At 67.6% G+C, this 114,908-nt stretch carries 98 protein-coding genes (2 of these 98 running past the window's edge); 42 read left to right on the top strand and 56 right to left on the bottom strand.

The window, feature by feature from the left end:
* Positions 1-203, bottom strand: partial view of a hypothetical protein gene (locus ACIBH4_RS06965; protein ID WP_362764303.1) — the start only. Its footprint begins 385 nt before the window's first position; the window shows 203 of its 588 coding nt (coding positions 1-203); its start codon is at positions 201-203; its stop codon lies beyond the left edge, outside the window.
* A gap of 424 nt (positions 204-627) precedes the next feature.
* On the opposite strand from ACIBH4_RS06965, the gene ACIBH4_RS06960 reads away from it, so the two are divergent.
* Positions 628-1,137 carry a hypothetical protein gene (locus ACIBH4_RS06960; protein WP_362519556.1) on the top strand — a complete coding sequence of 170 codons (510 nt, stop codon included), beginning with the start codon at positions 628-630 and terminating at the stop codon, positions 1,135-1,137.
* A gap of 173 nt (positions 1,138-1,310) precedes the next feature.
* Here ACIBH4_RS06960 and ACIBH4_RS06955 read toward each other — a convergent pair whose 3' ends face one another.
* The 4 genes from ACIBH4_RS06955 to cpt form a co-directional block, all read right to left on the bottom strand.
* The gene (locus tag ACIBH4_RS06955; protein WP_362764306.1) at positions 1,311-2,168 is read right to left on the bottom strand and encodes an ABC transporter permease; all 858 of its coding nucleotides are present in this window, start codon (positions 2,166-2,168) and stop codon (positions 1,311-1,313) included.
* A gap of 10 nt (positions 2,169-2,178) precedes the next feature.
* Positions 2,179-3,012 (bottom strand): ABC transporter ATP-binding protein, encoded by an 834-nt coding sequence (locus ACIBH4_RS06950; RefSeq protein WP_362764309.1) that lies wholly within the window; start codon positions 3,010-3,012, stop codon positions 2,179-2,181.
* 85 nt (positions 3,013-3,097) lie between these two features.
* Positions 3,098-4,159, bottom strand: coding sequence for an ABC transporter substrate-binding protein (locus ACIBH4_RS06945; protein ID WP_362764312.1), 1,062 nt, complete (start codon positions 4,157-4,159; stop codon positions 3,098-3,100).
* Positions 4,160-4,431: 272 nt separating this feature from the next.
* Positions 4,432-4,965, bottom strand: coding sequence for a chloramphenicol phosphotransferase CPT (cpt, locus tag ACIBH4_RS06940; protein WP_362764315.1), 534 nt, complete (start codon positions 4,963-4,965; stop codon positions 4,432-4,434).
* 183 nt (positions 4,966-5,148) lie between these two features.
* Here cpt and ACIBH4_RS06935 point away from each other — a divergent pair, with 183 nt between their 5' ends.
* On the top strand, positions 5,149-6,174 hold the full coding sequence (locus ACIBH4_RS06935) for an ADP-ribosylglycohydrolase family protein (RefSeq protein ID WP_362764318.1): 1,026 nt from the start codon (positions 5,149-5,151) through the stop codon (positions 6,172-6,174).
* Between the two features lie 68 nt (positions 6,175-6,242).
* On the opposite strand, the gene ACIBH4_RS06930 is transcribed toward ACIBH4_RS06935, so the two are convergent.
* Complete coding sequence (locus ACIBH4_RS06930; RefSeq protein WP_362764321.1) at positions 6,243-7,181, bottom strand: YafY family protein; 939 nt, start codon at positions 7,179-7,181, stop codon at positions 6,243-6,245.
* Between the two features lie 62 nt (positions 7,182-7,243).
* On the opposite strand from ACIBH4_RS06930, the gene ACIBH4_RS06925 reads away from it, so the two are divergent.
* The 5 genes from ACIBH4_RS06925 to ACIBH4_RS06905 all read left to right on the top strand — a co-directional run bounded on the left by ACIBH4_RS06925 (position 7,244) and on the right by ACIBH4_RS06905 (position 11,961).
* A complete protein-coding gene (locus tag ACIBH4_RS06925; protein ID WP_362764323.1) occupies positions 7,244-8,389 on the top strand; it encodes an epoxide hydrolase family protein in 1,146 nt (381 codons plus the stop codon).
* 105 nt (positions 8,390-8,494) lie between these two features.
* Positions 8,495-9,133 carry a class I SAM-dependent methyltransferase gene (locus ACIBH4_RS06920; protein ID WP_362519532.1) on the top strand — a complete coding sequence of 213 codons (639 nt, stop codon included), beginning with the start codon at positions 8,495-8,497 and terminating at the stop codon, positions 9,131-9,133.
* Positions 9,134-9,264: 131 nt separating this feature from the next.
* Positions 9,265-9,630: a YciI family protein gene (locus ACIBH4_RS06915; protein ID WP_362519529.1), complete on the top strand. Its 366-nt coding sequence runs from the start codon at positions 9,265-9,267 to the stop codon at positions 9,628-9,630.
* On the top strand, positions 9,617-10,927 hold the full coding sequence (locus ACIBH4_RS06910; RefSeq protein ID WP_362519526.1) for a sigma-70 family RNA polymerase sigma factor: 1,311 nt from the start codon (positions 9,617-9,619) through the stop codon (positions 10,925-10,927). Before ACIBH4_RS06915 ends, ACIBH4_RS06910 begins: the two co-directional genes overlap by 14 nt.
* Before the next feature lie 236 nt (positions 10,928-11,163).
* Entirely contained in the window at positions 11,164-11,961 is a 798-nt protein-coding gene (locus tag ACIBH4_RS06905) for a dihydrofolate reductase family protein (protein ID WP_362764326.1), read from the top strand.
* 69 nt (positions 11,962-12,030) lie between these two features.
* On the opposite strand, the gene ACIBH4_RS06900 is transcribed toward ACIBH4_RS06905, so the two are convergent.
* Positions 12,031-12,420: a YybH family protein gene (locus ACIBH4_RS06900; RefSeq protein WP_399171592.1), complete on the bottom strand. Its 390-nt coding sequence runs from the start codon at positions 12,418-12,420 to the stop codon at positions 12,031-12,033.
* Between the two features lie 53 nt (positions 12,421-12,473).
* Between ACIBH4_RS06900 and ACIBH4_RS06895 the strand changes: the two genes are divergently transcribed.
* Positions 12,474-12,836, top strand: coding sequence for a helix-turn-helix domain-containing protein (locus tag ACIBH4_RS06895; protein WP_362519517.1), 363 nt, complete (start codon positions 12,474-12,476; stop codon positions 12,834-12,836).
* Positions 12,837-12,969: 133 nt separating this feature from the next.
* Here ACIBH4_RS06895 and ACIBH4_RS06890 read toward each other — a convergent pair whose 3' ends face one another.
* Together ACIBH4_RS06890 and ACIBH4_RS06885 are read right to left on the bottom strand one after the other, a co-directional pair.
* Positions 12,970-13,917, bottom strand: a complete 948-nt coding sequence (locus tag ACIBH4_RS06890) for a hypothetical protein (RefSeq protein ID WP_362519513.1) — start codon at positions 13,915-13,917, stop codon at positions 12,970-12,972.
* On the bottom strand, positions 13,914-14,474 hold the full coding sequence (locus ACIBH4_RS06885) for a sigma-70 family RNA polymerase sigma factor (protein WP_362764332.1): 561 nt from the start codon (positions 14,472-14,474) through the stop codon (positions 13,914-13,916). Before ACIBH4_RS06885 ends, ACIBH4_RS06890 begins: the two co-directional genes overlap by 4 nt.
* 261 nt (positions 14,475-14,735) lie before the next feature.
* Between ACIBH4_RS06885 and ACIBH4_RS06880 the strand changes: the two genes are divergently transcribed.
* From ACIBH4_RS06880 to ACIBH4_RS06870, 3 genes are all read left to right on the top strand, one after another.
* Positions 14,736-15,194 carry a hypothetical protein gene (locus ACIBH4_RS06880; protein WP_362519507.1) on the top strand — a complete coding sequence of 153 codons (459 nt, stop codon included), beginning with the start codon at positions 14,736-14,738 and terminating at the stop codon, positions 15,192-15,194.
* A 285-nt stretch (positions 15,195-15,479) separates the two neighbouring features.
* Positions 15,480-16,367 carry an endonuclease/exonuclease/phosphatase family protein gene (locus ACIBH4_RS06875; RefSeq protein WP_362764335.1) on the top strand — a complete coding sequence of 296 codons (888 nt, stop codon included), beginning with the start codon at positions 15,480-15,482 and terminating at the stop codon, positions 16,365-16,367.
* Positions 16,368-16,442: 75 nt separating this feature from the next.
* A complete protein-coding gene (locus ACIBH4_RS06870) occupies positions 16,443-17,171 on the top strand; it encodes an HAD hydrolase-like protein (RefSeq protein ID WP_362764338.1) in 729 nt (242 codons plus the stop codon).
* Here the strand turns inward: ACIBH4_RS06870 and ACIBH4_RS06865 are convergent.
* A complete protein-coding gene (locus ACIBH4_RS06865) occupies positions 17,160-18,044 on the bottom strand; it encodes an NAD-dependent protein deacetylase (protein ID WP_362519496.1) in 885 nt (294 codons plus the stop codon). The two genes, ACIBH4_RS06870 and ACIBH4_RS06865, sit on opposite strands and share 12 nt — an antisense overlap.
* Before the next feature lie 206 nt (positions 18,045-18,250).
* Here ACIBH4_RS06865 and ACIBH4_RS06860 point away from each other — a divergent pair, with 206 nt between their 5' ends.
* On the top strand, positions 18,251-18,838 hold the full coding sequence (locus tag ACIBH4_RS06860) for a hypothetical protein (protein WP_362519493.1): 588 nt from the start codon (positions 18,251-18,253) through the stop codon (positions 18,836-18,838).
* Here the strand turns inward: ACIBH4_RS06860 and ACIBH4_RS06855 are convergent.
* Positions 18,814-19,299, bottom strand: coding sequence for a helix-turn-helix domain-containing protein (locus ACIBH4_RS06855; protein ID WP_362519490.1), 486 nt, complete (start codon positions 19,297-19,299; stop codon positions 18,814-18,816). The genes ACIBH4_RS06860 and ACIBH4_RS06855 overlap by 25 nt on opposite strands.
* Positions 19,300-19,394: 95 nt before the next feature.
* On the opposite strand from ACIBH4_RS06855, the gene ACIBH4_RS06850 reads away from it, so the two are divergent.
* The 4 genes from ACIBH4_RS06850 to ACIBH4_RS06835 all read left to right on the top strand — a co-directional run bounded on the left by ACIBH4_RS06850 (position 19,395) and on the right by ACIBH4_RS06835 (position 22,848).
* Positions 19,395-19,970: a dihydrofolate reductase family protein gene (locus ACIBH4_RS06850; RefSeq protein ID WP_362519486.1), complete on the top strand. Its 576-nt coding sequence runs from the start codon at positions 19,395-19,397 to the stop codon at positions 19,968-19,970.
* On the top strand, positions 19,964-20,800 hold the full coding sequence (locus ACIBH4_RS06845) for an MBL fold metallo-hydrolase (RefSeq protein ID WP_362519483.1): 837 nt from the start codon (positions 19,964-19,966) through the stop codon (positions 20,798-20,800). The genes ACIBH4_RS06850 and ACIBH4_RS06845 overlap by 7 nt, the downstream gene beginning before the upstream one ends.
* 325 nt (positions 20,801-21,125) lie before the next feature.
* Complete coding sequence (locus ACIBH4_RS06840) at positions 21,126-21,605, top strand: DUF4365 domain-containing protein (protein ID WP_362764343.1); 480 nt, start codon at positions 21,126-21,128, stop codon at positions 21,603-21,605.
* A 64-nt stretch (positions 21,606-21,669) separates the two neighbouring features.
* Positions 21,670-22,848, top strand: a complete 1,179-nt coding sequence (locus tag ACIBH4_RS06835; protein WP_362764346.1) for a hypothetical protein — start codon at positions 21,670-21,672, stop codon at positions 22,846-22,848.
* Positions 22,849-22,862: 14 nt separating this feature from the next.
* On the opposite strand, the gene ACIBH4_RS06830 is transcribed toward ACIBH4_RS06835, so the two are convergent.
* From ACIBH4_RS06830 to ACIBH4_RS06810, 5 genes are all read right to left on the bottom strand, one after another.
* Positions 22,863-23,723 carry an NAD(P)H-binding protein gene (locus ACIBH4_RS06830; protein ID WP_362519475.1) on the bottom strand — a complete coding sequence of 287 codons (861 nt, stop codon included), beginning with the start codon at positions 23,721-23,723 and terminating at the stop codon, positions 22,863-22,865.
* Positions 23,724-23,922: 199 nt separating this feature from the next.
* Complete coding sequence (locus ACIBH4_RS06825) at positions 23,923-24,960, bottom strand: FAD-dependent monooxygenase (RefSeq protein WP_362519472.1); 1,038 nt, start codon at positions 24,958-24,960, stop codon at positions 23,923-23,925.
* Between the two features lie 285 nt (positions 24,961-25,245).
* Positions 25,246-27,156, bottom strand: coding sequence for an ABC transporter ATP-binding protein (locus ACIBH4_RS06820; protein ID WP_362519469.1), 1,911 nt, complete (start codon positions 27,154-27,156; stop codon positions 25,246-25,248).
* Positions 27,157-27,260: 104 nt separating this feature from the next.
* The gene (locus tag ACIBH4_RS06815) at positions 27,261-28,994 is read right to left on the bottom strand and encodes an ABC transporter ATP-binding protein (RefSeq protein ID WP_362519466.1); all 1,734 of its coding nucleotides are present in this window, start codon (positions 28,992-28,994) and stop codon (positions 27,261-27,263) included.
* A gap of 339 nt (positions 28,995-29,333) precedes the next feature.
* Positions 29,334-29,942 (bottom strand): helix-turn-helix domain-containing protein, encoded by a 609-nt coding sequence (locus tag ACIBH4_RS06810; RefSeq protein WP_362519463.1) that lies wholly within the window; start codon positions 29,940-29,942, stop codon positions 29,334-29,336.
* Between the two features lie 443 nt (positions 29,943-30,385).
* Between ACIBH4_RS06810 and glyA the strand changes: the two genes are divergently transcribed.
* From glyA to ACIBH4_RS06795, 3 genes are all read left to right on the top strand, one after another.
* Positions 30,386-31,723 carry an aminotransferase class I/II-fold pyridoxal phosphate-dependent enzyme gene (gene glyA / locus ACIBH4_RS06805; protein ID WP_362519460.1) on the top strand — a complete coding sequence of 446 codons (1,338 nt, stop codon included), beginning with the start codon at positions 30,386-30,388 and terminating at the stop codon, positions 31,721-31,723.
* 256 nt (positions 31,724-31,979) lie between these two features.
* Entirely contained in the window at positions 31,980-32,339 is a 360-nt protein-coding gene (locus ACIBH4_RS06800) for a DUF3140 domain-containing protein (RefSeq protein ID WP_362519457.1), read from the top strand.
* Positions 32,340-32,412: 73 nt separating this feature from the next.
* Positions 32,413-33,351, top strand: coding sequence for a sensor histidine kinase (locus ACIBH4_RS06795; protein ID WP_362519454.1), 939 nt, complete (start codon positions 32,413-32,415; stop codon positions 33,349-33,351).
* A 171-nt stretch (positions 33,352-33,522) separates the two neighbouring features.
* Here ACIBH4_RS06795 and ACIBH4_RS06790 read toward each other — a convergent pair whose 3' ends face one another.
* Together ACIBH4_RS06790 and ACIBH4_RS06785 are read right to left on the bottom strand one after the other, a co-directional pair.
* A complete protein-coding gene (locus ACIBH4_RS06790; protein WP_362519451.1) occupies positions 33,523-33,993 on the bottom strand; it encodes a MarR family transcriptional regulator in 471 nt (156 codons plus the stop codon).
* Positions 33,994-34,276: 283 nt separating this feature from the next.
* Complete coding sequence (locus tag ACIBH4_RS06785) at positions 34,277-34,732, bottom strand: hypothetical protein (RefSeq protein ID WP_362519448.1); 456 nt, start codon at positions 34,730-34,732, stop codon at positions 34,277-34,279.
* A gap of 642 nt (positions 34,733-35,374) precedes the next feature.
* Here ACIBH4_RS06785 and ACIBH4_RS06780 point away from each other — a divergent pair.
* Positions 35,375-36,268, top strand: a complete 894-nt coding sequence (locus ACIBH4_RS06780; RefSeq protein WP_399171581.1) for an iron-containing redox enzyme family protein — start codon at positions 35,375-35,377, stop codon at positions 36,266-36,268.
* 136 nt (positions 36,269-36,404) lie between these two features.
* Here ACIBH4_RS06780 and ACIBH4_RS06775 read toward each other — a convergent pair whose 3' ends face one another.
* The 4 genes from ACIBH4_RS06775 to ACIBH4_RS06760 all read right to left on the bottom strand — a co-directional run bounded on the left by ACIBH4_RS06775 (position 36,405) and on the right by ACIBH4_RS06760 (position 39,822).
* Entirely contained in the window at positions 36,405-36,995 is a 591-nt protein-coding gene (locus ACIBH4_RS06775) for a hemerythrin domain-containing protein (protein WP_362519442.1), read from the bottom strand.
* Between the two features lie 136 nt (positions 36,996-37,131).
* Complete coding sequence (locus ACIBH4_RS06770) at positions 37,132-37,566, bottom strand: hypothetical protein (protein WP_362519439.1); 435 nt, start codon at positions 37,564-37,566, stop codon at positions 37,132-37,134.
* 168 nt (positions 37,567-37,734) lie between these two features.
* The gene (locus ACIBH4_RS06765; protein ID WP_362764349.1) at positions 37,735-38,313 is read right to left on the bottom strand and encodes a sigma-70 family RNA polymerase sigma factor; all 579 of its coding nucleotides are present in this window, start codon (positions 38,311-38,313) and stop codon (positions 37,735-37,737) included.
* A 66-nt stretch (positions 38,314-38,379) separates the two neighbouring features.
* On the bottom strand, positions 38,380-39,822 hold the full coding sequence (locus tag ACIBH4_RS06760; RefSeq protein WP_362764352.1) for a S8/S53 family peptidase: 1,443 nt from the start codon (positions 39,820-39,822) through the stop codon (positions 38,380-38,382).
* A 232-nt stretch (positions 39,823-40,054) separates the two neighbouring features.
* Between ACIBH4_RS06760 and ACIBH4_RS06755 the strand changes: the two genes are divergently transcribed.
* On the top strand, positions 40,055-42,700 hold the full coding sequence (locus tag ACIBH4_RS06755; protein WP_362764355.1) for a CHAT domain-containing tetratricopeptide repeat protein: 2,646 nt from the start codon (positions 40,055-40,057) through the stop codon (positions 42,698-42,700).
* A gap of 25 nt (positions 42,701-42,725) precedes the next feature.
* Here the strand turns inward: ACIBH4_RS06755 and ACIBH4_RS06750 are convergent, their stop codons facing one another.
* Positions 42,726-44,507, bottom strand: a complete 1,782-nt coding sequence (locus ACIBH4_RS06750) for a helix-turn-helix transcriptional regulator (RefSeq protein ID WP_362764358.1) — start codon at positions 44,505-44,507, stop codon at positions 42,726-42,728.
* 547 nt (positions 44,508-45,054) lie between these two features.
* On the opposite strand from ACIBH4_RS06750, the gene ACIBH4_RS06745 reads away from it, so the two are divergent.
* The gene (locus ACIBH4_RS06745; RefSeq protein WP_362764361.1) at positions 45,055-46,179 is read left to right on the top strand and encodes a M12 family metallopeptidase; all 1,125 of its coding nucleotides are present in this window, start codon (positions 45,055-45,057) and stop codon (positions 46,177-46,179) included.
* Between the two features lie 39 nt (positions 46,180-46,218).
* On the opposite strand, the gene ACIBH4_RS06740 is transcribed toward ACIBH4_RS06745, so the two are convergent.
* From ACIBH4_RS06740 to ACIBH4_RS06715, 6 genes are all read right to left on the bottom strand, one after another.
* Positions 46,219-47,097 (bottom strand): SRPBCC family protein, encoded by an 879-nt coding sequence (locus ACIBH4_RS06740; RefSeq protein ID WP_362519421.1) that lies wholly within the window; start codon positions 47,095-47,097, stop codon positions 46,219-46,221.
* Positions 47,090-47,647: a helix-turn-helix domain-containing protein gene (locus ACIBH4_RS06735; protein WP_362519418.1), complete on the bottom strand. Its 558-nt coding sequence runs from the start codon at positions 47,645-47,647 to the stop codon at positions 47,090-47,092. The genes ACIBH4_RS06740 and ACIBH4_RS06735 overlap by 8 nt, the downstream gene beginning before the upstream one ends.
* A 200-nt stretch (positions 47,648-47,847) precedes the next feature.
* On the bottom strand, positions 47,848-49,332 hold the full coding sequence (locus ACIBH4_RS06730; RefSeq protein ID WP_362764363.1) for a glycosylase: 1,485 nt from the start codon (positions 49,330-49,332) through the stop codon (positions 47,848-47,850).
* A 6-nt stretch (positions 49,333-49,338) separates the two neighbouring features.
* A complete protein-coding gene (locus tag ACIBH4_RS06725; protein WP_362519410.1) occupies positions 49,339-50,406 on the bottom strand; it encodes a glycosyltransferase in 1,068 nt (355 codons plus the stop codon).
* Entirely contained in the window at positions 50,403-51,542 is a 1,140-nt protein-coding gene (locus tag ACIBH4_RS06720; RefSeq protein ID WP_362519406.1) for a glycosyltransferase, read from the bottom strand. The genes ACIBH4_RS06725 and ACIBH4_RS06720 overlap by 4 nt, the downstream gene beginning before the upstream one ends.
* Positions 51,543-51,975: 433 nt before the next feature.
* A complete protein-coding gene (locus ACIBH4_RS06715; RefSeq protein WP_362519401.1) occupies positions 51,976-52,227 on the bottom strand; it encodes a hypothetical protein in 252 nt (83 codons plus the stop codon).
* A 699-nt stretch (positions 52,228-52,926) separates the two neighbouring features.
* On the opposite strand from ACIBH4_RS06715, the gene ACIBH4_RS06710 reads away from it, so the two are divergent.
* The 5 genes from ACIBH4_RS06710 to ACIBH4_RS06690 all read left to right on the top strand — a co-directional run bounded on the left by ACIBH4_RS06710 (position 52,927) and on the right by ACIBH4_RS06690 (position 57,848).
* Entirely contained in the window at positions 52,927-54,126 is a 1,200-nt protein-coding gene (locus tag ACIBH4_RS06710) for an esterase-like activity of phytase family protein (protein ID WP_362764365.1), read from the top strand.
* Positions 54,127-54,678: 552 nt separating this feature from the next.
* Complete coding sequence (locus ACIBH4_RS06705) at positions 54,679-55,284, top strand: GPP34 family phosphoprotein (RefSeq protein WP_362764368.1); 606 nt, start codon at positions 54,679-54,681, stop codon at positions 55,282-55,284.
* Positions 55,285-55,311: 27 nt separating this feature from the next.
* Positions 55,312-56,784, top strand: coding sequence for an APC family permease (locus ACIBH4_RS06700; RefSeq protein ID WP_362519391.1), 1,473 nt, complete (start codon positions 55,312-55,314; stop codon positions 56,782-56,784).
* A complete protein-coding gene (locus ACIBH4_RS06695; protein ID WP_362519388.1) occupies positions 56,781-57,374 on the top strand; it encodes a GNAT family N-acetyltransferase in 594 nt (197 codons plus the stop codon). The genes ACIBH4_RS06700 and ACIBH4_RS06695 overlap by 4 nt, the downstream gene beginning before the upstream one ends.
* A 102-nt stretch (positions 57,375-57,476) precedes the next feature.
* The gene (locus tag ACIBH4_RS06690) at positions 57,477-57,848 is read left to right on the top strand and encodes an STAS domain-containing protein (RefSeq protein ID WP_362519385.1); all 372 of its coding nucleotides are present in this window, start codon (positions 57,477-57,479) and stop codon (positions 57,846-57,848) included.
* Between the two features lie 208 nt (positions 57,849-58,056).
* Here the strand turns inward: ACIBH4_RS06690 and ACIBH4_RS06685 are convergent, their stop codons facing one another.
* A complete protein-coding gene (locus ACIBH4_RS06685; protein ID WP_362519382.1) occupies positions 58,057-59,112 on the bottom strand; it encodes a transglycosylase SLT domain-containing protein in 1,056 nt (351 codons plus the stop codon).
* A gap of 531 nt (positions 59,113-59,643) precedes the next feature.
* Between ACIBH4_RS06685 and ACIBH4_RS06680 the strand changes: the two genes are divergently transcribed.
* The 5 genes from ACIBH4_RS06680 (at position 59,644) to ACIBH4_RS06660 (ending at position 63,496) form a co-directional block, all read left to right on the top strand.
* Positions 59,644-59,808, top strand: a complete 165-nt coding sequence (locus ACIBH4_RS06680; protein ID WP_362519379.1) for a hypothetical protein — start codon at positions 59,644-59,646, stop codon at positions 59,806-59,808.
* A gap of 377 nt (positions 59,809-60,185) precedes the next feature.
* Positions 60,186-61,064: a bile acid:sodium symporter family protein gene (locus tag ACIBH4_RS06675; RefSeq protein WP_362764371.1), complete on the top strand. Its 879-nt coding sequence runs from the start codon at positions 60,186-60,188 to the stop codon at positions 61,062-61,064.
* Positions 61,065-61,253: 189 nt separating this feature from the next.
* On the top strand, positions 61,254-61,610 hold the full coding sequence (locus tag ACIBH4_RS06670; RefSeq protein ID WP_362519373.1) for a metalloregulator ArsR/SmtB family transcription factor: 357 nt from the start codon (positions 61,254-61,256) through the stop codon (positions 61,608-61,610).
* Between the two features lie 41 nt (positions 61,611-61,651).
* Positions 61,652-62,113, top strand: a complete 462-nt coding sequence (locus ACIBH4_RS06665) for an SRPBCC family protein (RefSeq protein WP_362764374.1) — start codon at positions 61,652-61,654, stop codon at positions 62,111-62,113.
* 330 nt (positions 62,114-62,443) lie between these two features.
* Positions 62,444-63,496: an NBR1-Ig-like domain-containing protein gene (locus tag ACIBH4_RS06660; protein WP_362764377.1), complete on the top strand. Its 1,053-nt coding sequence runs from the start codon at positions 62,444-62,446 to the stop codon at positions 63,494-63,496.
* Positions 63,497-63,661: 165 nt separating this feature from the next.
* Here ACIBH4_RS06660 and ACIBH4_RS06655 read toward each other — a convergent pair whose 3' ends face one another.
* From ACIBH4_RS06655 to ACIBH4_RS06645, 3 genes are all read right to left on the bottom strand, one after another.
* Positions 63,662-64,612, bottom strand: a complete 951-nt coding sequence (locus tag ACIBH4_RS06655; RefSeq protein WP_362764380.1) for a SpoIID/LytB domain-containing protein — start codon at positions 64,610-64,612, stop codon at positions 63,662-63,664.
* A gap of 57 nt (positions 64,613-64,669) precedes the next feature.
* Positions 64,670-65,572, bottom strand: a complete 903-nt coding sequence (locus tag ACIBH4_RS06650; protein WP_362519363.1) for a peptidase inhibitor family I36 protein — start codon at positions 65,570-65,572, stop codon at positions 64,670-64,672.
* Positions 65,573-65,783: 211 nt separating this feature from the next.
* The gene (locus tag ACIBH4_RS06645; RefSeq protein ID WP_362519359.1) at positions 65,784-66,629 is read right to left on the bottom strand and encodes a peptidoglycan-binding protein; all 846 of its coding nucleotides are present in this window, start codon (positions 66,627-66,629) and stop codon (positions 65,784-65,786) included.
* Between the two features lie 270 nt (positions 66,630-66,899).
* On the opposite strand from ACIBH4_RS06645, the gene ACIBH4_RS06640 reads away from it, so the two are divergent.
* Positions 66,900-67,082 (top strand): hypothetical protein, encoded by a 183-nt coding sequence (locus tag ACIBH4_RS06640; RefSeq protein WP_362519356.1) that lies wholly within the window; start codon positions 66,900-66,902, stop codon positions 67,080-67,082.
* 191 nt (positions 67,083-67,273) lie between these two features.
* Here the strand turns inward: ACIBH4_RS06640 and ACIBH4_RS06635 are convergent, their stop codons facing one another.
* Genes ACIBH4_RS06635 through ACIBH4_RS06625 form a run of 3 tightly spaced genes read right to left on the bottom strand, consistent with a single transcriptional unit; the run spans position 67,274 to position 69,695 of the window.
* Entirely contained in the window at positions 67,274-67,924 is a 651-nt protein-coding gene (locus ACIBH4_RS06635; protein WP_362764383.1) for an MOSC domain-containing protein, read from the bottom strand.
* Complete coding sequence (prfH, locus tag ACIBH4_RS06630) at positions 67,921-68,544, bottom strand: peptide chain release factor H (protein WP_362764386.1); 624 nt, start codon at positions 68,542-68,544, stop codon at positions 67,921-67,923. Before prfH ends, ACIBH4_RS06635 begins: the two co-directional genes overlap by 4 nt.
* Positions 68,541-69,695 (bottom strand): RNA ligase RtcB family protein, encoded by a 1,155-nt coding sequence (locus ACIBH4_RS06625; RefSeq protein ID WP_362764389.1) that lies wholly within the window; start codon positions 69,693-69,695, stop codon positions 68,541-68,543. Before ACIBH4_RS06625 ends, prfH begins: the two co-directional genes overlap by 4 nt.
* A gap of 582 nt (positions 69,696-70,277) precedes the next feature.
* Between ACIBH4_RS06625 and ACIBH4_RS06620 the strand changes: the two genes are divergently transcribed.
* Both ACIBH4_RS06620 and ACIBH4_RS06615 read left to right on the top strand, forming a co-directional pair.
* Positions 70,278-71,282 (top strand): rubrerythrin family protein, encoded by a 1,005-nt coding sequence (locus ACIBH4_RS06620; RefSeq protein ID WP_362764392.1) that lies wholly within the window; start codon positions 70,278-70,280, stop codon positions 71,280-71,282.
* Between the two features lie 177 nt (positions 71,283-71,459).
* Positions 71,460-71,939, top strand: a complete 480-nt coding sequence (locus ACIBH4_RS06615) for a hypothetical protein (RefSeq protein ID WP_362519336.1) — start codon at positions 71,460-71,462, stop codon at positions 71,937-71,939.
* A gap of 169 nt (positions 71,940-72,108) precedes the next feature.
* Here ACIBH4_RS06615 and ACIBH4_RS06610 read toward each other — a convergent pair whose 3' ends face one another.
* Positions 72,109-72,984 carry a hypothetical protein gene (locus ACIBH4_RS06610; protein WP_362764395.1) on the bottom strand — a complete coding sequence of 292 codons (876 nt, stop codon included), beginning with the start codon at positions 72,982-72,984 and terminating at the stop codon, positions 72,109-72,111.
* A 415-nt stretch (positions 72,985-73,399) separates the two neighbouring features.
* Here ACIBH4_RS06610 and ACIBH4_RS06605 point away from each other — a divergent pair, with 415 nt between their 5' ends.
* Positions 73,400-73,942: a hypothetical protein gene (locus tag ACIBH4_RS06605; RefSeq protein ID WP_362519326.1), complete on the top strand. Its 543-nt coding sequence runs from the start codon at positions 73,400-73,402 to the stop codon at positions 73,940-73,942.
* A 154-nt stretch (positions 73,943-74,096) separates the two neighbouring features.
* On the opposite strand, the gene ACIBH4_RS06600 is transcribed toward ACIBH4_RS06605, so the two are convergent.
* From ACIBH4_RS06600 to ACIBH4_RS06555, 10 genes are all read right to left on the bottom strand, one after another.
* Complete coding sequence (locus ACIBH4_RS06600; RefSeq protein WP_362519320.1) at positions 74,097-75,428, bottom strand: DUF4407 domain-containing protein; 1,332 nt, start codon at positions 75,426-75,428, stop codon at positions 74,097-74,099.
* A complete protein-coding gene (locus tag ACIBH4_RS06595; protein WP_362519317.1) occupies positions 75,421-76,545 on the bottom strand; it encodes a hypothetical protein in 1,125 nt (374 codons plus the stop codon). Before ACIBH4_RS06595 ends, ACIBH4_RS06600 begins: the two co-directional genes overlap by 8 nt.
* Entirely contained in the window at positions 76,542-78,512 is a 1,971-nt protein-coding gene (locus ACIBH4_RS06590) for a hypothetical protein (protein WP_362764398.1), read from the bottom strand. Before ACIBH4_RS06590 ends, ACIBH4_RS06595 begins: the two co-directional genes overlap by 4 nt.
* Before the next feature lie 43 nt (positions 78,513-78,555).
* The gene (locus ACIBH4_RS06585; protein WP_362519311.1) at positions 78,556-79,482 is read right to left on the bottom strand and encodes a hypothetical protein; all 927 of its coding nucleotides are present in this window, start codon (positions 79,480-79,482) and stop codon (positions 78,556-78,558) included.
* A 103-nt stretch (positions 79,483-79,585) separates the two neighbouring features.
* Positions 79,586-80,254, bottom strand: coding sequence for a Crp/Fnr family transcriptional regulator (locus ACIBH4_RS06580; protein ID WP_362764401.1), 669 nt, complete (start codon positions 80,252-80,254; stop codon positions 79,586-79,588).
* 793 nt (positions 80,255-81,047) lie between these two features.
* Complete coding sequence (locus ACIBH4_RS06575) at positions 81,048-82,265, bottom strand: aminopeptidase (protein ID WP_362764404.1); 1,218 nt, start codon at positions 82,263-82,265, stop codon at positions 81,048-81,050.
* Positions 82,246-83,403: an MFS transporter gene (locus ACIBH4_RS06570; protein WP_362764407.1), complete on the bottom strand. Its 1,158-nt coding sequence runs from the start codon at positions 83,401-83,403 to the stop codon at positions 82,246-82,248. The genes ACIBH4_RS06575 and ACIBH4_RS06570 overlap by 20 nt, the downstream gene beginning before the upstream one ends.
* Complete coding sequence (locus tag ACIBH4_RS06565; RefSeq protein ID WP_362764410.1) at positions 83,400-83,924, bottom strand: winged helix-turn-helix domain-containing protein; 525 nt, start codon at positions 83,922-83,924, stop codon at positions 83,400-83,402. Before ACIBH4_RS06565 ends, ACIBH4_RS06570 begins: the two co-directional genes overlap by 4 nt.
* 283 nt (positions 83,925-84,207) lie before the next feature.
* Positions 84,208-84,570, bottom strand: coding sequence for a VOC family protein (locus ACIBH4_RS06560; protein ID WP_362764413.1), 363 nt, complete (start codon positions 84,568-84,570; stop codon positions 84,208-84,210).
* A 62-nt stretch (positions 84,571-84,632) separates the two neighbouring features.
* Positions 84,633-85,634: a sigma-70 family RNA polymerase sigma factor gene (locus ACIBH4_RS06555; protein WP_362764415.1), complete on the bottom strand. Its 1,002-nt coding sequence runs from the start codon at positions 85,632-85,634 to the stop codon at positions 84,633-84,635.
* A gap of 287 nt (positions 85,635-85,921) precedes the next feature.
* Between ACIBH4_RS06555 and ACIBH4_RS06550 the strand changes: the two genes are divergently transcribed.
* Positions 85,922-88,228 carry a polysaccharide lyase 8 family protein gene (locus ACIBH4_RS06550; RefSeq protein ID WP_362764418.1) on the top strand — a complete coding sequence of 769 codons (2,307 nt, stop codon included), beginning with the start codon at positions 85,922-85,924 and terminating at the stop codon, positions 88,226-88,228.
* Between the two features lie 2,213 nt (positions 88,229-90,441).
* Here the strand turns inward: ACIBH4_RS06550 and ACIBH4_RS06545 are convergent.
* Entirely contained in the window at positions 90,442-90,717 is a 276-nt protein-coding gene (locus tag ACIBH4_RS06545; RefSeq protein ID WP_362764421.1) for a hypothetical protein, read from the bottom strand.
* Between the two features lie 1,145 nt (positions 90,718-91,862).
* On the opposite strand from ACIBH4_RS06545, the gene ACIBH4_RS06540 reads away from it, so the two are divergent.
* From ACIBH4_RS06540 to ACIBH4_RS06520, 5 genes are read left to right on the top strand one after another with little or no spacing between them, the layout of a single operon-like run.
* Complete coding sequence (locus ACIBH4_RS06540; RefSeq protein ID WP_362764423.1) at positions 91,863-92,495, top strand: hypothetical protein; 633 nt, start codon at positions 91,863-91,865, stop codon at positions 92,493-92,495.
* Positions 92,492-94,024 (top strand): hypothetical protein, encoded by a 1,533-nt coding sequence (locus ACIBH4_RS06535; RefSeq protein ID WP_362764425.1) that lies wholly within the window; start codon positions 92,492-92,494, stop codon positions 94,022-94,024. Before ACIBH4_RS06540 ends, ACIBH4_RS06535 begins: the two co-directional genes overlap by 4 nt.
* A complete protein-coding gene (locus ACIBH4_RS06530; RefSeq protein WP_362764428.1) occupies positions 94,012-95,721 on the top strand; it encodes an NERD domain-containing protein in 1,710 nt (569 codons plus the stop codon). Before ACIBH4_RS06535 ends, ACIBH4_RS06530 begins: the two co-directional genes overlap by 13 nt.
* Complete coding sequence (locus ACIBH4_RS06525) at positions 95,721-99,137, top strand: helicase-related protein (protein WP_362764431.1); 3,417 nt, start codon at positions 95,721-95,723, stop codon at positions 99,135-99,137. The genes ACIBH4_RS06530 and ACIBH4_RS06525 overlap by 1 nt, the downstream gene beginning before the upstream one ends.
* Complete coding sequence (locus ACIBH4_RS06520) at positions 99,134-101,011, top strand: DUF1998 domain-containing protein (protein WP_362764434.1); 1,878 nt, start codon at positions 99,134-99,136, stop codon at positions 101,009-101,011. Before ACIBH4_RS06525 ends, ACIBH4_RS06520 begins: the two co-directional genes overlap by 4 nt.
* A gap of 270 nt (positions 101,012-101,281) precedes the next feature.
* Here the strand turns inward: ACIBH4_RS06520 and ACIBH4_RS06515 are convergent, their stop codons facing one another.
* From ACIBH4_RS06515 to ACIBH4_RS06480, 8 genes are all read right to left on the bottom strand, one after another.
* Positions 101,282-101,665, bottom strand: coding sequence for a very short patch repair endonuclease (locus tag ACIBH4_RS06515; protein ID WP_362764546.1), 384 nt, complete (start codon positions 101,663-101,665; stop codon positions 101,282-101,284).
* 202 nt (positions 101,666-101,867) lie between these two features.
* Positions 101,868-106,901 carry an FtsK/SpoIIIE domain-containing protein gene (locus ACIBH4_RS06510; RefSeq protein ID WP_362764437.1) on the bottom strand — a complete coding sequence of 1,678 codons (5,034 nt, stop codon included), beginning with the start codon at positions 106,899-106,901 and terminating at the stop codon, positions 101,868-101,870.
* Positions 106,898-108,343: a hypothetical protein gene (locus ACIBH4_RS06505; protein ID WP_362764439.1), complete on the bottom strand. Its 1,446-nt coding sequence runs from the start codon at positions 108,341-108,343 to the stop codon at positions 106,898-106,900. The genes ACIBH4_RS06510 and ACIBH4_RS06505 overlap by 4 nt, the downstream gene beginning before the upstream one ends.
* Positions 108,343-110,175 carry a hypothetical protein gene (locus tag ACIBH4_RS06500; RefSeq protein WP_362764442.1) on the bottom strand — a complete coding sequence of 611 codons (1,833 nt, stop codon included), beginning with the start codon at positions 110,173-110,175 and terminating at the stop codon, positions 108,343-108,345. Before ACIBH4_RS06500 ends, ACIBH4_RS06505 begins: the two co-directional genes overlap by 1 nt.
* Positions 110,176-111,055: 880 nt before the next feature.
* On the bottom strand, positions 111,056-112,090 hold the full coding sequence (locus tag ACIBH4_RS06495) for a DNA cytosine methyltransferase (protein WP_362764445.1): 1,035 nt from the start codon (positions 112,088-112,090) through the stop codon (positions 111,056-111,058).
* A gap of 214 nt (positions 112,091-112,304) precedes the next feature.
* Positions 112,305-112,838 carry a hypothetical protein gene (locus ACIBH4_RS06490; RefSeq protein ID WP_362764448.1) on the bottom strand — a complete coding sequence of 178 codons (534 nt, stop codon included), beginning with the start codon at positions 112,836-112,838 and terminating at the stop codon, positions 112,305-112,307.
* Positions 112,839-113,105: 267 nt separating this feature from the next.
* A complete protein-coding gene (locus ACIBH4_RS06485) occupies positions 113,106-114,311 on the bottom strand; it encodes an IS110 family transposase (protein ID WP_362764451.1) in 1,206 nt (401 codons plus the stop codon).
* A 500-nt stretch (positions 114,312-114,811) separates the two neighbouring features.
* Positions 114,812-114,908, bottom strand: partial view of an XRE family transcriptional regulator gene (locus ACIBH4_RS06480; RefSeq protein ID WP_362764453.1) — the final stretch only. 638 nt of this gene lie beyond the right edge of the window; the window shows 97 of its 735 coding nt (coding positions 639-735); its start codon lies off the right edge, out of view; its stop codon occupies positions 114,812-114,814.

Genomic DNA, 114,908 nt, shown 5'->3' with positions numbered 1-114,908 from the left:
GTGGCGAATCCCCAGCCGAAGGTCTTGTCCAGGAAGGCCCACAGGAACACCCATCCGATGGCGATGCGGGCGATCGCCCACACGTAGTCGACCGGACGCCTGCCGGTCACGGCGGCTGCCGCGGCGGTGACGGGGGCTGCGGGGGTGACGGGAGCGGCGTGCATGGCCGGCCTGGTGTGAACTCGTCCGTGGGTGGTGGCCATGACGGCTCCCCTTTCCTGGTTTCTTTTCCTGTTTCTTGTACACCTCCATAACATCGCTTTCCGAAGCGCGGATGCAGTGCCCTACGGCTCCCCCTCAGGTCCCGAAGGTCCCCTTCCGGTGGGACCTTCGGGCCTGCGGAGCTCAGAGTGCGGTTCGCGAGGTGTGCCCGTGATGTCGCAGTGTGATCGTATGGATTGGTGAGCCTCCGGCCAGCCGGCCTATCCCAACGCCCACGACGAATAGGGCATCAGCTCGCGGAACGCCCTCTCAGGATGGTGCGGCTACCCGCACCATCAAGCGTCGACCGTGAGCGGGTACGTCGAAACGCGTACGCGCATCGGGCTTTCAGGCCGACGACGGGGCGAGGTGCGGACTCGTAGCGTGACCGGGTCCGAGTTTCCCGTCCGTTAAGTGAGCCTGCTGATGCGACATCGACTTTCTCTTGCCGTCCTTACCGCGTACGTCTGGATCGCCATGGTGGCGTTCGGGGGTGTCGCGGTAGAGACGATCGTCATCTACCCCAACGTGTTCCACGACGTGCCGGCCTCCCTGGCCGAGACGGTGGAGTTCTTCGTGGTGAGCGGTCCCGCCGACTTCTTCCCGCCGATGGGCGCGGTGACCGTGATCGCCTCCGTGGCGACCCTGATTCTGGCGTGGCCCATCCGGGACACGCGGTTGTGGGCCGGCGGCAGCCTGCTGTCACTGCTGCTGGGCGAGTTCCTGTTCTCGGTCCTGTACTTCTGGCCGCGCAACGACATCATGTTCGAGCAGGGCGCCGCCGTTCATTCCGTGGAGGTGCTGCGCCAGACCGCGTTCGAGTTCGAGACCGCTCACTGGGGGCGGCTCGGGATGAGCGCGGTGACGGCCACGCTGGCCTTCGTCGGCCTGTGGCGACTGCTCCGCGCCGGCGCCCTCGCGCGAGATGACGTGTGAGGCGGCTCCTCGGCCTGCTCGCGGCGGTGATCTGAGGGCCGGCGCTGCTGACGGTTGCGGGACGCCATCGTGGTCCGGCAGCGGCGACCGGTCGCATGAGGGTGACCGTGTCGCCGCTGTCGTCGCTTCGCTCTCAGCCGAGTCGCTTCGCTCTCAGCCGAGTCGCTTCGCTCTCAGCCGACGCCCTGGTCGAGTCCCCAGCGGCGCCGCAGGGCGTTGTCCGCCGCGCCGAAGCACATGTCCACCACGATGCCGATGACCAGGATCACGATCATCGTGGCGAGGAGACCGGGGGCGTCGGAGAGTTCCCTGGCGTTGTCGAGCTGCTCGCCGATCGACGCCTGATGGGCGATGATCACGAGCAGCTCGCCCGCCATCAGGGACCGCCACGCGAACGCCCAGCCCTGCTTGAGTCCCGACAGGAACGACGGCAGTGACGCGGGCAGGATGACGTGCCGGTAGAGCGCGAGGCGCCGCAGGCCGAGGATGTGCCCGGCGCGGAGCAGGATCGGCGGCGTGTAGTCCACGCCGGCGATGAGTCCGTTCGCGATCGACGGTGCCGCCCCGAGGACGACCACGAACAGGATCGCGCTCTCGCTGAGCTTGAAGAACAGGATCGCGAGCGGGAACCACGCGATGGAGGGCATGGTCTGCAGGCCCGTGATCAGGGAGCCGAGCGCGGCCCGCAGTGGCCGGACCCGTGACACGGCCGCGCCGACCACGAGCCCGACCAGCACCGCGATCGCGAACCCGGTGATCGCGCGGCGCATCGTCACGGCCAAGGCCTCGTAGAACTCGGCCTCACCGAGGCGGTTCCACAGATCCGCCAGGACGGTCACGGGGCCGGGGAGGACGTACTCCGGGCGCCAGCCGCTGAGCACGACCAGTTCCCAGACGGCGAGGACGAGGGCGATCGCCGAGAGCATCGGCCAGGTTCTGGCCCAGATCCTGGAGGCGAGGCTCTGCCGTTCCCGGTGGGACAGCTCCAGCGCGTCCAGGCCGGCGATGTGCCGGGAAAGATCAGCAGTCATTGGTCACCCGCTACTTCTCGATCCCGGCGCTGACGGGCCGCTGCGCCGTCGGCTGGGCGTGGCGCAACACCTCCTGGCGCAACCGGTCGGTGATGGTGGAGGCGAGTTCGGCCACTTCGGCGGAGTCGGTACGGCGAGGCCGCGGCAGCGTCACGGGGAAGTCCTCGATCACCGTGCCGGGCCTGCTGCTCAGCAGGACGACCCGGTCGCCGAGCCGTACGGCCTCGCGCACGTTGTGGGTGACGAACAGGACGGCCAGTTCCCGCTCCCGCCAGATCCGCTCCAGCTCGTCGTGGAGCAGGTCACGGGTCATGGCGTCGAGGGCGCCGAAGGGCTCGTCCATCAGGAGCACGTCGGCCTCCTGGGCGAGAGCCCTGGCGAGCGCGACCCGCTGGCGCATGCCGCCGGAGAGCTCGTGCGGGCGCTTGTGGCCGAAGTCGGCGAGGTGGACGATCTCCAGGAGTTCCGTCGCCCGCGCGCGGCGCTCCTTCTTCGTGGTGTTCTTGCCCGAACTCGTCACCCGGAGCGCCAGTTCGATGTTCCCCGAGACCGTGAGCCAGGGGAACAGGGCGGGCTCCTGGAACATCATCGCGATTCGGGCTTCCTTGGTGTCGATCTCCCCGGCGGTGGGACGGTCGAGACCTGCGACGAGATTGAGCAGCGTGCTCTTGCCGCAGCCGGACGCTCCCAGCAGGCAGACGAACTCGCCCTTGTCCACCGAGAGCGTCACCTGGTCCAGGGCCAGGAGCTCTCTGCCGTACACCTTGGAAACCGCGTCCAGCCGGACCGCGGGCTCGTGCCCGTCGGTCCGGCCGGGGCGCAGCTCCTGGATCGGAGCTGTCACTTCGCCTCCTTGACCAGCGGCTCGCCGGATGGTGACCGGGGGTGCCGCCTCGACTCTTCTGTTCTGTGGTGCTCGCTCTGGCCGGTCACCTGTCGCTCACGGCAGGCTCGTTCTTGGCCTTCAGGACCTCGTTGAGGATCGTGAGGTCGTAGATGCCGTTCAGGTCCACCGGGTCGAGCAGGCCGACCTTCTGGGCGTGGTCGGCGCTGCCGACGAGGGAGGACGCGATCGGGTCGTTGGTGAAGGTGATGTTGCCGAAGGCGCTGTCCAGGACCTCCTGGGCGATCGGCTTGCCGCTCAGCTCCTTCAGTTCCGCGTTGATCGACTCCTTGGCGCCCGCCGGGTCGGACTGGATGAAGTCGTTGGCCTCGACGTGCGCCTCGACGAGCTTCTTCACCAGGTCGGGGTGCTCCTTGAGGAACTGCTGCCGCACGATCAGGTGCGTGATCACGAACTTCTTGTCCGGCCAGAGGTCGGTCTCGTCGAGGAGGATCTTGCCCTTGCTCTCCTGGACCAGGCGGCTGGCGAAGGGCTCGGGCACCCAGGCGCCGTCGATGTCGCCGGTGGCGAAGGTCTGCAGGGTCTGGGCGTTCTCCTGGGGGAGGATGGAGACCTCGCCGCCGCCCTTGGTGTCGGTCTTGATCCCCTTCTCCTGGAGCCAGTAGCGCAGCGCGACGTCCTGGGTGTTGCCGAGCTGAGGCGTGGCGATCTTCTTGCCCTTGAGGTCTTCGATGCCGTTGATCTCGGGCTTGACCACGAGGAACACGCCACCGGACGCCGCGCCTGCGACGATCTTGATCGCCTCGCCCTTGGACTTCGACCAGGCGTTGATGGCCGGGTTCGGCCCGATGTAGGTGGCGTCGATGGCGTCGGAGAAGATCGCCTCGGTCGCGGCCGGTCCGGCGTTGAAGGTCGAGATCTTCAGCGACGCGTCGTTGCCGAGCGCCTTGGCGAACAGTCCCTTCTGCACGCCGACCAGGGCCGTGGAGTGCGTGATGTTGGGGAAGAAGCCGAGGCGGACCTCTGTCTTCGCCGTGGCGCTGTCACTGCCGGAGGACCCCCCGCCTCCTCCGCAGGCCGCCGCGAGGGCTGTCACCGTGACCGCGGCCAGTGCCACTGCCGTCCCCCGGAGCCTGCGAACCTTCATGGATTACTCCTTAATTCCTACTTAATAAGTCGGTTAAGTGCATAACATTGCAAACGGGCCCTCCTGTCAAGCGTTGTGATCGCACGGGCACGAGCCGTTACCGGTTCGTGTTCCTCGGGGCTTCAGTGCCGTCCCGCATATCCGCCTATTAGGCGTTATGGCCGATATGTCGCATTAGGGCGTCTGTGGCCGGCGGGGAGAGCTCGACGGGCCGATGGTCGTGGTCAAATTCTGATCTTGGAGATGGTCGCCGTACGGGGCCGGTTCGTCGCTCAGCCGACCCGGGCGGCGATGGTGCGCGCGCACGCCAGGGACTCGGTACGCGTCGTGTCCACCTCCACGTCATAGACCACGCCGTCGTGAACCATCTCCGCCTGCGACGCGGCCATCCCCTGGACCCGATCGCCACGCGCGATCTCGCGGCCCGCGGCGACCGCACCCTCACACCTCACACCGACCCACAGCACGTCCAGCTCGCCCAGAAGCTTCTGCCACCGCTGCTGGGTGGCGGCTCCACCGAGGAAGACGTCATCGACGATGACCCTGGCGCCGGCACGGGCCATGGCCACGACGCCCCGCATCCAGGCCGTCTGCAGCTCCATGAAGTCCGCTCCGACGCTCACCCCGCCGTCCGCGGTGATTTCGAGCCCCTCGGTCGACGCCCGCATCCTCGCGGGCATCGCGTCGACGAACGAGTCGACACCGAACGCCAGCCACGGATCCGGAAGAACAGCCTGCAGGCACCGTACGATCCCGGACTTCCCCGAACTGGAGCCACCGTTGATGATGATCATCTGAGTCGCCATCCGGCCACAGTAGAGCCTCTCCCACCCGACACGAAGCGAATTTCCGAGCCCCTCGGAGACTCGGATCGCGGTCGAAGATCGCGGTGAGTACCGCCGCCTTCGACCGACGGGGGCGCCACCGCTCCCGTCGAATCAGAGGATTTGAGGCTCGGTGCCGGAGATGTCTTTCTGTAGGCTGCCGCGATGAACCGTACTCACCGTGCCATCGGTGCCGTCGTGGGCTCGACGGTGGGCGACGCGCTTGGCGCTCCCTTCGAATTCGGTCCTGCCGGGGCGTTCTCCGCCCGGTTTCCCGTTCCAGGCGGCGTTCCAGGCAGTGTCCCAGGCAGTGTCCCAGGCAGTGTTCCCGGCGATGTTCCAGGCGGTGCTCCCGGCAGCGCTCCCGGCGACGTTCCCGGCAAGGAGAACGAGATGTGCGGGGGTGGCGGCTGGGATGTCGGGGAGGCGACCGACGACACGCAGATGGCCCTGCACCTGGCGGAGTCGCTGCTGGAGCGCGAAGGGCTGGACCTGCCGGATATCTTCGCCCGGTTTCAGCGCTGGGCGGTCTCCAAGCCCAAGGACATCGGGCTGCAGACCAAGGATGTCCTCACCAACGGCATGCCCTGGGACCGCGCGGCCGCGACCCACTTCCAGATCAACCACCGCGCCGCGGGGAACGGCTCGCTGATGCGGGCCACCACCTCGGCGGTCTACTTCGCCCGTCACGGGCAGACCGCCACCATGGACGCCGCCCGCCGCATCGCCGCGCTCACCCACGGCGACCCCGCGGCCTGGGAGGGAACGGCCATTTTCCACGATCTGCTGCGCGTGGCGCTGGAGGGAGCCGACCCCGTCGCCGCGCTGCCGGACAGCCTCGCCCTCGTCGATCCCGATCAGCGCGAGCGATACTCCGTCGTTCTCGCGTCACACTGGCACCCCGACGACGCCACCGAGCCCAACGGCGCCGTCTGGCCCTGCCTCGGCTCGGCGCTCTGGGCACTGCGTACCACCTCCAGCTACGCGGACGCGGTACGCGTCGCGATCGACCTGGGCGGTGACACCGACACCGTCGCCGCGGTAACCGGCGGTCTCGCGGGTGCGGTCTACGGAGCCGACGCGATCCCCGTACGCTGGACCGAACCCCTGCACGTCCCGCTGCCCGGGGCCGGTGAGCGGGTGCTGCGCCTGCCGGAGCTGGTCGATCTCGCACAGCGTCTGGTGAGGTGAGGGTACGGCCTCGTGGAGCAGGCGCGTCGCCGCTGTCCAGGACGTTCTCCTGACGGGCGGAATCCTCGTCACGGGAGGGCGGTCGCGTTGGCGAAGCGGTGGGACAGCTCGCGGAGATGCTGGGCGAGTTCCGGGGGAGATTCGACCTCGAAGTCGACGTCGAGCATGCCTACGGTGAACGCGACGAGATCGAACGAGTCCGTGGCGATTTCCAGCAGGCGGGTGTGGTCGTCGACGGGTGTCACGATTCCGCTGACGCGTCCGGCGATGTCCGTCGCGGAGGCGTGCATCCGCAGCCGGGCGCGGAGTGGCCACATCTCGAAGCCCATCTTTCTGCACAGGTAGGCCGTGACGTCACCGTCGGGTGGTTCCCGGTGGGTGAACCGGGGGCCGTTGGGCGTTCGCAGCGAGATCCGGTCGACCCGGAAGGTGCGCCAGTCGGCCCGTTCGACGTCCCAGCCGACCAGATACCACTTCCGTCCCCAGCAGACGAGGCGATGTGGCTCGACGCCGCGTCGGGACTCGGCCCCGTGATGGCTGACGTAGTCGAAACGCAGCCCCTCGGAAGCGTGGATCGCGGCCGAGATCGCGGTGAGCACCGCCGCCTTCACCGGCGGGCCGCTCTCGGGCGACATCGCGACCACCGCGCTTCTCAGCGCGATGACCTGGTGTCGCAACCGGGACGGCAGCATCTGCTCGATCTTGGTCAGGGCGCGCAGCGAAGCCTCTTCGACCCCCGCCACGCTGTGCAGGCCGACCGTGACCGCGACCGCCTCCTCGTCGTCCAGCAACAGCGGGGGTAGCGAGGAACCGGCTCCGAGCCGGTAACCGCCGGCCGGGCCCATCGAGGCGCGGATCGAGTAGCCCAGCTCACGAAGCCTGTCGACATCGCGCCGTACCGTCCTGGTGGTGACTCCCAGCCGCTCGGCGAGTTCCGTACCGGACCAGTCGCGGTGCGTCTGCAGCAACGACAGCAGTCGCAGCAGTCGAGCGGGTGTTTCCAACATTCCTCCACTATCGCCCCTGTGTAGGAACGGAGCTGTCCTACACGGGGCACAGGGTGGGCGGCATGAGCACAGAAACGCCCTTCCGCATCGACATTCCGCAGACCGAACTCGACGACCTGCGAGACCGCCTGGCCCGTACCCGCTGGCCGGACGAACTTCCCGGCGTCGGCTGGTCCTACGGCGTGAACAAGGACCACCTCGTCGAACTGGTCGAGCACTGGAGCACCGGCTACGACTGGCGGGAGCACGAGGCCCGCCTCAACAAGGTCCCGCAGTTCACCACGACGATCGACGGGCAGAACATCCATTTCCTGCACGTACGCTCGCCCGAGCCCGACGCCACTCCGCTGATCATCACCCACGGGTGGCCGAGCACGGTGTACGACTTCCTGGACCTCATCGGGCCGTTGACCGACCCGCGGTCACACGGCGGGGACCCGGCGGACGCCTTCCACGTCGTCATCCCGTCGCTGCCGGGCTTCGCGTTCTCCGGGCCGACGCGGGAGACCGGCTGGGGGGTCACCCGCGTCGCGCGGGCCTGGGCCGAGCTGATGCGACGCCTGGGATACCGGCGCTACGGCGCCCAGGGGGGCGACTGGGGCAGCGTCGTCTCCCCGGAGATCGGCCGGGTGGACTCCGAGCGCGTCATCGGCATCCACGTGAACGCGCTGGCCAACGCCGCGACCCCGGCCGATCCCGGCATGCTGGACACGCTCTCGGAGGCGGAGAGGGAGCAGGCCGAGCAGAACGAGATGTGGTGGTACGGCCGCTCCGGCTACGCCACGCAGATGGGTACCCGGCCGCAGACCCTGGCGTACGCGCTCAACGACTCCCCGGCCGGTCAGCTCGCCTGGAACCTGGAGTGGTTCGTGGACTGGGACCCCAGCAGAACCGAGCAGACCTCCGTCGACCGTGACACCATTCTGACCAATGTCACGATCTTCTGGCTGACCGCGACCGCCGGATCGGCGGCCCGGTTCTACCTGGAAGCCGGGGAGACGTGGGGCCGGCCTCCCGAGCGTTCACCGGTCCCGACGGGTGTGGCGAACTTTCCCGGCGACCGGGCGATCCGCGGGCTGGCGGAGTCGTCGAACACGATCACCCACTGGTCTCATCACCCCCGAGGCGGCCACTTCGCCTCGCTGCAGGCCCCGGACCTGCTGATCTCGGACATTCGGCACTTTTTCCGGACCGTACGACCGCGCTGACCGAGCGCGACGGCGGAACGGCGCGGACCGGCCACTCCTCCACGGGGACACCGTCTGCTCCCGCCCCCACCCGGTGAGACGGTGACGAGCGGGAAGAAGAACAGCATGGCTGCCACGAGTGTCGACCATCCGCTCTTCGCCCGCTGTTACGCCCGCATCAGCCGGGTCATGGAGAAGCGAGGGCTGGCCGGACATCGCCAGGCGCTGCTGGAGGGCCTGTCCGGTCAGGTGATCGAGGTGGGTGCGGGAAACGGGCTGAACTTCGCCCACTACCCGTCCACCGTCACGCGCGTGCTCGCGATCGAGCCGGAGCCGCGGCTGCGCCACCTGGCCCGTGCCGCGGCCGTACGGGCACCGGTCCCTGTCGAGGTCCGCGAGGGCCTGGCCGAGCACCTTCCGGCCGCCGATGGCACTTTCGACGCCGCGGTGGCCTCACTGGTGCTGTGCTCGCTGCCCGACCCGCACGCGGCGCTGAGCCAGATGCGCCGGGTGCTGGCTCCGGGTGGGCAGCTGCGGTTCCTGGAGCACGTACGCGCCGACTCGGCAGGGATGAGGCGGGTGCAGGACCTGCTGGACGCCACCGTCTGGCCGCGCCTGGCCGGTGGCTGTCACACCGGCCGCGACAGCGCGCTGGTGATCCAGCAGGCCGGGTTCACCATCACCGCTCTGGAGCGCTTCATGCTGCCCGCGGTGCGTACACCGATGTCCTTCCTCATCCGGGGAACGGCCTACCCGACCGCATGAGTGCCTGGTAAGCCGACGACGGGCGGCGTATCGAGTCGGAGCCCGGGCATTTCCCCGCACCGCGGGGTGGCTTCCCCAAGGAGCGCCGTGCTGCCACGATACGGTCCGCTATCAACAAGGAGGACGGCACGATGAAGTATCTGATGCTGATTTACGGCAACGAGGAGATCTGGAACGCCCTCGCGCCGGAGGACATGGCGAGTCTGATCGCCAAGGTCGACGGGTTCAACGAGACGCTGCGCGAGTCGGGAGAGCTTCTTGAGTCCGAAGGGTTGATGCCCCGGCCGCGATCGGTTCGGTGGGTGGGCGGTGACGCGGTCGTCACCGACGGCCCGTACGTCGAGGCGAAGGAGTTCGTCGGCTCCTACTTCGTGGTCGAGGTGGACGACGAGGAGCGGGCGCTGGAGATCGCGCGGGCCTATCCGGGGACGCTGTACGGCGGTGGCCTGGAGGTGTGGCCGCTGATGGGACGTGACTGGGCGAGTGGCGAGATCTGACGAGCCTTTCGAGCCGGATGAGCCGGTCAAGCCGGATGAGCCGGTCGAAGCGGACGAGGCGGTTGAGTCGGCTGGGTCGGTCGAGGAGCTGCTGAGGTCGTCGGCGTCCCGGGTGCTCGGTTCGATGGTGCGCCGGTACGGGGACTTCGACCGTTGTGAGGACGCCGTGCAGGAGGCGCTGATCACCGCGGCGGACGCCTGGTCGCGCGACGGTGTCCCGGCCCGCCCGCTGGGCTGGCTCAACAAGGTCGCGGCGAATCGGTACATCGACCGGGTTCGGGCCGACAGCGCCCGGGAGCGTCGGGAACGGGCTGCTCTCGACGCCATGCCGCGCGACGCTCTGGTCGCGCCACCGCCGGACGCAGAGGTGGCCCGTGACGACCTGCTGGAACTGCTGTTCCTGTGCTGCCACCCGGCGTTGACGGTCTCGTCGCAGCTGGCGCTCACGCTGCGGGCGGTCGCCGGACTGACCACCGGCGAGATAGCGGCGGCCTTCCTGGTGCCGGAGAAGACGATGGGGCAGCGCGTCTCGCGGGCCAAGCAGCGCCTGCGGGAGGCCGGGGCGCGGTTCGAGCTGCCCCCGGATCCCGAGCACGGGCCTCGGCTGCGGGTCGTGCTGCACGTGCTGTACCTGATGTTCAACGAGGGCTACAGCGCCAGCTCCGGCTCGGACCTGCGTCGGCCCGACCTCACAGGACAGGCCGTCAATCTGGTACGGCGGCTGTACGCGCGGCTGCCCGACTCCGGCGAGGTCGCGGGCCTGCTGGCGTTGATGCTGCTCACCGAGGCACGCGGCGCGGCGCGTACGGGCCCCGACGGGGTGCTCGTGCCGCTGGAGGAGCAGGACCGGTCCCGCTGGGACGCCGAGGCCATCGCGGAGGGGACCGAGATCCTCACCCGTACGCTCGCGACCCGCCGGCTCGGCCCGTACCAGGTCCAGGCCGCGATCGCGGCGATACACGACGAGGCGCCGTCGGCCGAGGCGACCGACTGGAAGCAGATCCTGGAGCTGTACGAGATCCTGGAGCGCCTGCACCCCAACCCCGTCACCACCCTCAACCGGGCGGTCGCGCTGGGGATGGCGCGCGGCCCGCGTGCCGGACTGGCGCTGCTGGACGAGCTGGAATCCGGGATGCTCGCCGGTCATCACCGGCTGCTCGCCGTCCGCGCCTACCTGCTCGACCAGGCGGGGGAGACCGCTGCCGCGTCCTCGGCGTACCGGGAGGCCGCACGTCTGGCCGGTAGCCGGCCCGAGCAGCGGTTTCTCCTGCTGCGTGCCGCCCGCTGCGCGAGCTGAGCCGACCGGCGGCGAGATCGCGTCGTCCGGTGGCGTGAACCGGTAGCCGGCCCGGGCAGCCGGTCGCGCCACCCGCCGCGCGAGCCGGACCGACCGACCGCGAGATCGCGTCGTCCGCTGTGAGAGCCGAGGCCGCGAAGAAATATTTGCGCGGGCAGGTAGAAATCCGGTCCGCGGCTCCGATCCTTCACCGAGCGGACCCCAGCGGGGGGCCGCCGGAACGGGAGCGAAGCGATATGACAAAGGTGACGGCACAGATGTCGGTGTCCCTCGACGGCTACTACGCCGGTCCGCGACACACCGGCGAGCGGTCGGGCTGGTTGCAGTCTGAGGAGGCCGCGGGCTTCTTCCGGGTCACCCGGTGGGTGATCGACGCCACGGCCTGGCGCGAGCGGCAGGGCTTCGCGGGCGGTGAGAAGGACGTCAACTCCGACATCATCGCCGAGTCGTTCGAGGCCGCGGGGGCCTACGTCATGGGGCGGAACATGGCGGACGGAGGCGAGGTTCCCTGGGGTGACGAGCCGCCGTTCCGCGCGCCGGTGTTCGTCGTGACCCACCGCTCCCGCGAGACCCTGATGCGCCGGGGCGGGACGAGCTTCACGTACGTGACCGACGGCGTCGCCCGCGCGGTGGAGCAGGCACGCGCCGTCGCGGGGGGCAAGAACGTGGCGATCGCCGGAGGCGGCACCCTGCTGCGCCAGGTGTTCCAGGCCGGTCTGCTGGACGAGCTGGAACTGCACATCGTCCCGGTGGTGCTCGGCAGGGGGATGAGCCTGTTCGGCGCCGACATCGGCGCCGACATCGGCGCGGGCCTGGGCGCGGGGCCGGGGACCGACCTGGGGGCGGGGCTGGGCGCGGGCGCGAGGCCGGGCGCCGATCTCGGACTCGGCCTCCCGGAGAAGGAGGCGATCGAGCTCATCCCCACCAGGGTGATCCACACCCCCGAGGTCACGCACATCCGCTACACCGTGAACGGGAGGGCCGCCCTCGTCCTCGACGACCGAGGCAGCGGGCGTTCAGATCTTCTGAGCTGAGAGGGACTCTCCGCCGACTTCCCCTTGGCGTGGTGGATCCCGCGGTCGCTCCGGTGACCGAGGAGACCTTCAAACCTTCTCCGCCACGCCGAAGGGGCTGTCGATGGCGTACCTCCAGTACCCGTCCTGTCCGCGCCGGGCGACGTCGGTGGCGGTGCCCTGGAAGTGCACGGGCCGGCCGTCGCGGTCCGTGCCGTCGATCACCCAGTCGACGATCAGCAGGGCGAGGTCGCCCGTGGTGTGGACGTGTCGTGGCCGGACGGTGATCGGCAGTCCCAGGTCCAGGAAGCGGCCGTTGGCGGCGTTGATCTGCTCTCCGGTCAGCGGCGCGCCCGATTCCGAGACGAACACGGCGTCGCTCTCGTAGATCTCCGCCACCGCCTCGGCGTCACCGGCGTTGAAGCGCTCGGCGAAGACGGTGGGCACATCCTCCGGACGTTCGGCAAGCTGTCGCATCATCGCTCCGTTTCGGTAGAAACAACTCGGACGCGGCAACGCTAGGAGGCGCCTTCGTGGCTCACCAAACGGTTGGTTATTCGGGCCTGCCCGACCATCCCCACGCGAACGTCACAGAACCCACCCCGTCATGTCCGGTGGAGATCACCCTGGCGGCCCTGCACGGACGCTGGACGACCCTGATCATCCGTGAACTGCTGCGGGGCGACCGTACGTTCAGCGAGCTTCGCCAGGCGCTGCCCGCACTGTCGGACAAGGTGCTGTCCGATCGGCTCGCGCACCTGGCCGAAGCCGGTGTGCTGGATCGCCACCGCCGCCCCGACTGGCCGCCCCGGGTGCGCTACAGCCTCACCCCCCGCGGGCGCGATCTCGGCCCCGTCCTCCAGGCACTGTGGGACTGGGGTGCGCCGGACACGTGAATCGCTTCGACCGTTGTCGCCAGGGTCACCGGCGGTCTCGCCGACGCGATCTACGGAGCCGACGCGATCCCCGCGCGCAGGACCGAACCCTGTACGTCCCCCCGCCGACGGCCGGCCGTTGGCAGGGGCATGGCTACTCGGTGACGACGGCGTCTCGCGGGCCTCCGTAGACGGGGTTGTCGTCGTAGCGCTCTTCCGTGACGAGCAGGCGGATCACCCCCTCGGCGTTCTCCTCCGCCTCCCAGACGATCCAGTCGTCACCGACGGGCTCCTCCTGCGTACGCTCCTCGCCGAAACCTCCGGGGTTCCCCGGCGGGACGGCCATGATCAGGAAGATGACCTTCCTGTCGCGTTTCCTGAGCTCCGGCAGGACCTCGCCGACGGTCTTCTCGTCCACCCGGAAGCCCTCCAGCGAACGGCCCTTGAGCGTCGCGCTCCGGAATTCCGCGCTGCCCTCCCCCCGGGCGGAGGCGGGTGCGGGCACGCAGGGCGCTACCGGCCCTTCCATGAGATAGGTGGTGGTGTCGCTGCCTTGCCCGCTCTCGGGGGCGCTGATGGTCCAGACGAAGGTCTGGCCCGGCCTGAAGAGCTTGGTGTCGATCCGCATCTGCCAGCCGTGCTTTTCGCCGGGGATGTTCTCCGGCAGGCTGTATAGACCTCGGGGGATGTCCGTCACATGCTTACCGCGCGGTTGGCGGCACTGCCGCCCCCAGGGAACGTAGTCGACGACGGCGGGAACATCGAGGTCCTTCAGCCGCTTCTCCAGGCCCGCCGCGTCACGGAAGTCGCGGACCTGAATGGTCACCGTCCCGTCGGCGGCCTTGGTGACGGCCCAGGAGCTCGACGCTCCGAAACCGTTCAGGCCCACCATCGACCCCGTGGCGAGCGCGACCGCGGCCGTGAGTCCCAGGGCGAGCCTTCGGGGAGCGTATCTGCGGGTCCTCGCCACCGTGCGCGGCTCCTCCGAGGTGATCGCTGCCAGCAACGCTCGCGCCTCCGCGTCGTTCGGGTCACCTCCCCGCCTGCCAGGCGCGACCCTGGCCAGCGACTTCACCGCCTCGATCTCGTCGATGTCCTTCACAGCGACCTCTCCGTCGGTATCAACCGGCTCTCTGACGTGAAGTGGACCTCGGCCTCCGCGAGGGCTCGGGAAAAGCGTCTGCGGGCACGGTGAAGCCTGATGCGTACGGCATTGCGCGACACCCCGAGCGCTGTCGCGATCTCCTCGCGATCCAGGCCCTCCCAGGCGACCAGCGACAGCAGCTCGCGGTCCTCGTCGGACAGGGTCAGGAAGACCTGGCCGATCGCCCCGAGCTCGACCTTGCTGTCCGGGGAGTCTCCGTACAGGTCGGCCATCTTGGCATCGAGCTCGGTGCGGCGCGCCCGTCGGCGGTTGTCACCTCGGTAGTGGTTGGCCAGTATCTTGCGTGCCACGCCGTACAGCCAGAGCGTGGCCTCCTCTCCCTCCGGCAGCTCGTCCACCCGCCGCCAGGCGGTGGTGAAGGTCTCCGCCACGACGTCCGCCGCGTCCTGTGGCGAATCGCAGCGGCGCGCGGCATAGGCCGTGATCTGGCCGTAGGCCCGGTTGTAGACGGCTTCGAATCTGACCAGCCGCTTGTTGTCCACGGGCGGTCCCATGGCGACTCTCCTCATCAACTCACTTGACTGACAATCCTCCTTATGTGTGCTGATGAGACATCATTTCCGGTTGCCACGAAAAAGCTGTCCCGTCTCACCACGCCTTACTCGACGCTAGGGGTGTGAGCAGGTCAGACGCGATGGCGGGTGCGTGTCACCGTGAACCGCCGCCACGGTGCCGAACGTTCACAGCGGTTTGTGTCGGTGGCCGCCGCTACAGTCCCGCACTGTTGGCCGTTGACCTTCCGCCGAGGAGACCGCATGACCGAGCCCGATGTGATGATGGCCAGGATCGGCCAAGCCGCCGATCTGGGCAGGCGGGGTGAGCGGGAGGCCGCTCGGAAGCTGTTCTCCGAGCTGTGGGAGGAGATCGGGGTGACGGGCGACCCTCTGTACCGGTGCGCTCTCGCTCACTGGATGGCCGACGTCCAGGACGAGGTGAAGGAGGAGTTGCTCTGGGACCTTCGCGCCCTGGAGGCGGCCGACCTTGTCACCGACGAGCGGGCCCGGCAGGTGGGTGTCGCCGGTTCCGTGAGCGGCTTCTACCCCTCCCTGCACCTCAACCTGGGTGACGCCTACCGAAGGCTCGGTGACCTCGACCGGGCACGCGACCACCTCGAACGCGGACGCGCCGCCGTTGGCGCACTCGATGACGACGGGTACGGGCAGATGATCAGGCAGGGCCTGGACCGGCTCGCCGAACGTCTCTCAGCCGACTAGATGTCCGTTTCGCGATAGGAGGCCCGGCCGGACCGCGATGATCGTACGGTCGGACGCATGAGCATCGAAGATCGAAAGGTCGGCTGCGGGGAGGGCGGGAAGAAGGACGCTCGCCGGGCCGGGCTCCGGGCATGGGAACGGGGAGCAAGACGGGGGCGGGACGCGCCGGACGGAGCCTCCGAGGAGTCCTCAGGGTCTTCAAGGTCCTCAGAGTCTTCGGGGTCTTCGGGGTCCTCGGGGTCCTCGGGAACACGGTCGCGGGGACGGGTTCTCGCGTCGGTCGCCGTGCTGGTGGCGGCGCTGCTCGCGTTCCCCGCCGTCGTACCCAACAGCGTGGGCAATCTCGGCAGCCTGCTGGAGACCTTCCTGCCGTGGGCGGGCCTGGCCGTTCCCGCGCTGCTGTGTCTGGCGCTGCTGCGCCGCTCGGTCCTCGCGACGGTGTCCCTGGTGCTCCCCGCGGCGGTCTGGGCCGTGGTCTTCGGCGGGCGGGCGCTGCCCGCCGACCGGGAGGCGGCGGGCGATCTGACCGTGCTCCAGCACAACGTCGGCGAGGAGAATCCCGACCACGAGGGGACGGCGCTCGCGCTGGCGAGGGCCGGGGCCGACCTCATCGCCCTGGAGGAGCTGACGCCTGCCGTCCGGCCCTTCTACGAGGACGTTCTCGCCTCCGGCCATCCCCACCGCGCGGTCGTGGGCACCGTCGGCCTCTGGTCCAGGTTCCCCCTGGCGGACGCGCGGCCGGTGGACATCAGGCCCGCGGACGTCGGACCCGACTGGAACCGCGGGATGCGGGTCACCGCGCGGACGCCACAGGGGGACGTGGCCGTGTACGTCGTGCATCTTCCCTCGATCCGCATCCGGCCGTCGGACGGTTTCGGGTCCGGCCGCAGGGACGAGAGCGCCGCCGCGCTGGGTGCGGCCGTCGCCTCGGAAACGCTGGACAGGGTCGTTCTGCTGGGCGACCTCAACGGCACCCTCGACGACCGTGGCCTGGTCCCGCTCACCTCGCGGATGGTCTCGGCGCGGAGGGGGTTCGGTTTCAGCTGGCCCGCGACCCTCCCTCTCGCCCGGATCGACCACGTCATGACCCGTACGGCGGTCCCCGTCGCCGCCTGGACCCTGCCCGCCACCGGCAGCGACCACCTGCCGCTCATCGCCCGCGTCGATCTCTGACGGCTCTTCGGTGAGGGTGGGGGAGCGCCTCCGGCCGTCGGAACCCGGTTATCCGGGCTTGGTTATGCTCGGGCGGTGAACTCCCCGAGAACGCTCGTACTGTGGGACATCGACCACACGCTGATCGATGCCGGAGGCGTCACCGCCGACACCTACGACCACGCGCTGCACGCCACCACCGGCCGCAGGATGGAACACCCGGTGAGCGTGGCAGGGCGGACCGAGCGGGCGATCATCTCCGAGATCCTTCGGATGCACGGCGTCGAGGTGTCGGACGAGCTCCTCGACTCCTTCTACGTCGCCCTCGCCGAGGCGTTCGGGGTGCGCGAGGCCGTCATGCGGGAGCGCGGCCGGGCTCTGTCGGGGGCACGCGAGGTGCTCGCGGCGCTGGCGGAACGCGAGGACGTGGTGCAGTCGGTGCTCACCGGCAACACCGAGGCGGTCTCGATCGGCAAGCTCACCGTGTTCGGGCTGGACGGCTTCGTGGACTTCGAGGTGGGCGCGTACGGCACCGACCACGAGGACCGCGCCGCGCTGGTGGCCGGCGCGCAGCGGCGCGCCGCGGACAAGTACGGGGACTCCTTCACCGCACGCAACACCGTGCTGATCGGTGACACGCCGAACGACGTCCGCGCGGGTCATGAGGGTGGAGCGAGGGTGATCGCGGTCGCCACCGGCTTCAACGACGCGAACGTCCTGAGCGAGGCGGGTCCGGAGCTGGTGCTGGAGGACCTCGCCGACACCGACGCCGTCGTACGGGCCGTGCTGGGCGTGTCGGACCGGACGGGCGGATCAGCGGGGTGAGCCGGTGGGCACCGTCTCGGTGTCGATCTCGGTGTCGACGAGGCGAACCAACTCGGGAAGGACCGTGCCCAAAGGGGCGTCGACGGTGAGGGTCGCGTAGCCGTCGCCCCGGGTCGGGCCCTGGTTGACGATCGCGACGGGGATGCCGAGCTTCGCGGCGTGCAGCACGAACCTGCGGCCCGACATCACCGTCAGGGACGACCCGAGGACCAGGAGCAGTCGCGCTTCCTCCACGAGGGCGAAGCACGCGCGGACCCGCTCCGTGGGAACGGTCTCCCCGAAGAAGACGACGTCGGGCTTGAGCATCCCTCCGTCGCACGCCCGGCATCCGACCACCTGGAAACCGTCGATCTCCTCGTCCGGCAGTTCGACGTCGCCGTCCGGGTTGATCGCGGTGGGCAGGGCGCCGAAGCGCGGGTTCGCCTCGGTCAGGCGGTGGTCCAGTTCCTCGCGCGGGCTGGAGTGGCCGCAGCCCAGGCAGACCACCTCCCGCAGGTTTCCGTGCAGCTCGATGACGGACCGGGCGCCGCCCGCCTGGTGCAGGCCGTCGACGTTCTGCGTCACGATGCCGGAGACCAGGCCCCGCCGCTGGAGGGACGCGACCGCGCGGTGGCCGTGGTTCGGCGCGGCCTTGGTCATCGCCCGCCACCCGATGTAGCTGCGGGCCCAGTAGCGCCGCCTGGCCACCGGATCGCCGGTGAACGTCTGGTAGGTCATGGGGGTGTGCCGGTTCAGGGTTCCGCCAGGTCCCCGGTAGTCGGGGATCCCCGACTCCGTCGATATCCCGGCCCCGCTCAGCACCAGGACGCCGCCCCCGGTCAGCAGTCTCGCCAGTGTGCTCGTACCCTCGCTCACCCCTCCATGCTGCCCCATCCGTACGGGTCGGGCGGTCGCGGGGCCCGCCCGCGGGCCTGACCGGAAGTTCCGCCGTGTCCGGTCAGGCCCGCCGCGTCTTCCTGGGTGATCTCGTCCAGGCCGGCGAACGCCAGGCGACCGACGGGTACGGGACCGCCTCAAGGTCGCTGCGTCTCAAGATGGCAGGAAGAAGTCACCACGGGTGTGGTGGTAATGTCGGCGAGATGAATCGGGAACGGCGAGACCGCCTGCGGGACGCGGCCATCGAGGTGCTCGCGGAGACCGGGGGACGCGGCCTCACCCACCGGGCCGTCGACGCCGCCGCGACCACCCCGCCCGGCACCGCGAAAAACTACTTCCCGACCAGAGACTCCCTGCTGCGGGCGATCGCCGAGCGCTGTGTCGAGCTGTACCACCAGGTGCCGGCAGGGGAACCCGTCGATCGGGACGGTCTGGTGGCCATGTTTCGCGGACTTCTGGAGAACGTCGCGGGCCCCGGCCGTTCTCGTCTGCTCGCCTACTTGGAGCTCCAGACGGAGGCGGCGCGCAGGCCGTGGCTGGCGACCATACTCGACGCGATCGCGGCCGCCGACTTCACCGACTTCGAGCGGGCCCAGCGCGCCGCCGGGTTGCCCGTCACCCCGCGTCGCGCCGCCGCCGTCACGCTGGCCCTGCACGCCGCCGTCCCGCACCTGCTGGCGGGCGGCCACGACACCCTGGCCGCCGCCGGGCTGAACGATCTCGATCGGTTCGTCCGGGACCTCCTGGACACGGTCTACGGACGGGATCAGGAGCCGCCGGAGCCGGCGTAGGCGGCGCTGAGGCGCTCGAACGCGCCCGGCCCTTGGTGCGGCTTCGGCGGGGCGCCGAGGTGGCGAACGCGGAGCTCGTCCATGAGCTCCTCGACGAACGCCGGACCCTCGTCGCGCATGAGCTGTTGCCGGCTGCGGAGCTCGGCGCTGCCGGAGGTCCAGTCGAGGCCCCAGTTGCCGAGGGCGTAGATGATCGGCAGGGTCTGGATGCCGGCTTCGGTGAGGCTGAAGCGCGCGCGCTGCCCGCGGCCCGCGGCGCCGCGGGTGAGGATCCCCGCGTCGATGAGCCGCTTGAGGCGGTCGGCGAGGATGTTCGAGGCGATGCCCTCGATCGACCCGGTGAGCAGCGCGCGGAAGTATCGGCGGTCGCCGAAGATGATGTCGCGCAGCACGAGCAACGACCAGCGATCTCCGAGCAGCTCGACGCCGGCGTTGATCGGACACCCGGACCGTGGTTCCACGACTCCTCCTTGACGGTTGTTTCGTTGCCAATATAGTAGTTGCAAAATGCAAGCACTATGGGGAAGGGGAGCTGATGGGTCGCTTCCTTTATTGGATGAACGTGTCCCTCGACCTGCGGATCGAGCAGGTTCCCGGGGACAACGGGGCCGGCGAGTGGCTGCGCATCGGCGAGGAGCTGCACCGCGAGTTCAACGCGCGGGCGCGGGCGCTCGCGATGATGGTCCAGGGCCGGGTCATGTACGAGACGATGGAGGAATTCTGGCCGCGGGCGCGCGAGGACGCGTCGCTGCCGGACTTCCTGCGTGAGTACGGCGAGATCTGGACCGCGGCGCCCAAGGTGCTCGTCTCCCGCACCCGCCACAGCGCCGATCACGACACCCGGATCATCGGTGGAGACGACGCGATCGAGCAGCTCGCCGCTCTCCGTGACCAGACCGACGGCACCATCGGTGTGGGCGGCGCGGCGCTCGCGACGCAGCTGCTCCGGGCAGGGCTGCTCGACGAGTTGCTGCTCTTCACCCATCCCTCGATCCTCGGCTTCGGCAGGCCGCTGTTCGACGACTACGACCTGCCGATCGATCTCGACCTGCTGGAGCAACGATCGTTCGAGCAGGGCGTCACGATGCATCACTACGCCGTCCGGGACGCGAAGGAGACGAGCTCGTGCTGAAGCAGGTCGCGGAGGGTGTGTGGGTCCACGAGAGCGAGTTCGTGCGGACCAACACCGTTGTGGTGCAGGGCCGGGCCGGTGTGCTGCTCATCGACCCCGGCGTGACCGGCTCCGAGCTCGACTGCCTCGCGAACGACCTTCGTGAGCTGGGCCGGCCCGTGGTGGCGGGGTTTTCCACGCATCCGGACTGGGACCACCTGCTCTGGCACGCCCGGCTCGGCGAGGCGCCCCGTTACGGCACGGCACGCTGCGCGGCCACGATCCGAGAGCAGCTGTCGGAGGCAGGCGCGAAGGACCGCATCGCCGACCACCTGCTCGAAACGGAGATCGCCGGGCAGGTGCCGATGGACCTGCTGGGCCTCATCACCGGCCTGCCCGCGGAAACCGCCCGGATCCCCTGGGACGGCCCTGGGGTCCGGATCGTCGAGCACCAGGCGCACGCCCCTGGCCACGCGGCGCTGCTGATCGAGGAACGCGGGGTTCTCGTCGCCGGCGACATGCTTTCCGACGTCCTGGTTCCGATGCTCGACATGGAGGCCACCGCCGACCCGATCGAGGAATACCTCACCGCGCTGGCCCTGATCGAGGACGTGGCGGACGGCGTTGACGTCGTCGTCCCCGGCCACGGGTCCGTCGGCGGATCCGACCAGGTGCAGACACGGATCGACCGGGATCGGGCGTACGTACTCGCGTTGCGAGACGGCCACGTCCCCGCCGACCCACGGGTCGGCCCATCGGCCAAGCCCGGCTGGGAGTGGGTGAGCGACGTGCACGAAGGGCAACTCCAACGCCTCGCCCAACGAAGCGAGCGCGAAGGGACGCCCCGCTAGCGACCGGTGTGCGGCACGACGCCAAGAGGGAGGACCGCGCGTCGGTCGCGCACGTCGCGATCGCAAGCATGATCGGGGCGCGTTCCGGCCACTGCTGCGGATGCAAGCGGACGGCACCCCGGACTCGTGAACAGCGCCGGATGCTGCATTTCTCGCTGTTCTATTAGCGCTACGTATTTAATGGTGCTTTAGGTGGGATAGGTAGATAGGGGATGCTGCTGAGATTGGCGGTGTTATGAAAAATATATTGATTGCCAGGTAGTGGCGAGTAGTCGCCTATACCCTCGCTCGGGAGGCTTTCCGGCTGTCGAAAATTTGAGGAAAGATGGTCTCTCCGCGAGGACACGAACAGAATGCGCCACAAGGGGACTTCGGGGAGGCATGGCTGGAAGTGGTCGCCGCGGGCTGCGGTTTCCTGCATGGGCGACCCGCGACCCTGGACCTGCAGAAGGCGGACGTACAGCTTTTTCAGCGCGGTGTTCAGCATGGTACGTACAACCCGGCTGTTCTCATTCAGGTCAAGACCACGGTAGACCTGCGCCGGGACGGCGGAACATACAACTATGACCTGGACATCGAGACCTATGACGTGTTGAGGCGAGATGATCATGCGATCCGGCGGATACTTGCCGTCATCGGAGTATCAGAAGGCGGTGAGAACGTGCGCCTGCACGCGGACGGAACGCTTCTGGTGGGGCGTGGCGCATGGGTCTCGCTGAGGGCATGCCGGCATCCGACAACGCCAAGACTCAGGTCGTACGTCTTCCGGCCGCTCACACCCTGGATCGCCGTGGGCTTCACCTGATGTTGAGCACCTATGGGGTCCGCAGGTCGACTCCCGTGCCGGACGTGGACGCATGGGGGACGGCGTGAGCGGGTCGCATGACATCCCGAGGGAGAAGGGGGCGTCGGTTCCCTCGCTGTCCGTTTTCGCTGACTATCTCAGGGGAGCCGGATGGGTCCTCGACGACGATGACGGCCGGACAACGCTGTGGCGGTCCCGCCTGTCCGATACGGAAACGAACGCGCGAGTCGTTCTTCCGGTCAGTCAGGAAGTTCGTGACTACGCCGGTCGTATCAATGAGGCATTGAGGGTGTTGGCCTATGTGGAGCAACGGCTTCCACAGGAAGTGGCCGCGGACATGAGTTTCGGTGGTGCGGACAATGTGTCCGTACGACTGACCCCGAACGCTCCAGCGGGAGAAGCCCCCTTGCTCGTGGCGCATTCCGCCATATCCGCGCTGCGGAACTACGTGATCGCATCGGCTGCGGCCCTGGACGCAGACTCCCTTGTCCTTCCTCCTCGCCGTCCGCAACGAGCGGAATCCTATGCCGCTCAGGCCCGGATCTCCACGCAGCCCGGAAGCTTCGTTCTTTCCCTGTCCCTTCCGCTGGAAGACGCCTACACGGAGACGGTGTCGCCGCCGACAGTCGGTCAGGAGCAATTGCTGGATGTTCGCCCCCTGCCGTTCGGTCGCAAGGTGACGAGTCGGATGCTCGCCGCGGCCCAGAAGGCTCAACGCCTCGCGAGAGAGGTCGGCGAGGGGGACAAACCGCTGTCGTCTTTCGGGCACCCCGGTCAGGGGGCCGCCAACGCGACCGAACTGGAGGCGTTGAGCTGTCTGGGAGGGCCGGATCATGACGTTTATCAGATCCGCTTCTCGCAGTCACCGCTCGCCGCAGGGTCCCACGAACCCACCCGCCTGAGGATCACGCCTGGTCAGCAAAGAATCCTTGGGGAGGCCGCGGACTTCTTGCGGACGAGACAGCCGAGGGCGGGTGTCACGGTTATCGGTCTGGTGGTTCGCCTGTTCCGAGAAGGAAAGTTCGGGAAGGGCGAAGTGGTCATCCAAGGGATCGACGATGACACGGGGAGCGCGAGGAGGTTCCGCGTCGAGTTGGACGAATCCGATTACAGGTTGGCGGTGAGAGCCCACGGGACCGGTCTTCAGGTCACCGCCACCGGTGATCTCGACATTCGCGGAACACGCCGCTCTCTTCGTCGGCTCACCTCTTTCTCGGTGTTGCCGGGAATCGACGACGAATAGCGGGCCGGGGCGCGTCAGCGGAAGGCGTCGGCGTGGTCGGCGGCCCACTGCCGGAACGGGGTGCCCGGCCTTCCGGTGAGTTCCTCCACCGTGGAGGTGGCCGACTCGGGGAACATCGCCATCCGCGCGTGCCCGTCGATCATTCCCTTCGCCGCCGTGGGCGGCCAGCCCTGGTCGACCAGCTCGCGCAGCGCGTCCTCGGGCGGGAGTTCCTCCCAGCGGACCGCCCGGCCGACGGCCTCGCCGATGGCGGTCACCTGCTCGATCTGGGTGAGGGTCTCGGGACCGCTCAGCACGTACCTCGCCCCGCTGTGGCCCGTGCCGGTGAGCACGCTCACCCCGGCGGCGGCGATGTCCCGCTCGTGGATGAGTGCCCTGGTGGCACCCCCGTGCACCCAGCGGACGGTGCCGGTGTCGCGGATCTGCGAGGCCCACATCAGGGTGTTGGTGGCGAACCCGCCGGGCCGCAGGAACGTCCACTCCGGCCCGGACCGCTCGATCAGCCGCTCGATGAGGGCGTGGGAGCCGAGGATCGAGTTCGGGTCCGGCTCGGGCGTGCCCGGTACGGGGTCGAGGACACCGCGGGCGGAGAGGTAGACGACGTGGCGGGCGTGCTTGGCGATCTTCTCGATGGTCGAGGGCGCCGCGTGGTCGGCCGAAAGGGTGGGCCAGACGAGGAACACCGACTCGACCCCGTCCAGGGCGTCGTCCAGCGTGGCGGGGTCGGCCAGATCACCGCGTACGACCTCGGCGCCCTTCGGGAGGGAGGCGGAGGTGGGGTCGCGGGTGAGCGCGCGCACGGCGACGCCCGCGTCGAGGAGCTGGGACACGGCCTGCCCGCCGACCTTGCCGGTCGCTCCGGTGACCAGAATCATGCGGATCTCCTTCGTGGATGGGATGTCCCGACCAGCTTGCGACCTCATCTTTGGTTGAGGTCAAGCGGGAAGGAGGTGCATGGGCGCGTTGCCGCTTCGGCCGAGGTCGGGCGGAGGGGGCGCATGAGGGTGTCGCGTCTTCGGCTGTGGTCAGGCGGGGAGTCCTTGGCGGTGGTCAGGCGGGAAGTCTTCGCCGAGGTCAGGCGGGGAGGAGGCGCATGAGGGCGTTGCGCGGTCCTGTCAGGTGGTGGTTCGAGAAACGGGCCATATGGCGCGACATCGTCACGAGACGCTGAGCGGGCTTTCTGCGTCTGGCGTCGTACTCGCGCAGCGCGGTCTCGACCTCGTCCGCGGTCCGGAGGCGGTCGGTGAGAGCCACGGCGTCCAGCAGGGCCTGGCACGCGCCCTGCCCGAGAGCCGGTGACATGGCGTGCGCCGCGTCGCCGACCAGGGCGACGTTGCCCGTCACGAAGGATCTCAGGTGCGAGGACAGCTCGTGGATCTCGTGCCGCAGAACGGTCTCCTCGTCGGCTTCTGCGAGGATCCGCGGGATCGGGTCGTGCCAGCCGGTGAAGCGGGCACGCAGTTCGTCAAGGGTTTCCCCGTGGCCCTCCGGTGTCGACACGGCGGCGTACCAGTTGGTGGACCCGGGTTCCTGGGGAGTGATGCCGAACACCTGGCCGGGTCCCCAGGTCTCGCCGCGTAGGTCCGGCTCGAACCCCACGACGCCCCGCCAGGCCACGATCCCGGTGTAGCGCGGCCGGACGGCGGTGCCGAAATACGCCGTGCGGACCGTGCTGCGCAACCCGTCGGCCCCCACCACCAGGTCGTACTCCCCGCGTAGCGCCTCCGGATCGGTGATCTCCGTGCCGGTCGTGATCGAGGCGTCTCCCACGGCGTCGAGCAGCATGTCCATCAGAGAGATCCTGGACAGCATCAGGACGGGCGCGCCGCCCTTGCGCTCGATGCGCTCCAGGGGGAGATCGGCGATCCGGCGGCCACTCGGCGTGCGGATCTGGGCCCGCCGGTAGGGGACCGTACGGCGACGGAGCTCCTCGCCCAGTCCCAGCCGCGCGAGCGCGGCCTGCGCGTCGGGGCGCACCCCTAGGGCCGTGCCCTGTGTGTTGATCTTCGGCCAGCGTTCGAGTACGTGCACCTCCCACCCGATGCCGCGCAGCCCGATGGCGGTCGTCAGGCCGCTGATCCCGGCCCCCACGATGGCGGCTCTTCCCCTCATGTCCCGCTCCCCTCTAATCACCACAGCAGTGGTGCCACATCTGTGGTACCACTGCTGTGGTGCATCGGGCAAGTGGCGACGATGAGGGGCGGCAGGGTGAGGCAGCGGGATCGACGCGGCCGGTTACCGGTTCCCCGGCCGCGGTCGACCTCTCGTCGTGATCACCGCTTTCCCGGCCGTTCCTTTCGTCGTGGTCACCGGCTCTCCGGCCGTGATCATCCGCCCGTCGTGGTCGTCGCTCCGGTCGCGGTCAACCGCTCTTCGTGGTCGTCGCCCCGGTCGCGATCATCCTCTTGTCGTGGCCACCGCCTCCCCGGCGGGCTCGTCGCCTTCGAGGACCACGGCGCCGCTGAACTGCGCCGAGTACAGGCGGTGGTAGGCGCCCCGCGCGGCGAGCAGCTCGTCGTGGGTGCCCTGTTCGACGATGCGACCCGCGTCCATCACCAGGATGAGGTCCGCGTCGCGGATGGTGGACAGCCGGTGGGCGATGACGAAGCTGGTGCGGTCCGAACGGAGCGCGGCCATCGCGTGCTGCACCAGGACCTCGGTGCGGGTGTCGACCGAGCTGGTGGCCTCGTCCAGGATGAGCAGCGACGGGTCGGCGAGGAAGGCGCGGGCGATGGTGATCAGCTGCTTCTCCCCGGCGCTGATGTTGCCCCCCTCGTCGTCGATCACGGTGTCGTAGCCGTCGGGCAGGGCGCGGACGAACCGGTCGACGAACGTGGCCCGCGCGGCGGCCTGGATCTGCTCCTCGGTGGCGAGCGGATTGCCGTAGGCGATGTTCTCGCGAATGGTCCCGCCGAACAGCCAGGTGTCCTGGAGCACCATGCCGATGTGCGAGCGCAGGTCGTCGCGGCGCATCGCGGTGATGTCCACGCCGTCGAGGGTGATCCGTCCGGAGTTCAGCTCGTAGAAGCGCATGACGAGGTTGACCAGGGTGGTCTTGCCCGCGCCGGTCGGGCCGACGATCGCGACCGTGTGCCCGGGTTCGGCCACCAGGGACAGATCCTCGATGAGAGGCTGCTCGGGGTCGTAGCTGAAGGACACGTGCTCGAACTCGACGCGGCCCCGCCTGACGGTGGGAGGCACCGGGGCTGCGGGATCCGGCGCCTGCTCCTCGGCGTCGAGCAACTCGAAGACCCGCTCGGCCGAGGCGATCCCCGACTGCATCAGGTTCGCCATCGAGGCCACCTGGGTCAGCGGCTGGGTGAACTGCCGCGCGTACTGGACGAACGCCTGCACGTCACCCAGGCTCATCGACCCGGTGGCGACCCGCATGCCGCCGACGACGGCGATGACGACGTAGTTGAGGTTCCCGATGAACATCGTCATCGGCATGATGATCCCCGAGACGAACTGGGCGCCGAAGCCGGCCTTGAACAGCTCCTCGTTCCGCTGCCTGAACACCTCCTCGACCTCGGGGCGGCGTCCGAACACCTTCACCAGCTCGTGGCCGGTGAACGTCTCCTCGATGTGGGCGTTCAGGCTGCCGGTGTGGGTCCACTGCGCGACGAAGTGCTTCTGCGAGCGCTTCGCGATCAGCGTGGTGGCGAACATCGTCAGCGGGATGCTGATCAGGGCGATCAGCGCCAGCAGTGGCGAGATCACGAACATCATCGCCAGTACGCCGATCACGGTCAGCAGCGAGACCAGTAGCTGGCTGATCGTCTGCTGCAGGCTCTGGGAGACGTTGTCGATGTCGTTGGTGACCCGGCTGAGCAGCTCGCCGCGCGGCTGGCCGTCGAAGAAGCGCAGCGGGAGCCGGTTCAGCTTGTCCTCGACCTCCTCGCGCAGCCGGAACACGGTGCGCTGCACCACGTCGTTGAGCAGGTAGCCCTGGAGCCAGGAGAAGACCGACGCGGTGAGATAGATCCCCAGGACCCACAGCAGGACCGTGCCCAGCGCGCCGAAGTCGATGCCCAGGCCCGGTACGAAGTCCATTCCCGAGAGCAGGCCGGCGAAGTTGTCGTTGCCCGCGGCGCGGGCGGCGGCGATCGCCTCCTCCCGGGTCGTGCCGGCGGGCAGCTGCCTGCCGATCACCCCGGTGAAGATCAGGTCGGTCGCGCGGCCGAGGATCTTCGGGCCGAGAACGTTCAGCACCACGCTGGTCACGGCGAGGGCGATCACGACCAGCAGCTTCGGGCGGTCGGGGGCCAGGCGCCGTGCCAGTCGGCGTGCCGACGGCCCGAAGGTCATCGATTTCTCCGCGGGTATCCCGGCGGTCCCCCCGAAGGGGCCGCGCCCGAAGGGGCCGCCGGACACCGGGGGACGCGGTCGCGTGGTCGTCATGGGCCGGTTGCTCATGCTGCGGCCTCCGAGGCCAGTTGGGATTCGACGATCTCCAGGTACGTGGGGCAGGACTCGAGCAACTCGTCATGAGTCCCCAGGCCGACGACCACGCCGTCGTCCAGCACGATGATCTGGTCGGCGTCGGCGATGGTGGAGACCCGCTGGCCGACGATGACGACGGCGGCCTCGGCGGTGTGCGGGCGCAGGGCCGCGCGCAGCCGCGCGTCGGTGGCGAGGTCGAGAGCCGAGAACGAGTCGTCGAACAGATAGATCTCGGGCTTGCTGACCAGCGCCCTGGCGATGGCGAGCCGCTGCCGCTGCCCGCCGGACACGTTCGTGCCGCCCTGCGTGATGGGCGCCTCCAGGCCCTCCGGCATCGCCTCGACGAAGTCGCGGGCCTGGGCGACCTCCAGCGCCTCCCACAGTTCCGCGTCGCTCGCGTCCGGGTCGCCGTAGCGCAGGTTGCTCGCGACGGTGCCGCTGAAAAGGTACGGCTTCTGCGGCACCAGGCCGATGCGCGTCCAGAGCGTCTGGGGGTCCAGGTCGCGGATGTCGACGCCGTCGACCGACACCGTGCCGGAGGTGGCGTCGAACAGCCGGGGTATCAGGGAGATCAGCGTCGTCTTGCCGGAGCCCGTACTGCCGATGACGGCGGTGGTCTGTCCCGCGCTCACGCGGAAGGAGACACCGGACAGTACCGGCGCCTCCGCACCCGGATAGCGGAACTCGACGTCACGCATCTCCAGCTCGGCACGCCCGCTCACCTGCCGTACGGGGTCGCTGGGCGGTGTCACCGACGAGTCGGTGTCGAGCACCTCGACGATGCGGTCGGCGCAGACCGAGGCGCGCGGGATCATCATCGAGATGAAGGTCGCCATCATCATCGACATGAGAATCTGGACCAGGTACATGAGGAACGCGGTGAGGGCGCCGACCTGTATCTCCCCGCTGTCCACCCGTGCGGCGCCGAACCACATCACGGCGACGCTGGAGATGTTGAGGATCAGCATGATGGTGGGGAAGATGAGCGCGGTCAGTCGCCCGACGCGCAGCGACGTCTCGGTCAGCGCGGCGTTGGCGTCCGCGAACCTGCGGGTCTCCTCGCGCTCGCGGACGAAGGCGCGCACCACACGGATGCCGGTGAGCTGCTCGCGCAGCACCCGGTTGACCTGGTCGATGCGGTCCTGCATCGCGCGGAACTGAGGGAACATGCGGACGGTGATCAGGCCGATCGACACCAGCAGCACGGGGACGCAGACCAGCATGAGCCAGGACAGGCCGAGGTCCTGGCGCAGGGCCATGACGATGCCACCGATGCCCATGATCGGCGCGGCGACCAGCATCGTGCAGGTCATCAGGACGAGCATCTGGACCTGCTGCACGTCGTTGGTGCCGCGGGTGATCAGCGAGGGGGCTCCGAACCGGGAGACCTCCCTGGCGGAGAACCCGCCGACCTGGTGGAAGACGGCCGAGCGGACGTCCCGCCCGAACCCCGTGGCCGTGAGGGAACCGTAGTAGACCGCCGCGATCGAGCAGGCGACCTGCACGAGGGAGACGAGCAGCATCCAGCCACCGGCGAACAGGATGTAGCCGGTGTCGCCGGTGGCGACGCCCTGGTCGATGATGTCGGCGTTCAGGCTGGGCAGGTACAGCGAGGCGATGGTGCCGACCAGTTGCAGAACCACCACGGCTGTCAGCGCCCACGAGTAGGGGCGCAGGTACGTGCGGAGTAGCCGGATCAACATGAGGGCTCCTCGCGCGGGGTGGCCGGGCGAGGAGCGTCATGCCGGGGATCCGGCCGTCGGCCGGTCGTGCCCGTCGCCCCGGTAACCGGGATCATGGGGATCTCCTTCAAGGGAATGGTGAGGATCAGCCTGCGAGGTGAAGCTCGGTTGAGGTCAAGCCGAGGAGGACGTCGAGGCAGGAGGAAAGAACGGAAGGACGGAAAGTCGGGAGGTCGCGGCCCCGGCTCGTCGGGACCACCAGGGTCGGGATCGCCGAGGTCGGGGGGCTGGGGCCGCCGGAGGCGCCGAGGACGCCGAGGACGATGTCGGGAAAGCGGTTCCGGAGGGTGGGGCAGGAGGTCAGGGGAGCGATTCCGGGGGAGCGGCGGTGAGGCGTATCCCGTCGAGCAACATGGAGACGATCTCCGAGGCGGCCAGCGGATCGCTTTCGACGAGCCGGGGGTGGGTGCACGCGATGACCAGCAACTGCAGTCGGCGGGCGGCCTCGTTCGGTTCGCACCGCAGCCGTTCCCCGGCGGGTTCGATCAGGCCGGTGAGCGCCTCCCTGATCAGGGTGCTCTCCTCGGAGAGATTTCGGTGTTCGTGACCGGCCTCGATGGCCTTCATCCCTATCGCGTCCACCAGACGGAAGATGCGCGCGGTGCGTCGCTGCAGGATCTCGACCGCCGAGACGAGCCGGACGTCCAGAGGGGCCGCACGGTCGATCGTCTTCAGCTCGCCAAGCAGCGAGGAGGAGTCGAAGGCGCTCGCGATCGCCACGCTCACGAGCTCGTCCTTGGTGGCGAAGACCCGGAAGATCGTCCCCTCGGCCACGCCCGCCGCCTGCGCGATCCGCCGGGTGCTCACGTCCGGACCCTCGGCGAGCACGAGCGACAGGGTGGACGCGATGAGCGCCGCGCGCCGCTCGTCGGGGGGGAGGGGTGCGGCGCGCTGGGAGGTCGAGATCACGTCGGCATCCTAGCGAATGAATGAGTGAGTCGCTCACTCATTTAAAGCGGTCCGGCCGTGAGGCTCCGGCGCGACCCGTTCGAGGTGGTCCGGCCGTGGGATTTCGGCGTGCACTCGTTCGAGGTGGCGGGGTTTCGGTGCGGCTCGTTCGGGGTGACGGGGCGTCGGTGCGAAGGGTTCGGTGTGAGGCTTCGGTGCGATGTGGTCGCCCGGGCCTGTGAGGTGCCGGTTCGAGGATACGGGGGTGCGGGATGGGGCCCGTGTGAAAGAAGTGATCTTTTCTGCAGAAGTTGGCTGTATTTTTCCGGCAAATGTAGGAAAAAGCAGCTAGAAAGCCCGTCTTTCACCCGATGCGCTGGTCGTCGTCTGCGTTTTAACGTCGTCTGGCAGACATTCTGACGTCACCGCGACAGCCGTCTGCCTGTCGACCAGGAGAACACCCGATGCCCCGTGCCCTCGCCCACCGCCCGTGGGTGCCCGCCACCACCGAGGATCGCGTCCAGTCCGTCCTGAAGGCCGTGACGGACCAGACGGCCTCCTCGGTCCAGAGTGAGATCGAACGGCTGGTGGCCGAGAACCACCGCATCCACGACGTCGAGTCGATCAACCTCAACCCGGCGACGAACATCATGAACCCGAGGGCCGAGGCCCTGCTCTCGGCCAACCTCGGGTCGCGGGCGTCGCTGGGATACCCGGGCGACAAGTACGAGATGGGCCTGGAGGCGATCGAACAGATCGAGATCGTCGCCGCCGAGCTGGCCGCGGAGGTCTTCGGCGCGGGCTATGCCGAGGTGCGCGTCGGCTCCGGAGCGCTCGCGAACCTCTACACGTTCATGGCTGTCTGCGAACCCGGCGACACGATCATCGCCCCACCCGCGAGCATCGGCGGCCACGTCACCCACCACCAGCCCGGCGCGGCCGGCCTGTACGGGCTGAAGACCGTTCCCGCCCCCGTCACGTCCGACGGCTACACGGTGGACGTCGACGCCCTGCGCGAGCTCGCCGTACGGGTACGGCCGAAGCTGATCACCATCGGCGGCAGCCTCAACCTGTTCCACCACCCCGTGGCGCGCATCCGCGAGATCGCCGACTCGGTCGGTGCCCGCGTGCTCTTCGACGCCGCCCACCTGTGCGGGATGATCGCGGGAAAGACCTGGCCGCAGCCGCTCGAAGAGGGCGCCCACCTGATCACCATGAGCACGTACAAGAGCCTGGGCGGTCCCGCGGGCGGGCTCATCGTGACCGACGACGCCGAGCTGGCCCAGCGGCTCGACGCGATCGCCTACCCCGGGCTCACCGCGAACTTCGACGCGGGAAAGACCGCGGCACTCGCCATGACGATGCTCGACTGGAAGGCCGCGGGCCCCGCCTACGCGCAGGCGATGGTCGCGACCGCGCGAAGGCTCGCCGACGAACTGCTCGCCCTCGGGGTCCCGGTCTTCGCCGCCGAGCGCGGGTGCACCCGCTCCCACCAGTTCGCCGTCCTCGCCCACCGCTACGGCGGCGGCCAGCGGGCCGCCCGGCGGCTGCGCGAGGCGAACCTTCTCGCCTGCGGCATCGGCCTGCCGACGGAGGCGGTCGAGGGGGACGTGAACGGCCTGCGCATCGGTACGCCGGAGATCGTCAGACTCGGGATGACCGAGGCGGACATGCCGGAGCTGGCGTCGTTCATCGCCCGGGGCCTGGACGAGAACGTCGACCCGGGAACCGTGGCACCGGAGGTCACCCAGTGGCGGAGCCGCTTCTCGGGAGTGCACTTCACGGTGGACAACCCCGCCTGAGGAGGGCTTGCCCGGCCGTCCAGGGCTTTCCAGGAACGGCCGGGAACACCGCCGCCCGAGAGGCTCGGCCTACTTGATCATCAGGGCTCTTTTCCCGCCCGTACCCCGGTCCGCGTGTTAACGGGATGGAAGCCGGGGTAGGGCGGGCCGTGCGCCCGTCACCGCGCGCCTCCACCCGTGGGAGGTCCGATCCGCGCCGGTGACCGGTTCGTGTCCGGGGCGTGGCCTTACCGGCCCGGCATGAGAGGAGAGCACGGTGGCCGAAGAGTCGGATCTGATCCTCGACCTGGTGTGGCAGGAGTTCCACGAGGTCGTGAACATGACATCGGAGGAACTGAGGGCCTTCCTGCTCGCGTCGGCCTCGGCGTCGCAGGACGCGGCCGTCGCCGTAAGCCCCGAGGCGGCCATGCCGCCGCTCGGGCGTCAGGTGCTCCAGGTTCTCGGCAAGCGGAAGGCCGACCTGACCACCGACGACATCGAGACGATGCGAAAGGCCGTCGACCGCGTCGAGGACACGCTGGCCGAGGGGACGGTCGACGAGGACGACGACGACCGGCGACGGGCGCTGCTGGAGGTCGGCCACAACCCGCTCAGACCGTCACGACTGGGAGGATGACGAATCGGCAGGAAGCCGGAGGTGCAAAGCAACAGGAAGCCTCTGAACCCTCCCCGATCGAAATGGAGACGCCGTGAACGCGCCGACGACCACCGAGGTGGAGCTGTTCGCCCATCCGGCACTGTTCTACCGGGGCTTCCGGCAGTATCTGGACGGTACGGTGCCCTTCGTCCGCGAGGGCGTCGAGGCCGGAGAGCCGGTCGCGGTCGCCGTGCCGGGACAGAACCTGAAACTCATCCAGGCGGAGCTGGGCGCGGCGGCCGACGAGGTGCACTTCCTCGACATGGAGGAGGTCGGCCGCAACCCCGGGCGCATCATCCCCGCCGTCCTGTGGGCCTTCGCCGACCTCCACCCAGGCCGCAGGGTCCGTATCGTCGGCGAACCTGTCTGGCCGGACCGGCCGCGGTCGGAGCACGACGCGTGCCTGCTGCACGAGGCGCTGATCAACCTCGCCTTTTTGGGACGGGACGCCGTCATCCTGTGCCCGTACGACCTGGACGGGCTGGACGCCGAGATCATCGAGCTCGCCGAGGCGGCCCATCCCGTTCTCACGGACGGCTCGGGGACACGCACCAGCGCCGGTTACGCGCCGGAACGCGTCATCCGTAAGTGCGGCGGGCCGTTGCCCGAACCGAAGGACGCCGACGTTCTCCCCTTCGGCGGCGAGGACCTGTGGCGGGTGCGCGCCTTCGCCGTCCGGTACGCCGAGCGGGCGGGCCTGTCGGGGGTGCGCCTGGAGGACCTGCGGCTGATCGCCAGTGAGCTGGCCGCCAACAGCATCGAACACGGAGGCGGTTCCGGGGTCCTGCGGATCTGGACGGAAGACCGCCGGATCGTGCTCGACGTCAGCGACTCGGGCCACATCGTCGATCCACTCGCGGGACGCCGCCCGGCCGACTCCCGACAGCGGGGCTCGCGGGGACTGCTCGTGACCAACCTCCTCGGAGACCTGGTCCGCGTCCACACCGAGCAGGGCGGGACCACCGTCCGCGTCTGTTTCGACAACCCCTGAACCGGCGTCCGCGCCTGTTTCGATGTCACTTGAATCGGCGTCCGCGTCTGTTTCGACATGCCTTGAACCGGTGTCCGCGCGTGTTCGGCATTCCCGAAAGCATCGTCCGAGAGCATTCGCCTCTCTGGAACCGACCTTTCGCGGTCCCGTCGCCCGTCGCTCCCGGAACGTTCAGTGGCCGCCGAACCAGCCGGGGACGTCGAGGCGGAAGACCTCCTCCGGGGTCACGGCGCGCAGGTCGGACTCCAGGGCGCGCAGCCGGTCCTCGCCGATGGTCCTCGCCCAGCTCGCACGCAGGTCCTCGAAGATGCGCGCCGACCGGACGAGGCTGTCGACGCCCCGCTCGGTGAGCCGTACGATCTTGCGGCGGGCGTCGCCGGGGTCGGAGCCGCGCTCGACGTAGCCCAACTGCTCCAGGGTGTCGACCGTCTTGCCCGCCGCCTGCTTGGAGACGCCGAGCCGTCGGCCGAGTTCCACCGCCGTGGTGCCCTCGGGGCCGATCGCCTGCAGAACGAAGCCGTGCATCGGCCGCATGTCGGGATGCCCCTGGCGGGCGAGCTCCGCGTGGAGTTCGTCGATGAGCACCCGGAAGCCGAGAAAGAGCCGGAGGGGGAGCTCGAAGCCCGGAGGGTCGGCCGCCACGTTCGCCTCCCGGCCTCGACGTTCCGACAATGGTGTTGTCGAGCTTAGGGACTGTCGCCGTACCTTGTCATCCTCGGCGGCACGCCGCGGCGGAGGATCGAGAGGACCGGTCTGTCATCGGTGGTGCGACGGGATTCCCGCAGCCCTGCCCATCCGCAGCCCCGCCCATCCGCGGCCCTGCCCGTTTGTGGCCCCGCTCATCCGCGGCGCGTTCATCTGCGGCGCGTTCATCCGCGGCGCGTTCATCCGCGATGCGCTCATCCGCAGCGCGGCGGGAGGGCTTTCACGGTGCGCGCCCGTCGGGGCGGCGCCGGTCCTGGAGCCACTTGTCGGTCTGGCGGGTCGCGTTGGGCGCGCTGGGAGTGCCGGGAGAGCGTCGGGTGGCACGGGTCTCGGTCACGGTGAAGTCGGACACCACGTGCCGGTTGTACATCAGGAAGCCGACGACGCCCGCGATCGCCTGCACGCTGTCGCTCGCACGGGCACGGCCGGTCAGGAGGTAGACCAGGGGAGTGGACGGCTGGTCGAGGGCGAAATGGCGGTCGTGATGATGCGCGTCCTGGAGCGTTTTGATCGGGAGCGGCCGTGAGGTGGTGAACCACGCGGCGACCTCCCAGAAGGGATTCGAGGTGTCGGGATCGATGGACTCCTCGTAGCAGGTCGTGCAACCCCGGCGAGCGTCCTGCCCGTGGGGGCACGCCCAGGCGGCGAGGTCATGCGGCATGCTGCGCTCGGACATGAGCCGACCGTACCTTCCCGTACCGATAGACCGACGCTTCCACCGTTCCCACGCGCCGGGACACCATGTTCTCACCGGCGTTTTCACCGGTTCTCGGTGAGGATCATCACTTCCTCTCCGCCGCCGGAAACGGCCGAAGACGTCGCACCGCCCCTACGGGCGGGGCTTCGCGCGGAACACCCTGACCGCCTCCGCCGATCGGTACGGAACCGGCGGCCCCGCCGGGTGCCGCCCGCTCGATCCGCTGCTCGTCTTCGGCGGACCTCCTGGCGGCAGGAGTACCTCAGGGCTACGGAATAGCTGAGTATTTCGCTGTTTCCGCAGCTCATCGGGGGGAAAGAATGATCTTGGCGGCGTTTCGCCGGCTCCGGGTCGGGCAGCGGATCGCTCCGGGTATCGAACGGGGGACGCATGGCGCGTGAGTTCGACGCGTCCGCTCACAACGGGCGGCGCATCGCCGAGGTCCACGACGACGGCATCGCGGTGAAGGATCCACTCCCCGGCAGGGCTCCGGCGCTGCCCGCCGTGCGGGGTCCGATCACCTCCATGCTCTTCGAGCGGCTGGTACGACCACCGCACCGCTTCGGCCTCCTCTCGCTCCCACTCCTGTCGTTCCCCGCCCGGTTCGCGGGCCCCGTCCTCATGGACGAGGACGTGCAACTGGCGCTCTTCGTCTGTTACGAGCTGCACTACCGGGGCTTCGAGGGGGTGGACGACCGGTGGGAGTGGAGCCCTTCCCTCCTGGAGGTGCGGGAGATCCTGGAGGCGCGATTCGAGGAGGGACTGGCGCGGGCGATACCGTACCCACCCGCCTCGCGGCCCGAGCAGGCCCGCCAGGCCCTCGCCGAACTCGTGGTCGCGGCCGTCGACGGGTCCGACCTCGCGGGGTTCCTCCAGGGCCAGGCCGACCTGGAGCAGTTCCGCGAGTTCGTCGCGCACCGGTCGATCCACCACCTCAGGGAGGCCGACCCGCACACCTGGGCGATCCCCCGGCGAGGGAGCCGCCCCAAGGCGGCGCCGATGGAGATCCAGGCGGACGAGTACGGCGGGGGGAGCGCGGGGCGGACGCGCTCGGAGCTGTTTCGGGCCACCATGCGCGGCCTGGGCCTGGACGACTCCTACGGCGCCTACCTCGACCGGGTCCCGGCGATCACGCTGGCGATCTCCAACACCATGTCGCTGTTCGGTCTTCACCGACGTCATCTCGGGGCGCTGCTCGGCCACCTGGCGGCGTTCGAGACGATCTCCTCGATCTCCAACCGTCGCCACTCCACCGGACTGGGCAGGCTGGGAGGCGACGAGGCGGCGAGGCGTTTCTACGACGAGCACGCACGCGCCGGCGCCGTCCACGAACAGGCCGCCGCGCACGACATGTGCGGCGAGTTCGTGACGCGGCACCCCACACGGGTCGGTGACGTCCTGTACGGAGCGGCCTGCGCCCTCACCCTGGATCGGCTCTTCGCCGAGCACGTCATGAGCCGCTGGCGTCGCGGTGCCTCGTCGCTGCGAGAGGTGGGCGCGGCGGCGAAGTTGTGACCGCCCCTGTCGCGAGAGGTGGGCGTGGCGCCGAGGTTGTGACCACTCTCGCCGTGAGAGGCGGGTGCCGCGCCGAGGACGTGAGCACTCCCGTCGCGAAAGGCGGGCGCGGCACCGAGGTTGTGACCGCCCCCGCTCAGCCGCCCGAGCCGCGCATGGCCTGGCGGATCACGTCGCGGGTCCGGTCCACGATCGCGAGAGGCGGCCCGAACAGCAGGTTCATCATCATCGACTCCGTACCGGGATGCGGATGGGTCGGTGCCAGAGCCTCGGCCGCCTTCACCCCGGCCGCCATGGCCCGGCGCTCGGCCACGCTCGTGCGGGCGCGCAGCTGGGCGAACTCGTGGCTCTCCTCGGCGTGGGCGTGGGCGAGCACCGCCGCACGCAACACCTGGAGACGCGCGGAGAACTCGGGGTCCCCGGGACCCAGCTTCTCCAGGTCGACGAGTAACTGCTTCGCCTCCCTCTCCTCCGCGAGGCGCTCGTCGACCACCTCACCCCCGTTCTTGATCTTGAGACGCGCGTAGGGGTGCACGATCTCCTCTTCGGCGGTCTCGTGCACGGCGAGCATCCGTACGAGACGATGGAAGGCCTCGGCCCGCCGCGCCCCGGCGGGAGCCTCCTCGACCTCGTCGAACAGATTTCTGATCATCGCGTGCTGGCGCACCAGCAGGTCCACGACATCGTTCTCGCTCATCAGCTCGGGCACGGTCCGGCGGTCGTTCATGGGTCCCCCTTCGACTACCAGGTCGATTACCCGCACCCGGGCACCGAAACCCGGGGACCGGCACCGCGAAGGCGGCGGTGGCACGGACGGGCGTACGCGGGGAACCTCGCCTCGCCACCCAGCGGGTGAGCCTCCGTCAGACGGTGATCCACTCGGTGACGACCGTCGCGTCGCCGAGACGGCAGCGGAGGCTGAACGGCCCGGCGGGAACGTCGTCGTAGATGAACCTGCCCAGGTCGTCGGCCGTCAGCGTGACCGGACGACCTCCAAGGACCTCGACCTCAAGGGGACGCGGCGGCATCAGCTGGCCCACCACCCGGCCGCCGACGGCGGTCACGGTGATCTCCAGGTCGACGGTGAGCCCCGCGCCCTGAAAGGTGAGCATGCGCGGCTGCCGCTCCCCCCGCACCCGCGAGGATCCGCCCAGGGAGTCGAAGACCAGCTCGGCCAGCTCGGCGTCGAGCGTGCGCAGCGTGTAGGCCTCGACCGCGATCTGCAGGAGATGCGAGGGAACGGGGTCGAACAGCTCGATGGCGCGGCGCAGCTCCGCCTCCAGCTCGTCGTCACTCATCGGAAACCCCATCCGCCAGGGAGGTCCACCCGGAAACCCCGCCTGCCGAGGAGGTCCACCCGGAAACTCCGTCCGCCAGGAGATTCACCTGGAAAGCACACCTGAGGAGGTCCGCGCGGAAAGCGCACCCGAGGAGATCCACGCGGAGATCCCGTCCGCCCAGGAGGTTCACCGGAAACCCCTCCTGCCCAGAAGGACGCGCAGCCGTCGCAGGCAGCGCTGCCTGATCGGCCCGACGCTCCCGACGGCGATGCCGAGCGTCGCCGACACCTCCTGGTAGCTGAACGGCGGAGAGGCCGTGAGCAGCCGCAGCAACCGCTGGCAGCTCTCACCGAGCTCCTGGAAGGCTTGCCAGGCCGCCCGCGCCCGTTCCCGCTCCCGGGTGGCGTCCTCGGAGTCGATCAATGCCTGCTCCGGCGTACGGTCGTCGGCGACGCGATCGAACGTCTCCTGGTCGTCGCTCGGGGAGACCCGCCGGGCGGCCCTGATCACCTTGACGCACTCGTTGCGCGCCGTGCTGGCCAGCCACGCGCCGACCTTGTCCGGTTCGCGGATCCGGGTGAGATTCTGGGCGAGCCGGAACCAGGTCGTCTGGTAGACCTCCTGCGCGTCCGCGTCCCTCAGTCCGTGAGCGCGCACGACGGACCACACAAGCGGGCTGAGGCCCTCCACCAGGGATTTCCACGCGGCGGCGTCGTCTGAGTCCACCGCGGCGCGGAAGAGGATGCCGATCGAGTCTCGATCCACGGTGACGTCCCCTTGCTTTCTGGACTGTCATCGTACGTCGGAGGACCGATCCGCCCGCACTGGTTTTCAGGGCGTGGCCGGGACACTTTGTACGCTCCGTGGCGTCCAGGTGGCGGGAACGAGGGCCGGGGTGGTGATGCCGGACAGCCTGCCGACGGGGATTTCGTCCAGAAGCCTTCCGGCGGCCTCCCGGGAGCCGACCCCCGGGTTCCGCGCCATGTAATTGGCGATCATGGCGACCACGAGGGGCGCGGAGAAGGAGGTGCCGCTCCACTCCGCCAGGCCGTCGAACTCGACGCGCTCGCGGATGGCCTTCGGCGACGACGCCATCTTCTCGGTGAGCTCGCCCCGGTGCGGGGGAAACTGGCAGGTGCAGTCGTACAGGTGGCCGTACCTGCAGGAGGGGAAGGTGGAGTGCTGGTAGTCGTACGCCGCGGGAGTGGGGTCCACCGCGGTGAAGGCGCTCACCAGACGCTCTCCGGGCGCGTACGTCGTCACCCACGGCCCGTGATTGCTGAAGCAGGCGCGGGCCGCGCCGTCCTTCCTCAGGGCGCCCACCGACACGACGGCACCGGCGTAGTCGGGGTGGTCGGCGTAGGCCGCGGGCCAGAACCTCACGTCGTTGCCGTTGTTGCCCGCGGCCGCCACGAGCAGCGTCTCGGGGTGACCGGTCAGCGCGTCCATGAAGCGTTCGAGCCCCAGGAGCGCTTGCGCGTCGGTGCTCGGCGTCCCCGCCGACAGGTTGACGATGTCGGGCCACCTCCCCTCGGGCAGCATCCCCCCGAGCAGCCTGTCGCCCAGCTCCTTCTCGCTGATCGCGCCCGCGTTGACGAGCGTCGCGTGCACCGTGACGTCGGTGTTGGGTGCGACGGCGCTGACCAGCCCGGCGATGAAGGTGCCGTGCCCGACGTACTGCTTGAGGATGCCCTCGTGGTCGAGCTCGATCTCCTTGCCCTCGCCCACGACGCGGTGCATCCACGGGTGCGACCGGTAGTTCTCCACCAGTCCGGTGTCGACCACCAGGACGGACACCGGCGCGCCCTCCTCGTCGGCGAGTTCGGCCACCGCCGGGTTGGGCGACTCGCACCGGGAGATCGGCACCGGTTCGTCGCCGGGGCAGCAGTTCACCGCGATGGAGACGATGTGGTTCCTGGACACCATGCGGCGCCTGTTCTCGCGCTCCAGGCCCTCGACGGCCCTCAACGCGTCCGACACGTCCCGGTCGCCGAAGCGCTCCCTCCTGTCGGGCTCCCCGACCCGGATCCTGAGCACACCGCCGGGACTCTCCTCCCGCTCCACCCGCACGTCCGCGTCCCGGTCGCCGCGATCCCTGGCGAACGCGTCCCTGACCGTCGAGGCGACCTCGTCGGCGTCCTCCACACGGGCGAGGACGTAGCCCTTCTCGTAGAGGAACATGGGCTGTGACCCCTCGAAACCCGCCGCGAGCACCACCTCTCCCATGGCGTCCTGGATCTGGTCGAACTGCTCCCGGAACCTGTCTGGTGCCATATTCGCCATCCTGTTTCGCAGATGTCCTGACGTCGCCATGGGTTAAGAGCCACCGGATGTCTCACTGATACACCTTCCGAGCGATCCACTCGATACGAACCCGGGGAGTCACCCGGCACGGACGAACGAATTGCCCGATACGGAGGGGGGAGTCCGGAGCCGGACGGGGGGTGTTCTCGGGGAGGGCTCCGCGGCATGGACGCCCTGAACACACCACGTCTAACATCGATCCGTGACCGGGGGAAGCTCGCGGATCCCGCGGCCCGCGGGAGACCCTCTCGATCTGCTGCCCCTGGTGTTCGCCCGTCCGGCGGACGCGCTGGCCGGAGCGCGGGCCGTGCTCTCCGACTCCCCCTCCCCGCACGACGCCTCCGTCGCCCACCAGGTGATCGGCATCTGGCAACGCGACTTCGGCGACCTCACGACGGCGATCGGCCACCTGAGGAAGGCGCGCGCCCTCGCCGCCAGATCGGGGTCCTCCAACCGTGAGGCGGACGTGCTCGCCACCCTGGGAGCCGCCCTCATCCACGCGGGCCGCACCAGACAGGGGCTGGCGGCGCTGGAGACGGCCGTCGAGAGGGGAAGCGGGATCACCGGCGCCCGCGTGCTGTTCCGCCGGGGCTACGTCTGGTGGGTTCTCGGTGGGCACCGCGAGGCGCTCGACGACCTGCGAAGGGCCATTCCCGCCCTGCGCAGAGCACAGGACACGATCTGGACCGCGCGGGCGCTCACGCTCAGGGCGACCGTCCACCTGGCGATGGGATCCGTCGAGCGGGCCGAGGCCGACTTCGTCGCCGCCGAGCGGCTGTGGGAGACCACCGACCAGGAGCACGACAAGGCCGACGCCGTGGAGAGCCGAGGGCTGGCGGCGTTCAGGTCCGGCGACCTGCCGGCGGCGCTGCGTCTCTTCGACGAGGCCGCGCGCCGCTACGAGGCCCTCGGCACGCCCATGTTCGTCCTGCACATCCGCCGGTGCGGGGTGCTGCTGGCGGCGGGGCTCGCCCGCGAGGCGCTGGAGGAGGCCGACACCGCCACCGAGGAGCTGAACCGGATGGGAGGCCAGACGACCCGCAGCGCCGAACTCCTCCTCGTCGCCGCGCGGGCCGCGATCGCGGCGGGCGAGCCGCACGCGGCGATCGCCCGCGCGAGCGCGGCCATCCGGCTGTTCTCCAGCCAGCGCCGCGACTGGTGGCAGGCCCACGCCCGGCTCGTGCTCGTCCAGGCCAGGTTCGCGGCGGGAAAGGTCTCTGGCCGCTCGGTACGCGACGCCGCCGAGGTCGCCCTGCGGCTGGCGGAGCTGCGTTCCCCCGAGGCGGTCCAGGCCTCGCTGCTCGCCGGACGCACCGCCCTCGCCCTCGGCTGGGAGGCCGACGCCGAACGGCACCTCGCCGCCGCCGCCAAGACCCGAGGACGCGGGCCCGCCTTCGCCCGGGTGGACGGCTGGGTGGCCCAGGCGCTCAGAGCCGCCGCGGCGGGACGTACGCGCGGTGTGCTGGACGCCTGCCGCCGAGGGCTCGACCTGCTGGACGAACACAGGATGACCCTGGGCGCCTCGGAACTGCGGGCGCGGGCGAGCGCGCAGGGGGCGGAGCTGGCCGTACTCGCGCAGCGGGCGACCCTCGCGCGGGGCGGCCCCCGCCGCTTCCTCGACTGGAGCGAACGCTGGCGCGCCACCGTGCTCGCGGTCCCGCCCACCCGTCCCCCCGACGACCCCGAGCTGCTGCGCGACGTGACGGCCTTCCGCGAGATCAGCAGCCGGATCGACACGGCGAGACCGGGGGGCGTGCCGGCCCCCGCGCTGGAACGCGAACAGCGGAGACTGGAGAAGGAGATCCGCGCCCGGACGCTCCGCACCCGCAGCGCGGGCGGCTTCGACGGGCACCGCTTCGACGCGGGTCCGCTGCTCGACGGGCTCGGTGACGGATGGCTGATCGAGATCGTCGCCGTCGACGGCGAGCTGTACGTCCTGCTCTGCGGCCGGGGCCGGGTGCGCAGGTTCGCCGCGGGACGACTCGCCGACGCGGCGATCGACGCCGACCACGCCCGTGCCGGTCTCGGACGGATCGCGTACGGGGGCTCTATCGCGTACGGGGGCTCGCAGGACAGGCTGACCGTCCTCGAAGCGGGCGGGCGCCGCCTCCAGGAGTCGCTGCTCGGCCCCGCCGTACGCCACCTCGGGGACGGCCCCGTGGTCGTCGTACCGCCTGGCAGGCTGCACGGCGTCCCCTGGGCGCTGCTGCCGGCGCTGGGCGAGCGGGTGCTGAGCGTCTCGCCGTCCGCGAGCGCCTGGCTCCGCGCCCGGCGGATCGAGCCGTCGCCGTCCAGGGAGCGGGTCGTGCTGGTGAGGGGGCCGGGACTCGCGACGGGCGGCGCCGAGGTCCCGCTCCTGGCCGCGCGCTACGGGGAGGCGACCGTGCTGGAGGAGGGCACCGCGCTCGCCCCCGCCGTGCTCACGGCGCTCGACGGCAGCAGGCTCGCCCACATCGCCGCGCACGGCACCTTCCGCTCCGACAGCCCGATGTTCTCCTCCCTGCGGATGGACGACGGCCCGCTCACGGTGCACGACTTCGAACGGCTGCACAGCGCCCCGTACCGGATCGTCCTGTCCAGCTGCGACTCCGGCAGGCTGCAGCCGGTCGGCGCGAACGAGTTGCTCGGCCTCGCCACGGCGCTGCTGCCGCTGGGCACGGCCGGGATCGTGGCGAGCTCGGTGCCCGTCGACGACGAGGCCGTGGTGCCGCTGATGCTCGCCCTGCACGAGGGGTTGCGGCGCGGCCTGAGCATGGCCGAGGCCCTGCGCGACGCGCGGCTCGCGATGCCCGGCGACGCGCTCAACCGGGCGACCGGCTGGTCCTTCTCCGCCATCGGCGCGGCCTGAAGGCCCCGGCCGGGCGGGCTCCGCGTCAGCCAACGGTGAAGAGCCTTCCCAGGTCGGCGCGGTCGCTGCTGCCGAGCCGCGCGTAGGCGTCGCACAGGTGGTTGGCCACCGTACGGATCGACACCGTGAGCTGCTCGGCGATCTGCCGGTTGGTCAGGCCCGCCGCGGCGAGGCTCACGATCTGCCGCTGGCGTGCGGTCAGCTTCGGCAGCGCGAGGTTGACCAGGGCGGAGCTGCGCGCCCCCTGGCACGTTCCCGCCAGCGCGGCGGCCCGGTTCCTGGAGGACTGTGAGGCGCGCCGGTCGTCGTGGACGAGGGCCGCGTGCGCGAACGCCTCCGCCGCGTACAGTGCCAGTCCGAGATCGGCGAGACCCCGCGCCACCTTGTCCAGCGCCTCCCCGTCACGTCCGGCGAGAGCGCGGGCGTGCCGCGCCAACAGGGGGGCGAGGTCTCCCTCGGCACGGTCGGCGAGGTCCGCGAGCCGGTCGACGACCAGTTCGGGTGTGCCGAGTCGAGCCACGTCGTGCAGGGCGAACATGTCGTCTTCGAGCGGGTCGTCCCCGGCGGCGCGCAGCGCCGACCGCAGGGCACCGTCGAGGTCTCCCTCGGCGGCGAGTGTCCAGGTCCGTGCCCGCTCGGTGGCGAGCCACATACGTGTCCGCACGTATCCGCCGATGCCGGTCCGCACGTCTTCACCCATGCCGGTCCGCGCGTCTCCGCTCATGCGCGTCCGCGCGTCTCCTCGGGGGGCCGGACCGCGCGACAGGGCCTGCCGCGCCGTCGTCAGGTCGCCGATGTAGGCGGAGGCGTGCGCGAGTTCGGCCAGGCAGGCGCGGTGGTGGGGGGAGCGGCGCAGCCCTTCGCGGCTCCAGGCGATGGTCTCGCGGGTCTCCCCGCGAAGGCGGGCGACGCGGGCCCGCCGCGCGCAGAACTCCGGCATCGCGGGCTCGTCCCAGCCGGTGTCGTCCTCGGCCATCCGCTCGCCGGCGCCCCGGGGTATCCCCGAGAGTCTTCCCGAGTACGCGCGTACGGCCAGCTCCTCGCACTCGGCCTCCAGCGTCGTGGCCGAGGTGGGAAGGAGCCGTCGCGCGCCGGACGGGTCGCTTGCCACGCGGCGTTCCGCGGCGGCTCGGAGCACCGGGCCGTGCAGCGGGTGGACGAGCCGTATCGAGAACCGGTCGTCCACGGTGACCAGCCCTCTCGCCCGCAGGCGTTCGAGGACGCCGCAGGTCACCCCGGCGCCGGGTGTGACAAGTTTCAGCGGCCTGCCTGATGCGATGAGCTCAAGTACCTCCCGTTCGTCCCCGCCGACGTCGCGGATGGTCTCCTCCACCAACTCCCTGGCACGCGCCGTCATCGGAGGAACTCCGCGCCAGGTCCACGTGCCCGACACGTGGCTCAGATCCCCTCCGGCGTGGACGGCGACGACCAGTTCGCGCAGAAGTCGCAGGTCGCCACGGCTCGCCCGATGCAGGCGCCTGACGGTGAGGGCGTCCACGTAGCCGCCCACCGCACGGGAGAGCAGTTCCCCGCACTCGCTCTCCCCCAGAAGGGCGAGTGTCATGCGCGGCAGGAGGCCCTCCTCCCAGAGCCGGGAGACGTCCCGCGGTACGGGGACGCCCTCCCTGGCCGTGACGAGCAGGCGGGTACGCCCCTTGAGCGCGAGGCGGAGGACGAGCGCGGCCGAGGAGTCGTCGAGGAGGTGGGCGTCGTCCACGACGAGCACGCGCACCCCGTCCAGCGCCTCGACGGGGTCCGGCGGGCAGAGAAGTCCCGCGAGACGCGGGGAGGGTGTGAGGCGCGGCACCGCCTCATGAGAGGCGGAGAACTCCGTGAGAAGCGAGGGGTGGGAAAGGAGAGATGCGAAGGCGGCGAGCGGGGTGTTCCGGGTGTCGTGCGTTCCGGTGATCCGTGCGTGGACAGGAGCGCGAACGGAGGCGTGGGCGTGAACAGGAGGGGGGACGGGGGCGGCCACAGGGATGGTCACAGGGTCGCTCACGGGGTTGCTCACGGGGTTGCTCACAGGGGCGGTCACAGCCTCGGGGACGGCCTCGGCGGCGAGGCGGCTTTTGCCGCTCCCCGCCGCGCCGGTCACGACGACCCCCCGGCGGCCGGCCGCCAGGTTTCGCCGTACGAGATCGAGTTCCTCAGTCCTGGCCGTAAACGGCCAGGGGGACCGTGGGTTTCTCACAGCTGTATGAGCCGGGTTCCCCGTCCGTGATACACGTCGAATTGAGTACCCCCTACTCATGCGCGTCAGGGGTTCCGTCTCCAGTCTCGTGGCATGTGGACACGGTTTCCTTGATCTCCTCCTCACGTCCGGGGGCCGGGGCCCGCGCGCCGAGGGAACGCCGATGAGGGCGGGCGACGGCGAGCGCGTCCGGCACTGCTCGCTTCCCGCGTACCCCGCCCACGCGCCGCCGGAGGGGCTACAGGGGAGACGACGCGCGGCCCTGCTCTCGGGGCGGCGGGTGTGGCTGAACGGTACGGTCCTGCACTACTGCTTCCTGGACGGAAAGCATGACGGCGGGCACCGTGGCGAGCACCGTGGCGAGCACCGTGGCGGGCAGGGCGACGCCGGATGGTGTGACGGCGAGCGGGGGGACGACGGGCAGCGTGACGCCGTGCGCCGAGGTTTCCAGGAGTGGAAGGACCTCGGCATCGGATTGAAGTTCACCGAGGTCGCCGACCGTAGCGAGGCGGAGCTGCGCATCGGGTTCCGGTGGGACGCCGGATCGTGGTCGGCCGTGGGACGCGAGGCGCTCCGCGTCGGGACCGCCTCCCGCACGGTGAACTTCGGCTGGGATCTCACCGGGGCGTCGGGCCGGGGCACCGTGCTGCACCAGATCGGCCACGTCATCGGCATGGTCCACGAGCACCAGAGCCCGTACTCGGGCATCCTCTGGGACGAGGAGGCCGTCTACGAGGACTTCGCGGGACCGCCGAACCTCTGGCCCAGGTCGCGGACGTTCCACAACGTCATCCGCAGGCTCGACGAGAGCGAGGCGAACGGCCTGGTATGGGATCCACTGTCCGTGATGGGATACCGGTTCGGCCCGGGGCTCATCCTGGAGCCGCCGTGCTACCGGGCGGGGATCGTGTCACCGGGCACCGTCTCCGCACTCGACGCCGCGTTCGCCCGCCGCTGGTATCCGCCTCCGGGCGCCGAGCCGCCCTCCGAACTGCCGCCGTTCCGCTCCGCCCCGCTCGGTGCCGGGGCGGGGGAACAGCGAGACTTCACGATCATCCCCCGCGCGACCCGTGACTACGCCGTCGGTGTCTTCGGCGAATGCGACACGGTGCTGGTGCTGTTCGAGGAGGTCGGCGGTGACCTGCGCTACCTGGCGGGTGACGACGACGGAGGCCGTCCGCGCAACGCGTCCCTGCGCGTCCACCTGCTCAGGGACCGCCGCTACGTCCTTCGCGTCCGCGTCCACTCCTGCTGGGGCCCCGGCCAGGCGGCCGTCATGTGCTGGTGAGCGCCGGACGCGGAGAGGGCCGGAGTCGCGGGTGCGCGGTCAGCCGCTCATCGTCGCCGCTTCCGGGGATTCGGGCGCGCTCGGGTCGAGCCAGATCGGGCGCCAGTCGCTCAGCTCGTGGAAGCGGCGCAGCTCGGCGAGGCCGCTGAGCCAGCCCATCCACCCGGCGTACGGAGGTTTCTTCTCATTGAAGCTGCTCTGCATGAAGGTGAGGCGCGTCGCGCCGCCCGAGCCCTCCAGCTCCCAGGTGACGAGACCGAGACCCGGCCACTCCAGGGTGAGACCGCGGCCGGGCTCCAGCTCGACGATCTTCGCGGGCTGTCCGTCGGCCTCGAAGCCGCCCATCGCGAACCGCCCGCCGACGTACGGCTCGATGTCGATCTTGTAGCCGAACCACCGGCTGAACTTCTCCGAGTCGACGAGCGAGTCGAACACCGCCTCCGGCGAGTCGCCGACGACGAGCCGCTCCCGCATGACCGGGGAGGTGAAGTCGGCCTTCGGTGTGAGCTCTCGGCCCTCCAGGTGGTCGACCAGGTTCGCGATCGACAGGCACCAGAACGTCTGCACCATCCCCAGGACGCCGCTTTCCGCCAGCGCGGTCTCCCGGTCGAAGTGGGTCTGCGTCAGTGACACGACGGTCGACTCCGCGTTCTCCTCCTCCAGGGTGATCTCGACGGTCGTCTCCTCGCCGCCGAGCAGCCAGGAGAAGCGCAGCGTGTGGTCGTCGACGTGCAGCGGGCGCTGGTGGGGCGCGTCTCCTTCGGGGGTGTGGCGCCCCCAGAACTCGTACCGGTGCGGCAGCTCGACCTCGGCGTGCTCGGCCAGCCAGACGCGCAGCTCGCCCGGGTCGGTCAGGGCGTGGTGGACTTCCTTGAGCGGTGCGGCCACCCGCGCGCTCAGCTTCATCGGCTCACTCATGGGGTTCTCCCTTGGGGTAGCAGGCGACGGCGAGCTTGAAGGCGTCCCCCTCGGCGCCGCCGTAACGGGTGAAAAGGTCTTGCAGTGCCGCCTGGAGGTCGTTCAGGAACTCCTGACGCCGCTCGGGGAGCACGCGGATCTCGCCGGACACGCCGACGGACGGCAGCTCAGGTGCGGTCCTGTCGAGCGCGCCGATATCGGCCTGGACCTCTTCCATGAGGTCCAGCAGGTAGCCCAGGCCCAGCTCGTTCCCGGTCGGGCGCAGGCCGATCCGGCCGACGAGGCGGGGGGAGAGCCAGTAGGAGCGGGCGCTCGCCTGGTAGACGCCCTCGTGGATGCCGCGCACCCTGCGCTCGGTCACCTGGGTCACCAGACCTGCCTCGACCAGGCGTTTGACGTGGTAATAGACCCGCTGCGGGGTCTGGTCGAGCAGGGCCGCGACCTCGGTGCACGAGCGCGGCTCGGCGAGTTGCCGCAGCACCTCGATGCGCTGCGGCTTGAGCAGGGCCTCGGCCTGCTCGATCTTTTCCAGGTACAGGACGTCTCTCATCGCAAAATCAACCTTGTACGTAAAATTATTTTTTGTCAATGGTTGAGGTGAGAAGCTCGCTCGACGTCGTGCAGGGGCCGGAGCTCCCTCTCACAGGACCGTCGACCGGCGACCGGTCAGGCAAGCGGAGGGAAGGCGGGCGGAGGGAAGGCAGGGCGGTCAGCGAGGCAGGGCGGGCAGGTGGGCGGGAGGTGCGGGGCTCACCTGCCTTCTGGGGGCGATCGCATCGCCCTCAGAAGGGTCGCGAGGGTGACGCGGGCGAATCCGATCCGGGCGTCGCTCGCCCCGTACGGCAACCAGAGGGCGTCCGCGTGCAGCAGACCGCCGCAGGAGTACACGACGTTGGGCACGTACCCCTCGCGCTCGGCGTCACCGGGGGTGAGGAGCGTGCCGGGGAGCTCGGCGATGACGCGGTGCGGCTCGTCCAGGTCGAGCAGCAGCGCGCCGATGGCGTAGCGGCGCATCGGGCCGACGCCGTGGGTCAGGACGAGCCAGCCGGACCCGGTCTCCAGGGGGGATCCGCAGTTGCCGACCTGGATCAGCTCCCAGCCGCCGCGGGGGGAGTGGAGCGGCATCGGCCGCCGCCACCTGCCGTCCTCGCCGAGGGAGGTGAGGCCGAGGGTCTCGCCGTCGGAGCGGCACAGCGCCAGGCGGCGCCCGCTCACCTGACGCGGGAACAGCGCCATCCCCTTGTTGACGGCGGCGGGTCCACGCAGCGGGGTGACCTCGAAGGTGCGCAGGTCGTCGCTGGCGAGCAGGTGCGAGCGGATGTGCCGCCCGTCGTAGGCGGTGTAGGTGGCACGGTACGAAGACGTGCCGTCCTCGCCGATGATCCTCACGAAACGGGCGTCCTCCATCCCGTTGCTCTCGGCCGCGCTGGCGGGCCAGAGCACCCGCCGCTCAAGGGGGACGTCGGCGGGGAAGGTCACGGCGTAGTCGGAGGCGGTCGCCCGGCGCAGCTCCGCCACGGTGCCGTACGTGGTGGTGCGGGTGAGCAGGTCGGTGGGGAGCCGGGTGACCGCCTGCTCGAAGTCGTCGTCGTCGAAGATCTCCGGTAGCGAGCCCAGCACGGTGGCGGAGACCTCGTTGTCCCGGTCCTCGTCGGCGAGCGCCGCGGCCAGCAGGTCGCGCCGGTGGGGGACACCGTGCCGGGGCCCGGTGGTGAGCGGTCCCGAGCGGTCGGCGATGACGAGCTCGTCGCCGGGGCCGAGCACCGCCGTGGCGAAGCCGATGGACGACAGGTGGCCCTCGCCGATCTGCCGCGTGCTGATCACCACGCGCAGCCGTCCGGGGATCAGGCCGGACTGGTCGGGGTGGGCGACCATCGAGGGGTTGCACAGCGCGGCGCCCTCCACCGCGTACTCGTGGCTGAAGTAGGCGCCGACCAGGAGGCGGGCCGCGGGGGGCAGGTCGAGGCGGCTCGGAACCCGGAAGTGGACCAGGTCGTAGTGGTGCAGGAAGGTCGCCGCGAGATCACGGTGCCGGCCGCCGAACCTCCGCAGTGTCTCCTCCAGCAGCGCGGCGGTCTCGTCGTGGCCGAGGAGCGCGATGCGGTCGATCAGGGCGGAGGTCCGGCTGCGCGTCACGGCGGCGTCCTCGCCGGGCACGAACAACTTGATGATCACTCTTCGCGGGTCGGGGGCTAGGGTCTGGTCGAGCCGGGTGGCCAGGTCTCGGATGGTCATGGCACCTCATCCATCGGGCAGAATGCTGGGCCGTGGCGTCTCGCGCACCAGGCGTTCGGCGTGCTGCAGGGTGGAGATGAGCGCGATGGTCGACTCCGCGCCCTGGTTCAGGTTGGGGCCGGCCAGGGTCAGGCCGTCGTACCCCCCTCCGGTCGCGATGTCCCACATGGTCGTCCTCCGGTCGTTGGCACCCTGGAACCACGCCGACGCCTGCCACACGCCCGCCTGCCAGGATGGATCGCCGGTGACGGCGCCCGCCGTGGCGCAGGCGTCGGCGAGCGCGGCGACCTCGATCGGCTGCTGGTCGTAGCGGTCCCGAGGCGCGTGCCGCCGCCAGCCTGCGACGGGCACGACCGACAGCCGCCCCTCCCTGGTCTGGATGTCGAGCAGCCAGGCCAGCATCCGCAGGCCGTCGGCGAGCATCGCGCCGTCGCCGCCGAGGTGGCCCGCCGCGATGAGCACCTCGGCGAGGGCGGCGTTGGCGTACGTCAACCTCGGCTGCGGCCACGGCCAGTCGGGATCGGCAGAGGGGGCGCCGATCGCGAGGGCGGCGTCCGCGAGCAGGGCCGCGGCCGGGGCGTTGCCCGGCAGTACGCGCAGGATCTCCGCCGCGCCGAGCCCGGCGAACGCCATGGCGCGCGGATGCGGGGACCTCCCGACGGCGCCGGCGGTGAAGGAGATCAGGGCCGCGTCGCGGATCCACGGGGCGGGGTTGCGGGCCGCCGCGGTGCCCAGGCCCCACAGCGCCCGCCCCCACCAGTCGCCGAGGCCGGGTTCGTCGGTCCAGCGCCGGTCGTGGGAGAGGCGGTTGTGGAACGCGCCGGAGCCGTCCTGCGCGTGCGTGAGGAAGGCCAGATAGCACTCCGCCAGCCGTCGTATCCGGGGGGGCGGCGCCGGTTCGCGGCTGGTCACGACGAGCCCGCGGGCGACGTCGTCGGTGCAGTAGCCGTGCTGGCGGCGGACGACGGCGTGCCTGGCGTGTTCGAACAGCCCGGTGTCGTCGCTCAGCCGCGCCAGGTGCCTGAAGCCGGGCAGGGCGGGGGCGTCGAGGGGTATGGGGGTTGCGGGGGTCACGGCAGGGCCGCCGCCACCGCTGCCGGGCGTCCGGCGAGGAGGCCCCGGGCGAGTTCCTCGTAGCGCGCCGCGACGGCGGGCCACAGCAGGGTCGGGACCAGGGAGTGGGTACGGTTCCTGAGATCGTCGGCCAGGCCGGGCTCGGTGAGGATCCGGCGTACGGCCGCGGCGAGCGCCTCGGGGTCCTCGTGAGGTACGAGCAGGCCGGGTCCGTCGGTGAGCAGTTCCACGGCGTGCGGGAAGGACGTGGCGACGACCGGGACCCCGGCCGCCACCGCCTCGATCAGGACGCCGGAGGTGACCTGCTCGTGCGAGTCGTACGGCAGCACGACCACGTCGGCCGAGCGGATCAGCCGGATCAGCGAGGCCTGGTCGCGGTAGACGGGGTCGTACCGCACGGAGGCGGACACGCCGAGCCGCGTCCCCATCCGCTGCAGCCGGGTGCGGTAGGCCTCCCCGCAGTGTTCGAGCACCTTGGGGTGGGTCCTGCCCGCGATCGTGTACGTCGGCGAGGGAGAGAGGTCCCCGAGCAGGGCGAGCGCCCGCAACGCCCACTCGATGCCCTTGCCGGGGCCGATCAGCCCCCAGGTGAGCAGGTGCGGCCGCAGGCGGCGCTGGGCGGGGACACGCATGTGGTCGGCGGTACCGTGCGGGATGACGGACACCTTGGCCGAGGCGACGTGGTAGCCGGCGAGCAGCCGGTCGCGGGCGGTACCGGTCATGGTGACCACCGCGCCGGCGGCGTCCACGATCTGTTCGAGCAGCCGCCGTTGCCGGGGGGTCGGCCGGGTCAGCACGGTGTGCAGGACCACGATGCTGGGCACCGTGAGATGCCGCAGCAGCGGCAGGATGTCCTGCCCGTCCGTGCCGGGATAGATGCCGTACTCGTGCTGGACCACCGCGACGTCGAACCGCTCCAGGGCGGAGGTGGCCGCCTTCCAGCTCTCGTGCCCACCGGGTGCCCAGGTGTGCACGACCCCGGGTACGGGGCGTTTGTCGTCGACGTCCGTGGTGACGCGGACGATCCCGCCGAGGGCACCGCCCTCGGTGAGGTGGGCGGCCAGGGCGGAGTTGAAGGTGGCCAGCCCGCACTGTGTGGGCGGGTGGGTGCTGAGAAATCCGTATGTACAGGCCAACTGCCAAGCCTTCCGGTCATCGGCCGCTCCGGCTCACGGATGCGGACCTCACGCGGTGAAGACGTCCATCGGCCAGCGTGGTGACGGATGGAGCTGAAGCCTGGCGCCGGGTGCCGTCCTCATCGGGGCCCGGCTGCCGCGACCCCGCAACGGATCGCGGGGGCTACGTCACCCTGACAGTATCAGGGGCTTACGCTCCGTCCGCTATATGGCGGTAGATGGGTAAATAATTGGTCACCACTCTGTCCACGTCGAATCTGCGTTCGGCCTGGGCACGGCACCCCGCGCCCGGCCGATCGCGCCGACGCGCGAAATCGCGGGGACTCCGGGCCGCTTCCGACCGAGTCGCCTCCGTCGAGGTCACCTCAGCCTGGGGGCCACCTTCACAGGTCACCGGATCCGGCGCGGACCCGTTTCCAGCCCTCCCGCGGCCTCACCGATTCACCCCTCTACCGGACTGATAACGACAGATCCAGGCAAAAACCACGCTGCTGAAATTCACCAGCATGGTGTGGGGTGTCCGCCCGGCCGTTTCTGTGACCTTGAGCCTGATCACCGCCCCGTCTCGCATCCAGCCCGCCAGCTCGTCCTCGGTGGGCTCGGGGCCGTGCAGACGCAGCATCAGGTCGTGGGGCTGCCCGAAGATTCGCAGGTGCAGCTCGCATGTGGGTTCGGTATCCGCCATGTTTCGCCATCCAGATATCCATATGGAGTAGACCCGGCGAAGTTGTCGGCCTCCTCTTGAGCGTACTCCTCGCGCCGGAAGCCGCCCGCCCAAGCCCCGCCCCTCACCCTCCGAACCAGAACAATTGCCCCCGAACCAGAACAAGAACGTCAGCAGGGCAGGTCAACTACCGGCGCATTGCGTTCATGTACGCGTTCCCGCGATCGAGAGATGAACCCCGGAATCGGATTTCGTGCGCCACGATGACTTCTCCATGTCATGATAGGCCGATCGCCATCCAATTCGGTGCGATTCGCGCGCCGGGGGAATGACGCGCGCCGTTGTCATACGGGCGCGTGCCACCCGGCCGGATCCGCCTCGGACGTGACGGTTGCGGACGTGACCGGACATCCGTGCGCGTACGCGTCCGGGGTGTGAGCGCTCCATGGCCCGTACCGGCCGGGCCTGATCCTGGTGCGCGTCCGGGGCGTGAGCCGTCCGTGCGGCGACGTCCCCGGCGTCCGCGCACGCATGCTTTGAAGTGTCTTGCCCTGATCGCCGACTCAGTGACTGAAAATGCATGACAAATGGCTTGTTCTGCCCTGTCATTGAGCGGCCAATGAGCATTGAATTGTTGATTCTCGTGGAAATTTTCCGTCAACCGCGGTCTCATATTCCAGCCAGTTCTTTCGGGATCATTTCTGGAAAGAGGAGAGTCATATGACCAATTCGCGAAGAATTACGGCACTCGCGGCCGCGCTCGCGACGGCGGTCAGCCTCGGGGCCGTCGGCGCGCAGGCGTCGGCGGCGGTCGCGCACCCCTCGACAGCGGCCGCACAGCCCGCGGTGGAGGTCGCCGCTCCGCCGCAAGGGCTCCGGATCACCCGCTTCCTCGGCGAGCAGCGCCTGCCGCACAAGATGCGCTTCCGTGGAACCACCGTCGGCGGCCTCTCCGGTCTTGACCGTGACCCGCGCACCGGCACCTGGTATTTCGTCTCCGACGACCGGTGGCGCTACAACCCGGCGCGCTTCTACACCGGCCGTCTTGACATCCACCCGGTCACCGGAGCGTTCACCGGGGTGAACCTCACCGGGGTCACCACCCTGCGGCGCCCCGGTGGGAGCCCCTACCCGGCCTACGGCCGGCCCAGGTCCGCCGATCCCGAGGCGATCCGTTACGACCGGTGGAGCCGCAAGCTGCTGTGGGCCAACGAGGGCGACCGGCCCGACGCGGAGAATCCCAACATCCCGGTGTCCGATATGTCCGTCCGCTGGAGCGGCGCCGACGGCCGCTACCTCGGGGAGCTGGCGGTTCCCCGCAACCTGAAGATGACCTCCACCGAGAAGGGCCCCCGGCGCAACTTCGGGTTCGAGGGGCTCACCTTCACGGAGCGGAGCATCGCGGCCATCACGGAGGGGCCGAGGTACGAGGACGGCCCGCTGCCGACCGTCGACAAGGGCGCCACGGCCCGCATCACCGTGTGGGGCCGTGACGGCCGGCCGCGCGGGCAGTACGCCTACCCGGTCGACAAGCTGCCGGCGGCACCGGTCCCGGCGAACGGCAAGCCGGACAGCGGGGTCTCGGAGATCCTGGCGATCGACGAGAACCGCTACCTCGCCCTTGAGCGCTCCTGGATCGAGGGTGCCAACTACAGGGCCAAGCTGTACGAGATCGACCTGCGCGGTGCCACGAACGTGCTGACCCGCGACAGCCTGGTCGGCGGACAGCCGTACCGCCCCGTTTCGAAGCGTCTCGTCTCCGACCTCAGCACGGTGCGGCCGCCGGTGCAGAACCTGGAGAGCCTCGCCTGGGGGCCGCGCCTGCGCAACGGCGAGTGCACGCTGGTGATCGGTTCCGACGACAACTTCGACAGCAACGAGGTCACCAAGTTCCTCGCCTTCGCGGCCCGAGGTTGCTGAAAGCGCCACCTTGAAGCCGCCTGGAAAGTGCGGCACTGAAACGGCTCAGCCCGTCGATACCACGTGCAAACGGTGGTGCCGGCGGGCTGAACTCGTGAAACGACGAGGTGGCCGAGCACGGTTTCGGACTCGGCGCGGATGCGTACGCCGTCCGATACCACCGCCGTGTGGGTGGCGGAAGCCTGTACGGCATTACGCCGGTCCCAAACTTCGAAAAATGCCCGCATCAAACCTCGCGACGATTCGCGGGGATTTACAAGATCGTGCTTTCTTGAGCCTTCTGACCAGGGCGTGTTCCGGCTTCGGGGTCCCGGGACCCCGGCCCCCCTGCCGCCGCCTCCGGTGGCCAAAAATATGTAAATTCTTGGATTCGTCCGTTCCTCCGATACATCCCTTGACGTAACTGGAGGTTGTCGGCCATCTGTCCGTTTCTTTAGTTTTTGCCGAGCCGATCCATGTCGGGTGCTAGAACCTTGTTCACATAATGACAAATTTAACGATTTACCTATACGATCGCCGTTCGTGGTTGGAGTGGATCTTTCAGGAACCCGATTGGGCAACGACCTGTTCTTTGTCATGCATGACAACGCGACCGGCCGGATGCGGCTTCATGCCCGCCTGACCGATTTAGGACTGGCCGCAGCCATTCTGGGAGAACTGATGCTCGCCGGACGGATAACCGTGGGACTGGTGGCGGGACAGATACAACTCGTCGTTCTCGACGAGGCGCCGCCCGGAGACCGGGTCGCCGGGACCGCCCTGGAGCACATCGTCGCCGAACCCTCGCATCGCTTCCGTACCTGGTTGCACTTCCTCGCCCGTACGGCACTCACCGACGTGGCGGCCAGGATGGTCGACGACGGACTGCTGCGCCCGCCCGGCAGACGCCCGTCACGGAGGCGGGTGCCGGTCGACGTGAACGTCGCGGCGTGGCCGGCGGGACGCGTCAACCTCGCGATCCAACGCCGTGAGCCACTCAACGTCCAGGACAGCGTCCTGCTGGGACTGCTTGTCGCGACCGGCGGCAACCGGCTCGTCCTGTGGGAGCAGAACCCCGGCTACCTCTCCGACGCGATCGCCGCCCTCCCGGCGCCGCTCCAGGAACTGATCGCCCAGACCGAGGCTGCCGTAGGTGACGCCGTCATCAGCCGCCGCTGAACCCCCCTCACCTCAAGGAATCCCCCCATGTCCGTGACAGAACGCAGGGTGAGCGCCGTTTCCGAGGCGCTCGCCCAGGACCGCCTCGGCGTACCCTCCGTGGTGTTCTTCGTCATCTCGGCGGCGGCGCCGCTGACCGTCATCGGCGGCTCGGTGACCGCCGCGTACGCCGCGACCGGCGTGATCGGCGTCCCGCTCGCCTTCATCCTGCTCGGAGCCATCCTGGGCCTGTTCGCCGTCGGGTACGTGACGATGGCCCGCTACGTCGTCAACGCCGGGGCGTTCTACGCGTACACCGCGAAAGGCCTCGGCCGGCCGCTGGGAGTGGCGACCGCCTGGGTCGCGCTGCTCGCCTACAACGCGCTCCAGGTCGGCCTCTACGGCATGATCGGCGCGGCGGGTGAGCCGCTGATCGCCGACTGGTTCGGAAGCTCCCCGCCCTGGTGGGTCATCGGACTGGTCGCCTGGGTGCTGACCGGGGTGCTCGGGCTGATGCGGGTCGACGTGAACGGAAAGGTCCTCTCGGTCCTGCTGCTGACGGAGATAGCCATCGTCGTGCTGTTCGACATCGCCGACCTGATCAACCCGGCCGCCTCGGGTTACAGCCTCGACGTCTTCAACCCGGCGAACCTCTTCGTTCCCGGCATCGGAGCGGTGGTCGCGATCTGCATCGCCTCCTTCGCGGGCTTCGAGTCTTCGGTGGTGTTCTCCGAGGAGACCAAGGACCCGAAGCGCACGGTGCCGATCGCGACCTACGTCGCACTCGCCGTCATCTCCGGCCTCTACGCCCTGTCCTCCTGGGCGATGACCGTGCCGGTCGGATCGGACAAGATTGTCGAGGCCACGCGCGAGCAGAGTTCGAACCTCCTGTTCAACCTGGCCGGACAGCACCTCGGGGCGACCATCGCCACCCTCGGCGCCCTCCTGTTCGTGACGAGCCTCTTCGCCGCGCTGATCGCCTTCCACAACACGATCTCCCGCTACATCTTCGCCCTCGGCAGGGAGCGGGTCCTGCCCGCGGCCTTCGGCCGCACCTCCCCGCGGACCGGTGCCCCGGTCAACGGCTCGGTGGCGCAGAGCGTCATCGGGCTGGCCACGATCGTCATCTACGCGTTCTTCGGTCTGGACCCGGTCATCCAGCTGTTCTTCACCGTCGGATCGTTCGGCGGCCTGGGACTGCTCATGATGCTGGCGGCCACCTCGATCTCGGTGCTCGCCTTCTTCGCCAGGAATCCCGCCCCGGAGAACGCCTGGCGGACCCGGATCGCCCCGGCCATCTCCTCCGTCCTGCTGTTCGTCGTCATCGTGCTCGTCATGCTCAACTTCGACACCGTGCTCGGCGTGGCCCCCGACTCCCCGCTCCGCTGGATCATGCCCGCCATCTACTTCGTCGCCGCGGGATTCGGCGTCATGTGGGGACTCGCGCTGCGGTCCAGCAAACCGGACGTGTACGCCAACATCGGGCTCGGTGCCCAGGCGGCCGTGAAGGGAAGCGAATGACCGAGATCATTCGTGTCCCGAACGCGCCGGGAGCCGCGGATACCATCGGTGCGATCATCGCCACCTCCTTCCACGAGCAGGAGATCTCCGCCTGGATGATCCCGTCGGACGACGACCGCCGCCGGGTGATGCCCCCCTTCTTCTCCATGACCAGCGAGAGCGCCCTCGTCCACGGCGAGGTCCTCGCGACGGCGGACATGTCCGCCGTCGCCGTGTGGTTCCACAAGGGGGTCGAGCCGCTTCCCGAGATCCCCGACCGGACCGCCCGGGTCGAGTCGTTCGCCGGTCCCCACGCCGAGCGCATCGAACTGATGGGGGAGGAGATGGACAAGCGCCACCCCCACGACCCGCACCACTATCTGGCGTTCCTCGCCGTGCTCCCGGGACACCAGAGGCGGAAGACGGGGACCCGGCTGCTTGAGGAGTACCACCGAGGGCTCGACGAGGAGGGGATACCCGCGTACCTGGAGGCGAGCAGCGTCGACAGCCGCAGGCTCTATCTGCGCCACGGCTATCAGGACCTCGGCGACCCGATCTTCATGCCCGGCGGCCCGCCGATGTATCCGATGTGGCGCCCGCCGAACCCCTGACCGCGGGACCCCCGTGAGTTTTGAATCCGTGCTGGAGGGTAGCGCCGTTCTCGATCGGGTATCGCGGGGGTCCACCAACGGTACGGGGTTCGGGAGGGCTGAGTGGATCACCGCGGTCAGGCGCTGTGGGTACGGGCGAACCATCGGGGGCACTGCAGCGTGCTGGAGTTCGGCGGGCACCTGGACTTCGTCACCGCGTCCACGCTCGCCCAACACGTCGACGAGGTCTGGGAGATGAGCGACGGCCCCCGCCTCGTGCTGGAGCTGTCACAGCTGGCCTTCTACGATTCCACCGCCCTGGGTGTCCTGGCTCAGACCCGGCAGCGCGTCCAGGACACCGCCACCGGCCGGCTCGTTCTCGTGGGCGTCCCCGACGGGCTGGCGCACCTGCTGCTGCGCACCGGCCTGCTGTCCCACTTCGAGGTGCGCGACGACATCGAACAGGCCGTCGCCAGCCTGCTCCCCCCGGAGTGAGGCACTCTCCACGCTCCCAAGGTTCGAAGATCCGCGCCGGTACGTGGCGCGGAGGCAGGGCCCGTGAAGGACAGAGGTCTCCACGGGGGGTCACCCCGCACAGGTACGTGGCGCGGAGGCAACGCCCGTGAAGGACAAGGGGTCTCCCACGGGCGGTCACCGTGAACACCCGTGTCCTTCACGGGCATGTGGCGCAGGGTGTGCGGGGTCAGGGGCCGGTGAGGCGGCGATCTCCACGGGTGGTCACCACGAACACCTGCCAGTTGTAGTAGGCGTAGTAGTTTCTGATGTCCTGCTTGATCTGGCGCGCGTGCAGCAACACCGCGTTGACGTACGCCTGGGAGTGGTTGTAGGCGTACAGCGCGCGCCGGTAGTCGCGCGGCGCCCCCGACGCGCGAAGATAGTTCGCCGCGGCGAGCAGGGAGTCGCGGGTGTCCTGGATGTCACCGCCCATCCCGTAGGCGTCCCACGTTCTCGGCATGAACTGCATGGGGCCCTTGGCGCCCGTGTGGCTCGGTGACCGTACGCGGCCGAACTTGGTCTCGACGAACATCACCGCCGCCAGCACCTCCCACTCCACGCCGAACCGCCGCTCGGCGTACCGGAAGTGGCCGAGCAGGAAGTCGGCGGGCTTGGGCGGCTGGACACGGAATTTCACCGCCCCGCTGATGGGCCGGACGAGGGAGCGCAGATCCCGGCCGGCCGTCACGTTGTCCTTCGCCTGCCCGGCCAGGGCCTTCGGCAGCTTGGCGTAGGTGCGGTCGGCGACCTTCGGGTTGAGGACGAGGTAACGGTAGATCCGCTGCTGGTGCAGGGCGAGCAGCACCACCGACTCGGGGGGTTCTCCCTTGCCGGGATCGCCGTCGCGCCTCCAGGCGTCGATGGCGCGTCGGAGCTCCGCGGTGGTCGTGGCCAGGGAACGGGCCAGTTGCGCAGGATCGGTGGGGATCGCCGCTTTCGGGGAGGGCGGGGTGGGCACCTGACCCGCGGGCGGCGTCTGCTGCGAGGACTCCTCCGCCGGTGACGCCGTCTCCTGGCCGGGAGCAGCCGGTGGGGCGGTGCTCCGCGAGGGAGCGCCCTGGGAGGCGGAGTCCTGTGCGGTGTCCTGTGAGGGGGAGCCCTGGGAGGTGCTGTCCTGCGAGGCGGTGTTCGGGGAGGTGTCCTGGGAGGTGGAGCCCTGTGCGGCGGCATCCTGTGAGGCGGCGCTCTGCGAGGTGGCGCAGCCGGAGATCGCGACGACCAGGCCGAGGAGAGTGGCGATCACCGGCCTCCCGCGCGACCGGCCCACGCGCGAACCCGGCGACCCGCCCTCCGGGGCGTCCGGACCTCCTGAGGCATCCGTTCTCTTCGAGGTGTTCGGCATCCTGGAGGCGTTCGCCTTCTCTGGAGTGTTCGGCCTCCCGGAGGCATTCCGCCCCTGTGAGGGGCCTGGACCCTCCGAGGCATCCGGCCGTGCGGGCATCGTCCGTCTGTTCGACCGGTGGTCACGCTCCGGCCGTGAAACCTCCGCGCGCTGATCGTTCATCGGGCCCAACGTACCCGAGCGACGACCTCCCGGCCTACCGGCGCAGCCCGCGACGGCCGGCGGACGCGGCCCTCGCGTCACGATCACCTTTCTGACACGCGCCGAAGGACTTTGGTCCTGATCCGGTAAGTCGAACAGCCCTATTTTCATGAACCATGTCCGAATAATCCTGATATGTGAGGGAAGCAGCACATCTGGCTTGTTGGGGGAGACGTGAGGCCGGTGCTGGGAGGAATCTTGTTCGGATCGGTTCTAGCGATCATGACATTGGTGGGCGTCGTCGCGGCAACCGTGATTGAAGATCGACTTTTGCCGCCCGAATCGATCAAGCTGATCAAGCCGTCCGAGTCATCCGAGTCACCGGAGTTGCCCGAGCCGATCAAGCCGACCGAGCAATCCGACGCTCCGGCTACTCCGGACAACACCGACCGGTAAGGCGACGAACCGCGCGTCTCGTCAGGTCGTTCCGCACGGCGACCCCGACCCCTCCCCGTCCCGCCGAAGCCGGATGAAGCGAGAACCGATCCGCGAAATCGAACGATCACCACTTGAATACGCATTCGGTTAGATCGGGGTTCTTTCCTGGCGTTATCCCTAGATGTGGGTGATCATTGGACCCACCTGGCACCGTGCCCCCTGTCCGTACCGTCTCCGCGGGAGTGGGCGCGGTCACCTTCCCCGATCTCCCGTGACATCGCGGACGCCGCGCAGGCGTCGCCCGCGATGACCGGCTCCTTCCACGCCGACTTCGCCCCACCCCGAGGAGACGTCCAAGGAAATCCGCGGAAAAAGAGGAAAGAGGACCACCCCCCATGGCCCTTGCCGGTGTCTTCCTGCCCATCGCCCTCGCGATCATCATGTTCGGTCTCGGTCTGAGCCTCACGATCGCCGACTTCCGCCGCGTCGCCGCCTATCCCAAGGCCACCGTGGTCGCGCTCGCCTGCCAGGTTCTGCTGCTGCCCGTGATCTGCTTCGGTCTGGTGCTCGCTTTCGGCCTGCCGCCCGCGCTCGCCGTGGGCATGATGCTCCTGGCCGCCTCTCCCGGCGGGACCACGGCGAATCTCTACAGTCACCTGTTCGGCGGCGACGTCGCGCTCAACGTCACGCTCACCGCGATCAACTCCGTGCTCGCCGTCGTCACGCTGCCGCTGGTCACCAACCTGTCGCTGAACTACTTCGCCGCCGACTCCGCCGCGCTGGGCCTGCAGTTCGACAAGACCGTCCAGGTGGTCGCGATCGTGCTCGTCCCCGTCGCGATCGGCATGGCGGTCCGGGCGTGGGTGCCGCGCTTCGCCGAGCGGATGAACACCCCCGTGAAGATCGCCTCCGCCGTCATCCTGGTCCTGGTGATCATCGGCGCCCTGCTGCAGGAGCTGGACAACCTCGGCGGCTACATCCGCTCGGTCGGCCTGATCACACTGCTGTTCAGCGTGATCAGCCTGGCCATCGGCTACTGGGTGCCGCGCCTGGCCAGGATCGAGCGCAGCCAGGCCGTCGCCTCCTGCATGGAGATCGGCATCCACAACGCCACGCTGTCCATCGCGGTCGCGCTCACGCTGCTGAACAACACCCAGATGGCGATCCCCGCCGCGACCTACGGGGTGCTGATGTTCTTCACCGCCGCCGCGGCCGGATTCCTTCTCAGGTCGTCCCGTACCACCCAGGTCCCTTATGACGAGGCTCGCCCCTGACGCGGCTCGGTGAGTCCGGTGCGTCACCGGGGCGCCGGGGCGTAGAAGTGGTGACACGATCTGGTGGGAGTCGATCCCGCAGGTTGTGGGGGAGGACCCCGCCGGCCTGGACGCCACGTCCGACATCCTTGACGGGGCCGAATCCGGCACGGTAAAACCATCTGGTTATAGAACCGAAAGGCGATAAAAGTGTCTGCCGACGTTCTCGACGCGACGTTCGCCGCGCTGGCCGACCCGACCCGGCGCGCGATCCTGGCCCGGCTGATGGAGGGCGAGGCGACGGTGACCGAGCTGGCCGAGCCGTTCGCGATGAGCCAGCCGGGCATCTCCAAGCACCTGCGGGTGCTGGAGCGCGCCGGGCTGATCTCTCGCGGACGCGACGCCCAGCGCAGGCCCCGCAGGCTGGAGGCCGGCCCGCTCAGGGACGCCATGGGCTGGCTGGAGAACTATCGCTCCTACTGGGAGGAGAGCTACCAGAAGCTGGACGACCTGCTGGGCGAGCTCGAACCCGGCGGAGCGAACGCCGCCGAACGGAAAAGCCCGTGATGCCACGGCATGAGCGGACCGAAGGCCTGACGGTGCGGGCGGTGTCCGACACCGACCTCCTGCTCACCAGGGCGTTCGCCGCTCCCCGGCGGCTCGTCTTCGACGCGTTCACCCGGCCCGAGCTGCTCCGGCGATGGCACGGCGCGCGCGGCTGGCACCTCGTGGTCTGCGAGATCGACCTGCGTCCGGGCGGTGCCTGGCGCTTCGTGTCGCGTGGGCCGGGAGGTGCCGAGCTGGGCCACGGCGGGGTGTTCCACGAGGTCGACGCGCCCGCTCGGCTGGTCCAGAGCGAGGTCCACGACGGCTGGGCCGTGGGGGAGGCCCTCATCACCACCGTTTTCGACGAGCGCGACGGCCGGACCACGATGACCACCACGGTGCGCTACTCCTCGCGGGAGATCCGCGACAGCGTTCTCCGCACGCCCATGGAACGCGGCGCGGGCGAGGCGTACGACCGTCTCGACGAGATGCTGGGCGAGACGACCGTGAACGTCGGGCGGTGATCCCCTCGACGGTCCTTGGCCGGTTCGCGACGGTGCCCGGTGGCCCTCGACGGTCCTTGGCCGACTCCCGACGCAGTCCTTGACCGGTCCGCGACGGCTCTCGGCATGCCGGTCGCGGCGCGCCGTACGGCCCGTACCTGGTGCTGAGCGGCATCGAGACCGGCCGCCTTACTTCCCCCGTCGCCGTGGGGTCAAGCTTGAGTAAACACCGTGGGCGCTGTTAGCTTCACTCCGGTGGATGACATGCCTGCACGGGTGAAGGCGATCGAGGGCTTCGCGACGGCTCTGCGAGAACTTCGCAAGTCTGTCGGCAACCCACCTTTTCGGGAGATGTCTGGTCGGTCGGGGGCGATCTCGCACACGACACTGCACGAAGCCACGAAAGGCAACCGGCTCCCGAGCTGGGAGACCACCGTCGAGTTCGTCAGGGCGTGCGGCGCGGACCCGGCCGCGTACCGCGAACGCTGGGAGAGGGCGAACCTGGCGGTCAGGTCGGCGAGCGCCGGGGATCCTGCGAACCGCGTCGGCACCCCGGTGGCCGGTCCGCCCGGTGGGCTCGCGGTCCCCGCCCCGCAGGTCGAGGAAGCCGCGGCGGCCCCGGAAGCCGCGGCGGCCCCGGAAGCCGCGGCGGCCCCGGAAGCCGCGGCGGCCCCGGAAGCCGCGGCAGCCGCGGAAGATCGCTCCATGCGCATCGCCGTCGGGTCGTACGTTCCACCGGCGGCCGGTGCGACCCCGGCACCCGTGCCCACGACGCCGCCGCCACCGCCCGGCGAGATCGTGGGCGACGCCCGGCAGGTCTCCCACACTCCCCGAGGCCGAGGGCGATTCCGGTTGCCCCGCCCGGCAGCGGCGGCGCTCGCGACAGCGGCCGTCGGCGTGGGGACGGCGGTCCTCATCGCGGTGGCCGTCAACCGCGACTCCGGGAACGACGATCGCGGCCCGGCCCCGTCAGGCAGCCCGTCGAAGGCATTACTGGCGGCGACCGACTGCCCGGTGGTCCCGACCAACCCGCCGTACGATCCGCCCGCGAACGAGGGCGATTCCGCGGTGTTCATCGGAGACATCACGCTCCCCGACTGCACGAGCGTCGGCCCCGGCCGGACCAGGACCAAGGTGTGGCGGATCAAGAACGCCGGGACCGTGCCATGGAAGGGATACTCGCTGCGCCGCCTCGACCTTCCGCAGCAACCCGATCAATGCCAGACCATCTCCGACGTACCGATCAAGGACACCCGACCCGGAGAGATCGTCGACATCCGGACCGAGATCACCACGCCGAGAAACCCGGGCCTGTGCTACGTGCGGTTCAAGATGATGGACGGTTCTGGACGGGTCGCGTTTCCCGGAGGCCGACCGCTCAACTTCCAGGTCATCGTCGACTGACGGAGACGATGCAGGTGAGCACCTCCCACCGGGGTTGCCCCGTCGACCGACCGGCTTCCAAGCTCGCCGGCCGCATCGGGAGGACGCCTTCGGTGCTCAGCACCGAACGCCCGTTCCCCGCCGTGCGACGCACGGCGGGGAACGCGGGGAGGTCTTCGAAAGAGATCAGGAACCGAGAACGATCCCCTTGTAGTAGGACTTGAGGATCCTGGAGTGGCTCCAGCCCGCCTTGCTCTTGTCGCGGGAGCCGGTCTGCGACATCCAGTCACCGGTGACCCAGTGGCCGCACGCCGTCGTCGTCGCGCAGTACTGGGCCCTGAAGATTTTCCCGTTGCGCGTCAACCGGGTGCCCCACGTCGCGTCCACCGCCGCGTTCGTCGCCGCCGTCGCGGAGCCCGGCCTGTACACCTGGCTGGACGTGTGGTCGGAGACGTCGTAGCACTCGCCGCTCGGCGTCCTGCTCGCCGAGTTCAGCGCCCAGTACCAGCCGAAGTTCTTGACGGCGATCGCCCCGGCCCTGAGAGACTCCTTCGGCCAGTACGACGGCCACTCGTTGGGCAGGACGTTCTTGATGTAGGTCTTGAACGGCACCCGGTCCACGCGGTTGAGGGACTTGCGGTAGACGAGGATCGTCGTGGGCATCCTGCTGTGCGTGCCGTCGGTCTTGCAGTGGCTCGGCGACGAGGAGCCCATCAGTTGGTGCGAGGCGTTCTGGTTCTTGAGTGCGGCCTTGAGGTTGCCCTTGGCGCCGGGCTTGAAGTCCTGGTAGGTGCTACCGGCGTGGTTGCTGTTGTAGTGGACCCGGACGGTTTTGGCGGTGCGGTTCCAGACGGAGGCGGCGGCGTTCTTGATGCACTTGCCCTTGCCGTTTCCCGGTCCCTTGTAGTCGAAGCAGGAGGGCTGCTTGGTGCCGTAGTCGTTGACGGATCCGGTGAAGTCGGAGACCGATCCCTGGTTGTTGCTGTTGAAGTAGTAGCAGAACTCGCCGCTCTCGCAGACACCGTTACGGCCGGCGGCCGAAGCGGGCGGGGCGACGGCGAGCACCGTTCCGCCGAGCACCATCGCGGAGGCCACGGCGGCGAGTCGCGATATCGGCCGTGCGGTTCGTGGGGACACGGTCGCCTTCCTCTTCTTCATCGTCGTCTTCATCGAAAATCGAAAGCCGCGCTGCGCTCAGCGGAGGTTGTAGCCCTGGGAGACCCAGAACGAGGTCGGGTTCGGGTTGCTCAGGACCGGGTCGCCGACGCTCTTGGCGGCGAGCTTCTGCCGTCCGGGACGCACCTCGACGTGGGTGTGCGCGGCCCCGCTGGACGACACCCCGCGCCACGCCTCGTTGGCGATGAGCTGGCCGCGCGTGACCTGCTGACCCACGCGCAGGGAGGAGCGCGGAGCGGAGTGCAGGTAGATGACCGTCCTGTTCGACGAGGCGTTGTAGATGGAGATCGTGGAGAGCCCCGAGCCGCCGTTGGCCCCACGCGCGAGGTGGATGACCTGACCGCTCACCAGGGAGTGGACATTCGTGCCGATGCCGCGGTAGAAGTCGATGCCCTCATGCCGGCCGGGGGTGTTGGTGTAACCGTCGAAGGCGCAGCTGATGTATCCGCCGCTGGTCTTGTACAGCGCGGACGACAGGTTGACGCGCCCCGGTGACGACGACGACGGGCTGAACTGGTGCGAGGCGTTCTCGTTCTTGAGACCGGGCTTGAGGTTGCCCTTCGCGCCGGGCTTGAAGTCCTGGTAGACGCTGCCGCCGTAATTGCTGTTGAAATGGACCCGGACGGTTTTGGCGGTGCGGTTCCAGACGGAGGCGGCGGCGTTCTTGATGCACTTGCCCTTGCCGTTGCCTGGCCCCTTGTAGTCGAAGCAGGAGGGCTGCTTGGTGCCGTAGTCGTTGACGGATCCGGTGAAGTCGGAGACCGATCCCTGGTTGTTGCTGTTGAAGTAGTAGCAGAACTCGCCGCTCTCGCAGACGCCGTTGCGGTCGGCGGCCGAGGCGGGCGGGGCGGTGGCGAGGGCCGTTCCGCCGAGCACCATCGCGGAGGCCACGGCGGCGAGGATCCTGTTACGCGTTCTCATGATGTTCTTTCTCCTTGTATCTGTGGCCTGGGGTGTCCTGTACGGCCTGGTGTGTGGGCCCGAGGTGCAGGGCGGCCCAGGAGTGCGGCCTTGAGGTGTGTACGGGGTGGAATGCGTGCGGCCTGGAGCGCGTACGAGGTGGAATGCGTACGGCTCAGGGCGCCTGGGGTGCGTGCGGTCCGGGTGTCCGCGCGGTCGGGGCTTCGAATGGTCAGCGACGCCGGTACTCCTCCCAGGTGCGGATGGCCACCTTCGGGCCGTCGTCGGGACCACGGCCGGAGAGCCCGTTCAGACCGAGGTAGTAGTCGCCGATCTGGTTCTGGGCCTGGCCGGAGAGGTCGGTGTCGTTGATGGCGACGGCGTGGATGTGCCACGGCCAGTCGGCCTGATCGGGACTGCGCAGCCATGCCGCGAAGCCGACGCGTCGCAACGCGCGGACGGCCGCGGTACGGGTGGCGGAGCTCATCCCCTTGACCGAGATGTCCACGGCGCCCCCGCCGTCGTGGGTACCCGCGGACGTGGGGTCCCCGCCCCGGTTGTACGACCCCTGCAACAGCACGAGATCGCGGCCGAGCAGCCGATTCGCCTCGACCAGCATGCTCCGCGTGCGGGCGTTGACGACGCCCCCGCCGAACGACACCCGGGCCCCCGGCCCGATGACGTGGGTGACCTTGAAGCGGCCGGCCCCGAGCTTGGTGAGCGACGCCTTGCCCGGCAGGCCGTTGGCGGCGAGACCGGTGAAGCCGAGCGACCGCTGGAACTTCGCGAAGGCGGTGACCGTCGTGCTGCCGAAGTAACCGTCCACCCATTTGGAATCGAGCAGGCGCCGGTCGCGCAGCGCCCGCTCGACGAGGAGCACGCTCGCCTTCGCCCCCGGGGTCAGTGTGTCGTCAGGCCGTCGCGGGTCGATCTGGGCCGCCTTGAGGGTGGCTTCCATGTTCACGCTCGGAAGGGCTCCCGCGTCGGCCGCCTGTGCCGCCGACACCCCGGACGCTCCCGTCAAGGGGGCGAACAGGGCGGCCGCCACGAGGGCGGCGGCGTATGAGGGCAGCTTCATGGGTTCTCCTGGTTTCGGACACTGAGCGGGATTTCTGCGGCGGGATCCACAGTTTCGGATCGCTCGTGCTGTCCACAACGAGATCGTGTTGTCAGCCTGTTCGAAGGGCTTCCTTACAGGCCTGACAGGCGATCCGACGCGTGACCCGCGACCGCGCGGGGCAGTATTCGAGCAGGACAACGTGGCCGTACAGCGGTCGCGCAGGGCAGTGACCAGGCAGGACAACATGGCCGTACAGCGGCCACGCGCTCGCCTCCCGTAAGGAACGCCATGACCGAAGTCCTCGTCACCGATGCCGGTGACCGCTACCACGCCTCCGACTGCTGGGGTCTGCGAGCCGGCCAGCAGGGCGGTGAAGTCCTGGGTTTCGAGATTCGCCGCATCAGGAGCGTGAGCGTCGCGGACGCCGAGGCGGAAGGAAAGACACCGTGCAAGGTGTGCGTCACACGGTGAGATCGCACGGTGTCCGGCATCGCTAGCGGCACTCGAACGCGGCGATGGGAGAGGCCCGGGTAGCGACCACCGGGCTGGTCCGCGACGAGCCGGGGACGCGTACGAGACCGATACAGCGGACGATCACCTGCCGCCGCCGCGAAGACGGAGGCCGTCACCGGTTCCACACCGGATTCCACTGAAAGCGGCGCCTACGCGTTGGTGCGTCGGCGGACCATTTCCTTGTCCTTCTCCGGCAGCGCGTCGGCGACGAGCAGCCGCGGCAGCAGTTTCGGCTCCAGGGTCATCGCACGGAAGACGAGCGCGACGGTCACGTCGTGGTCGGGACGGTGCACGATCTCGGCCGGGTCATCGACGCGGATCTCGCCGGGCTCGATCACGCGCAGGTACGCGCCCGGCCGGACGGCCTGCGTGAACCGCTTGATCCAGCCTTCACGCTCCAGCCACCCCTGGAATGTCGCGCACGGGATGCGCGAGCACGACACCTCCAGGACGACGTCCGGCCCGATCCGCCAACGCTCACCGATCAGGGCGCCGTTGACGTCCAGCCCTTGGGTCGTGAGGTTCTCCCCGAAGACCCCGTTCGAGAGCGACCTGCCCAGCTCGGACTCCCACTCGTCGAGATCCTCGCGGGCGTAGGCGTAGACGGCCTGGTCGGAACCACCGTGGTGCTTCACGTCATAGACCCGGTCACCGGCGAGGCCGACCGCGCCGGTGCCCTTGGGGCCGGGGGCGGTGACGGCGACCGGTCCGTCGACGGGCCGCTTGTCGATGCCCGTCGATCCCAGCCCTTTCCACGGGTTGGGGCGAGGCCGGCCGATATTGACGGAGAGCAGCTTCATGATGGCGATTTTTCCAGACGTTCGACACGAATGGGATCACCACGTACGAGCTCGTCGTGGATGCGCCAACGGCCGGTGACGGCGGCGCGCTCCGCAGCCTCGTCGCCGTCCTCGACGCGCTGTCGCAGCAACCGCATGGCGATGCGGCGGTTGAGGCCGAACTGCCGCTCGGTGTCGACCACGACGACGATCCCCGAGGGCCGGTGGGTCGCCCGCACCGCCGTGCTCGCCTTGTTGCGATGCTGCCCGCCGGGGCCGCCGGTGCGGCAGGCGACGACGTCGACGTCCGCTTCCGTGAACGTCGTGCGCGAGATGTCGACCTGGCACGGTTGTGCGATGACGTACCAGTTCTTCCGGCTCGTGGTGGTCCGGTACGGGCTGGGGGCCTGCCAGCACAGCGTCCCGGTCCACGAGGCGGCGAACGCCTCGGCGCCGGCTCCCGAGATGTGGATCAGGACCGATCGGTAGGTGTCCGGCCGCTCACCGGGAACGCTCTCGACCCGACGGGTCTCCACGTCCTGCCGGGTGGCGTCGGCCTCCAGGCGGCGCAGCAGCCGGGCCAGCGCCCAGGCGCACTCCTGCGGGCCACGCCCGGCCGACAGGAGCAGGTGGACGCTCATCGCCGCCCCCGCTCACGGCGCCGGTCCCGCTGGGAGGCGGACCCGAGGTCGGGTGTCTTGTAGGTGACAAGAGGAACCGTGGTGGCCACGGGCGTGGCCAGGTCATGGTGAACGAGGTCGGCGATCACCTGCTCGATGCGCTTGTAGGCTGTCGGCGCCTCCTCGAAGAGCAGCTGGCGGTCTCCGCACACCACCAGCGACCCCACCGGCGTACGGCGCAGCTCCTCGACCGTGTGCTTGGCCCGTCCCCGGCGCAGGGCGTCCGCCCGCGACATCTTGCGACCCGCGCCGTGCGCGACGGAATGACCGGCGTCCGGCCCGGCGTGGGCGGCCACGAGGTAGGAGGGGGTGCCCCGCGTACCGGCGATGAGCACGTCGCGGCCGTCACCCCGTGCCGCTCCCTTGCGGTGCAGGTAGACCCCGTCACGAACCTCGACCAGGTTGTGGCACTCGTCGACGAGCGGCTCGGTGGGCTCGGCCCCCAGGGCGTGGGCGACCCGGGCGGCCATCAACCGCCGGTTGAGCGACCCCCAGCGTACGGCGTCGTCGTGCATCGCCAGATAGGCGCCGGGATCGGGGGCGGGACCCGCGCCATGAGCCTCGGTGTGCGCCCGCAGGATGCGCTCGCCCAACCCTCGGGAACCGCTGTGCACGATGAGAACCAGGTCGCCGGCCGCGAGCCCGAGCCGGCTCGCGTGGTCCGGCTCGAAGACGGTCTCGATCCGTGCGAGCTCGACGAAGTGATTGCCCCGGCCGACCGTCCCGAGCCCCTCGACGTGACCGGCGGGAATCTCACCCTTCACCATGGCCCAGGCCGGGTCGTCGGCATCCCGCTCGGGATCCAGCGCACGATCGAGATCGGGGAACCGGGCGGCGAGCTTCTCGGGCACGGCCCGCCTGAGCTTCATGGGGAACACGGCGATGCCGCACCCGATGTCGGAGCCCACCAGGAACGGATACAGCACGGTCGACGCCATGGCGGCCCCGATGGGCGCGCCCTTGCCGGGGTGCAGGTCGGGCATGGCGGCGACGTGCGTCATGCCGTCGAGGGCGGCCACCTGGTGGCACTGCGCGAGCGCGTCGGACTCGATCCAGCTCGCAGGGGAGGCGAACACGGCGACGGTGGCCGACCCCGTGGTCTTGGTGTTCACGGTGTCCCCGGTATTCGTGGTGTCCGTCGTGTCCGTGGCGGACGGCGGCGGGGAGTCTCGCCGGGAGTGCTGCTGAGACAAAGAGGCTCGCTTCCCTCGGGAGGGGGCTGGCAGGATCACGGCGCGAGGGAGCGCCGTGGCATCTCGGATACGCGGGGGCGCTGTCCCTCAGAGCGTCATGAACACCACGTTCCCGGACCCCCACCACACGAGGCAAACGATTTTCGATCGCCCCTCTTTGGCCACCCTGTTTCGGGCACCCCTCTTTGGCTGGCTCGGAGTGAGATCCGGCTCGTGGTTCCTACTTCCAGAGCAAGCGGACCCCGTCCGGACGCGGTCCATAGATCGCGGAGCATCTCACCGCTCGGGTCGGCCTTCGCGGCGACCGGATGCTCGGCACTCGGCTTTCGGTTTCCCGGAGATGACCCGGCCGAGCGACGTCACGGAGAGTCGCCGGCGTACGACCCTCCGGGGGTACTTCGCTCCGCGCATGGGGCACGCTTTGCGTTCGGCCCGGATGCTTCACCTGGTTTTGCCAGAGTGACCGTTACCGACCACCCGCTCCAGGTAAATCCTCCCCTGATGGCAGGAGACAGCCGCACCAAGCGGGAGGTTGAAATGATCACCTCGTTCGCGCGCGCATTCGTCACCGGCGCGTTCACCATCGCACTGAGCGTGCCCGTCGGCGGCGCGCTCGCCGCTTCCGCCTCACCGGTGGACCCACCGAGCCCGCAAACCCAGAAGGACCTCGCACAGGCGCTGCGCGGTGAGGCGTTCGCCAACGCCTCCTACCGCCTGTACGCGGTCCAGGCCCAGCGGGAGAAGCTACCGTCGGTGGCGCGCCTGTTCGAGCGCACCGCCGACGTCGAACTGGGCGAACACTTCAAGGAGGAGGCCCAGCTGAGCGGCCTGGTCGGCAGCGACGCCGAGAACCTGCGTACCACGGTGGCCGGGGAGATCTACGAGTCCCGGCAGATGTATCCCGGCTTCGCGCGGCAGGCCAAGGCCGGCGGCGACAGCCGGGCGGCCGCCCGCTTCTCGGAGATCGCCCGTGACGAAGGCGGGCACGCGCGGGCGTTCGGTGCCGCGCTACGCGCCGTCGAGTCCGGCGAGGGCACGGTGCCGAAGCCGCCGAAGGCCGACAAGGTTCAGGTCCCGCAGGGGCCGCCCGAGGTCCGCGCACAACAGACCAAGGCCGATCTGGACGCGGCCCTGCACGGTGAGGCGCTCGCGTACGCCAAGTACCACCAGTACGCCGAGCACGCCAAGGACCCGGCCGTGGCGAAACTGTTCCGCGGCACCTCCGAGGTGGAGCTGCACGAGCACTTCGCCAGTGAGGCGAAGCTGGCCGGGCTGGTCGGCAGCACGCACGCCAACCTGACCAAGGTCATCGCCGGCGAACAGTACGAGTCCCGGACCATGTACCCGGCCTTCGCCAAGCGTGCCGAGGCGGCGGGCGACAGCCAGGCGGCCGAACGCTTCTCGAACAACGCCGAGGACGAGGCCGGACACGCCCGCGCCTTCCAGCGTGCGCTGGATCGGCTTCCCGAGCAGCCCGAGCAGCCTCCGGCGGCGGACTCACCGTGAGGAGATGACGGGCTCCGGCCGCTCGACACCGGAGGCCACGAAGGCCATGGCCGTCGGCACCGCCCGCGGCCATCGGCGCTTCTCAGAGGCCATGGCCGTCGGCATCGCCCGCGGCCATCGGCGCTTCCCACCGGTCGCGATCCGGTGTCCGGCGTCGCGCGAGATCAGGAGACGGACATGTTCTTCGGCCTGCCGTTGCACCCGCTGGTCGTGCACGCCGCCGTCGTGTGCCTGCCGCTCGCGGCGCTCGGCACCATCTTGATGGCGTTCTGGCCCGCGGCGGCGCGCCGGCTGTGGCCGGCGGTGCTGTTCGTCGCCACCGTCGCGCTGATCGCCGTGCCGCTGTCGGTCAGCAGCGGCGAGACGTTGGCGGACACGGTCGGGGAGAACGCGCTCATCGAGGCCCACGAGGAGCAGGGCGAGCAGGTGCTGCCGTTCGCCATCGTGCTCTGGCTGGCCGCGCTGGGCCTCTCCCTGGCGACCCGGTTCATGGGACACGGCAGGCACTCGCCCCGCGAAGGCGTCGGCACGCGACCGCGGTGGTACACCGGCGCGATGATCGTCCTGGTGATCCTCGCCCTGGTCGGCGGTGTGGGAGGCACCGTCGCCATGGTCCGGGCGGGCCATAGCGGAGCCGAGAGCGTCTGGAGCAAGTGAGTCCCGCACCCGCACCGAGATTTCCCGGTAGTCCGGACTACCGGGGAACCCTCGGTCGCTCGTCCGCCACATCGACTTCCGGTGCTACGGCATCACTCCGGACGAAAGAGGGGGCGTTCTTGCCGAGAGCCCGGCCGCACAGTCCGGTTTTCGCCGGAGACGAGGACGCTCAACCCCGGCTGTTCAGGGTCGCCAGGTCCAGGACGTGGTAGCCGTCCGCCGTCTTCCACTGGAGGTACCGGGCATTGGAGATGCTCACCTTGTCCGTCTTCCGGCCCGGCAGGCGCACCGCGGTCCGTGTCCGTGCGTCGAGAAGCCATCCGGCCCCGCCCTCACGCCACGCCGCGAAGCGCCCGTACCGCGAGATGCCGACGTTCTTGGCACCCGCGCTCAGGCCGATGACGGTGCCGTCGTTGTACTCCAGGCTGTTCCAGTCCCTGCCCACCCGGGCGATGTACGAGGTCGGATCGGGAGCGTCGCGCCTGGCCCCGTCCGGGCCGTAACGGGCCGGCGGTGAGCCGGTGAACTCCTCCGGATCCGACGAATCCGCCACGACAGGGGACCTCGCGAGGAAGGTGTCGCCCTCCCAGGCGATGTCGTACAGTCCGCGCAGCCACAGCCGGGGAGTCCTGTCGCCGGGCCCCATGCGGTAGACGCCCACGTCTCCGGTGGCGCCGGTGACGCATCTGGAGAAGTAGAGCTCACCCCGATGGAACTGCAGGTCGACGGGGTATCGCCAGCCGGTCCCGCAGTGTCCCCCGGGAACGCCCCAGGTGTTCAGCATCTGCCGGGTCAGGCCGGTACGCATGTCGGTGACCTCGAGAATCCATCCGCCGGGCTCGTCGTTTCCGAGGACCTTCACCACGCGGGTGCCGTGCGCCGCCGCGGCGGCGGTGTACGACTCCCTGTCCTTGCGTTGCAACAGCGTGCTGCGGCCGGTGGCGGGGTCGAGGATGTCGACGTGGTCGAGGTACGGGAGGTAGCGGGAGAACCTGCGGACGATGAACCGCCCGTCGGGCAGGGCACCGACGACGGAGCGGGACATCGTGTCCCTGGCAGGGATCCACAGGATCCTGGCCCGGGGATAGGCCCGTGCGAAAGGCGTTTCGGCCTTCCGAACGGGAGGGGGCACGGGTGGGGGCGTCTCCGGCCGGCCGATTCCGGAAGGGAGGATCGGAGCCTGTTCCTCGGTGGCCGACGGCGGTACGGCGGGTCCGCAGGCGCAGACTCCCATCAGCACTACAGCCGCCATCATGCGGAAACGGCGCTTCACCCGCGTCCGTCCCCCTCTCTGCCAGACCGGTGCGACATACGACGATAAAAGGCCTTAGAGAAACGAGTTAGGAAATTCCATCGATACTACTGAAACCCCGTTAGTGAGTTCCCGAACTTCTGTCCTCCTCGCGCCCACGGTCCTTGTCGCCGAGCCGACGCTTGTCCGATGTGGTGAAATATGCCGAATGGAGCGCGCGAGGCAGTTGGTGGGCGAGATGCTGGTCTACTGTTTTGTGGCCGTTCTGCTGAGCGGGGGATTCCTGGCCTTCTTCTACGTGCCCAGCGGCCAGACGGTGATCTACAGCGGCCCCTACGAGCCCCTGTGGGGAACTCCCATGAGCGCCGCCTACAACTCGCTCCTGAACCTCGGCTTCGACGTGCGCGGTGGCCTGTTCATCCGGCAACTGCACCACACTTCCTCCATTCTTCTCGTCCTGGGAACAATCCTCTGGGTCCTGCTCGGCCGGTTCCGGCACGCCTTCGCGGCACTGGGCCTGGCCCTGCTCGCCGGGCTCTTCGGTTACGGAGCCGCTGACGATCTGCTGTACGGCACAATCCTCGGGAAACCGCCCATCCCCATCTGGTACGGCCTGCACCTGCTGGTCGCGGCGGCCGTGGGCGCCGTGCTGGTGATCTCCTCACGGAAGGAGGCCGCCCGGCAGCCCAGAACGCCGGGCTTCATAGCCCTGAGCATCTGCCTCACCGCTCTGGTGATCCTCTATCTCTAGAGGGGGGGGAACGCACGACGGCGGTGCCCGACGGTCCGGCGAACCTGGCCTCGTACCGACGAACCGAAGGACACGTCGCCTCAGGAAGTCGCCCGGGGCGTCCGCGAAAGGACTCGCGGTCGAGGGGATGCCGAGGGGATGGGGTTTCCGGTCCTTATCGATGTGTGGGCATCGAGCTCATGAAAGTACGGGCGAGGCGGTCGATTTCGTCGTCCTTGGAAGCCTCGTCCACGCGCTGATCTCGGTCGATCCGGCCGCGTTCGGCTTTCAGCCGGCGCTCTTCCTCGCGCAGTTTGATCTCGTACTCGCCGGTCCTCTGCCGGGTGGTGAAGTTCAGTTCGGCCTCGTGGCAGGCCGAGCCCGCGCGCAGCTCCTGAGTGAGAAGGCGGTCGTACTCGGTCTTGCCGTTCAGCATCTTCGAGATGATCGGCATGCAGTCGAGCAGCACGAAGATGACGCGCAGCAACCAGTGGGCGAAGTTGACCATGCCGCTCTGCCCTGCGACCGTGCCCAATGCCTCCCATCGTTCAAGCAGGCCGATGTGGGTGTAGGCCCGTTTCTTCTCCTCGACGCGCTCGGTGATCTTCTTGCTGAGCGCCGTCGCGCGTTCCGTTTCCGCACTGGCGCGATCGGCCGCGAGAGAGCCGAGTTCCGCCTTGAGTCTCGCCACCTCCGCCCGCTGCCGGGGGATGTCATGGTTGGCGACGAAGGTGTCGAACTCGTTCTTTCTGACCTTGCACTCGGGTCCGTTGCCGAACACGCCCGTGGTCTGGCCCAGGACCTTGAGGCCATAGCATTCCCGGTCGCGGCGTCCCTTCAGCTTCTCCTCCTCCTGTGTGTCCGCTGCCAGCCGGTCTTCCGCGGCCTTGAGGACGCTCTGCCTCTGCGTCATGTTGCCTTCGACGGCGAGTGCCCGGTCGCCGCCGTCGAGGATGAAATCGGCGCAGTCGACACCTCCGGGAGCCGGTCCCTTGAGGGGGTTGCACTGCTTGTACCGGCTCTCCGTCAGGCTGATCACCTGGTCGCGTTCTGCCATGATCTGCCGGTCGAGCCGTTCCTGAAAGAGCTTGAGGGTCAGCGGCTCGGCGATGAAGACGCCGATGACGACAGCGAGGGCGAGCCGGACCAGCAGGTTGCCCCAGCGGGACCAGCCGTCGCTGTCACCGGCGAGGCTGGTGATCAGAAACCGGTCGATGTTGGCGATGTTCAGGCCCCACAGCGCCGCCACCGGCAACAGATACAGCGGAGACGCCGAAAAAATCAGGGTCAGCGCGCCCAGCAGGGAGGCGCCCGCGATGAGCGCGGTGCTGGCCACGATTCCGCCGAGGCTGGTGTAGCGGGAGCGTTCCTGAGGAACGCTCGCGAGGATTTTCTCGTCGACTCCGGTGAACCGCCGGAAGAACCTTCCAAGATCGGGCCTCTCCCGGCGCCGGGGGTGCCGTCTGTGCTGCTGGGCCGCCTTGGGGCCGTGGAGGATGTCAACCACGGACGTCCTCCTCCATGAAGAAGTCGTCGTCGTTGTCGCCTGCCGTCACCTCGGCCTGGGCCTCGTAAGCGGGCCTTTCGAGGTCTCTCACCTCCGCTTCCGGCTCGACGTCGTCGAAGGTGGCGAGCAGTTCCTTACCGGTCGTCTCGTTGAACAGGCCCTGGGCGATCGCCGCCCGGACGACATCGGCCCGGGCACGGGCCTGAACGACCTGCAACTCGTGTTCCCGCTGGATTCCGCGCTGGGTGGCGCTGTACTCACGGTCGCCCAGGGCGGCGTAACGTTCGGCGATCTGCTGTTCGCTGAGGCCGCGGACGGTGACGTACAGGCCGTCGGCGGCGCCGGGACCGCTGTTGAGGAGGTCCCTGATCTTCTTGGCCTCGGTGATCTGCTGATCCCGGTCGAGGGCCGCCTCCTGCCGGGTGAAGTCGTTCGCGCTGTGGCCCTTGGCGTGCAGGTAATCCTGCTCGTCGAGTTCGTAGTCACGATCGAGCTTGCGTTTGACGTCGCGGAGGCCGTGTTCGCCCTGGATGTTGTGCAGGCTGGTCTCGTAGTGTCGCCGCTTCTGGGCGATCTCGTCGGGGGCGTGCACGTTGAGGCCGGAGAACTCGGCCGTCATGCCGGGCAGCACACAGGGCACCACGGTCGTGTACGCCTTCACCTGGGCGTGCACGAGTGTCCACAACTCGTGGACCTCGTGCAACCCGTGGCCACGGCCGAGTTCGAAGAGCTTGTGGTAGGCCTGGATGTAGGTGAACAGGTGCTCGGTGACGTCGGTCAGACCGGCGCGCACCACCTCGATCGGTTCGTCGACCGTGCAGCGGAAGTGGATCATGACGATGAAGTCGTGGGCGCCGGAGGAGTTGATCGGCACCCGGATCATGGTGGGGTGATCCTTGGTCACGTCCACGACGCTGACGCTGGCGGCGTGCAGCACGTGCGGTTCGTCGCCGCGCAGCAGCCGGTCGCCCAGCACGAACGTGCCGTCGTACTCGAAGACGAGCCGCTGGTGCGGAAGCTGGCGGGGGAGGCTGGTGATCGGCCGCCGGGGTTTGCTCAGGAACCCTTGCCTGGCGACAGGATCAAGGGAGACCTGGCTGATCACGGGGTAAGTCATGGACGCTTTCCGATGGTGTCGAGGGACAGAACAGCCGGGCTCAGGAAGACCCGGAGCAGCGACAGGAGAATCTCCAGCCGGTTCTCGTCGGTGTCGCGGGAGATGGCATAACGCCGCAGGTCATGGGCGAGCAGTGGTCGTTCCTTCTCTGGGAGCGCCTCCACGAGTGCCGCGAACAGGGCGTGAACACGGTCGCGGTCATCGCCGTCGCGGTCATCGAAGGCGCAGACGGCGTCGTACAGGGCGGCCAGCGCGTCCTTGCGGTGAGGGCGCTTGACGAGAACCGCGGACCAGAGTCTGGCGAGAGGCACGGCCGAACCGGGGCAACTGCGCAGATGAGCGGTGACCGTGGGAGTCCCGACGCCGTCCGCGCGAGCCGACAGGACACTCAAGATCGCTCGAATCAGCGGATCGACGGCACGGCCGATCCGCCTGTCGTTGCCGATCTGACGCGCCAGCCAGTCGAGCATCGGCAGAGCGTTGCCGGTGGCCTCGGTCAACGCCGTGAACAGACGGGCGAGCGCGATCTCCGCATGCCGGACGGGCTTCTCACTGCCCCTGATCTGTATCCAGAGCATCCGGACCGCCTCCAGCGGGAACCGGATGCCCAGCTCACCGGACCAGGCGAGGGTGGCGGTGAATTTGGGTCTGGCGGCGGACGCCCTCGTCCACGAGCTGACGGTACGCAGCACCTCCGGACGGGTCGTCTCGTCCAGGCACAACCATGAGATGGCCATCGCGGCGGTGGCCTGGCTGCGCATCACGCCTCTTCCACGGGCCCACGGGGTGAGAAAAGTGCTCTCGACGTACGAGTAGTCCGAGACGGAGGCGAGAACCGCCACCCCCCTGGCGATCTCCGCCTGCGCGCTCGGGTCGCGGAGAGCCGCGCACTCATGGAGCCATTCGGTGACCGGCTCCCACAACCGCATGCCGTGTCGCCGGTACAGCTCCCGCATCACGTGCGTTCGATGACTCGGGACCCTGAACTCCAGCCTGCGCCCCGGCGACAGGCTGAAAAGGGAGCCCTCCGCCACCCGAAGCAGGCGGCGGCTCGGCATCGGATCGTCCGCGGAAACGGTGACCGCACCCTCGGCACCGATACCGGCGATCGACTCCAGCCGGGCGAGCAACGACTCGAAGCCGGCTTCCGGAAGGCCGGCGGTGAAGGCCATGGCGGCCATCTCGAAAAGTTCCCCCCGAGTACGCGAGCCGTCGAACCAGGCGACCACATCGCGCCGCCCGGCGGACTCCAGCCTGTCGAGCGCGTCGTCCAGTGAAATCCCCGAGGCCAGATCGCGCGCGAGTGTCACCACGTCGGCCATGGCATGGTCGGCGGTGATCTGTGCGGCCGCCTCGTCGGCGACCTCGGGCGCCACCCGGTGAGCCAGCAGGACGTCGCGGGCCGACGGCGGTCGCCAGGCGATCCGGTCTCTTTCCGGCAGCGAGGTCGCCGTCGTCGTGATCACCAGGTAGGCCCCGGCATCGCGCACCCGGCGCCTGATCTCCCGTACGTGGAAGTCGGCGATGCTTCCGTCGACGTCGTCCTTGGGCCAGTCGCACAGCAAATAGCCGTGGGCCTTCCGGTATTCGCGGGCGGCCAGCTTCTCCAGCGTGTAGGCCGGGCTGAGTTCCACCACCTCGCGCCGTTCCGCGACGAAGTCCTGAAGCAGGTTGAGCGCCGCCGTCCGGCGGCCGGTGCCGGCAGTGCCGATCAGGGCCACCACGTTGCATCTGCCCAGCTGTTCGGCGGCGGCCTCGTAGGTGGCGTGGCGCACGTGGCGGGTGCGGGCCTCCGCCATCTCGTCGGCGGACACGGGTCCCGAGGTGCGGCGGGATCTGGGGCGGGAACCCGAGATGCCGAAAGAGGCGTCTCCCACGTTGCCGTGGATGTGGTTGATGACGGTCTGGACCTGGGAGACCTGCGCGAAACCTTCGTCCGTCGCCTCGGCCTGATCGGTCAGATCCACCGGCGTGGCCGCCTCGCCGATCAGGACGCCATCGGGCGGCGAATCAGTTTCGGATACCAAAGTTGATCTCCTCCCCGGAGATGGGAGCGGTGATCATGTTTACGGTCATCTGCTCGGCGTTGAACTGCTGCGCGAACTGCTTCGCGGTGGGGTCGGCCCGCACCAGCTTCTCCAGGGACTCCAGCAGGTCGTCACGCGACTCCGGGGCGGCCGGCTGGCCCTGCTCGGACCGGAATTTCTTGATCTTCGCGAGCAGTCTGCGTGCTCCACCCAGGCCGGTCTCGGTGCCGTAGGCGCCGAGACGCTCGATGGCACCCCCGGCGATGAGAGCCCACAGGGTGTCGGCGACCTCGGGCAGGTTGTCCATGTCGAGAGTTCCTCTCTGAGCCAGGTCTTCGGAAGGAATCCACATCCAGGCGATCTCGGTGCGTTCCTTGGTCGGTACTTCCAACCGGGTGAACGCCTCCGGTCGGTAGGAGGTGTGGAGCTGTCGGACGACGTCCTCGTAGAGCCGATCGGTGAGGATCAGCACCAGGTCGGCGCGCGGGTTCACCTTCAGGGCGGTACGGGCGGCCTCCGCGTCGAGCAGTCGGACGGTGGTCACCACGACCTGGCCGACGAAACCCATCGCACCGCGTTTCACGACGCCGTGGCCGATCGCGACGCGGATCCGCAGGCGGGCGTCGTCTCGGCGTTCACGGTTGTGGTCGTGGAGCGCCTTGCGCACCCGGTGGACCAGGTCGTCGACGACCCGAAGCTCGCCCTCCCTTTCCGGGATGACGATGACCTCGCCGTCGCCGGCCTCCTGGCGGGCCCAGGTCTCGCGGCGCAGGCCGGCCTCTCGTGCGCCACGGTCCATGATCTGGGCCAGGCCCGACTGGATCGAGTCGTGCCGTAGGTCGTCGCCGCGGCCGTATCCCTCCGCGTCGACCGCCATGACCAGGCGGCGGCTGAAATCAGAATCGAACATCACGTCACCTTGTGGTTGCGAGAAAGATCCACCAGAGCGGTGGGGAGATCGCCGGGGATGAGTCTGGCGAAGGTCGCATCGCCTCAAGACGTACCAGTACGTTTTACCGATAATTGGACAGACCGATTGGGTCGATGACGATCTTCCGGCGATGACCGGGGGCGATCAGTTCAAGCTCCTTGAAACGTCGGATGGCCTTGAAGACGGCGTCCTTCCCGGCCCCGACGAGATTGGCGATCTCCTCATGGGTGAGATCGACTCCCAGTTCCCGTTTGCCGTCCGTCCGGTCGACCCCATGCCGGCCGGAGAGTTCCACGAGCACGTTCGCGACCCGTACGGGCACGCTGAACTGGGCGAAGTCGGTTCTTCTGCGGTTGGCCCAGTCGAGCCGGTCGGCGATCATCCTGGCGAATGCGTTCCACGCCGCCGGATGACGGTCGAGGAAGTCGGTGAACACCTCCGCGCGGATGACGTGCACCCACATCGGACTGCACGCGGTGACCGCAGCCGATCTGGGCTCCCTGCGCAGAGCCGCCAGCTCGCCGACCACATCGCCGCTGACCCGGATGCCCAATATGGCCGATGCGCCCGATTCCAGGTAGGCCGTCACCTTCACGCACGCGGTGATCCGCTGGCCCGGGACGGACCTCAGGAGATAGACCTCGGACCTCTCTGGGTCTCCGTGATAGATGAGTGATTCGCCGGCCTGCCGCGGGGACGGCGGCGCGAGACCCAGAAGTTCCTTCCGCTCCTCCGGGCTGATTCTGTCCATGAGGGTGCCGACGGGCCACCTGGCGGGGATTTGATCATTTATCACGGATTAAGCGCCTTGAGTCATCGATGCGAAGCTACACCCTGGAATATGTGTTGGTCAGGTTAGATGGTGATCGGTGTGGATATTGGGCATATCGTCCGCTCTGCCGTAAAGGGCGGGCCGAAATTTCCGAGGAGCGGGACAGGATTCCTGTGATCGGCGTGACTTGGCGGAACGTCGGCACTAATTTGCGGCTTATGTGCTTCCAGGGTTGTTGCGGCTTTCTGAAGGTGAAGGCTCCTGCCTTCTCCGGGGTGGCGCCATCGCTCGAGACGCTTCGTCTTCGTGTGCGGGAAGCCGTCGGCAAGTCGGGGACCTCACAGACTCGACTGGTGATCGCGACGGAAGGCCGCGCGAGACGTACCCGTCGCGCGGGGTCCTCGGTCAGGGTGAACGTGCATCACGAGTAAAGCGTATCGTGAACTCAGTGCACAATAGATATTCCTGTGTCGGTTCCAGAGCGGAAGGCAACGCGCGATGGGGCACCTCGGACCCGAGCCGCTCGTCCCAAAGGGTGACTCGTCCAGGCGACGCCCCGGAGAGTCGTCGACACACGACCCCCCGGGGGCTTCGCCTCGCGCATGGGGCATGCTTCGCGTTCGGCCCGGATGCTTCACCTGGTTTTGCCAGGACGACCGTTATCGACCATCCGCTCCAGGTAAGTCCTCTCCTGATGGCAGGAGACAGCCGCATCAGGCGGAAAGTCGAAAATGATCACCTCGGTGACCGGATCCGCGGACTCGGCTTCGGCTCAGACCTGCCACTCGTCGCCGCGGAGCAACTCGATCGCACCGCCGTCGTGCCCGATCCCCGTGACGGTGACGTCGGGGCCGCCCACCATGAAGTCGACGTGCACACCGGAGATGTTGACCCCGGCCGCCTCAAGCCCGGCGGCGTCCCGCTCGCGCAGGTGCTCCGGCACGCCAGGAGGCAGGCCGGCACCCCAGGCCAGATGGCAGGTGGCGTTCTCGTCCAGCAGGGTCTCGAGAAAGGTGAGGCCCGATCGCCCGACCGGTGACGAGCCGTCGACCAGGGCCAGCTCGCCCAGACGGGCCGCGCCCGCGTCGGTCGCCTGGTGGGTGCGGACCACGTCGGCGCCGGCGCTCGCCCGCACCTCTGTCACCACCCCGCCGGTGAAGGTCAGCTCCAGGTCGCGAATGACGCTCCCGTTGAGCGCGAGTGGCCGCGTCGAACGGACGGTGCCCTCCACCCGGCGGTGGTCAGGGGTGGTGAACACCTCCTCCGTGGGGAGGTTGGCCTGGAAACGGTGCCCCCGCACGGATTCCAGGCGCGCCGCGGTCCAGTGCGCGTCCGGGAGCAGGCCGATGGTCAGGTCGGTGCCCGGCCCCTCGAACCGGACGGTGTCGAGCCGCATCCCGTTCAGCACCTCCGCGCGGCCCAGCAGCTCGGTGATCCGCTGCTCCCAGGCGGCGCGAGGATCGGGCCGGTCCAGGCGCAGTATCGGGCGCAGGTGCTGCCAGAGGCGGGTTTCGTCCGGTTCCCCGAAGACCGCGCGCGCCCATTCCGCGGTCGGGCAGGGGACCATCGCCCAGCGGACGAGGTTGCCGAGTTGCAGCCGCTGCCTCGACGTGAGGTGCGGCATGCGGTCCAGGCCCGCCCGTACCTGGTCCTGCCCGGCGAGGAGGTCCGGTGCCGCGACGCCGCGGATGTTGAGCAGGACGCCGCAGTGGCGGGCCAGCTCCTCGTTACGTGCGTCCAGCCAGGCCGGGACCTCGCTCAGCGTGGCCGCGTCCGCGTGCTGGACCCGGGATCGCTTCGCGTAGGGGTCGAAATACCAGATATCGGCATAGCGGGCACCTCGGGCGTATGCCGCCTCGGCCAGGGCACGTGCGAGCGGGGCGTGCTCGATCTCGGCGTTGATCAGCACCCGGTCACCGGCGACGACCGGTACGGCGACGTCGAAGACGACGTCGGCGTATCCGGCCAGCTCAGCGGCGGGAATGGTCATGGCTGTCTCCTTGGGGTGAGGTCCTGCGGGCCTTGCGAGAGCCGGAGAGGAACAGCAGCGGCGCCAGGGCCGGCACGCAGCCGGCGACGGCGAAGCCGTAGGCCAGGCCGGACGACTGCACGATGGCGCCCAGCGAGAGCGCGGCCGTCATGAACCCGAGATCGAAGAACGCCGTCGTGGTGGCCACCGCCGAGCCGCGCTGCGCGGCGGGCAGACCGGTCACCGCCATGGTGAGGAACGCGGGAAGCCCCAGCGCCTGCCCGGCGCCGATCACCGCCGCGGCGGCCAGCGCCCCGGGCACGGACGGCCAGGCGACGAGCAGGGCCAGCCCGGCCGCGGTGAACAGCAGCGCCGCGATCGCCGTCCCACGCGGGCCGATCCGGTTCGTCCATCGTTGGCCGCCGAGCCGCACGGCGAGCAACACGCCGCCGTAGACGATGAAGTGCGGGCCGCTGCCGCTCCCGCCCAGCGCGGCGACGTGCAGCGGGAGGAAGGCGCTGAAGGCGGTGTATCCCCACACCGACGCCCAGTACGCCAGCCCGGGACGCAGTCCCGCGCGATGCACGAGCGGCCCGGCCTTCCCCGCGCCGGCGGGATCGCCGGCGACGGCCGGGCCCGCGGGCAGGAACAGGCAGGCCACGAAGGCCGCGAGGGCGACGGCTCCCGACAGCGCCCATACGGCCCGCAGGCCGGCGACGGAATGACCGGCCTCGGCGAGCGCCGGTCCGGCGAGCAGACCGACGTTGACCGCGATGGAGAAGCGGTTGATCGCGGTGCCCGGACGGTCGTGATCGCCGGCCGCGGAGGCCAGGCCGACATAGGCCAGTGCCTCTCCCGCTCCCGCGACGGCCCGGCACGCCAGGAACAGCGGCAGCGACTCGGCCGTGAGCACGGCGAAGGAGGTGCTCGCCAGCAGCGCGGCGCCGGTGCAGGCCGCCGCTCTGCGGCCGCGCCGGTCGGCCAGCCGACCGGCCAGTGGACGGAAGAGCACGGCGCACCCGGCCGTGATCGCCAAGCAACCGCCGACCAGGCCCGGACCTTGCTCCAGCGGGCCGGTGACGTACCTGGGGATCGTGGGGATGAGCAGCCCGAGCGACAGGAAGCACGCTCCCGCGCACGCCAACAGCAGGCGGGTCATCGCACGTCGTCGAGTTCCAACAGGATCGCGGTCATGCTCACCTTGACCCGGTCGCCCGAGCGGGGCGGCCCGGCCTTGTCGTGGGCCAGCGCGACCGCCTGCTCGATCAGCCCGACGATCTCCTCCCACACGGCGCGATCCAGCCATACCTCGGCGTCCATGGACATGCGCTGCAGCCTGGTCTGGGCGAGGCGTCGTGCCAGGTCGGTGGTGAGCGCCTCGTGCAGGAGCTGCCGGCCGTTCGCGCGGTCCAGCCGCGCGGCGCTGGAGGGGTCGTAACGGTAGAGCCGGCGAGGTCTGCCCTTGCCGCCCGATGGCGGCAGCTCGTCCACCTTCTGCAAAAAGCCGGCCTCGGCCAGCTGGCGCAGGTGGTAGCTGGCGGAGGCGTGGGCGATGCCCAGCTCCTCCGCGACCTCGGTGGCCGACATGGACGCGCCGGTGAGCAGCGACACGATGCGGATCCGGAGCGGGTTCGCCAACGCGCGCAGCGGCACCAGCTCGTCACCGTTTTCCCAAGACATGTTGGGATTATGACATTTCCAACATGTCTTGGGAAAGGGGCGGCGGGCGCCACCTTGGCATCCCACTCGGTTCCTCTAATGTGGGCGCCCTTCGACCGGCGCTCCAGGGCATACCGGAGACGAGCCCGAATGATCAGCGGGCACGGTGGCCGTTTACCGCGCATCCCCTCTCCGTCGGACTCCTGTGAGATACGGACGCATGAGTCCTTTTGCGAAGCAGGGCGAGACGGGACGACCGAGACGGTGTCGCCGTGGCGCGTCATCGCCTGAGCTGTCCGGCGTTCTACCGGAGGGGCTGCGTCAGGTTGACCTTGTTTCCGTCAGGGTCGTGGATATGGGCCACACGTTCTCCCCACGGCATGTCGTTGGACGGGCCGAGCACTCGTCCGCCGACCGACTCGACCCGGTCCAGCAGGCCGTTGACGTCGTCGACCTTCACACTCAGCAGGATCCGCTGCGGGGCGGACAGGTCGGTCGCCGCCTCGCTGACCAGTCCGAGTTCCGAGTCACCCAACTTCAGGTTCACGAAGAACGCGGGTCCGTCGTCGGGGAAGCGGCTCACCTCCGTCGCCCCGAACAGGCGCTCGTAGAAGGCTCGCAGTCGACCCAGGTCGGATGTGACGATGATGGGCTGGACAGTCGCCATGGTTGTTCCTCCGGTTCGCGGTAAGTAGCCGTCCATGGAGATACGCCGTGGCGTCACGAAACTCATCGGTGTGCGGGAAACAATCGCGATGGCGGGAAAGACACCGCCGGAGCGCCAAAAAGCGGTATCAGCCGGTCGGTGTCCAGGTATGTGGTGATGCCGCTGATCAGACCCTCGGACACGTCCAGAAGAAGCAGCCCGAAGGGCACGTGAACGCCATCGGGGCCGGGTCTGGTCTGCCAGAACGCCGGCGAGCCGTTCGCCGCGGCCGGGACGAGGCGCGCGCCCGCGCAGGACGCGTTCGGGTCCAGCAGCGCCTGCTCGATCAGGTCACGGCCGCGAAGCCACCAGGTGAAGGGAGGCATCGACATCGTCGCGTCCTCGTGCAGCAGGGCGACGAGCACGGTGATGTCGTGACGCTCGAACGCGCTGCAGTAGCGGGCGAGCAGCTCGCGCTGGCCCGGGTCGGACGGCCGGAACGGCTCACCGGGCATGGCGTCGACCGTCCTGAGCGTCGACCTCGCCCGCTGCAGCGCGCTGGTCACCGACGCGGTGGTGGTCTCCAGGAGGTCAGCGACCTCCCCGCTCTTCCACCGCAACACGTCGCGCAGGATCAGCACCACCCTCTGCCGGGGCGGCAGGTGCTGCAACGCGGCGACGAACGCCAGCCGGATCGTCTCCCGCCGTACGGCCAACTCTTCCGGATCGCCGTCCATCGGCAGCACGAGAGCGTCCGGAACCGGCTGGACCCAGACCCGCTCCGACACCGGCTCGCCGATACTCGATCCGCCGTCCGCGGCCCGGCTGAGATCCGTGGCCAAGGCCCGGCGTTGCGTGCTGCGCAGCATGTCGAGGCAGATGTTGGTGGCGATGCTGTAAAGCCAGGTACGCAGTGACGCCCGTCGCTCGTCGTAGCGGTCGAACGCTCGCCAGGCACGCAGCAGCGTTTCCTGCACCGCGTCTTCGGCTTCGAAACCGGAGCCGAGCAGCCGGTAGCAGTAACCGGTCAGTTCGCCCCGGAACGGCTCCAGCCGGGAGCCTTCACCGGTCAGCGTCTCAGCCATTCCCCGACCATATGCGCCGCCACCGACACATCACGGGGGGAGACCGATGACTTTGTTGTTCGGCCGGGTAGGCCGGAAGCTTGGGATACTCCAGCGGGTGAGACGCCGTCGGCCGAACGGTCCGGCATGTCATCGCCCGAGCCGGGTAGCGCGCGTTCCCGACGACGTTCGTACGCCCGCTCACCGCCGCTCACCGCCGCTCACCGTCAGAGGAGCCGGATGATCCACCCTCATGTCGACTTATGATCTTTTCGTCTGATATTTGCACCATTGCCGGAAGAGCCGCCATGAACTACCCCCTCAGTCGACGGTCCGCCCTGCTCGGCGCCGCGACGGTGGCCGGTCTCGCCCTGTGGGACAGACCGGTCGAGGCGGCTGCCGGCACCGCCGCGTTCGACGACGCACGTGAGCGGTGGGTGAGCCTGATGGCCGGTGGGGCGGACGACTCCGCTCACACCGACAGCACCTATATCGACAGGGCGCGGGCGCTCGAAGGCTCGGCCAACGCGGTGCTGCGCAAGCTGAAACCCGCTCCCGGTCGCCCCAGCCTGTGGCCCGACCTGCCGCTCTCGGACCCCCGGACCGGCAATTTCAACCGCTCCTACAACCGCATGCGCACCCTCGCGCTCGCCTGGGCCACACCCGGCACCGCGATGCACCACGACGGCCAGGTCGCCCAGACCGCCGTCCAAGCATTGGACTTCCTGTACGAGCACGCGTACCACGAAGGGCTCGACCGGCGGGGCAGCAACTGGTACTGGTGGGAGATCGGCGTCCCCCGCGCGCTCACCGACACCTGCGCCCTGCTGTACGACGGCCTGCCCGCAGGTCGCCTCGATCGCTGGCTACGCCCCCTGCACCGCTGGTGCCCCGACCCTGAGCGCCGCGTCAGCCACCCCGGCGTCGTCGAGACCGGCGCCAACCGCGCGGGCAAGGCGATGGCGGTGGCGATGCGCGGAGTGCTCACCCACGACGCCCGCCTCGTCAGACGGGCGGGAAAGGCGGTCTCCGATCTGCTGCGGCCGACCAGGGGGCCGGGCGACGGCTTCTACCGCGACGGATCGTTCATCCAGCACGACGTGTACCCCTACACAGGCAGCTACGGCGTGGACTACCTGGAGAGCGTGGCCAAGCTGATCGCCATGCTCTCCAGATCGCCGTGGGAGATCACCGGAATCGACAACATTTACGACCTCGTGAACCGCACGTTCGTGCCGTTCGTCTTCGACGGGCTGATGATGGACTGCGTACGCGGCCGGCAGATCTCGGTGCAGGGCCACCGCGACCACCACTCGGGACACAAGGCGGTCGAGGCCGTCCTCACCCTGCTGGAAACGGCACCCGAACGCCACGCCCGCCGCTGGCGACCGCTCGTCAAAGGCTGGCTCACCCGCAACCAGGCCATCCCCTACGGCACGTACGCACCCCCGGCGAGCATCGCCAGAGCCACGGCCCTGCTCACCGACCCCGCGGTGCCGGTCGGTGAGCGCACGACGGGAACGTACGTCTTCGCCGACATGGACCGGGTCGTACACCGCCGCCCCACCTGGGCGTACGCGATCTCGATGAGCTCGCAGCGCATCGGCGCAGCCGAGGCCATCAACCGGGAGAACCTGCACGGCTGGTACACCGGCGACGGCATGACCTACCTCTACACCGGCGACCTCACCCACTGGAACGACGACCTGTGGCCCACGATCGACCCGTACCGGCTACCGGGAACGACGGTCGACACCCGCAGACGCGCCGACCTCCCGCACGACCACCGCCGTCTGCCCCCCACCCCGTGGGCGGGCGGCGTGGCCCTCGACGGCGAGTACGGCGTGGCCGCGATGAAACTGATCGCCGGAGGCTCCTCGCTACGAGCCAAGAAAGCGTGGTTCATGCTCGACGACGCGGTGATCGCCCTCGGCACCGGCATCACCGCCTCCGACGGCCGTCGCATCGAGACCATCGTGGAGAACCGCAACACCCACGACCGGCACCCAACACTGACCCGGGGCGACGGCTGGATCCACCTGCCCGGCGTGGCCGGCTACGCGCTCCTCGACGCCGCCGACGCGAAGGTGATCCGCAAGAAGCGCACCGGCCGCTGGCGCGACATCGACAAGGGCGCCACCACCGGAGGCGACACCACCCCTGTCACCAGGCACTACACGACGATCGTCATCGACCACGGCATCAACCCCCGCAAGGCGCGCTACGCCTACGCCGTGCTGCCCGACGCCTCCATCACGCAGATGGAGGCATATGCGGGGCGGGTCGAGATCCTCGCCAACTCTGGAGCGGTGCAGGCCATCTCACGCGACGGGGTGATCGCCGCCGTCTTCTGGCGCGCGGGGACCGTCGAGACTCAGGACGGGCCGCTCAGCGTGGACGGCCCCTGCACGCTGTTGGTGCGGCGGGTGGGGGAGCGGGTACGGCTCGCCGTGTCCGATCCGTCTCGGACTGCTGATGAGGTGAAGGTGACGTTGCCCTGGCGGGTGAAGTCGGTGAGGGAGAGCGATCGCAGTGTGCGGAAGGCCAGGGGTGCGCTGAAGGTGGAGGTGGGGGGGAGTCGCGGGCATGCGCACACTGCGGAGGTGCGCGTCTGACTCTTGGGCGAATCGCTCCAGGGCTGATGCGGTCTCCACTGATCCCGGAGCGGTTCACTGATGATGTACCCCAAGTTCGGTGGAGTCGGGGTACATCACCTCCATCAGACCCTGAGCTATTCACTTCATGGCCACAAGGAACTCCTTGGTCTCCGGATCTTCATGATCCGGCTTTCAAGGTGCCCGCACCTCGGAGAGGGCTCGTTGGGCCGACGAGATACAGATCCGCTATGCCCATGTAGGGGAAAATCTGCCAGTGTGCTGGCTGAATGGCCGGTCGGGGAACCAGAACCGGCCAAGTATTGGCTGTCTACTCTCGCGGTGGAGGTGTCGTTACCGGCATCTGGTGCGTATGCCAAGATCCGCTTGGGACATCGAGATCGAACATGATTATCGTGAGTCGAAGATAGGCTTGGCCTGGACCATTTCGTGGGCCGTACCTGGGGCGACTGGTACCACGTCCTTCTGGTCTCGGTCGCATACGCCTTTTGCACTCTAGGATGGCTCAACCCAAAAGCGCCGGTTGTGGTTTGATCACCTACCGGATCGTCGCCGAGCTTCAGTTGCTACTGGTTTGCTGGGTCGAGATCTCTCCCACTTGTCAGACATGTCCAGCTCGTTCCACCTAACCAGCCCTACAGGTTGGCTTGCGTTCAGCCCCCTTGTTCCTGCAGACAGGACTGTAGATCATGTTCTCCTGAACCCACCATTCATCTCGACAGCTGAGATGCGGCATCCAAAACAGGAGGCGGTACGTCACTATGAGAGGGTTCTGAGCGTACGAAGCAGAGGTAGTGAAAAGTTACGATATGTCAGCAGTAGTCGGAGATGAGTTGTCCGCCACGCCTGGTGTTGATTAACTCTCGACGTCTTCCAAGACTTTGTTTGCGCACTGCATCTGTAGCATTACCGTAAGTGAATAGAACGTTCGCGGGTCTACCCGGCTGGATTGCCGGGTAGACCCGTGGGACACAGTGACGCAGGCGCCCTCGTCCTGCCAGACATCATCGGGCGCAAGCATCACTCTCTAGGGCGCGGTCCTGTGATCTTCTCTCGCTACTGCGGGGGAGATCCAGGGCCGTCGTCGTCTCCGAAAATTACTTCCCAGACACGCTGGCCCAGTCCACGAAGGAAGCCGCAGCCAACGGCTGCGGCTATCGGGAGGATCCAGCGGCGAGGTTTCCCTCCATCCGGGTCTTCGGCATCGACGCGGCGGTGCTTGCCCATGAGTACCATCTCCCCTCGGTCATCGGTCCCCGCCGTTCGGGGACGGACAACGACCGGCTAGCTGACCTCTGGCTGAGGTCCGCTCCGACCCGGCCGCCCTTCGGGCGACCAGCTGGATCGCCCGATGCAAGGCGATGACCATGAGATGGTGAGGAACAGCCTAGCGACGCTATGCGACAGCCCATACCTCCTATGGATCGCCCTTTTTGGCGCGTCGTACGATTTGATCTTGGAGTGGGCTGGGGTCGTGTATGTGGAATACGTCACTACCTGCAGGGACAGGAGTGTTGCCTTCCAACACTCCTGTTGGCAAGAAGCCAGCCTCTTACCAAAAAATCTTGGTGTGCGTGTCGCGTTTCGGTATCAGGCGGTCTGTATGGGTTAGGGCTGGTCGGCCGACGCGCGTCTCTAGATCATTTAGTGACTGCTCTTGAAGTCGACAGTGCGCCTGGCGCGGTTAACGGAAATCCATCCGGTACATAACCCGTAGTCGATGTCTCGTGACCCTATGAGGAGGCGTTCGGCGATCTTCAAGCAAAAGACCTGCGGCGAAGAGGCTGCAGGTCGAGTGAGGGGCCACAAGGGCCGAAAGAGTGCCCCCGGCATGATTCGAACATGCGACACCCGCTTTAGGAGAGCGAGGGTAAAGCAGCCCGATAACCTGTGTTGACCTGCTTAAACGTCCGACATGGCTCATATTGCTTGCTTGATCATCCCGTGCATGTCCCACTACGGCATAACGTCACCTTGTAAAACGGGCGAGGATGTAGTCGAGACTGATGGCCCTTGCCTGGCAAGTGGAACCATAAGCCTCCAACGGGGCGGGTATACGTCGGCGACCCCCGCTACCCTCGCGTCATGGTTTCCCCTCGGATGACAAGGGTTATGGCCGAGCCCAACGATGCCGACCCCCTGTGGCAGACCGATAAGCAGCGTCGGTTACATGCCTTGCTGATGAGTTGTGCAGAGGCCTTCGACGCTGGTTGCTATACCGAGCCCGATCGCAAATATCGCCATAGCGACCCTGCACGTCGGCCTGCATTGTTGTACGGCGTGGGCTTGGGGAGGACGAGTTCCGCGCCTTCCTGCGCGCCCTGCAAGCAGGCCTGGTCGAGGTCGGACCGGATGGAAGCTTCTTCAGTTTTGGCGCGCGGGCCTGCTCGCCGAATCTTCACCTGATCGGCCGCAACGGCGATCATGTCAAGTTGCACGCCGAGGTCCTGATCCACGTCGGCGCCTATGCCGAAGTCGTCCTGGACCATGGCTGGGTGCCCGAGAGGCTCATCTTCGACCGACTCTTCAGCGGTGCTGCCCTGGGCCTCTGGGGTATGACGGGGCGCTGGGCGCCGGTGATCCACAGGCCGGGGATGTCATATTCGCCGCCGAGGCCAAGGCCCGCCAAGATGGCAGTGACGGGCTGACCGCCTTGCTGCGTTCGCTGCAATTGCTCGCCGTCGACCCAACCCACCTGCCTCGCATAAGGGCCATACCCCCAAGTGGCGCGGCCTGGTCAGGCTGACCACCCACCCCCCGATCCAGCTGCTGCTTGTCGCCAACGGAGCCCGCTGGTGGTTCACCGCACAGGCGGCCGACGGCACGGTCAAGCTGGTTCCGCAGTAGCTACTGCACTGCCCGAGCTTGATGTCGATGCCTCAACTCCTGATCCGTAGCACGCTCGGCGCTGCCCCAGGGTGACACAAACGCCTGCTCAGAAGCGATGTCCGACGTCGAAGTTCCACAGCTGTCTGTGGTCGGCGGGTGTTGTGTTAGCACTGCGTTAGCAAGATCAATTGGCGCCAACCCCGCTCTGCTGCGCACTCGACAATCATTCTGCTGTTCATATCAGTAAGCAAGCCACCGCTAGACCTGCCAGGCCAGCCCTCCCGAGCATCCCTAGATCGGAACTACGTTTGTCTCAATTGCCCGAATAGAGCGTACAGATAGTCGAAAACGGTTTCATAACACCACGCTCTCTTCTGGTATCGGTGGCCATCCCCTGCTGTTAGATATGCTCAGGCAGGGTAAAGAAGTTGCTGGATACACAACCCTCTGTCACGGTTCGAAGGGGGATGTGGTGGCGACTCAAACAACCCCTCAGGGGAGCAAGCGGTCCGTGTTCTTGCACTCGTCCGCCGGCCCATCCCGCGGAATCCCCGATTGGTTCACGGCGTGGCTCCGCTTGGGTGTCACGACGGCCAAGGGGTCGCTCGAATCTGCTCAGCGGCAAACTGTTGTAGCCGTCTCAGTCACAACGCGGCTCCAGGGCGCAGCAGCCATCGCCCTCGGGTACGTCTGCCAACGCTACACCCAGCGTAACTGCAAGCCTCTGACAGCCGACTGGTCAATCCCTCTCAGTGATGTCACGCCTGGAACTCGGATCTGGGTGAGGGTCCCGAGTCGGGTCATCGTGGGGAACTACCTCACCGGCTTACCGGACCGCCTCTATTTGAATACCCCCAAGACGGGAGCGTTCCAGACCCGGTTGGTGAAGGAGGTCAGGACGCCTCCTCCTGGGGTGTTGACAGTCGGCGCGACAACCTATTCCGACACGGAGACCGCCTTCGTGAAGTCTCTACTGCCCAGCGCAGACCCAGAGGAGTTCCTCTCGTCGTGGGATTGGGGGCTCATGCTTGTGGGGTCGCCTGAGCGCATCTACAGTGACTTAACCGAGCAAATTTCGACGCCGAACGGTCTCCGGTTCGGCCCTATGAGTTCGATCGTCAGGCCGATCGAACTTACGGCCCCCGTGGGTTGGCGCAGTTCGGTCATGTCCTCTCGGGCGGAGACACCCCCCTGGGAGGCGTTTCCCACCTCGCCTCACTTAGTAATCCTCAACGGGGCCTATGCCACGAGCCGGTGGCTCTCTGAATGCCCCGCCCCTGTAGTCATCGCCATCCTGGAGCGAACCGAGCCGGGCGTGGATGCGGCGGTTGCCACTTTGATGCAGGAGCGTGCCTACGCAACACCTGTCCGCGACCATGAACTTGCTTGGAACGCACCAGCGAGCTGCGAGGTCCTGGCATTCAGGAGGGCACTGTGAAGGGCATCGCCCTCGCCGACAGCTATTACCGCAGTGCCGAGGCAGCCCCGCAACGCGTTCATGTGGATGACGCTGCGGCGCACCAGTTTTCCCGGGAAGTCCGATCCCTGCTCAAGGCACTCCAGGACGAACTCGACTCGCCAGCCTGGGAATCCCTATCACGTCTCGCCAACGCCGCTCGATGGCGAGGGCTCTACGACCCTGTGCCCTTCTCCAGTGCGGCGTCCACCACCGCTCCGCTGCTCAGAGAACTCGTATGCGCCGCCGAAGCACTTCGCATTGGCGCTCCCGGCCACCTGCTGCCATTACTCAACTCCTTGCGGACGGCAGCGGAAGCGTACGAGTCCGGAGGCAATGAATTATTCGGATCCGCAGTGATGAGCACGTTGGAGGAGGTGGGCCCTACCAGCGCCTGCTTGATTGCAAGGAATCGTCGCACTGCCCTCGCGCTCGCGGACTGGCTGCGATCTCGGCACGGTGCAGCACCTCCTGTCTTCTTGCCTGCCGAATATGCCCGCCACGAACCACTCCATCTCGCTGTCGTCTGCGGGCCGAGTTTCGTCTTCCCTCCTCAGCTATTCACGACGCCCCGAGCCATGGCGGTCCGGCTTGTGCACCATCGCTGGATTCGCGACGAGGAGAAGATCCCAGGGCTTTTCGGCCAATTCGCCGCGATAACGCTAACAACGCGGATCCAGGAGCCCGTGCGCTCAACGGTGGGCTGGCAACCGTGGAGCGGCACTCCAGCCGCCGAGCTCAAGGTCACTCCTGATTGGGAAACCGTTCTGGCTTCAGCCCCCTGGACTCCGGCCAAGGATACCGAGAAGGTGCTTGCCCGCCTTGCCGTACTCAGCGGGAAGCATGCGATCTGGCTCCCAGCTGAGGGGGAACGCATCCGAGGCCTGGATCCCGCTGCGCCCCCGGGGGAGCGCGTGACTTCCCTGCCCATGTCCTCTGTAACTCAAGGCACGATTCTCATCCTCCGTGCGGGGGTCAGTGAAGCCGCGACTACTCGGGGAGTGGCTTATGGGCTGCTCGGAAATACCAAGGGCGCTGAGGTCAGGCACCTGCAAGAGAATTGGAAGTGCCGGCTTCGGCGGCTACTTGACGATCAAGGGCCGACGGCGATCACGCGGCGGCTCGCCGTGCTCGGTGTCGAGGTTAACAACATCTCGCACTGGGCCCATGAGGGGCTCATCCAACCGCGAAAGGTCGAGGACTTCAAGGTCCTGTTGCGCATGCTCGGGATCGAGGATGTAACGACCTACATCGAGGCAGGCCGGGTGTTGCGCCGAGCCGTTGTCACGGCCGGACACCGCCTCATGGAAGCATTAGAAAACAAGGCCAACAGCTGCGATCTGCATCAGCTAGAAGCTGGTGGCGTGATCGAACTTCATTTGGATGACGTTCCCGGTGCCGCCCCAATGACCGCTTACCAGGTCCTGGCACTTCGGGAGGAACCGACTGCGATCGCCCTCCGCGATTGCCGCAGACCTTTCGCGACACGAGGAGTGGAATGGCTCGAATGATCCCCCCGGTGATTGATCGAGGCGCGCCGCCTGGTGAGCGGCGTCTCTTCGAGCGGCTCCGGAGTGATCCTGGGACAGACGGCTGGATCGTGCTGCATTCGCTGCACATCGCCCAGCACCGCAGGCAGGTGGAAGGCGAGGCGGATTTCGTCATCATCGTTCCCCGCCTGGGAGTCCTGTGCATGGAGGTCAAGTCTCATCGCACCGTCAGCCGTGACAGCTCGGGCACGTGGCATCTAGGAGCTCAGCAACCGACTAGTCGAAGCCCTTTCACACAAGCTGCCGAGGCCATGCATAGCCTGAGGGCCTTCCTCGGAAGGAGCAGGCGCGATCTTACGCACATTCCGTTCTGGTCAGCGGTCTGGTTCACAGACGCGAATGCGACAGCCGTACCGTCCTCGCCCGAATGGCACCGTTGGCAACTCCTTGATCGCGCCGATTTGATCCGCCATCCCGTCTCCAGGTCGCTGACTGCCGTCCTGGTTCAGGCACGTCGTCATATGTCGGCGACCAGGCCCAACTTTGACGCTGCGCGAAACGAGCCTACAGAAGCTCAGTGCGAGGAACTGGCCATGAAGCTCCGCCCGCGCTTCGAGCTGGCAATATCACCAGCCGGCGTACGGCGCCTGCGAGATGACGATCGTCTGACGTTTCTGCAAGAACAGTACGAGGCCCTTGACCTCATCGAGTCCGAGCCCCGGGTGCTGTTCGCAGGCGCAGCCGGCACAGGTAAAACCTTCCTGGCGCTCGAAGCTGCCCGGCGAGCCAGCCTCCAGGGGCGGTCGGCGCGAGTGCTCTGTTTCAACCAACTACTGGGCAGATGGCTGGCCGACCAGCTTCGGAATTCCCCGGGTGTGCGTGCCGGGACCCTCCACCGCGCAATGCTTGACTTGGCCCACGTGCAGGTACCCGGAGACAATCCGGGTGCGGGCTGGTGGCAGGAGGAACTGCCCGATCTCGCGCTCGAGGCGTTGTTTGAGCGAACCGATCCCGTCGATGTCCTGATCGTCGACGAGGCCCAGGACCTCTGCGTACCCGGGTACTTGGATGTGCTCGACCTCATGGTCAAGGGCGGTCTGGCTGCGGGGAGATGGCTCATGTTCGGTGACTTCCAGCGGCAGGCGATCTATGGTCAAGGTGACGGGCGTACAGAGCTGAGCTCGCGCGGCCCATCGTTCTTTCAGCCGGTCCTGCACCACAATTGCCGCAATACTCCACGCATTGGCCAGGCGGCGGCGCAGCTCACCGGCTTGGGGAACGTCTACCGGAAGTTCCGGCGTCCCGACGACGGCATTGATGTTGAGTACTACAAGTACGGCTCGCCGTCCGAGCAGGAGACTAAGCTCGCCCGGGCACTTGATGCCCTGTACAAGGACCATTACCCACCCGAGCAGATTGTCGTGCTCTCCGCCCGCACTCAAGGCGCCGCCCATATCAGCACCTCACCCGCTCTACGCCAGCGGCTGAGCCCCTACCCCTCGGCCAAAACTGGCCAGACCGGATACTCGACCATTCATGCGTTCAAGGGGCTCGACGCGCCGGCCGTCATTGTGACTGACGTGGAGTCGGCTGAGGGGCCCGAAGCAGAGGCTCTGCTGTATGTGGCCTTAAGCAGGGGTTCCGATCGGCTCATTGTGCTCGCCAAGGATCAGGCGATGCGCCAGATGGCGCGCAATCTCGGCAGGGGGTACGTATAATGGCGGATTTCCTCGGCTCGCGAGCGCAGGTCCTCAACGACCTGAAGGCTGAGCTGGTCGGCCCCAAGCCGCTCGGGAAGGCACTGAATCTCTCGAAGATCATCAAGTTTGCATCGAAAGAAGAGGCTCGCGGTCCCTGGCGGGATGCCGCTACAGGCGAGGAAATTCTTCACGATTTCAGGCCACTTCGCCGGTACGGCACAGCCGTACTTGCTCCGGCAGGTGAGGAAGAGGCGCTGGAAGATTCACTGCCAGAATTTGGCACTGTTTCTGACGAGGTCCTCGAACCGCTGATCAGCGACCAGCTCGTCGAGAAGAGCCAGTCGGACATCTCAAAGATCAAGCAGGAGCTGGACGATGACCTGGATCTCTCCCTGGCGAACGCCCGGAAGCAGAGCACGATTGGTATCTCGGTCCACTGCCAGCTCCCTGACGCCGCGAAAATTGTCGTGACCGCATCATTCGGCCGATACAAGTCCTTCCAAGTGGACATCGCGGGTAAGGCTGTGGACCCCTGGTGGGTTCGAAGCCCGGTCTCGGTGAGGGCGGCGTTCAGCGCGAAGAGCCTGGCGCCCACGGGAGTTCGCCGCATGGTGTACCCCGACGAGGTAGCCGTGGAGGGTGCCGATGGCCTGGAAATCGCAGTGCGTGCCTACAGTCGGCGCATCGACGGCAATCACCTGATCACGCTCACGGTCACCAACCGCTCTTCCAGCCGGGGCGATCAAACATCGCTCTTTCAGGCAGAGTTCTCCGCCGTAGTGGAAGGCGAAGGAGTGTTCCTTCCCTACCCGGAGGAGCGTGGCCGCCGCGACCTGGATACCGAAGAGCAATCGATCGCGCTGCTCTACCGGCATCACCAGACCTTCGCGTTCGGCCATGGCTGCGCGGCGAACTGGGCTCGCGAGCCGGGCGAATCGACGACTCGGATCGATGCGGTTTGCCTGCCAACCTTCGAAACGCCGAGCATCACGCCGGTGATCCGCCGCGAGAACGGCACTGAGCTCGCTGTCGGCATGAAGGTGCTCGCTGCCCTAGAGCGGCGAGACGAGGCAGCATCCCAAGTAGAAGAGATCATCTGGCGCTATGAGCAGTGGATCACAGACCGCCGGGGGGAGGTTCCTGACCAGCACCGGCTCGCTGCAGAGTCTCACCTTTGCCAATGCGAGGCGGCTCTCGCTCGCATGCGCCGCGGCTGGGAGCTCATCTGTACGGATAAGCAGATCGCCACCGCCTTTCGTCTCGCCAACCAAGCCATGGCTGACCAGCAGGCAAGGTCAAGCGTCTCCCCCAGGGAGACCTTGCTCGATGGGCAAGGATTTATCAGCGTTGAGGGAGACCCCCCCACGGGTGAACTGCCTCCCGGACGCGGAGACTGGCGTCCCTTCCAAATCGCCTTCTTCCTGGCCGTTGTCGAGTCAATCGCTTTCCCCCAGAGCGATGACCGGGACAACGTTGAGCTGATCTTCTTTCCTACAGGGGGAGGCAAAACCGAGGCTTATCTGGCCGTGGCTGCCTTCGCGATGTTCTTGCGGAGACTGCGAGATCCCGATGACGTCGGGACTGAGGTCATCATGAGGTACACGCTCCGGCTCCTGACCGCGCAACAGTTCCTCCGTGCAGCAGCTTTGATCTGCGCCATGGAACAACTCCGCGCTGGCCGTAGCGATCTGGGCGGCGAGCCGTACACCATCGGCATCTGGCTGGGCGGCGCAACGACACCGAACAGGCGCGACAAGGCCGTGGAGGCGTGGAAGGACATGGCCAAGGAGCCTGCCCAGGCGGCCAACAAATTTTTGTTGCTGCGCTGTCCATGGTGCGCGGCAAAGCTTGGGCCGACCGCCGAACAGATGAAGGCCCGTGGCAAACGGATTCGGCATTCGGTTATTCCCGGATACCGTTATCGCCGGAATCCTGACCGAATCACCCTGGAATGCCCTGATAATCGATGCTTCTTCCACCGAGGACTGCCCCTACTGGTCGTAGATGAGGACATCTATAAGAAGCCGCCCTCGATGGTGATCGGCACAGTGGACAAGTTCGCCATGATTCCGTGGCGGCCCCTGGCCCGGGCGCTCTTCGGGCGAGACGGGGCGGGGCGGCAGGTTGCCTCTCCTCCTGGTCTGATCATTCAAGATGAGTTTCACCTGATTTCTGGCCCACTCGGCTCAATGGTGGGTATGTACGAGGCGGTAGTCGAAGACCTCTGTACCGATCGCCGCGGGGCAGTTCCAGTCAAGCCAAAGATCATCGCTTCCACCGCCACTATTCGGCGATATACGCAGCAGGTGAAGGCAGTGTACGGTCGGGATCGGGTTGCTCTCTTCCCGCCATCCGGACTGACCGCCGAGGATTCCTTTTTCGCCGTATGGGCGCGAGACGAGCGAACCAAACAACTGCTCTCAGGTCGGCTCTATGTTGGGGTTCACGCACCAGGCTTGGGCTCGATCCAGAGTGTTCAGGTCCGGACAGCCGCAGCACTCCTCCAGTCCGCAGGATACCTGCCCGACGAGCAGAAGGATCCTTGGTGGACTTCCCTGTGGTTCTTCAACAGCCTTCGGGAACTTGGCAACACCTTGTCCCTGATCCAAGCGGACATCCCGGATTATCTCGTCGGCATCCGGCGACGCGAAGGAATCGAACAGGCGCGCTTCCCCCGGACCACCATGGAGCTCACGAGTCGTCGCCGGAACGACGAAATCCCGCGTGCGATCGACGAACTGGCCGCCGACTTCGCCACCGGGAAAGCCATCGACATCTGCCTAGCGTCCAACATCATCGAAGTCGGCGTTGACATCGACCGGCTCTCTCTCATGGCCGTCGTCGGCCAGCCCAAGACCACCTCTCAGTACATCCAGGTCACCGGCCGCGTCGGCCGCCGATGGCAGGAACGTCCTGGTCTGGTGGTCACGCTGTATGGTGCCGCCAAGCCGCGCGACCGCTCCCACTACGAACGTTTCCGCAGCTACCACGAACGCCTCTACGCCCAGGTGGAGCCAACCAGTGTCACGCCCTTCGCCCGTCCGGTCCTGAGGCGAGCACTCCGCGGAGCACTAGTCGCGCACGTCCGGACGACCGGATCCGTGGATCTGCCATCGTGGCCTCTTCCTCACGACGAGGCTGATGTTGCAGCTGGCGTCCTGCTCGCCAGGGCCGAGCTGGTCGATCCCGACGAGCTCGATGCCGTCGAACGCGAGGTCACCCAAGCGCTCCAGGAATGGGACGACTGGGACCGCGCGGAATGGGAGGCGAACCCGGTAACGGGCGACCCACTCAACGGTCTGATGCGGTACGCCGGCATGGCCGAGAGCAGCGGCAAGCCTTCCTGGCCGGTGCCCACGTCCATGCGCAACGTGGACGCAGAGTGCCGTGTTGCGATCACCGATGCCTTCAACACCTCTGGGAAGGTCTCATGACCAGCGGCAATATTCGCCGAGCTCAGCTCATCTCCCCGTTCGGAGTGGGCGCGATGACTGTGATGGTGGACGGCACTTCCGTCATCACCGCTGGGCTCGACCACTGGTTCGAAGGCGAGGACGTTGACGTAAGCGAGTTCAGGATCGACGAATGGCGCCTGCAGAAGCGGCTGCGCGTTAGCCACTTCCGGCTGCCACCGGACTACCGGCCCCGGGTCCCGGGAATGCCCAGTACTCCCAACCTCCTGCTCACGATTCCCTTCCTCCGGTTCCCGAGCTGGAGCTTCTGCCCGTACTGCAAGCGATTGGAGGAGCAGCCACTCGCTTACCACGGAAAGCCCTGCTGCCCGGATAAGCAGCATCAGGCGGGCGGTAAGCCCGCCACCAGGGGACCCGCAATGTCTCAGGTTCCCTTCGTGGTGATCTGCGAGAAGGGACATGTCGGTAACTTTCCCTGGCGGGAGTGGGTTCATCGCAGCACCCAGCCGTCCTGCCGTGGAGGTCTCCGCCTGAAGGCCGTGGGTACCGGTTCCCTATCCGGACAGCTCGTCGTGTGCGAAGGATGCGGCAAGGTCCGCACCCTGGAAGGAGTTACTACGGCTACCAAGGTGGATGGTGAGGCGTCGACCATCCTCAGCAGTCAACTCGAAAAGGGCGCCGATTACGCCTGCGAAGGATGGCGGCCGTGGCTTGGCGGAGCATCCCAGCCATGTGGTCATCCTTTGCGGGGCAGCCTGCGGGGCGCATCTAATGTCTACTTTCCACTGGTAGAGAGCTCCATCTACCTTCCGCAGAGTGCGAGCACTGTACCGCCTACGCTCTTGGAGATCCTCAACCGCCCGAACTTCGTGACTGCGATGAATCTCGCACGGAAGACCGGGGAAGTGACCGTGGTAACCGTTCGCATGATCGATGAATACGATGTACTCAAGCCGTATACAGACGTCCAGATCCAGCAAGCCCTTGATGAGGCCTACGGCGGCGTAATGGCGGAGGAGGTTTACGACCTCGATGAGCTCACCCCAACGGAATGGCGGCGTCCTGAGTTCGCCATGCTCCGCAACGAGATCGACCATCCAAATCTTGTAGTGAACTCCGCGGCCGTGCCCTACGACCATGCCGTAAGGGATAACTTTTCACGTGTACGGCTGGTGGAATCGCTGCGCGAGACTCGCGCCCTATGGGGCTTCACCCGATTGGTCTCTTCCGGCCTCAAGCTCAAGGAAGGCAAGAGCAGGCTCTGGAAGAACCAGCCCTCCCCCGAACGAGACTGGCTTCCGGCCTATACCGTCTCCGGAGAGGGCATCTACTTTGAACTCGACGAAGAGCGCCTGCGTGCATGGGAGGGGCGTAATGAAGTCCAGAACAGGGCAAACCGCATCGCGGAGCGATACCTCGGCCTTCCCGCCGATCGTCTGCTCACTCCTAAGGAGATTACCCCGCGTTTCCTCCTGATCCACACCATCGCCCATCTGCTCATCAACCAACTGATCTTCGAGTGTGGTTACAGCACCGCCTCACTCCGGGAACGGCTATATGTCTCCGACGAGCGCGACGCGCCGATGGCGGGAATGCTGGTCTATACGGCTGCCGGAGACGCCGAAGGCACCATGGGCGGATTGGTTCGGATGGGCAAGCCGGGGTATTTGGAGCGTGCTTGGGCGGCGGCTATAGCGAACGCCGAATGGTGCTCGACCGATCCAATCTGCATGGAAGCCGGTGAAGGTGGTCAGGGGCCGGATTCCTGCAACCTCGCTGCATGCCACGCGTGCGCTCTTCTGCCAGAGACTGCTTGCGAGGAGTTCAACAGATTCCTTGACCGTGGACTCGTCGTCGGCTCGCTGACGGAACCCAAACTCGGGTTTTTCAGCTGAGATGGAGGCTGGCGTCACCAGCCTCCACTTTTCCGACGTCTGCAGGTGACGGGTCTGTCCAGGGGCATTGTTCTTGCAGGCCTGGCTTTCATCGATCGCGCCACACGATGGATGCGAAGTCCGTGATCGTCGCGGACCTCAGTTCATCGGACGGACAAGATCATTCCGCGTATTCCCCTGCGCGATGCGACTGTTTAATAAGCATTCGGATGATCATACTCGCTGCTGTAGCACCGCGAAGCGACGTGTGGTTCATGCGCGTGATCATGTTCAGCCTGATTGTCCGTTCCGCATGACTTCATCGATGATGCGAGTGGCCGCTTCCGATGGATCTTCGTGTTCCCATACACGAATGACACGCCACCCTGCTTGATACAGGTGCTCGTTGGTGGCTATGTCGCGAGCGACGTTCTTGGCCAGCTTCTCTGACCACCACGTGTCGTTCGAGGCAGAACGGGTGGCGTGCTCAGGACAGGAGTGCCAGAAACACCCGTCTATGAACACCGCGACCTTCGTTCGTGTGAAGGCGATGTCGATGGTCCGCCGTTTCATGCCAGGTATTGGCCAGGCCACTCGATACCGCAGCCCGCGGGCGTGCAGCAGCTTCCGCACGGCGAGCTCAGGGGCAGTGTCCCTCCGACGTTGCCTGCTCATCCGTGCCGACACGCCGACCGAGCTGGGAAGAGGAATGGTAGCCACGCCATAACGGTATAGCTCATCCACGGTTCAAGGCGCCACTGATGCCCCGTGTTCCAGACGCGTTTGTCTGCACTCTTCGACATGCCGACCTCTCGAAGGGGGCGGAGGCATGTAGTCAATCAAAGCGACTCCACGAAAATCGGGATACATCACCTGCTTAGCTCCCGTCGTAGGCCACCTGCAGTCGTATGGTGCCCTTAGCCGTGTGTAGAAAGGCGTCGCCATGTCCGGCCAGAGCTTCGGCTCCGGTCTCGTCTAGAATAATGCGACTGTCGGTCGCAGTCTTGACCCGCAGGGCGAGTTGGGCGGGGAAATTGGAGCGGATGGTCGTCGAGATAACGTCCGCGCTCGGGCGCTGCGTGGCTGCGATGACGTGGATACCCGCAGCGCGGGCCTTCTGCGTTAGGCGCTTGAGTAGCGCTTCGATCTGCTTTTTCTCTTCAGGATCGCTGGTGAGGTCGGCGTACTCGTCCAGGACGACGACTATCCATGGCTTTCGGTCTGCTTTGTTGACCTTGGAGTTGTACTCGACGAGCTTGCGCGCGCGGATCGCCTTCATGTCCTCATAGCGCTTGGACATCTCTTCGACGGTTTCCTCAAGAATCTCGATCGCATCGGCGGCGTCCATACCGATCATGCCATCAAGGTGAGGGTCGTCCTCGAAGTCGACAAGCTCGGTGCCCTTGGGATCAATGAGACGGAGTCGCAGAGCACTCTTGTCGTACCGGATCAAGCCCTTGAGAATCGTGTCCAGGGCAACGGACTTTCCTGATCCGGTCGTGCCGGCCACCAGCAAGTGCGGTGAATCCGCGGAGGAGAGGTCAATGGTGACCGGGTTGCCTTCGATGTCGGCGCCCAGCGGGGCGATGAGGCTCTCGGGATCAACCGGGCACTGCTGCCACAGCGCTTTGGCGTCAACCCCGTACATTTCGTCAGCGATCTTGGGGATTTCAAAGAGTACGGAGCCACGGTCGCTGCGGGTACGAATGCTGAACCCGGAGGGTAGCGCTAGAGCCAGGAAGATCTCGTCTCGCCGGTTGGTCAATTTGTCCACGGTGACCCCAGGGTTGGGGATGAACCGGAAGATGTAGAAGCCGGGCCCCTCCTGCCACTTGCCGACCTCCGGGGAGCTGACCGTGACTTTATGGCGGACGAAGACGTCAACGACCTTGTTGTATCGAAGCCTCAGCTCCTCGTCGGGGAGCCCACCGCGGCGAGCCTTCGGAGGGACAGGATCCGCCTCTGCGGCAGAGTGGCGTGCAACTACCACTCTTGGCGCGTTTGTTAGAGCAGTCGTTCCAACAACCTCGGCAAGTGCCGTCGGTTCTTCCGGAGTAAGCATTTCGGTGGAAATGTCTGTCGAGGTGGTCTGAACGGCGGGGCCAGAGACCTCCACGGCCTCGCCCAGGTCCCTAGGGGCAACAAGGGGGTCTGCATTGGTGGGGTCCTGATTTGCGCGCAGAGCGCCGATGAGGTTCAGCAGCTCGTGCTTGTTCAGCCTCACCAGGGTGTGTTTGCCGAGGCTTCCCACTATGGGAGCTGGCTGGTCGTCCTCGGCTGAGATAGCCACGGCAACGCCAGTAACCTGACCGAGCTGGACATCCTCGGAGCGCAAGGCGTCAAGGACCTTCGCCTCGATCTGACGGTGGTCGTCGTCGCCGATCACAGTGCGAGCTGGAAGGTCTGCAGCCCTTAGGACGTTTCCACTGGTCTGAGCGATTGCGGCGGCAAGCTCGTCCAGCCAGAAGGGACGGTCGTGGCGAACCTCGCCGTCCGAGCGGAAGGCATCCTCGCACAGGTCGGTGGTGCGGTTAAGTTGTTCCTCGGCCGAGCCGACGTCGAAGGTCTGGCGGAACTTGGACTCGGCGACCAGGATATCCAGGCGAACCGTGCCGTCATCCTGGACGGTCAGCACGAAGCGGCCCAGATCGGCACGAGTCTTGTGTCCCCGGCCGAACCAGCGGTGGTGCTCGTCGAAGCTGATCCAGGTGACCAGGCTCGTGCCCTGCCGAGGGGCGGGGAACTGCTGGTCAATGACGAACCGGGTGGCGACCAGGCCGACGACTTCGTTGACCGTGGTGCCGATACCTAGGGAGCGCAGCACGGCGCCAGGGGCCACATTGCGGCCTACCTCGTAGATCCGCTTAGCAGTGCCTTCGGAGTCCTGCGGAGTAACGACCCCGATTTGCTCCAACCGGCGCCGCAATCGCTGGACGACGAACTGCTGGCCGGTCTGCGAACTGACGATAAGGGTGTAGGACTCGTTCTTGCCGACGCTGGGCTTGACGAGGATGACGTCAGGGCGGTTACGCAGGGCATCGATTTGCTCGCGTCCGATGAAACTGTCGAGGGTGACGACCCAGTGGGCCACGCGGTGCAGAGTGGTGAACAAGTCTTGATGCTGGTCGAACTGCACCTGCATCTCGAAGTAGTCGATGCCGTCGACGCTCTCTCTGGAGACCGGGGAACGGCGGTCGTAGCGCACGCACAGGGTTGACCAGGACTCGAGTGCCTCATCGGCGGTCTCGGGCAACAGCGCTCTTACGACGTTCTCGCTGGTTTGCGCCAAATTGTGGGAGGCCGGGTGCTTCCAGGAGTTGAAGGAGCCCGACAAGGATTCCTTCTTGGTGCTCTCCTTGATACTGGTCTGGGTGCCGAACAGCGCCGGGGCCAAGGCGAGGTCAACGGTGTCTTCCAGCCCTGACAGCTCTGCTTCTTGGTCGGGCTCCCATGCTTGCAGGATGAGTTGGACGTCGGGCAGGAAACTGTCCTCGGACATCTCTGCACCGGAGAATTGCAGGTCGAAACCCTGGATGATTTCGTGATGGGTTGCTTGGGGAGCCAGCACGACCAGATCGACCTTCAGGCGGGGGTTCTTGGCCCGCATCTGCTTTGCCACGCGCATGGGCAGGACAGGGTCGCCGTTGCGGTCCAGGAGCAGTACGCGTAGGCCATCGAGCTTGTGGGGGTAGGTCGTCAGGTAGTCGGTGATGACGCGGACCATCTCATCGATCGCGGTCTCGTCGACGCTGGAGAGCCAGTCCTTGGACTCATTGCCGCCGTGGCGGACCGGCGCGTACTCCTCATGCCCGGCCGATTCCCGCATCGGAATGGCAACCGTGCCGCCGGGACCGACGAGGATCGCAGGTGTCCCATGTGGGGAGATACGATCGATGGCGTCGAAGAAGAGGTCCTCGTTCTCCTGGTTGAGACTCAGCCCTCCCTCCTTGTTCAGGGCGGTCTCGATGCTGCCAGCGGCCTCCGCGTAGTTCTTTGCCAGCCAGCGCAGCTTCAGCGGGTGGGTGGCCAGCATCATCATGCGGTGCTCGGCCAGCCCGACGACATCGGTCAGGACGACGGCCTCAAGGTCTGTGTTCGGGGCGTTGTTGGGGACCAGGGCGGTGCGAGCTGCGCGGAGTATGCCTTCCCATTCGCGTACGTATTCGTTGATGTTCTCGGCGTCGAGCCCGTCGGAGATCCGCTTGAAGTGCTTCTGTTTGAGGCGCTCCAGCTGGCTGGCGAAATGTGACGTGGGTTCGGGCACGGGCTCGTTGACCTGCCAGTACCTGGGTTCGTTGAACTTCTGAAGGAAGGTGTCAAAGGTCAGATTGCTGGCGTGGCCGGGGGAAGGTCTCCAGCCATGAATAAGGGCCGCCAGAGCGATCTGGCCGGGGATGCCCAGGGGGTCCCAGCGGAAGCGTCGCTGCGCGGCACCTTCCATCTCGACCAGGATGCGCAGCGGGGCCCACTCGATGTTCGGGTCAAACGGCTCATCTTCCTGCGGCAGGCGCGGCTTGGTCAGGTCCAGCAGGCACTCCTTGACCTCGAGAGTCAGGCGAAGTCCGGTGGAGTTCTGGACATCTCGCAGGGTGCGTGCGTACAAGAAGGCGAACAGCCAGCGGCTCCACTGTCCGGCTTCCTGGTTGCCTTCAAGCCCGACGATGACGGAGCCTTCCTCTTCGTCGGAAAAGTAGGTCAGCTCGCGCAGCAGGGCGCGCAGTGGGTCATTGACGAATTGAGAGTCCGGGAAGGCGAGCTTTTCGACTTTGCGGCGAGATCGCTTGGACAGCAGGTCGGCTAGCGGTTCGGTTCCTCCGACGGGAGCCTCGTCGAGGAAGCGCTGTGCGGATTCCTGGTCCCCGCGGTCGAGCGCGTCTTCGATCATCATGGCGTCGTACTCGTCAACCCGCTCTGCTGCGGTCCGTTCGATCTCCTGCCGGATCTGCTGGCCCAGGCCGATCTTCTTGGACTTCTGCTCGAAGACTTCGAGCCAGAGGGTCAGGTCCTGCTCGCGGCGAAGCTGACGAGGATTCTGTAGGCTAGAACCACTGCGGTTGAGTACAAGGCTGCGCATGCGCGTTTTGGCAGTCTTGGAGTCCATACCGATGTGCTCCAAGGACTCCTCGCTGAACTCGGTGGTAGCGATACGGTCTATCAGGTCGTCTTCGGTGATCTCCTTGCCGGTGGGCTGTTTGAAAGCACTGACCCAAACGTTCTTCTTGATTCGGGCGGGCAGCGCGGCGGGCTTGATGGAGAGTCCTCGGTCCGGAAAGAGGCCAAGAGCGGGCAGGGCTGCAGAGATCTCGGGGTAGACCACTTCAGGGGTGTGGACGTGAGTTGCTGCGACTTTCTGCGCGGTTTCGACCAGGAAGGCCGCCCAGTGGTGTAAGGACCGGCGCTCCTCATCGGTGACGGCACGCCAGATCTCCGGCAAATGGGTAGCCATGATGGCCGGAACGGCGCCGATGCCATCGGCCTCCCGCCACGCTTCTGCCATGAGCCTTTCGAACCCGCGCTCGCCAGAGGGGTCGTGGTGGTCTCCCAGGATTGCGGCGTCGTCAAGGGCATTCATGGCCGCCAGCCCCTGTGCGTCCGGAGATTCCCCCCACTCGAAGAGCAGCACCGCCGCGCCATGTCCCGAATTTCGCCACTTGGTCAGCTGGTCCTGCGGGTCCAGCAGGTAGTCAACCGGTATACCTTCGATCGGCTCCGAGGTACCGACTTTGACGACAATCTGACGGTCCGGCGACTCCGCCAGCCTTTGGGCGGTGCGACGGAGCGCCTCGGCCACGGTCTGCCGATCGAATCCGCTGACTCGCAGGCCGGCACGGGCTCCACTGAGGTCGTTGACCTTACGGAGCGCTTCGTCGGCGACGAACCGACCGAGCACTCTGATACTACTGTCGGTCACCGGGGCTCCCCTCGGACCATGCTGGTCGCATCTGAATATTGAGTGAGCAGGCCGATAGCGGCCAGCCTTTCCCGGAATGCCTTGCCGTTGTGGTCAAGGAACGATGGATCGACCTCGTAGGCCAACGGGCTCGCAGCCGCGACCTTGTTCTCCATCACCAGCCTGTACTTCTCGTACACCAGTTCACAGAACTGGTCGAACTCCATCTCCGTTCCCTGAGGGACGGTGGCGGATACCAGGCTCTCGAGCATCGGGGGCTTCATGGTGAAGTGTCGGCGCCCGACCGCCGCGTTCAGGGCTCCCACAGCGGCGAGGGTCTCGCTGAAGAACGCTCGGGGCGATGCGACCGCGTTGCCGGCCTCCTCAGCGAATCTTTCATAGCGGCGCTTCCTGGCCTCGTCGCCTTCGGCTTCGTCGATCATTTCCCGGGCCTGGACGTTGATCGCGTTGACGATGTCGTTACGGAAGGCGATGAGGTTCTTCTGCGACTCTCTGCGCAGAGGGGTCGCCTCATTGCCGAAGTCCAACAAGATCGATTCCTGATCGGTGACACCGAGCTTCGTGCGTGCGAGATGCAGTTGGTGGCGTGCCAAGCAATAGGGGACCCAGTGCATGAGGCTCTCGGTGCGCTTGGCTCTGGGGACTGTCACGATCCGAGTGACGATGTTGCGGGTCCCTTCCCTCAGCAGATCGGGCCACGGACTGAGATCCTCGTGCAGCGTGATTCCCTCGTCTGTGCCCTCCACGGGTGCTTCGTCGTAATCGAAGTCATGCGCGCTGAGAGCCTTGGCAAGGTTGCCCAACGGGGTGCCGCTGTCTTGTACGAGGTCGGTCAGGCCCTTTCGGGTCGCTTCCTTGCGGTTGGAATCAGGGTCGCTGCGTAGGACTTTGTAGGCCCATCCCCCGCCATCGCGGAAGAGGTAACGCTCGATACTCGGAGCATTGATGCCAGCAGCAACCTTGCTGGCCTGCTTGCGCTTCTTGTCGCTGTTCCTGGAGGAGGCATCGGTTTGCTTGATTCGTCGTTCGACTGCGTCGTAGTGGATGAGCTCACCGACGAACGGATAGATGTGCACGCCGAACCAACCGGGTTGGGTACGACGCCCGGGGATCTCGACCAACAGGGAGGAGAACAGGGCGTGGAGCGTTGCCATCGTCTCGGGGGAGTCCAGCTCGACGGCCTTGCTCAGTTCCTCGTCGCCCTCGACAATGCGGGTCCTGGTCGCGATCCGCCGGGCCAGGTCGTGCGAGGTCCTTCTATAAGCTGTATCGGCTCCGCCGTCCAGGAGCCCTGAGAAATTCTCCGGGTCTTCCTGATGCGCCAGGTAGACGCCACGGGCGATCGCGAGCATCTCGAGCGGGACGTAGAAGCCGCGGCCCTGCCGTTCGAGATTCACCCCGAAGAGACGAAGGACGACCTCAGCCTTGGAACGATCGGCCATCAGGCACGCACCGACCTGATCTTATCGCCGACATCGATCATAAGCTTTCTCATGGTGTTGCCTGCCAATACCTGGATCTCGTCGTCCTTGTTCGACGAGTCGGCCAGCTCTGCCAGGGATCCACTCAGGCCGCGGATCTCTGCCTCATGCTGGACCTCGCTGCGCAGGCCCGCGGCCCACCGTGTCAGCAACTCAAAGCGCAACAGGTCCGCTTCCACCGAGACCGCGTCTTGATCAGGGGCGACGGCCGGGATGCGGATGTAGATGGCCCGATTGAGCCACTCGACGGCGTTCTGCATCTCAGGGGCGATGCCCGTCCGGCCTCTCTCTTGCCACTGGGTGACCTGGTCGACAACCTCGACACCCTTGCTGGGCACTCGCCGAGAGATCACAGCCGCGCGGCCGCGGTGGGTGAAAAAGGCCGGGTCGAGTATCAGGAAGTCGGGGTTGCTCCCTGCCCGGTGGATGCCCTGGACGGCCTCCAGGCCCTTGAGAAAGCGGTCTCGTACCCTGGTGTCTGCCGGGTCCCGGTTCTTGTCCTGGACAATGACGAAGTCGTCGCCAGCCAGCAGGCCCATGCGGGCGAACCGGTCCTTGTCGTCGTCGCTGTTGAAGAAGTCAGCTCGCCGCAGGAACGTGTACACGCTTCGCAACTGTTCAGCCTGCTTTTGGGCGTCCCGACTCGTACGGACTTTCTGCAGGTAGCTGCCAGCATCCGCGGGAGGGAAGTCGCCGGCCATGTCCGGGTCCAGCCGGTCGTCAACCTGACGTCGGGAGACCTTGCCCGGGTCCAGTTTTCGTAGTGCGAAGAAGGTAGGTACCAGATGGCGCTGTTGCTGGGTCAACCGGTCACCGAAGAGGGCCTGGTGGTACAAGTGGGGAGCCTGCCATAACCTGTTCGAGTGCGACCGCTGGTACCTGGTGTGAACGTTCTCGCAGGAAAGGCCGCCGGTGAGCATGTAGCTGGTCACTGATAGCGCCTGACGGGTCGTGACCACGGTCCCAGTGCGCTCGACCGCGGCGAACATGTCCCGGATCGCGGCCCGGCGCTGCTGCCCGCGGATGGGATCGTTGAGCTCGTTGCGGTTGGCCAGGATGGGACAGGCTACCTGTGCATCGCAGGTCTCGCAGGCCTTCCATCGCGACCATTGCGCCGTCGTCCACTGCCTCAGGACCCACTGGATGAGCCCGCCGTTTTGGCTGTCGGCTGCTACGGACTGGTAATTGAGGTTGATAACGGTGACTGTGCCATCGGGGTCGCTCACCTGCCCGCGGAGGATGCCTTCCGTAAGGGTCGTCACCAGGATCTTGGCACGCCCTGTGCCGCCTTTGTCGAAGCTCTCGTCTTCGGCGGCGCACTTGCGTAGCTGGCCCTCGTTCGCGCAGATGATCGCGACACCCCCATCCGCAGGGTTGAGCAATTCCACGAGCTTGCGAGCGCCCGCTTGCACGCTGAGTTCGCTGAGATCCGTGAGGATGTACAGCGGGCGTCCGCTACGGGTCTGACCAATAGGGCGGCTGGCATTGCCAGCCTCGGATAACTCGCGGAAAACCGTCTTCCGGATCTCTAGTGGGTTCGTCTCGGCATCGCCCTGCAGCTCGGCCAGAAGGCTGGCGCACAGACTTGTCTTGCCATGCCCGGCGTCCCCGGTCAGGACGATGGTTTTCGTGGTCGGTCGTTCAATGGCACTCAGCAAGTAGTCCAGCGTCACGACGGGGAACAAAGTTTGCGACCGGTCTGCCTGCCGCTCGTAGATCATCTCGGAGGCGTCGACGTCGAACGGCTGGTAACGACGTATCCGTTGGACGTGTTTGTTGACCTCTAGCGGCATGCTGTTGTCCTTCGTCGTCCGAGCCGGGAGCGCTGTGAAATTCTAGCTGTCGGGGCCGCTGCCCGTGGATCAAATTCCCTGACCGGTCGCTGAAGTTCGCCTGGTTCACGCTGTGTGACTGTGTGGAAGACCGCGAAAATTATTGATTATCATGCTTGGTAATGAGGCACTCAATGTTGACTGCCATCGCGCTTAAGACGTGTGCGATGTGGGCTTTGACGATCTCTGGGTAGCGACAGCGCGCATTCGGTGGTCGTTGATGAGCTTATTTAGGATGCCCGTGATGCCGACAGGTGAGGCGTAGAACTGTCGCGATCAGCATGTCAGATTAGATTCAGATACCGATCTGCGCACGCATTCATCCTTGATTGAGTGCGGTGACCGCTCGTTTCGTCAGTTCTACGAGGCAAGCGCAGATAGGGGACCACACATGACATGGATGAGTGGTGCCCCTTGCGGGCCAAGTAGAGGCCGAAGTTTGAGGAAGGCGTCGTTCCCCTGCGAGTCGTGAACCTTGCGCTGACTTCGGTGGCTCACCCTTGGCGTCGCCCAGGGCAGCCCAGAAGCATGACGTCTCGCTCGATGTTGGTCTCGCAGTTGACTTAGAGGCAGCCCTGTCGGGCTCGCGTGCTGAGCTGGCAACGAGCTGTTCCGACTATGAGCCGTCAGCGATAATGCTGCTGGTGAGCTGCAACCATTCGATCGAGAACTTGTTTGTGCCAGCACCCAAGGCAATTTTTACCAGCCTAGAACAGGACGGCAGCAGAATTGCCGTAGAGATTGATTCCAAGCGGCTCGATGACCGACATATCGATGATCACTCAAACGCTGGAAGAGTCACCGCTTGTGGCCGGTACCCGCCAATCCCCTAGCAGGCCTGCTAATTAACTGCTGCGAGGAGAGCGCTCCCCACTGCTCGTGCGATCGCAGGAGGAACAGCATTTCCGATCATTCGACCTATAGAGTTGAACTCCACAGGTTCTCCTGGCCTGACAAACTTGTAATTCTCTGGAAACCCTTGGAGTATCGCCGCTTCTCGCAGGGTGATTGCACGATCTTGCTCCGGATGGCCGAACCTTCCGGTACCGAAATTGTATGACATAGTTGTAATAGTAGGAGACGGCTTGTCCCATTCCATGCGGGCGTATACGTTCTTAAACGTGGCGCCAGAAGGCTTAGTGTGGCAAGGAGACAGCAGCTCTGTCGGCCAGTCATGCCATGTCCCTCCTGGTCTGGATGCTTTGATTCGTTTCAGGTTCGTAGGGCTTAAGGCTCTTGCCTTATGCATGCCATCAAGGTCATGCGTTTTCCCTTGACGAACTGCAGGGAGACCGGAAATTGCCTCTCTCACCGTTATGAATTCTTCAGGCTTTCGTTTACCTCTAGGGACCTTAATGTGTCCGATTCGCGACGCAATGAGAACAAGTCGGCGACGCTCTTGTGGAAGACCATATTCCGGGCCGTAGCAGCTTTTGAAAGAAACTTCGTAACCAATTTTTTCGAGAGAGCTAGAAAATTCCCTGAAGATCTTGGAGCTCATAATCCGAGGGACATTCTCCATGGTTACTAGCTCAGGGCGGGACTCTTTGACGAGTCGTGCAAATTCACCAAGAAGCGACCACTGCGGCTCTGAAGACGTATCTATGCCTCTCCTGTATGGGGAGAAGGGCTGGCACGGCGCGCATCCCGCCAAGAGGCGTATTGAGCCCGGCTCCCATAGAAAATCAAGCTGCTCTTTAGAAACTGTCCGGACATCTTGCTCAATGAACGGAGCTCCAATATTTTGCTCAAATGGGTATTTGCACCGAGCATCTATATCAAAACCGCCGACTACGTTCAGGCCAGCCTGCATCAATCCGTGTGACAGCCCGCCCACTCCGCAGAACAGATCTATCGCTGAGATGCGCCTTGTCATGTCGCCCATACTCTGAACTTAGCTTAGACCGCCCCGCCTCGTCGACGGGTGGGGATAACGACAAGAGCTCATCCTCGCAGTGCCCCTTGGCTGCCAGCGGCAGCCCTCCTGACCAGGTCTTGGAGGGCGGGAACAGGGATGAGCGCGTTGGCTGCTGCAATCTCGACGTCCCTTACAGCCTCAGTCAATGGCCTAGTAGTGCTTTGTTGCGTGGTTAGGGCGGTTGTTGGTGGCAGGTGGGGCATCGGCCTGCCCAGGTGACCAGCAGGGCCTGGAGCTCTTTGAGGATCATGTAGAGCGTCAGGTCGCCCCGACTGCTTTTGGGCAGCTCGAGCGCAGTTCGGTGCACAACAAGTGAGCAACACTGACCAACTGAGGTACCCACCCCGCCCATGCCGTACAGCATCTGGTGCACCACCACCGGCGCCCCCTCACCGCTCAGCATCCCCTGCGGTCGTTTCGTGGCTGACAAACTGCCAGGCCCGCGGTGCCTCCATGCGGCGTACCGGCTCGTGTGGCCGGACATGGACCTGCCGGGCGGGAAGCAGGTTTCCCGGCTCAGACGGGGCGCATAAATCGTCGAGTGATCCCGGTAGTGGTCGGGCCGAATTGCCGGATCAACGGCCAGCTCCGCCACTGTCTCGGGTACCTCTTCCCCCTCGAGAGTTACGCCAAAGATGCGTTGTAGCAGCGCACGTCCCCATCCGACCGTGGTATCAGCAGCCTCCTCATTGGCCTTGGTCAGCACCGCGCCACCATAGGCACCGACCGCCGCTGTGACGTACGGCGACACCTCCTGGACCAGGCTTACTAGCTACTCTGCGTCATCCAGTGGCAAGGCTTGACGGAGGAGAGCCGCGGCAGTTCCCTGAGTCAACCCCCCACCAGGAATTGAGCCCATCGTTGCTGGTCAAGCCGCAAGTTAAGCGTTCTGCGTGCGGTGAGGACGTGGGATGTTCGGTGGCAAGGTGACCTGGACCGCAGCGAAGCGAGGACCAGGAGCGCCGCGGCAGTACTACGACGCCGGTGGTGTGCGGTGTTTGGCGTGGTGGACGGCGGGATCGTAGGGGGTTCCGTTGCGCCAGCAGGCGTGGATCACGCGCAGCCAGCCCCTGCCCAGGATGCGCACCGCGTTGGGGTGGCGTTTGCCTCGGTCGCGGGCTCGCTGGTAGAGATCTTCTGCCCAGGGGTTGGCGTGGCGGCTGTTGTCGGCGAAGTGGGTCATGGCTTTGCGGGCGGCTCGGTTGGCACTATGCCGGAAGCCGACGGTGTGGACTTTGCCGCTGGCGCGGGTGACCGGGGCCATGCCGACCTCGGCGGCGAGTTGGTCGGCGGTCAGGCCGCGTTCCAGCATCGGGCCGATCTCGCCGATGATCTGGGCGAGGTTGACCATGCCGACCCGGGGCAGGGCGCGGAACAGGAACGCATACGGGTGCTCGTCCAGTGCCTTGCTGAGAGCGGTCTCGAGGCCGGCGATGCCACGGACCAGGGCGCGGACCTGCTCGATCTGCGTGGTGATCAGGACGGTGACGGTGTGGCGGCCGATCCGGCTGGCCGGCTGCGGGGCCTGACGCAGGCGTTCGACGAGTTCGGCGCCGGACTTGCCGCCGGTGTAGCGGCATCGGCGTAGGAACGCCGTCATGGTGACGGGGTTGAGCTTGGCGGCCGATTGCGGGCTGGGGAAGCGTTCCAGGAACGACAGCGAGATGTCGGAGTCCAGGTGGGAGAACAGACGGGCGGCGCCGGGCCAGTGCGCCTCCAGCAGCGCGCGCAGTTGGTTGACGGCGCCGACACGGGCGGCGACGAGGTCGCTGCGCTGACGGGACAGGGCCTGGATCTCCAGCGTCGTCGGTTCGGTGGGGGTGAGGAACCGCAGATGAGGCGCGTCGGTCCGGAGCAGGTCGGCCAGCATGAAGCTGTCGAAGGCGTCGCTCTTGGCCCGGGAGGAGCCCCAACGGGGACGCATCGCGGTGAAGGCGCCGGGGTGGATGGCCACAACCGGATGCCCGGCGGCCAGCAGCCGGTCGACGACCAGTCCCTTGCTGGTCTCGATCGCCACAGGCAGCTGGGCGGGGTCGCCGTAGGCGGCCAGGCGGCGCAGGGTGGTGGTGATGCCGTCCTCGGTATGGCTGAGGTTCCATCGCTGGGTAGTGGCGCCGCTCTCATCCAGTACGGTGACCGCGTGCCGTTGACTGCCCCAGTCCCATCCGACGGTGTGCACGGTGTGACTCCTTCCGCTGCAGGTCACCTCGGGGGTTCGGTGAGGACGTCTGCCGGAAGCTCATTACTGCGGCCCTCGATACGGGGCTATTTCCTGATGCCGATCTCGACGCCCTCGTCCCGGCGGGGCCGGCGCCACTGCACGCGAGCCGTCAAGCGGCGATCCGATCGCAGGCCATGCACCCGCCGGGCCGAGAGGTGACAACCCTTCGAGGGCTGTCTACCCAGGATCTCTTAATGAGCCGATCGCCCCGACCGACTACGGCCAGTGCCGAAGTGAGCGATCGTCACGGCCGTCACCATGACGACACCAGCGAGAAGCTTCCTTATCTCATGAGGTCTATCGCCTGGCGGTCGAAAGCGCGTGGGCGGTGCGGGCTGCGACCGGCCGAAGAGCCGCAGCGCGGCCAGCGACCGCCCGACGCGCGCGGGACGCCGCAGGCGGCACGCGCCTTGAAAGCGAACAGATAAATTACGTTCGATCTTGAGGGCGAAGGATCCTCAGGCCGTCTGGCCTGCGGTTTCGGTGCTGGTCCAGACGCGTTCGAAGCTGTCGAGGTAGGTCAGGGCGGCGTTGTCGGCCTCGGTGCGGGTCAGG

Origin of the sequence: Streptosporangium sp. NPDC050284 (assembly GCF_044459525.1) — a bacterium.
In the GTDB taxonomy this organism is placed as follows: Bacteria; Actinomycetota; Actinomycetes; order Streptosporangiales; family Streptosporangiaceae; genus Streptosporangium.
This window is presented reverse-complemented; position numbering and strand designations above follow the sequence as displayed.

What these genes read in the sequence shown, in the direction of transcription:
- ACIBH4_RS06960 (WP_362519556.1), top strand. Translation starts at nt 628, where the DNA reads ATGCGACATCGACTTTCTCTTGCCGTCCTTACCGCGTACGTCTGGATC.
- ACIBH4_RS06955 (WP_362764306.1), bottom strand. Translation starts at nt 2,168, where the DNA reads ATGACTGCTGATCTTTCCCGGCACATCGCCGGCCTGGACGCGCTGGAG.
- ACIBH4_RS06945 (WP_362764312.1), bottom strand. Translation starts at nt 4,159, where the DNA reads ATGAAGGTTCGCAGGCTCCGGGGGACGGCAGTGGCACTGGCCGCGGTC.
- cpt (WP_362764315.1), bottom strand. Translation starts at nt 4,965, where the DNA reads ATGGCGACTCAGATGATCATCATCAACGGTGGCTCCAGTTCGGGGAAG.
- ACIBH4_RS06935 (WP_362764318.1), top strand. Translation starts at nt 5,149, where the DNA reads ATGAACCGTACTCACCGTGCCATCGGTGCCGTCGTGGGCTCGACGGTG.
- ACIBH4_RS06930 (WP_362764321.1), bottom strand. Translation starts at nt 7,181, where the DNA reads ATGTTGGAAACACCCGCTCGACTGCTGCGACTGCTGTCGTTGCTGCAG.
- ACIBH4_RS06925 (WP_362764323.1), top strand. Translation starts at nt 7,244, where the DNA reads ATGAGCACAGAAACGCCCTTCCGCATCGACATTCCGCAGACCGAACTC.
- ACIBH4_RS06920 (WP_362519532.1), top strand. Translation starts at nt 8,495, where the DNA reads ATGGCTGCCACGAGTGTCGACCATCCGCTCTTCGCCCGCTGTTACGCC.
- ACIBH4_RS06915 (WP_362519529.1), top strand. Translation starts at nt 9,265, where the DNA reads ATGAAGTATCTGATGCTGATTTACGGCAACGAGGAGATCTGGAACGCC.
- ACIBH4_RS06905 (WP_362764326.1), top strand. Translation starts at nt 11,164, where the DNA reads ATGACAAAGGTGACGGCACAGATGTCGGTGTCCCTCGACGGCTACTAC.
- ACIBH4_RS06900 (WP_399171592.1), bottom strand. Translation starts at nt 12,420, where the DNA reads ATGATGCGACAGCTTGCCGAACGTCCGGAGGATGTGCCCACCGTCTTC.
- ACIBH4_RS06885 (WP_362764332.1), bottom strand. Translation starts at nt 14,474, where the DNA reads ATGGGACCGCCCGTGGACAACAAGCGGCTGGTCAGATTCGAAGCCGTC.
- ACIBH4_RS06880 (WP_362519507.1), top strand. Translation starts at nt 14,736, where the DNA reads ATGACCGAGCCCGATGTGATGATGGCCAGGATCGGCCAAGCCGCCGAT.
- ACIBH4_RS06865 (WP_362519496.1), bottom strand. Translation starts at nt 18,044, where the DNA reads ATGGGGCAGCATGGAGGGGTGAGCGAGGGTACGAGCACACTGGCGAGA.
- ACIBH4_RS06860 (WP_362519493.1), top strand. Translation starts at nt 18,251, where the DNA reads ATGAATCGGGAACGGCGAGACCGCCTGCGGGACGCGGCCATCGAGGTG.
- ACIBH4_RS06850 (WP_362519486.1), top strand. Translation starts at nt 19,395, where the DNA reads ATGAACGTGTCCCTCGACCTGCGGATCGAGCAGGTTCCCGGGGACAAC.
- ACIBH4_RS06840 (WP_362764343.1), top strand. Translation starts at nt 21,126, where the DNA reads ATGGTCTCTCCGCGAGGACACGAACAGAATGCGCCACAAGGGGACTTC.
- ACIBH4_RS06830 (WP_362519475.1), bottom strand. Translation starts at nt 23,723, where the DNA reads ATGATTCTGGTCACCGGAGCGACCGGCAAGGTCGGCGGGCAGGCCGTG.
- ACIBH4_RS06825 (WP_362519472.1), bottom strand. Translation starts at nt 24,960, where the DNA reads ATGAGGGGAAGAGCCGCCATCGTGGGGGCCGGGATCAGCGGCCTGACG.
- ACIBH4_RS06820 (WP_362519469.1), bottom strand. Translation starts at nt 27,156, where the DNA reads ATGACCTTCGGGCCGTCGGCACGCCGACTGGCACGGCGCCTGGCCCCC.
- ACIBH4_RS06815 (WP_362519466.1), bottom strand. Translation starts at nt 28,994, where the DNA reads ATGTTGATCCGGCTACTCCGCACGTACCTGCGCCCCTACTCGTGGGCG.
- glyA (WP_362519460.1), top strand. Translation starts at nt 30,386, where the DNA reads ATGCCCCGTGCCCTCGCCCACCGCCCGTGGGTGCCCGCCACCACCGAG.
- ACIBH4_RS06785 (WP_362519448.1), bottom strand. Translation starts at nt 34,732, where the DNA reads ATGTCCGAGCGCAGCATGCCGCATGACCTCGCCGCCTGGGCGTGCCCC.
- ACIBH4_RS06780 (WP_399171581.1), top strand. Translation starts at nt 35,375, where the DNA reads ATGGACGAGGACGTGCAACTGGCGCTCTTCGTCTGTTACGAGCTGCAC.
- ACIBH4_RS06775 (WP_362519442.1), bottom strand. Translation starts at nt 36,995, where the DNA reads ATGAACGACCGCCGGACCGTGCCCGAGCTGATGAGCGAGAACGATGTC.
- ACIBH4_RS06770 (WP_362519439.1), bottom strand. Translation starts at nt 37,566, where the DNA reads ATGAGTGACGACGAGCTGGAGGCGGAGCTGCGCCGCGCCATCGAGCTG.
- ACIBH4_RS06760 (WP_362764352.1), bottom strand. Translation starts at nt 39,822, where the DNA reads ATGGCACCAGACAGGTTCCGGGAGCAGTTCGACCAGATCCAGGACGCC.
- ACIBH4_RS06745 (WP_362764361.1), top strand. Translation starts at nt 45,055, where the DNA reads ATGAGGGCGGGCGACGGCGAGCGCGTCCGGCACTGCTCGCTTCCCGCG.
- ACIBH4_RS06740 (WP_362519421.1), bottom strand. Translation starts at nt 47,097, where the DNA reads ATGAGTGAGCCGATGAAGCTGAGCGCGCGGGTGGCCGCACCGCTCAAG.
- ACIBH4_RS06735 (WP_362519418.1), bottom strand. Translation starts at nt 47,647, where the DNA reads ATGAGAGACGTCCTGTACCTGGAAAAGATCGAGCAGGCCGAGGCCCTG.
- ACIBH4_RS06730 (WP_362764363.1), bottom strand. Translation starts at nt 49,332, where the DNA reads ATGACCATCCGAGACCTGGCCACCCGGCTCGACCAGACCCTAGCCCCC.
- ACIBH4_RS06715 (WP_362519401.1), bottom strand. Translation starts at nt 52,227, where the DNA reads ATGGCGGATACCGAACCCACATGCGAGCTGCACCTGCGAATCTTCGGG.
- ACIBH4_RS06710 (WP_362764365.1), top strand. Translation starts at nt 52,927, where the DNA reads ATGACCAATTCGCGAAGAATTACGGCACTCGCGGCCGCGCTCGCGACG.
- ACIBH4_RS06700 (WP_362519391.1), top strand. Translation starts at nt 55,312, where the DNA reads ATGTCCGTGACAGAACGCAGGGTGAGCGCCGTTTCCGAGGCGCTCGCC.
- ACIBH4_RS06695 (WP_362519388.1), top strand. Translation starts at nt 56,781, where the DNA reads ATGACCGAGATCATTCGTGTCCCGAACGCGCCGGGAGCCGCGGATACC.
- ACIBH4_RS06675 (WP_362764371.1), top strand. Translation starts at nt 60,186, where the DNA reads ATGGCCCTTGCCGGTGTCTTCCTGCCCATCGCCCTCGCGATCATCATG.
- ACIBH4_RS06660 (WP_362764377.1), top strand. Translation starts at nt 62,444, where the DNA reads ATGTCTGGTCGGTCGGGGGCGATCTCGCACACGACACTGCACGAAGCC.
- ACIBH4_RS06650 (WP_362519363.1), bottom strand. Translation starts at nt 65,572, where the DNA reads ATGAGAACGCGTAACAGGATCCTCGCCGCCGTGGCCTCCGCGATGGTG.
- ACIBH4_RS06645 (WP_362519359.1), bottom strand. Translation starts at nt 66,629, where the DNA reads ATGAAGCTGCCCTCATACGCCGCCGCCCTCGTGGCGGCCGCCCTGTTC.
- ACIBH4_RS06640 (WP_362519356.1), top strand. Translation starts at nt 66,900, where the DNA reads ATGACCGAAGTCCTCGTCACCGATGCCGGTGACCGCTACCACGCCTCC.
- ACIBH4_RS06635 (WP_362764383.1), bottom strand. Translation starts at nt 67,924, where the DNA reads ATGAAGCTGCTCTCCGTCAATATCGGCCGGCCTCGCCCCAACCCGTGG.
- prfH (WP_362764386.1), bottom strand. Translation starts at nt 68,544, where the DNA reads ATGAGCGTCCACCTGCTCCTGTCGGCCGGGCGTGGCCCGCAGGAGTGC.
- ACIBH4_RS06620 (WP_362764392.1), top strand. Translation starts at nt 70,278, where the DNA reads ATGGCAGGAGACAGCCGCACCAAGCGGGAGGTTGAAATGATCACCTCG.
- ACIBH4_RS06615 (WP_362519336.1), top strand. Translation starts at nt 71,460, where the DNA reads ATGTTCTTCGGCCTGCCGTTGCACCCGCTGGTCGTGCACGCCGCCGTC.
- ACIBH4_RS06610 (WP_362764395.1), bottom strand. Translation starts at nt 72,984, where the DNA reads ATGTCCCGCTCCGTCGTCGGTGCCCTGCCCGACGGGCGGTTCATCGTC.
- ACIBH4_RS06605 (WP_362519326.1), top strand. Translation starts at nt 73,400, where the DNA reads ATGGAGCGCGCGAGGCAGTTGGTGGGCGAGATGCTGGTCTACTGTTTT.
- ACIBH4_RS06595 (WP_362519317.1), bottom strand. Translation starts at nt 76,545, where the DNA reads ATGACTTACCCCGTGATCAGCCAGGTCTCCCTTGATCCTGTCGCCAGG.
- ACIBH4_RS06585 (WP_362519311.1), bottom strand. Translation starts at nt 79,482, where the DNA reads ATGTTCGATTCTGATTTCAGCCGCCGCCTGGTCATGGCGGTCGACGCG.
- ACIBH4_RS06580 (WP_362764401.1), bottom strand. Translation starts at nt 80,254, where the DNA reads ATGGACAGAATCAGCCCGGAGGAGCGGAAGGAACTTCTGGGTCTCGCG.
- ACIBH4_RS06575 (WP_362764404.1), bottom strand. Translation starts at nt 82,265, where the DNA reads ATGACCATTCCCGCCGCTGAGCTGGCCGGATACGCCGACGTCGTCTTC.
- ACIBH4_RS06570 (WP_362764407.1), bottom strand. Translation starts at nt 83,403, where the DNA reads ATGACCCGCCTGCTGTTGGCGTGCGCGGGAGCGTGCTTCCTGTCGCTC.
- ACIBH4_RS06565 (WP_362764410.1), bottom strand. Translation starts at nt 83,924, where the DNA reads ATGTCTTGGGAAAACGGTGACGAGCTGGTGCCGCTGCGCGCGTTGGCG.
- ACIBH4_RS06560 (WP_362764413.1), bottom strand. Translation starts at nt 84,570, where the DNA reads ATGGCGACTGTCCAGCCCATCATCGTCACATCCGACCTGGGTCGACTG.
- ACIBH4_RS06555 (WP_362764415.1), bottom strand. Translation starts at nt 85,634, where the DNA reads ATGGCTGAGACGCTGACCGGTGAAGGCTCCCGGCTGGAGCCGTTCCGG.
- ACIBH4_RS06550 (WP_362764418.1), top strand. Translation starts at nt 85,922, where the DNA reads ATGAACTACCCCCTCAGTCGACGGTCCGCCCTGCTCGGCGCCGCGACG.
- ACIBH4_RS06545 (WP_362764421.1), bottom strand. Translation starts at nt 90,717, where the DNA reads ATGGTCCAGGACGACTTCGGCATAGGCGCCGACGTGGATCAGGACCTC.
- ACIBH4_RS06530 (WP_362764428.1), top strand. Translation starts at nt 94,012, where the DNA reads ATGGCTCGAATGATCCCCCCGGTGATTGATCGAGGCGCGCCGCCTGGT.
- ACIBH4_RS06525 (WP_362764431.1), top strand. Translation starts at nt 95,721, where the DNA reads ATGGCGGATTTCCTCGGCTCGCGAGCGCAGGTCCTCAACGACCTGAAG.
- ACIBH4_RS06520 (WP_362764434.1), top strand. Translation starts at nt 99,134, where the DNA reads ATGACCAGCGGCAATATTCGCCGAGCTCAGCTCATCTCCCCGTTCGGA.
- ACIBH4_RS06515 (WP_362764546.1), bottom strand. Translation starts at nt 101,665, where the DNA reads ATGAGCAGGCAACGTCGGAGGGACACTGCCCCTGAGCTCGCCGTGCGG.
- ACIBH4_RS06505 (WP_362764439.1), bottom strand. Translation starts at nt 108,343, where the DNA reads ATGGCCGATCGTTCCAAGGCTGAGGTCGTCCTTCGTCTCTTCGGGGTG.
- ACIBH4_RS06500 (WP_362764442.1), bottom strand. Translation starts at nt 110,175, where the DNA reads ATGCCGCTAGAGGTCAACAAACACGTCCAACGGATACGTCGTTACCAG.
- ACIBH4_RS06495 (WP_362764445.1), bottom strand. Translation starts at nt 112,090, where the DNA reads ATGACAAGGCGCATCTCAGCGATAGATCTGTTCTGCGGAGTGGGCGGG.